Annotated in this window: 115 protein-coding genes, 1 other RNA gene and 1 other annotated feature (1 of these 117 running past the window's edge); of the genes, 95 read left to right on the top strand and 21 right to left on the bottom strand. The window is 34.4% G+C overall.

Features of this window, described 5'->3' with window-relative positions; genetic code table 11:
• The 3 genes from truA to rpsI form a co-directional block, all read left to right on the top strand.
• Positions 1-81, top strand: partial view of a tRNA pseudouridine(38-40) synthase TruA gene (truA, locus tag FC86_RS02980; RefSeq protein ID WP_056974689.1) — the 3' portion only. 678 nt of this gene lie to the left of the window's left edge; 81 of the gene's 759 nt are visible here — the last part of the coding sequence; its start codon lies off the left edge, out of view; the stop codon is at positions 79-81.
• A 117-nt stretch (positions 82-198) separates the two neighbouring features.
• Positions 199-642 (top strand): 50S ribosomal protein L13, encoded by a 444-nt coding sequence (gene rplM, locus FC86_RS02975; RefSeq protein ID WP_056974521.1) that lies wholly within the window; start codon positions 199-201, stop codon positions 640-642.
• Positions 643-655: 13 nt separating this feature from the next.
• Positions 656-1,051 (top strand): 30S ribosomal protein S9, encoded by a 396-nt coding sequence (rpsI, locus tag FC86_RS02970; protein ID WP_056974520.1) that lies wholly within the window; start codon positions 656-658, stop codon positions 1,049-1,051.
• 64 nt (positions 1,052-1,115) lie between these two features.
• On the opposite strand, the gene FC86_RS02965 is transcribed toward rpsI, so the two are convergent.
• The 9 genes from FC86_RS02965 to FC86_RS02930 form a co-directional block, all read right to left on the bottom strand.
• Complete coding sequence (locus FC86_RS02965; RefSeq protein ID WP_056974519.1) at positions 1,116-2,159, bottom strand: site-specific integrase; 1,044 nt, start codon at positions 2,157-2,159, stop codon at positions 1,116-1,118.
• A 28-nt stretch (positions 2,160-2,187) separates the two neighbouring features.
• Entirely contained in the window at positions 2,188-2,385 is a 198-nt protein-coding gene (locus FC86_RS02960; RefSeq protein ID WP_056974518.1) for a MerR family transcriptional regulator, read from the bottom strand.
• A 6-nt stretch (positions 2,386-2,391) separates the two neighbouring features.
• Positions 2,392-3,171 (bottom strand): rolling circle replication-associated protein, encoded by a 780-nt coding sequence (locus tag FC86_RS02955; protein ID WP_056974517.1) that lies wholly within the window; start codon positions 3,169-3,171, stop codon positions 2,392-2,394.
• A gap of 166 nt (positions 3,172-3,337) precedes the next feature.
• Complete coding sequence (locus FC86_RS02950; RefSeq protein WP_056974688.1) at positions 3,338-3,658, bottom strand: hypothetical protein; 321 nt, start codon at positions 3,656-3,658, stop codon at positions 3,338-3,340.
• A 131-nt stretch (positions 3,659-3,789) separates the two neighbouring features.
• A complete protein-coding gene (locus tag FC86_RS02945) occupies positions 3,790-5,112 on the bottom strand; it encodes an FtsK/SpoIIIE domain-containing protein (protein WP_056974516.1) in 1,323 nt (440 codons plus the stop codon).
• The gene (locus tag FC86_RS02940; RefSeq protein WP_056974515.1) at positions 5,113-5,331 is read right to left on the bottom strand and encodes a hypothetical protein; all 219 of its coding nucleotides are present in this window, start codon (positions 5,329-5,331) and stop codon (positions 5,113-5,115) included.
• Between the two features lie 17 nt (positions 5,332-5,348).
• Entirely contained in the window at positions 5,349-6,041 is a 693-nt protein-coding gene (locus FC86_RS02935) for a hypothetical protein (protein ID WP_056974514.1), read from the bottom strand.
• A 1-nt stretch (position 6,042) separates the two neighbouring features.
• A complete protein-coding gene (locus FC86_RS06540) occupies positions 6,043-6,384 on the bottom strand; it encodes a hypothetical protein (RefSeq protein ID WP_156403331.1) in 342 nt (113 codons plus the stop codon).
• Positions 6,385-6,495: 111 nt separating this feature from the next.
• Positions 6,496-6,762 (bottom strand): helix-turn-helix domain-containing protein, encoded by a 267-nt coding sequence (locus FC86_RS02930; protein ID WP_056974513.1) that lies wholly within the window; start codon positions 6,760-6,762, stop codon positions 6,496-6,498.
• A gap of 420 nt (positions 6,763-7,182) precedes the next feature.
• Between FC86_RS02930 and FC86_RS02925 the strand changes: the two genes are divergently transcribed.
• Positions 7,183-9,741: a DEAD/DEAH box helicase gene (locus tag FC86_RS02925; RefSeq protein WP_056974512.1), complete on the top strand. Its 2,559-nt coding sequence runs from the start codon at positions 7,183-7,185 to the stop codon at positions 9,739-9,741.
• Positions 9,742-9,791: 50 nt separating this feature from the next.
• Here the strand turns inward: FC86_RS02925 and argH are convergent, their stop codons facing one another.
• Positions 9,792-11,162: an argininosuccinate lyase gene (argH, locus tag FC86_RS02920; protein ID WP_056974687.1), complete on the bottom strand. Its 1,371-nt coding sequence runs from the start codon at positions 11,160-11,162 to the stop codon at positions 9,792-9,794.
• A gap of 19 nt (positions 11,163-11,181) precedes the next feature.
• Entirely contained in the window at positions 11,182-12,387 is a 1,206-nt protein-coding gene (locus FC86_RS02915) for an argininosuccinate synthase (RefSeq protein WP_056974511.1), read from the bottom strand.
• Between the two features lie 252 nt (positions 12,388-12,639).
• Here FC86_RS02915 and FC86_RS02910 point away from each other — a divergent pair, with 252 nt between their 5' ends.
• Together FC86_RS02910 and FC86_RS02905 are read left to right on the top strand one after the other, a co-directional pair.
• Positions 12,640-13,530: a cation diffusion facilitator family transporter gene (locus tag FC86_RS02910; protein ID WP_056974510.1), complete on the top strand. Its 891-nt coding sequence runs from the start codon at positions 12,640-12,642 to the stop codon at positions 13,528-13,530.
• An 11-nt stretch (positions 13,531-13,541) separates the two neighbouring features.
• Positions 13,542-14,216, top strand: coding sequence for a 2,3-bisphosphoglycerate-dependent phosphoglycerate mutase (locus FC86_RS02905; protein WP_056974509.1), 675 nt, complete (start codon positions 13,542-13,544; stop codon positions 14,214-14,216).
• 45 nt (positions 14,217-14,261) lie between these two features.
• Here the strand turns inward: FC86_RS02905 and FC86_RS02900 are convergent, their stop codons facing one another.
• From FC86_RS02900 to FC86_RS02890, 3 genes are all read right to left on the bottom strand, one after another.
• Complete coding sequence (locus tag FC86_RS02900) at positions 14,262-15,599, bottom strand: C1 family peptidase (protein WP_056974508.1); 1,338 nt, start codon at positions 15,597-15,599, stop codon at positions 14,262-14,264.
• Between the two features lie 85 nt (positions 15,600-15,684).
• Entirely contained in the window at positions 15,685-16,374 is a 690-nt protein-coding gene (rpiA, locus tag FC86_RS02895) for a ribose-5-phosphate isomerase RpiA (RefSeq protein WP_056974507.1), read from the bottom strand.
• 24 nt (positions 16,375-16,398) lie between these two features.
• Positions 16,399-16,680 (bottom strand): GNAT family N-acetyltransferase, encoded by a 282-nt coding sequence (locus tag FC86_RS02890; protein WP_056974506.1) that lies wholly within the window; start codon positions 16,678-16,680, stop codon positions 16,399-16,401.
• Between the two features lie 107 nt (positions 16,681-16,787).
• On the opposite strand from FC86_RS02890, the gene FC86_RS02885 reads away from it, so the two are divergent.
• The 28 genes from FC86_RS02885 to FC86_RS02755 all read left to right on the top strand — a co-directional run bounded on the left by FC86_RS02885 (position 16,788) and on the right by FC86_RS02755 (position 37,004).
• Positions 16,788-17,327: a dCTP deaminase/dUTPase family protein gene (locus FC86_RS02885; RefSeq protein ID WP_056974505.1), complete on the top strand. Its 540-nt coding sequence runs from the start codon at positions 16,788-16,790 to the stop codon at positions 17,325-17,327.
• A 13-nt stretch (positions 17,328-17,340) separates the two neighbouring features.
• On the top strand, positions 17,341-18,717 hold the full coding sequence (gene radA / locus FC86_RS02880; RefSeq protein WP_056974504.1) for a DNA repair protein RadA: 1,377 nt from the start codon (positions 17,341-17,343) through the stop codon (positions 18,715-18,717).
• Between the two features lie 65 nt (positions 18,718-18,782).
• Positions 18,783-20,267, top strand: coding sequence for a glutamate--tRNA ligase (gene gltX / locus FC86_RS02875; protein ID WP_056974503.1), 1,485 nt, complete (start codon positions 18,783-18,785; stop codon positions 20,265-20,267).
• 118 nt (positions 20,268-20,385) lie between these two features.
• Positions 20,386-21,804 (top strand): cysteine--tRNA ligase, encoded by a 1,419-nt coding sequence (gene cysS, locus FC86_RS02870; protein WP_420835997.1) that lies wholly within the window; start codon positions 20,386-20,388, stop codon positions 21,802-21,804.
• The gene (locus FC86_RS02865) at positions 21,794-22,213 is read left to right on the top strand and encodes a Mini-ribonuclease 3 (protein WP_056974501.1); all 420 of its coding nucleotides are present in this window, start codon (positions 21,794-21,796) and stop codon (positions 22,211-22,213) included. Before cysS ends, FC86_RS02865 begins: the two co-directional genes overlap by 11 nt.
• A complete protein-coding gene (gene rlmB / locus FC86_RS02860; protein WP_056974500.1) occupies positions 22,194-22,952 on the top strand; it encodes a 23S rRNA (guanosine(2251)-2'-O)-methyltransferase RlmB in 759 nt (252 codons plus the stop codon). The genes FC86_RS02865 and rlmB overlap by 20 nt, the downstream gene beginning before the upstream one ends.
• A gap of 114 nt (positions 22,953-23,066) precedes the next feature.
• The gene (locus tag FC86_RS02855) at positions 23,067-23,642 is read left to right on the top strand and encodes a sigma factor (protein WP_056974499.1); all 576 of its coding nucleotides are present in this window, start codon (positions 23,067-23,069) and stop codon (positions 23,640-23,642) included.
• 61 nt (positions 23,643-23,703) lie between these two features.
• Positions 23,704-23,922: a P8 family protein gene (locus FC86_RS02850; RefSeq protein WP_056974498.1), complete on the top strand. Its 219-nt coding sequence runs from the start codon at positions 23,704-23,706 to the stop codon at positions 23,920-23,922.
• A 131-nt stretch (positions 23,923-24,053) separates the two neighbouring features.
• Positions 24,054-25,451 carry an amino acid permease gene (locus FC86_RS02845; RefSeq protein WP_056974497.1) on the top strand — a complete coding sequence of 466 codons (1,398 nt, stop codon included), beginning with the start codon at positions 24,054-24,056 and terminating at the stop codon, positions 25,449-25,451.
• A gap of 97 nt (positions 25,452-25,548) precedes the next feature.
• Positions 25,549-25,698 (top strand): 50S ribosomal protein L33, encoded by a 150-nt coding sequence (rpmG, locus tag FC86_RS02840; protein WP_056974496.1) that lies wholly within the window; start codon positions 25,549-25,551, stop codon positions 25,696-25,698.
• 5 nt (positions 25,699-25,703) lie between these two features.
• Positions 25,704-25,874, top strand: coding sequence for a preprotein translocase subunit SecE (gene secE, locus FC86_RS02835; RefSeq protein ID WP_056974686.1), 171 nt, complete (start codon positions 25,704-25,706; stop codon positions 25,872-25,874).
• Positions 25,875-25,978: 104 nt separating this feature from the next.
• Complete coding sequence (gene nusG / locus FC86_RS02830; RefSeq protein WP_056974495.1) at positions 25,979-26,518, top strand: transcription termination/antitermination protein NusG; 540 nt, start codon at positions 25,979-25,981, stop codon at positions 26,516-26,518.
• 127 nt (positions 26,519-26,645) lie between these two features.
• Positions 26,646-27,071 carry a 50S ribosomal protein L11 gene (gene rplK, locus FC86_RS02825; protein WP_056974494.1) on the top strand — a complete coding sequence of 142 codons (426 nt, stop codon included), beginning with the start codon at positions 26,646-26,648 and terminating at the stop codon, positions 27,069-27,071.
• A 91-nt stretch (positions 27,072-27,162) separates the two neighbouring features.
• Entirely contained in the window at positions 27,163-27,849 is a 687-nt protein-coding gene (rplA, locus tag FC86_RS02820; protein ID WP_056974493.1) for a 50S ribosomal protein L1, read from the top strand.
• A gap of 36 nt (positions 27,850-27,885) precedes the next feature.
• Positions 27,886-28,011, top strand: a sequence feature (ribosomal protein L10 leader region).
• Positions 28,012-28,057: 46 nt separating this feature from the next.
• On the top strand, positions 28,058-28,567 hold the full coding sequence (gene rplJ, locus FC86_RS02815; RefSeq protein WP_056974492.1) for a 50S ribosomal protein L10: 510 nt from the start codon (positions 28,058-28,060) through the stop codon (positions 28,565-28,567).
• Between the two features lie 50 nt (positions 28,568-28,617).
• Positions 28,618-28,986, top strand: a complete 369-nt coding sequence (rplL, locus tag FC86_RS02810; protein ID WP_056974491.1) for a 50S ribosomal protein L7/L12 — start codon at positions 28,618-28,620, stop codon at positions 28,984-28,986.
• Positions 28,987-29,077: 91 nt separating this feature from the next.
• Positions 29,078-29,689: a class I SAM-dependent methyltransferase gene (locus FC86_RS02805; protein ID WP_056974490.1), complete on the top strand. Its 612-nt coding sequence runs from the start codon at positions 29,078-29,080 to the stop codon at positions 29,687-29,689.
• Positions 29,686-30,195, top strand: a complete 510-nt coding sequence (locus FC86_RS02800) for a nucleoside deaminase (RefSeq protein ID WP_056974489.1) — start codon at positions 29,686-29,688, stop codon at positions 30,193-30,195. Before FC86_RS02805 ends, FC86_RS02800 begins: the two co-directional genes overlap by 4 nt.
• Positions 30,196-30,211: 16 nt before the next feature.
• Positions 30,212-30,295, top strand: an RNA gene (ffs, locus tag FC86_RS06465) — signal recognition particle sRNA small type.
• A gap of 60 nt (positions 30,296-30,355) precedes the next feature.
• On the top strand, positions 30,356-32,044 hold the full coding sequence (dnaX, locus tag FC86_RS02795) for a DNA polymerase III subunit gamma/tau (RefSeq protein WP_056974488.1): 1,689 nt from the start codon (positions 30,356-30,358) through the stop codon (positions 32,042-32,044).
• 15 nt (positions 32,045-32,059) lie between these two features.
• Positions 32,060-32,365, top strand: a complete 306-nt coding sequence (locus FC86_RS02790; protein ID WP_056974487.1) for a YbaB/EbfC family nucleoid-associated protein — start codon at positions 32,060-32,062, stop codon at positions 32,363-32,365.
• Between the two features lie 17 nt (positions 32,366-32,382).
• A complete protein-coding gene (gene recR, locus FC86_RS02785; protein ID WP_056974486.1) occupies positions 32,383-32,979 on the top strand; it encodes a recombination mediator RecR in 597 nt (198 codons plus the stop codon).
• A gap of 152 nt (positions 32,980-33,131) precedes the next feature.
• Complete coding sequence (tmk, locus tag FC86_RS02780; RefSeq protein ID WP_056974485.1) at positions 33,132-33,764, top strand: dTMP kinase; 633 nt, start codon at positions 33,132-33,134, stop codon at positions 33,762-33,764.
• A 24-nt stretch (positions 33,765-33,788) separates the two neighbouring features.
• Positions 33,789-34,118: a cyclic-di-AMP receptor gene (locus FC86_RS02775; RefSeq protein ID WP_056974484.1), complete on the top strand. Its 330-nt coding sequence runs from the start codon at positions 33,789-33,791 to the stop codon at positions 34,116-34,118.
• A gap of 14 nt (positions 34,119-34,132) precedes the next feature.
• The gene (locus FC86_RS02770) at positions 34,133-35,056 is read left to right on the top strand and encodes a hypothetical protein (RefSeq protein WP_056974483.1); all 924 of its coding nucleotides are present in this window, start codon (positions 34,133-34,135) and stop codon (positions 35,054-35,056) included.
• 2 nt (positions 35,057-35,058) lie between these two features.
• Complete coding sequence (locus tag FC86_RS02765) at positions 35,059-35,400, top strand: initiation control protein YabA (protein ID WP_056974482.1); 342 nt, start codon at positions 35,059-35,061, stop codon at positions 35,398-35,400.
• A 3-nt stretch (positions 35,401-35,403) separates the two neighbouring features.
• Positions 35,404-36,264 (top strand): 16S rRNA (cytidine(1402)-2'-O)-methyltransferase, encoded by an 861-nt coding sequence (gene rsmI / locus FC86_RS02760; protein WP_056974481.1) that lies wholly within the window; start codon positions 35,404-35,406, stop codon positions 36,262-36,264.
• 11 nt (positions 36,265-36,275) lie between these two features.
• Positions 36,276-37,004 carry an acyl-[acyl-carrier-protein] thioesterase gene (locus FC86_RS02755; RefSeq protein ID WP_056974480.1) on the top strand — a complete coding sequence of 243 codons (729 nt, stop codon included), beginning with the start codon at positions 36,276-36,278 and terminating at the stop codon, positions 37,002-37,004.
• Positions 37,005-37,039: 35 nt separating this feature from the next.
• Here the strand turns inward: FC86_RS02755 and FC86_RS02750 are convergent, their stop codons facing one another.
• Positions 37,040-38,017 carry an asparaginase gene (locus FC86_RS02750; protein WP_056974479.1) on the bottom strand — a complete coding sequence of 326 codons (978 nt, stop codon included), beginning with the start codon at positions 38,015-38,017 and terminating at the stop codon, positions 37,040-37,042.
• Between the two features lie 122 nt (positions 38,018-38,139).
• Here FC86_RS02750 and FC86_RS02745 point away from each other — a divergent pair, with 122 nt between their 5' ends.
• The 5 genes from FC86_RS02745 (at position 38,140) to FC86_RS02725 (ending at position 43,814) form a co-directional block, all read left to right on the top strand.
• The gene (locus FC86_RS02745; RefSeq protein ID WP_056974478.1) at positions 38,140-38,691 is read left to right on the top strand and encodes a folate family ECF transporter S component; all 552 of its coding nucleotides are present in this window, start codon (positions 38,140-38,142) and stop codon (positions 38,689-38,691) included.
• Between the two features lie 19 nt (positions 38,692-38,710).
• Positions 38,711-39,451 (top strand): tRNA (adenosine(37)-N6)-threonylcarbamoyltransferase complex dimerization subunit type 1 TsaB, encoded by a 741-nt coding sequence (tsaB, locus tag FC86_RS02740; protein WP_056974477.1) that lies wholly within the window; start codon positions 38,711-38,713, stop codon positions 39,449-39,451.
• On the top strand, positions 39,435-39,980 hold the full coding sequence (rimI, locus tag FC86_RS02735; RefSeq protein WP_162257570.1) for a ribosomal protein S18-alanine N-acetyltransferase: 546 nt from the start codon (positions 39,435-39,437) through the stop codon (positions 39,978-39,980). The genes tsaB and rimI overlap by 17 nt, the downstream gene beginning before the upstream one ends.
• A gap of 18 nt (positions 39,981-39,998) precedes the next feature.
• Entirely contained in the window at positions 39,999-41,033 is a 1,035-nt protein-coding gene (tsaD, locus tag FC86_RS02730; protein WP_056974476.1) for a tRNA (adenosine(37)-N6)-threonylcarbamoyltransferase complex transferase subunit TsaD, read from the top strand.
• A 1,566-nt stretch (positions 41,034-42,599) separates the two neighbouring features.
• Positions 42,600-43,814: a hypothetical protein gene (locus tag FC86_RS02725; protein ID WP_056974475.1), complete on the top strand. Its 1,215-nt coding sequence runs from the start codon at positions 42,600-42,602 to the stop codon at positions 43,812-43,814.
• A gap of 1,140 nt (positions 43,815-44,954) precedes the next feature.
• Here the strand turns inward: FC86_RS02725 and FC86_RS02720 are convergent.
• Positions 44,955-46,916, bottom strand: a complete 1,962-nt coding sequence (locus tag FC86_RS02720; protein WP_056974474.1) for an ABC transporter ATP-binding protein — start codon at positions 46,914-46,916, stop codon at positions 44,955-44,957.
• 188 nt (positions 46,917-47,104) lie between these two features.
• Between FC86_RS02720 and groES the strand changes: the two genes are divergently transcribed.
• The 18 genes from groES to FC86_RS02630 all read left to right on the top strand — a co-directional run bounded on the left by groES (position 47,105) and on the right by FC86_RS02630 (position 68,846).
• On the top strand, positions 47,105-47,389 hold the full coding sequence (gene groES, locus FC86_RS02715) for a co-chaperone GroES (RefSeq protein WP_056974473.1): 285 nt from the start codon (positions 47,105-47,107) through the stop codon (positions 47,387-47,389).
• A gap of 23 nt (positions 47,390-47,412) precedes the next feature.
• Positions 47,413-49,032, top strand: coding sequence for a chaperonin GroEL (gene groL / locus FC86_RS02710; protein ID WP_056974472.1), 1,620 nt, complete (start codon positions 47,413-47,415; stop codon positions 49,030-49,032).
• A 181-nt stretch (positions 49,033-49,213) separates the two neighbouring features.
• Positions 49,214-51,046, top strand: coding sequence for an APC family permease (locus FC86_RS02705; RefSeq protein ID WP_056974471.1), 1,833 nt, complete (start codon positions 49,214-49,216; stop codon positions 51,044-51,046).
• Between the two features lie 81 nt (positions 51,047-51,127).
• A complete protein-coding gene (gene mutS, locus FC86_RS02700) occupies positions 51,128-53,704 on the top strand; it encodes a DNA mismatch repair protein MutS (protein ID WP_056974470.1) in 2,577 nt (858 codons plus the stop codon).
• 20 nt (positions 53,705-53,724) lie between these two features.
• Entirely contained in the window at positions 53,725-55,611 is a 1,887-nt protein-coding gene (mutL, locus tag FC86_RS02695) for a DNA mismatch repair endonuclease MutL (protein ID WP_056974469.1), read from the top strand.
• Between the two features lie 2 nt (positions 55,612-55,613).
• Complete coding sequence (gene ruvA, locus FC86_RS02690; RefSeq protein ID WP_056974468.1) at positions 55,614-56,216, top strand: Holliday junction branch migration protein RuvA; 603 nt, start codon at positions 55,614-55,616, stop codon at positions 56,214-56,216.
• Between the two features lie 14 nt (positions 56,217-56,230).
• Positions 56,231-57,232, top strand: coding sequence for a Holliday junction branch migration DNA helicase RuvB (ruvB, locus tag FC86_RS02685; RefSeq protein WP_056974467.1), 1,002 nt, complete (start codon positions 56,231-56,233; stop codon positions 57,230-57,232).
• A gap of 1 nt (position 57,233) precedes the next feature.
• Positions 57,234-58,265, top strand: coding sequence for a tRNA preQ1(34) S-adenosylmethionine ribosyltransferase-isomerase QueA (gene queA, locus FC86_RS02680; protein WP_056974466.1), 1,032 nt, complete (start codon positions 57,234-57,236; stop codon positions 58,263-58,265).
• 29 nt (positions 58,266-58,294) lie between these two features.
• Positions 58,295-59,431 (top strand): tRNA guanosine(34) transglycosylase Tgt, encoded by a 1,137-nt coding sequence (gene tgt, locus FC86_RS02675; protein WP_056974465.1) that lies wholly within the window; start codon positions 58,295-58,297, stop codon positions 59,429-59,431.
• 27 nt (positions 59,432-59,458) lie between these two features.
• Complete coding sequence (gene yajC / locus FC86_RS02670; protein WP_056974464.1) at positions 59,459-59,806, top strand: preprotein translocase subunit YajC; 348 nt, start codon at positions 59,459-59,461, stop codon at positions 59,804-59,806.
• Between the two features lie 100 nt (positions 59,807-59,906).
• A complete protein-coding gene (zwf, locus tag FC86_RS02665; protein ID WP_056974463.1) occupies positions 59,907-61,355 on the top strand; it encodes a glucose-6-phosphate dehydrogenase in 1,449 nt (482 codons plus the stop codon).
• 50 nt (positions 61,356-61,405) lie between these two features.
• On the top strand, positions 61,406-62,533 hold the full coding sequence (gene dinB, locus FC86_RS02660; protein WP_156403329.1) for a DNA polymerase IV: 1,128 nt from the start codon (positions 61,406-61,408) through the stop codon (positions 62,531-62,533).
• 35 nt (positions 62,534-62,568) lie between these two features.
• A complete protein-coding gene (locus tag FC86_RS02655) occupies positions 62,569-63,525 on the top strand; it encodes a DHH family phosphoesterase (RefSeq protein WP_056974461.1) in 957 nt (318 codons plus the stop codon).
• A gap of 2 nt (positions 63,526-63,527) precedes the next feature.
• Positions 63,528-64,868 carry a DEAD/DEAH box helicase gene (locus FC86_RS02650; RefSeq protein ID WP_056974460.1) on the top strand — a complete coding sequence of 447 codons (1,341 nt, stop codon included), beginning with the start codon at positions 63,528-63,530 and terminating at the stop codon, positions 64,866-64,868.
• 252 nt (positions 64,869-65,120) lie between these two features.
• Complete coding sequence (alaS, locus tag FC86_RS02645; protein ID WP_056974459.1) at positions 65,121-67,760, top strand: alanine--tRNA ligase; 2,640 nt, start codon at positions 65,121-65,123, stop codon at positions 67,758-67,760.
• Between the two features lie 67 nt (positions 67,761-67,827).
• A complete protein-coding gene (locus FC86_RS02640) occupies positions 67,828-68,085 on the top strand; it encodes an IreB family regulatory phosphoprotein (protein WP_056974458.1) in 258 nt (85 codons plus the stop codon).
• A complete protein-coding gene (gene ruvX / locus FC86_RS02635) occupies positions 68,085-68,504 on the top strand; it encodes a Holliday junction resolvase RuvX (protein ID WP_056974457.1) in 420 nt (139 codons plus the stop codon). Before FC86_RS02640 ends, ruvX begins: the two co-directional genes overlap by 1 nt.
• An 18-nt stretch (positions 68,505-68,522) precedes the next feature.
• Positions 68,523-68,846 carry a DUF1292 domain-containing protein gene (locus tag FC86_RS02630; RefSeq protein ID WP_056974456.1) on the top strand — a complete coding sequence of 108 codons (324 nt, stop codon included), beginning with the start codon at positions 68,523-68,525 and terminating at the stop codon, positions 68,844-68,846.
• A 62-nt stretch (positions 68,847-68,908) separates the two neighbouring features.
• On the opposite strand, the gene FC86_RS02625 is transcribed toward FC86_RS02630, so the two are convergent.
• Genes FC86_RS02625 through FC86_RS02615 form a run of 3 tightly spaced genes read right to left on the bottom strand, consistent with a single transcriptional unit; the run spans position 68,909 to position 71,472 of the window.
• Positions 68,909-69,550: a copper homeostasis protein CutC gene (locus FC86_RS02625; protein ID WP_056974684.1), complete on the bottom strand. Its 642-nt coding sequence runs from the start codon at positions 69,548-69,550 to the stop codon at positions 68,909-68,911.
• A gap of 30 nt (positions 69,551-69,580) precedes the next feature.
• Positions 69,581-70,408 (bottom strand): undecaprenyl-diphosphate phosphatase, encoded by an 828-nt coding sequence (locus FC86_RS02620; RefSeq protein WP_056974455.1) that lies wholly within the window; start codon positions 70,406-70,408, stop codon positions 69,581-69,583.
• 41 nt (positions 70,409-70,449) lie between these two features.
• Positions 70,450-71,472, bottom strand: coding sequence for a lactonase family protein (locus FC86_RS02615; protein WP_056974454.1), 1,023 nt, complete (start codon positions 71,470-71,472; stop codon positions 70,450-70,452).
• A gap of 113 nt (positions 71,473-71,585) precedes the next feature.
• On the opposite strand from FC86_RS02615, the gene FC86_RS02610 reads away from it, so the two are divergent.
• From FC86_RS02610 to FC86_RS02555, 12 genes are all read left to right on the top strand, one after another.
• On the top strand, positions 71,586-71,954 hold the full coding sequence (locus tag FC86_RS02610; RefSeq protein WP_056974453.1) for a PTS glucitol/sorbitol transporter subunit IIA: 369 nt from the start codon (positions 71,586-71,588) through the stop codon (positions 71,952-71,954).
• A 20-nt stretch (positions 71,955-71,974) separates the two neighbouring features.
• Positions 71,975-73,174 carry an AI-2E family transporter gene (locus FC86_RS02605; RefSeq protein ID WP_056974452.1) on the top strand — a complete coding sequence of 400 codons (1,200 nt, stop codon included), beginning with the start codon at positions 71,975-71,977 and terminating at the stop codon, positions 73,172-73,174.
• A 174-nt stretch (positions 73,175-73,348) separates the two neighbouring features.
• Positions 73,349-73,864: a tRNA (uridine(34)/cytosine(34)/5-carboxymethylaminomethyluridine(34)-2'-O)-methyltransferase TrmL gene (gene trmL / locus FC86_RS02600; RefSeq protein ID WP_056974451.1), complete on the top strand. Its 516-nt coding sequence runs from the start codon at positions 73,349-73,351 to the stop codon at positions 73,862-73,864.
• 24 nt (positions 73,865-73,888) lie between these two features.
• On the top strand, positions 73,889-74,281 hold the full coding sequence (locus FC86_RS02595; protein WP_056974450.1) for a DUF1149 family protein: 393 nt from the start codon (positions 73,889-73,891) through the stop codon (positions 74,279-74,281).
• A gap of 29 nt (positions 74,282-74,310) precedes the next feature.
• Complete coding sequence (locus tag FC86_RS02590) at positions 74,311-76,818, top strand: FtsK/SpoIIIE family DNA translocase (RefSeq protein WP_056974449.1); 2,508 nt, start codon at positions 74,311-74,313, stop codon at positions 76,816-76,818.
• Positions 76,819-76,824: 6 nt separating this feature from the next.
• Entirely contained in the window at positions 76,825-78,033 is a 1,209-nt protein-coding gene (locus FC86_RS02585) for a M16 family metallopeptidase (protein WP_056974448.1), read from the top strand.
• A 15-nt stretch (positions 78,034-78,048) separates the two neighbouring features.
• The gene (yfmH, locus tag FC86_RS02580) at positions 78,049-79,299 is read left to right on the top strand and encodes an EF-P 5-aminopentanol modification-associated protein YfmH (RefSeq protein ID WP_056974447.1); all 1,251 of its coding nucleotides are present in this window, start codon (positions 78,049-78,051) and stop codon (positions 79,297-79,299) included.
• A 66-nt stretch (positions 79,300-79,365) separates the two neighbouring features.
• Positions 79,366-80,244: a helix-turn-helix domain-containing protein gene (locus FC86_RS02575; RefSeq protein ID WP_162257569.1), complete on the top strand. Its 879-nt coding sequence runs from the start codon at positions 79,366-79,368 to the stop codon at positions 80,242-80,244.
• Positions 80,245-80,246: 2 nt separating this feature from the next.
• Positions 80,247-80,834 (top strand): CDP-diacylglycerol--glycerol-3-phosphate 3-phosphatidyltransferase, encoded by a 588-nt coding sequence (pgsA, locus tag FC86_RS02570; RefSeq protein ID WP_056974445.1) that lies wholly within the window; start codon positions 80,247-80,249, stop codon positions 80,832-80,834.
• Between the two features lie 192 nt (positions 80,835-81,026).
• Entirely contained in the window at positions 81,027-82,049 is a 1,023-nt protein-coding gene (recA, locus tag FC86_RS02565; RefSeq protein ID WP_056974683.1) for a recombinase RecA, read from the top strand.
• Positions 82,050-82,162: 113 nt separating this feature from the next.
• On the top strand, positions 82,163-83,725 hold the full coding sequence (gene rny / locus FC86_RS02560; RefSeq protein ID WP_056974444.1) for a ribonuclease Y: 1,563 nt from the start codon (positions 82,163-82,165) through the stop codon (positions 83,723-83,725).
• Positions 83,726-83,820: 95 nt separating this feature from the next.
• Positions 83,821-84,954, top strand: coding sequence for a glycosyltransferase family 4 protein (locus tag FC86_RS02555; RefSeq protein ID WP_056974443.1), 1,134 nt, complete (start codon positions 83,821-83,823; stop codon positions 84,952-84,954).
• A gap of 18 nt (positions 84,955-84,972) precedes the next feature.
• Here the strand turns inward: FC86_RS02555 and FC86_RS02550 are convergent, their stop codons facing one another.
• Complete coding sequence (locus tag FC86_RS02550; protein ID WP_056974442.1) at positions 84,973-85,599, bottom strand: YigZ family protein; 627 nt, start codon at positions 85,597-85,599, stop codon at positions 84,973-84,975.
• Positions 85,600-85,630: 31 nt separating this feature from the next.
• Here FC86_RS02550 and FC86_RS02545 point away from each other — a divergent pair, with 31 nt between their 5' ends.
• The 24 genes from FC86_RS02545 to FC86_RS02430 all read left to right on the top strand — a co-directional run bounded on the left by FC86_RS02545 (position 85,631) and on the right by FC86_RS02430 (position 112,768).
• Positions 85,631-86,917: a helicase-related protein gene (locus FC86_RS02545; protein ID WP_236692281.1), complete on the top strand. Its 1,287-nt coding sequence runs from the start codon at positions 85,631-85,633 to the stop codon at positions 86,915-86,917.
• Positions 86,908-87,600, top strand: coding sequence for a ComF family protein (locus FC86_RS02540; protein ID WP_056974440.1), 693 nt, complete (start codon positions 86,908-86,910; stop codon positions 87,598-87,600). The genes FC86_RS02545 and FC86_RS02540 overlap by 10 nt, the downstream gene beginning before the upstream one ends.
• A gap of 125 nt (positions 87,601-87,725) precedes the next feature.
• On the top strand, positions 87,726-90,092 hold the full coding sequence (secA, locus tag FC86_RS02535; protein ID WP_056974439.1) for a preprotein translocase subunit SecA: 2,367 nt from the start codon (positions 87,726-87,728) through the stop codon (positions 90,090-90,092).
• A 57-nt stretch (positions 90,093-90,149) separates the two neighbouring features.
• Positions 90,150-91,266, top strand: a protein-coding gene (gene prfB, locus FC86_RS02530) for a peptide chain release factor 2 (protein WP_201779565.1) whose coding sequence is annotated in 2 segments (ribosomal slippage) — positions 90,150-90,221 and positions 90,223-91,266 — 1,116 coding nt in all. Because the reading frame shifts where the segments join, the coding sequence is not laid out codon by codon here.
• A gap of 19 nt (positions 91,267-91,285) precedes the next feature.
• Positions 91,286-92,146: a phosphate ABC transporter substrate-binding protein PstS family protein gene (locus tag FC86_RS02525; RefSeq protein WP_056974437.1), complete on the top strand. Its 861-nt coding sequence runs from the start codon at positions 91,286-91,288 to the stop codon at positions 92,144-92,146.
• A 12-nt stretch (positions 92,147-92,158) separates the two neighbouring features.
• Complete coding sequence (gene pstC / locus FC86_RS02520; protein WP_056974436.1) at positions 92,159-93,085, top strand: phosphate ABC transporter permease subunit PstC; 927 nt, start codon at positions 92,159-92,161, stop codon at positions 93,083-93,085.
• Positions 93,085-93,972: a phosphate ABC transporter permease PstA gene (pstA, locus tag FC86_RS02515; RefSeq protein WP_056974435.1), complete on the top strand. Its 888-nt coding sequence runs from the start codon at positions 93,085-93,087 to the stop codon at positions 93,970-93,972. Before pstC ends, pstA begins: the two co-directional genes overlap by 1 nt.
• A gap of 10 nt (positions 93,973-93,982) precedes the next feature.
• Positions 93,983-94,789 (top strand): phosphate ABC transporter ATP-binding protein PstB, encoded by an 807-nt coding sequence (pstB, locus tag FC86_RS02510; protein ID WP_056974434.1) that lies wholly within the window; start codon positions 93,983-93,985, stop codon positions 94,787-94,789.
• Positions 94,790-94,802: 13 nt separating this feature from the next.
• Positions 94,803-95,561 (top strand): phosphate ABC transporter ATP-binding protein PstB, encoded by a 759-nt coding sequence (gene pstB, locus FC86_RS02505; RefSeq protein ID WP_056974433.1) that lies wholly within the window; start codon positions 94,803-94,805, stop codon positions 95,559-95,561.
• Between the two features lie 23 nt (positions 95,562-95,584).
• A complete protein-coding gene (phoU, locus tag FC86_RS02500; RefSeq protein WP_056974432.1) occupies positions 95,585-96,268 on the top strand; it encodes a phosphate signaling complex protein PhoU in 684 nt (227 codons plus the stop codon).
• Between the two features lie 44 nt (positions 96,269-96,312).
• Positions 96,313-98,133, top strand: coding sequence for a glycerophosphodiester phosphodiesterase (locus FC86_RS02495; protein ID WP_056974431.1), 1,821 nt, complete (start codon positions 96,313-96,315; stop codon positions 98,131-98,133).
• Positions 98,134-98,144: 11 nt separating this feature from the next.
• Positions 98,145-98,438, top strand: a complete 294-nt coding sequence (locus tag FC86_RS02490; protein ID WP_056974430.1) for a hypothetical protein — start codon at positions 98,145-98,147, stop codon at positions 98,436-98,438.
• Positions 98,431-98,787 (top strand): phage holin family protein, encoded by a 357-nt coding sequence (locus FC86_RS02485; protein ID WP_056974429.1) that lies wholly within the window; start codon positions 98,431-98,433, stop codon positions 98,785-98,787. The genes FC86_RS02490 and FC86_RS02485 overlap by 8 nt, the downstream gene beginning before the upstream one ends.
• A gap of 75 nt (positions 98,788-98,862) precedes the next feature.
• Positions 98,863-99,816 carry an HPr(Ser) kinase/phosphatase gene (hprK, locus tag FC86_RS02480; protein WP_056974428.1) on the top strand — a complete coding sequence of 318 codons (954 nt, stop codon included), beginning with the start codon at positions 98,863-98,865 and terminating at the stop codon, positions 99,814-99,816.
• Entirely contained in the window at positions 99,816-100,652 is an 837-nt protein-coding gene (gene lgt / locus FC86_RS02475; RefSeq protein ID WP_056974427.1) for a prolipoprotein diacylglyceryl transferase, read from the top strand. Before hprK ends, lgt begins: the two co-directional genes overlap by 1 nt.
• 20 nt (positions 100,653-100,672) lie before the next feature.
• A complete protein-coding gene (locus FC86_RS02470; protein WP_056974426.1) occupies positions 100,673-101,683 on the top strand; it encodes an NAD(P)H-dependent glycerol-3-phosphate dehydrogenase in 1,011 nt (336 codons plus the stop codon).
• Between the two features lie 71 nt (positions 101,684-101,754).
• Entirely contained in the window at positions 101,755-102,681 is a 927-nt protein-coding gene (trxB, locus tag FC86_RS02465; RefSeq protein ID WP_056974425.1) for a thioredoxin-disulfide reductase, read from the top strand.
• A 76-nt stretch (positions 102,682-102,757) separates the two neighbouring features.
• Positions 102,758-104,488, top strand: a complete 1,731-nt coding sequence (locus tag FC86_RS02460) for a phospho-sugar mutase (protein ID WP_056974424.1) — start codon at positions 102,758-102,760, stop codon at positions 104,486-104,488.
• A 111-nt stretch (positions 104,489-104,599) separates the two neighbouring features.
• Positions 104,600-106,597: an excinuclease ABC subunit UvrB gene (gene uvrB / locus FC86_RS02455; protein ID WP_056974423.1), complete on the top strand. Its 1,998-nt coding sequence runs from the start codon at positions 104,600-104,602 to the stop codon at positions 106,595-106,597.
• Positions 106,598-106,603: 6 nt separating this feature from the next.
• Positions 106,604-109,432, top strand: a complete 2,829-nt coding sequence (gene uvrA / locus FC86_RS02450; protein ID WP_056974422.1) for an excinuclease ABC subunit UvrA — start codon at positions 106,604-106,606, stop codon at positions 109,430-109,432.
• A gap of 72 nt (positions 109,433-109,504) precedes the next feature.
• Complete coding sequence (rapZ, locus tag FC86_RS02445; protein WP_056974421.1) at positions 109,505-110,389, top strand: RNase adapter RapZ; 885 nt, start codon at positions 109,505-109,507, stop codon at positions 110,387-110,389.
• Positions 110,386-111,351: a gluconeogenesis factor YvcK family protein gene (locus tag FC86_RS02440; RefSeq protein WP_056974420.1), complete on the top strand. Its 966-nt coding sequence runs from the start codon at positions 110,386-110,388 to the stop codon at positions 111,349-111,351. The genes rapZ and FC86_RS02440 overlap by 4 nt, the downstream gene beginning before the upstream one ends.
• 15 nt (positions 111,352-111,366) lie before the next feature.
• The gene (gene whiA / locus FC86_RS02435) at positions 111,367-112,305 is read left to right on the top strand and encodes a DNA-binding protein WhiA (RefSeq protein WP_056974682.1); all 939 of its coding nucleotides are present in this window, start codon (positions 111,367-111,369) and stop codon (positions 112,303-112,305) included.
• A 19-nt stretch (positions 112,306-112,324) separates the two neighbouring features.
• Complete coding sequence (locus tag FC86_RS02430; RefSeq protein ID WP_056974419.1) at positions 112,325-112,768, top strand: MarR family winged helix-turn-helix transcriptional regulator; 444 nt, start codon at positions 112,325-112,327, stop codon at positions 112,766-112,768.
• A gap of 56 nt (positions 112,769-112,824) precedes the next feature.
• Here FC86_RS02430 and clpP read toward each other — a convergent pair whose 3' ends face one another.
• The gene (gene clpP / locus FC86_RS02425; protein ID WP_056974418.1) at positions 112,825-113,406 is read right to left on the bottom strand and encodes an ATP-dependent Clp endopeptidase proteolytic subunit ClpP; all 582 of its coding nucleotides are present in this window, start codon (positions 113,404-113,406) and stop codon (positions 112,825-112,827) included.
• 213 nt (positions 113,407-113,619) lie between these two features.
• On the opposite strand from clpP, the gene FC86_RS02420 reads away from it, so the two are divergent.
• Both FC86_RS02420 and FC86_RS02415 read left to right on the top strand, forming a co-directional pair.
• Positions 113,620-115,080, top strand: a complete 1,461-nt coding sequence (locus tag FC86_RS02420; protein WP_056974417.1) for an ABC transporter substrate-binding protein/permease — start codon at positions 113,620-113,622, stop codon at positions 115,078-115,080.
• Positions 115,080-115,343: ATP-binding cassette domain-containing protein (locus tag FC86_RS02415; RefSeq protein ID WP_156403327.1), on the top strand; the 264-nt coding region annotated here is incomplete at its 3' end. The genes FC86_RS02420 and FC86_RS02415, both read left to right, overlap by 1 nt.

The following is a 115,343-nucleotide window of genomic DNA, read 5'->3' as shown; positions in this document are numbered from 1 at the left end:
GGAACTGCTCCGGCTAGTGGACTTTATTTAAAAGAAGTTTTCTATGATGAAGTTCCAAAAAAATATCGACAAGATATTTGAATATAGTTGACATTTTCAGAAATATATAGTAAATTATTATCTGGTATTGTTTGTCCACGATAAGCCCCGGAAACTTATTGTATTATCAAACATGCGAAGAAACTGGAGGAAAAAACATTGCGTACAACCCCATTAGCTAAACCAGGTGAATTCAACCGTAAATGGTATGTTATCGATGCAAGTGGCGTCTCATTAGGACGTGTTTCAACAGCCGTTGCAACACTTCTAAGAGGTAAAAACAAACCTCAATACACACCAAACGTTGACACTGGTGATAACGTTATTTTAATTAATGCAGAAAAAATTGTTTTGACTGGTAATAAAGCAAGTAACAAGATTTACTACCGTCACAGTAACCACCCAGGTGGATTAAAATCTGTTACAGCAGGTGAATTATTAGACAATAATCCACAAAGATTAGTTGAATTATCAGTAAAAGGAATGCTTCCTAAAAATACTTTAGGTCGTCAACAATTCTCAAAACTACATGTCTATGCTGGTTCAGAACACGAAAACCAAGCACAACAACCCGTTGAACTAGACATTCAAACACTAATCTAAGGAGGAACTTATTGTGGCTCAACAAGTAGCATATCTTGGAACTGGTCGTCGTAAGAATTCCGTAGCCCGTGTACGTTTAGTACCTGGCTCAGGTCAAGTTACAGTTAACAACAAAAAAGTTGAAGACTACATTCCATCAGCAATCTTAATTCAAGACTTAAAACAACCTTTAGCAATCACTGAAACTGAAGGTTCATATGATGTATTTGTGAACGTTAACGGTGGTGGATTCTCAGGTCAATCTGGTGCTATCCGTCATGGTGTCGCTCGTGCATTGTTACAAATCGACCCAGATTTCCGCGGTCCTTTAAAACGTGCTGGTCTACTAACTCGTGACCCTCGTATGAAAGAACGTAAGAAACCAGGTCTTAAAAAAGCTCGTAAATCAGCACAATTCTCAAAACGTTAATATATTTATATATATATCAACGATTCGAGCAATTATGTGGAGTAAATTGGTGTAAAAACTAATTTTACAACGAATCTAAAAGACTTAAAGCATCTGCATCTTGCAGGTGCTTTTTTTCTGGCATTAATTCTAAATAGTAATTCATTGTGGTTTGTAAATTAGAATGCCCCAGTCTTTGAGAGATATAATCTATCCTAATATTATCATTTGAAAATAAAAAACTAGCATGGGTATCTCGAAGACCGTGAAAAGTAGTTTTTGGAATATCTAGTTTTTTTAATAATCTTGCTAATTTTGCAGATTGTTGAAAACCATCAAAGCTAAATAAGTAACCATTACTTTTTTCTGTAACAGTTTTTAAAATATCATAGACATTTTCATTAATGCTAATATTTCTCTTAGATCTTTTAGTTTTTAGTCTAGTATCAGAACTAGAGGGACTAATAGAACGATTAATACTAATCCCATATTTAAATATATCTTTATTAGTAAGACCTAATAATTCTCCACGACGAGCCCCAGTTTCAAGAGCCAGCAATACAAGAATATAAAAATCTTTTTCATGGTGTTTAAGTAGGTAAGAGCGTAATTTTTTAAAGTCAGATATCGATAAAGCTGAATTTCTTTTTGATAATTCTTTTCCTCTAGTTTTTATTAATCCAGCAAAATCAGATGTAATTAAACCACGTCCATAAGCATAACGTAAAGAGGTTCTGATTTTTAATAATAGCTCTGTAGTAGTTTTACGAGAATGAGTTTCTCCATATTCATCGATCTTCATTTGAACTACTAAATCATTCAATTCGCCTAAAGTGATATTTTTAAAAAGTTTTTTCACAATAGGAATAGTCCTCGTGTAGTTAAGGAATGTAGCAGAGCGAACATCATTTTTTTTAACTAAATAAATCCAATTAGAATAAAAATCTGAAAATTTATCTTTTCTCAAAGCTAAATCTACACCGTTACCTTTGGCAATTTCATTTTGCATAGCCCATCTTTGAGCTTCAGATTTTGTTTTAAAAGTTTTTGATATTCTCTTATTCTTACCATGTTTATAATTAGAAATTTCAACACGATAAGATTTACCACGCTTGATTATACTAGCCACATAAAAAACTCCTTTTTAAAAATTTCAGTCAGTCTATTATTGAATGAGAAAAAACAAATTCATCCAAGTCTTTTATAGTGAATCTTTCACGACTACCAACCATAAAACGAGGCATATCAGAATGAGAGCGTATAAATTTATCAAATGATTTTGGATCAATTCCCAAATAAGAGGATGCTTGTTCTCTTGTTAGTAATAAGGGGAATCTTTGTAATTCTTTCTGCATTAATTGTTAACCTCCGTAACTATTATTTAATTTAAATTTGCGATATTTAATTTTATTTGGAACTAATTTTCCTTTTCGGTAAACTTTTCCTAAATATTCTGACTCATAAAGAAGTTCATCATGTTTTATAATATTTTCAGTAGTTTCATTGGAGATAAATTTGTATTCTTTGGGATGTTTTAAATTTCTAGAAGAGTAAAAAGATTTTTTACCATAACTTTCTACAAGTTCTTGACCAATACCTTTTTCAAAGTATTTAGAAACATAACGTCCTCGATTTTCTTTTGTATCAACATCTATCTTGTTTATCCAAACACCACCTAATCCCCAAATTTTCATTAATTCTTTATGAGCAATAAAGGGGATATCAAACAAAATGATATGAACATGCCATGCTCCACGTTTTTGTTTCTCTAATACTGCTAAATATTTTAATAATCTCTTTTTTGTTTTAAATACTTTGTAATTAAGCCGCTTAATAAATTTATCGAATATTTTATTAAAACAATCTCTATTTTGAATGTTTTCTTTTGTGGTTAAAGTTAAAAATGAAGTTTTTGAATCAAAATTTGTATCAATTAATCTCATGACTTTCCACTTAGCATTCTGTCTAGTTTTAGATATTCTATGCAACCGTTTAAGCTGTTCTTCCTGTTCTAATTCATCAAAATTTTTAGATTTACTACGACGATTTATTTTTTTAGTATTTTCCGAGATAATAACTTTGTCATATTCATATACTTCAATATAAGAATTCGTTTGAACAATTTTTTTATTATAACTCAAAAAATAACCTTCCAATTTTGGATATATTTTCTCGTAACGCTTGTTTATATAATAAATAAACTAAAGACCAAGCCAAAAGGCTTGGTCTTTGTTAAATATATTAATATAACACGTTCCACTTGCCCTTAACTCCGTTAGGGCAGTTATATTAATTATTTAACAGTATTTAGCCTTTATTAGCTGGCAACACATCACTACAGTTATACCAAAGATTGCCATTAAATTGCCCAACGTTCAAATTTTCTAACACAACAGGCATAATCTTTTTATTTTGCTCTAAATCTTTATAACTCAAAGTAGGGGATACATTTTTTACTTTAACAGTAAAAAGTTCCATGAAGAAATCAGATTCGGGGTCTTGAATAGAAATATCTAATTTATATCCTGTCTTTTCATTGGTTTCTCTATCTAAAACTTCACTGTATCCTCTGACTGCAGCGAAATTATTTCCTAGTAATTCTGGTTTAATAAAATCATTAATTTTAATCATAGTAAAAAATCCTTTCTTTCAGCTTTTAATGTCAATCAGATGTTTGGACATATATTATCACTAGCAAGCTAGTGAATACATTTTAAATTCATAGAATTAAAAACCAATTCTACAAATTTAAAACGTCATTAATCGATATATTTAGTAAGTTCTTCAATAAAGTCAAACTGGTCTCTATCTATAAAAGGAGCTTCATAGTATTGTGCTTTGTCCTGACCACTTCCTTGCATAAAAAGAAGCCCGGCACCTTTTTCCTCTATCACAGGAATATTATCAGGTGTGGCTGAGCCAAACACCATACGATAGCCTTCTCCACTGTTCGCACCTAAGGCTATTCTAAGACCTAAATTGTCTCGTAAGTCTGTATTTAAAGTATTGGCATTCATTTGCTGAGAAGCGACAAGTACAAAGACTCCTGCAGCACGACCTTTTAAAATAATTTGTCGAATATAACCCATAACTTCATTGACCACTTCCTTTGATTTCTTATCTGTAGCATTTCCTTGGAAAGCTCCCATTTCATCGAAAATAAGCCAGCATTCTGAATATCCATGAGTAATATAATTAGATCCATATTCAAAGTTTTCTTTCATAGCTTGATATCTAGATTCCATTTCTTCAACAACTAGACGAGATACTTTAGCAATTTGATTAAGGGAAGAAGCTACTTTATCAGAACCTAAATAGAACTCAAGTTGTGAAAGGTCACTATTTTTTGGGTCACAGATAAATATATCTGCTTTTCTCTTTAGAAACTCGATAATTAAGAACTCAATAAAGACAGATTTACCAGAACCAGTTCCACCTGAAATCAAGACGTGAGGAACTTTATCAGGTCGATAACTCACACCATAGCCAAGGTCATATTCGACAGTCTTATTTATTATACGTTCATTATTTTTAACAACTTTTCTTTCAGGAGAAACCCTGTCAAAATGATATTCACAGTAGGAAGGTGTATCTTTTTTATATGAAAGTTCTAGGCCAAAAAGAGCTGATAGTGCCTCATCTAGTTTAGTTTGAGTTGCAGTATAGATATCAGCATTTTTTATAGCATAAACAATTATTTTTGAATTAGATATAAAATATTTAAATTCAGCCGAAGAGGAAACATAGTATCTTTTCTCTTTTTGAATATTATTATCTCCATCTTTCCATTGAACTACTTCAAAATCTTCTTTGAATAAGTTGTTATTTGTTATGAAAGATAAGAGCAAATCTCGCATATAATATTTTGATTCAATTTTTTTCTTCAGGAAGTGATACAGTTTAAAAACCAATCCGCCAATTATTAAGAAACTAAAAATTATTATTATCCTCACAAAGAAATTCGTATTCATAGATACAGCTAAAAAAGAAAACATTAAAGCAAATAATAAAAAAATAAATATTCGATTTAAAACTTTATCCCAACGTATATTTTTATGAGTTAGGCTTACTGATTTGCTCATTTAACGCCCCCCTCGAAAAAACTTAAATATGTCCAGAAACATCCTAATTAAGCCGCTGAAAACTTGATACCCCCTGAAAAAAATCAAAAAAGTTATCAACCCTGCTCCAAAAAAGGCAAAAAACACTTGTGAATAGCTAGGCGGAATTAAAGCCCCTATGATGAGAAATATTACTCCAAAAACTTTAAAGAAAAGCTTTTTTCTTTCTAAATCATTCATTATTATCTCCCTTAATACTATATTCTGTTATCTTCCTCATCATATTTGAAATAACGTTCTTCATATTTTTTAAGATCCGCAACTCTATCTAAAAAACTGCCGCATGGATTATAAACAAATTCTATTCTGCGAGTCCTGGGCTCTATTTTATAAGAAGTATCTTCTTCTGTACGTAGATAACGTTGGCCAAGATTATTGCCATAAAAACTGCCACCAAAACGAATGTCGAAATTTTGATTCAAACTAGATATTGTCTCAGAAGACAGTGGGGACTTAAGATAAAAATCTTTATTATAAGATACAACTTTGAAAATCGAGAAGTCCCAATCGACATCGACTACGATACGACTGCTAACAATCGCTTGCCAATCGCTCCACCTGCCATCTGAACTCTTCAATCTAATCTCTAACACAGGAGAATTATTGCCAAAGAATTTCGTATGTGTGCAAAACAAGAAATCGTCATAGAAGAAAGAATAAGTGTTCATGCCAGGAACTAAGAATCTTTGAGGGTAAATTTCTTCTTTTTCTATATTATCTAATTTGATTAATTTGTTTTTGCTAGTTAGATACGAATATCGAAGATAATCTATCTTATAATAAATATTTTCTGCTACTTTTTCATTTAGAAGTGTCCATCCTTCCTTAGAGGAAGGGGGTTCGCCAAAATACTTTATTTTTATGATAGTGTCTTCTAATGTTTGTACCATATTATTTTTCCTTTCTTGAGCTCGAATAAGAATCATATGATGTAGCCTTACCTTGAATGACTTTTTCCTCAAAAAGAGTGGTGTTTCTTGTTTTATGATGAGATAAAAGGGATTCTTCGTAGGCAGTAATCAGACGACTACAGAACTGAAGACTGTTATAAGAGAAACCACCGTTTCTTTTTATAGTTTCAGAAATACTTCTAACTCCGGCGTCGTAGATAAATCTCCCAGTATTTAAATAACAAGAGTAGAGTTGCAATCGACGTCTTTCCTGAATGGATGAATGTTGAAGAAAATAATCTAATTTCCCTATGATGATGGGATTAGTACTAATTTTTAACATGATAATAAACCTCGGCTTTCTTTTAAAAAACTTGATAAGATAATAAACAACATCAATTTGATAGTATCATTATGATATACTTTATTTAAAAAAAAGAATAATTTTCTTTTTTTAAGATATGTCTGGATTATCTAAATTGGTAAGATAGATATATGCTTTGCTATTAGAACGTAATCTTCTTGTTAAATATGACTTTCGAACCATTTTAATCAACAAACGAGCAGTGTTCGGACTTGCAAAATTCAATTGGTCACTAATCTCTGCAGATGTTCTTCCATGTTCCAGACAATAAAGTAAAACGCGTATTTCATTCTTAGATAAATCTTTTTTCTTTAACCAAAGCATAATAAGACGCAATTTTTCTAATTCAGTACTCATATATATCACCACTTTCAAAATGATACTATCATTATGATAGTGTAATATTAACCCCTTTAAAATGGATTGTCAAGTATAGATAAGTATATATATTCTTAATCTATGTCGTAATATGGAGTAAATCAAAAGAAAAAAGTTCCAAATATATACAAATCTATCAATAACAATAACATGAAAATAGTGATATTAAAGGATTAAAGAGTATTGAATAAATTTAAAACAACAAATAATAATCCTCAAAACGTTAATTTGTTGTTTTACACATCAAAAAACACTCTCCATTTGGAGGGTGTTTTTTTGTATGGTTTTTGGTTATGATATATGTAAGTGTAGTTCTACAGATTGATTGTAATTTGAAATATATACTTATTATTGAAAAATAGGTATGGTCTAGTAAAAATAAAAGTGAGGTAAAAATCTATGGGGATATTTGATAAAATCAAAAATGTAGAGAGTGGGATGGAAAAAAAGAAAACAAATCCAATTGAAATTTTTAATTCACTAAATCATAAAATGGGTTATGAATATTTAAGAGATATCCAAGCAACATTTCTTAAAGAATGGTATCTAAGTAGAGAAGAAAGAGATGTTGTAGGAATTGCTAATACAGGATCAGGGAAAACGTTAATAGGATTATTAATGCTGTACTCTAAGATGAATGAAGGGATAGGCCCAGTAGTATATCTTTGCCCTGATAATCAATTAGTAGAACAAGTTGTTATGGAGGCAGAATTCCACGGGATACCAGTGACACAAATAAGAAGAGAATCACCAGATTCACGGCAAGAAATGCCGATTGATTTTATAAATTCTCAAGCTATTTTAATAACTACCTTTGAAAAAATGTATAATGGTCATTCAATATTTGGTGTAACCGAAACAGGTAATAGAGAGATTCAAGATATAGGAGCTTTGTTGATAGATGATGCACATACCTGTATAAAAAAAGCTAGAAAGCAGTCTAGTTTTTTAATCCCGAAAGATCATGATATGTATAAAGAAATACTTGATTTGTTTGAAAGAGATTTAGAAAGTCAAGGATCAGGTGTATTTCATGCAATAAAAAAAGGAGAAAAAACTGTTGCTAGATTAGTTCCTTATTGGTCCTATCAGAATAAAATTAAAGTACTGAAAAAAATAATAGAAAAGAATGATGTGCAAGAAAATTTTTACATGTATATTCCTTTCAACTTGATATTTGATTATTTAGAAAAGTCTAATTGTTATATTTCTGGTGATGGAATCGAGATTACACCATTGCAACTACCTTTAGATAAAATACCTTCATTTTTTAAAGCTAAACATAGATTTGTTTTATCAGCAACTTTCAATAATATGCCGGAATTAATTACAGAGTTAGGAATAAGTAAAGATGCTTGCTTACATCCAATTAATATAAAAAAAGAAAGTGCGGTAGGTGAAAGACTTATTATTGCTCCCAAAAGATATTCCTCAGAGCTGACTAATAACGATATGAAGTCACTAATAAAATTGTATTGGGAAAAAAAAGGCTATAATATAGTTATCTTAGTTCCCAATATAAGAAAAGCTCAAATTTGGGAAAAAGAAGGAGCTTTGATTGTTGATAAAGAAAATATTTGTGATGCCGTTAATAAACTTAAGAATGGCAATAATAATTTTATGGTTTTAATTAATAGATATGATGGAATAGATTTATGGGGAAATATGTGTCATTTATTGATTTTAGATGGTTTGCCTAAAGGCAAATCAATAAGAGATATTGCAGTAGCTCACATGAGATCAGAATCACCACTAACTAAAGCGACAACCGCACAAACAATAGAGCAGGGTTTAGGTAGGAGTGTGCGTTCTGGTAGTGACTATTGCGTCACTTTGCTGCTAGATGATAACTTATTGAATTTTATAAGTAATAATAACAATAGAAAATACTTTAGTGAGACTACTCGTGCACAACTTGATTTAGGAATAAGTTTAAGCATGGATTTTTTCAAAGAAAAAAGAAACTTAATAGAGGCCAAAAACGAAATAGTAGGTACTATTAACTTAGTTTTAGATAGGAATCCTGATTGGATATCATACTATAAAACTATAACTGAGCAATATTTAGAAAGATATACTACTGTTAGTAATGAAGAAAGTCTAATACTAGCTCAAGATGAATATATAGTACTGTCTTACTATAAAAGTAATAAAATTAGTGATGCTGTTAACATTATTAGAGAAAAATTTATTGCTAACGGGAATCTTGTTGATAGTGACATTGGTTGGTATTTTCAATTAGCTGCACAAATTATGAATAGATTTGACGAAACAGAGGCTAATAACCTACAAGTGAAAGCCAAAGAACTTAACTCTAATTTGCTGATTCCAAGATTTCCTGACTATTCTAAGAAAACTAAAAACAAAACCGTACAAGCAATGAATGTAAAAAAATGGATAGTTGTATATTCTACTGGAACTGATTTAAAAATAGCGATTGATAGTATTTTATCTAAATTGCTATACGTACCTAATGCTGATAGTAATATTTTTGAAGATGCTATAAAAAAATTAGGCGATTTTTTAGGGTATACATCCTCACGTCCTGAGCAAGAACGTAATGATGGTCCAGACAATTTATGGGTATCTGAAAATAATAGTTTTATTATTGAATGCAAAAATCAAGGAACATCTCAGTTATTGCCAAGAAAAGACATGGAACAAGTACTTCATTCTCTTGTATGGTACCAAAATTATTTTCTAGATCAAGGTAATATTAGTGGTATAATTTTTCGCAAAAGTAATATTTTAGCAAAAAATTGTCATGCAGGAGAAAATATTTATTCTGTAAATCAAGAAAAATTAGATAGTTTAAAAACAAACGTTTCAAACTTTTCTGCAGCATTATGTGAAAAAAGTCCTAATGAGTGGACTATTTCAGATATAGAAAAATTATTAAGACAAAATTACTTGTTAGAGAATCAATTTATTCAGAATTTTACAGTCAATTTTAAATAAGTGAGTTTGAACAAATAATAAAAAAGCATGGCTACAATCAGCCATGCTTTTTATAATTCTTGTTTAGCGATATCAATTTGATGTTGGACTTGATTAAAGCCAGTACCACCAAATGAATGACGGTTTTTGACAGCGTGATAGGAATCAAGTTTGTCATAAACTTCAGCTGTGATATGAGGATTAATCGCCTGATAGTCACTTAACGCAATATCTTGCAAGTAAGTGCCATTATGAATACATTCTAATACCAGTTTACCGACGATTTCATGAGCTTCTCTAAAGGGCGTACCTAAGTTAGCTAAGTAATCGGCAAGTTCTGTGGCATTTGAGAAATCTTTTTTCGTTGATTGCGCCATATTTTCATGATTAACAGTCATCGTTTCAATCATACCTGACATGACTTTTAGACAGTGAGTGATGGTATCAGCACTATCGAACACACTGTGTTTATCTTCTTGCATATCCTTATTGTAGGCAAGAGGAAGTCCTTTCATCGTAGTCAATAACTGCATCAAATTACCGTAGACACGTCCAGTTTTACCCCTAATGAGTTCAGCCATGTCGGGGTTTTTCTTTTGGGGCATAATAGAACTACCAGTTGAATAAGTATCAGATAATTCGACAAACTTAAATTCATGACTGCACCACAAAATAATTTCTTCACAAAAACGAGATAAGTGCATCATCAGTAATGAGCTATTACTCAAAAACTCTAAGATAAAATCACGATCACTAACGGCATCTAAACTGTTGGGATAAACTTCTGCAAAGTCGAGTTCACTAGCGGTTAGTTGACGATTAATAGGGAAGGTTGTCCCAGCAAGAGCGGCACTTCCTAGCGGTGAAATATCAACGCGTTTGAGGCTTTCAGTAAATCGTTCTTCATCACGTTTTAGCATTTGATAATAAGCCATTAAATGGTGACCAAATGAAATCGGTTGGGCATGTTGTAAGTGAGTATATCCAGGAAGAATCGTTTCGACGTTATTTTGAGCTTGGTTAATTAAAACTTTTCTGAACTGATTAATCAAGTTAATTACTTCATGAGTCGCATCTTTAACATACAAGTGAATATCAGTGGCTACTTGGTCATTACGGCTACGAGCTGTATGAAGTTTACCTGCAACAGGACCAATTTCTTCCGTTAGAAAACTTTCAATATTCAAGTGAATATCTTCATTTTCAACTGTGAATTCAAGCAAACCTTGATGAATTTTTTCTTGAACCTGTTTAAGACCAGTTGTAATTTGATTCACTTCATCTGCAGTTAGAATCCTCGTTTCACCTAACATCTTAACGTGTGCTAGACTGCCTGCAATATCTTGATCAGCTAGTTTTTGGTCTACTTGAATTGAAGCACCGAATTCATCAATCCAGTGTTCATTTTTGCCGTCGAAACGACCTCCCCAAAGTTTTTTCATCATAATCACCCTTCATTGCTTAATTTAAATTTGCTTTTGTTTTCACTTCTGACTGGACTTTACTTGGTAGTCCCCATAATTTGATGAATCCAACAGCTGCATCTTGGTCAAAAGTATCAGCTGATGTATAAGTCGCCAAGTTTTCATCATAAAGACTATTAGCTGACTGACGACCTTCGCAGATAATATTACCTTTGTATAACTTAAGACGAACATCACCATTCACGTATTTTTGCGTGCTTTTTAAGAAAGCAATTAAAGCATCGGTTAAAGGATTGAACCAAAGACCATCATAGATGATTTGTGATAATTGTTGTTCGATAACAGGTTTAAAGTGAGCTAGTTCACGGACAAAAACCAAATCTTCTAATTCTTTATGGGCTTTAAGTAAAGTCATGGCACCGGGACATTCGTAAACCTCACGTGACTTAATCCCAACTAGACGGTTTTCAATGTGATCGATACGGCCAATCCCGTGTTTGCCTGCGATATCATTTAACTTCAAGATGAGCTGTGCTAGTGGTAATTCTTCGTGATTAAGTGCAACAGGGATGCCAGCTTCAAATTTAAGTTCGATAGTTTCTGCTTCATCAGGTGCTTCTTCAATAGAATTTGTAACAGCATAAGCACCTTCAGGAGGTGTTTGCCATGGATCTTCTAAAATACCACATTCACAAGCACGTCCCCACAGATTCTGGTCAATTGAATAAGGATTATCTAAGTTTGCTGGAACAGGAACATTATTTTTAACAGCATAATCAATTTCTTGTTCGCGTGACCATTTCCATTCACGAATAGGGGCAATGATTTTAAGGCTAGGGTCTAATGCTGCAATAGCAACTTCAAAACGAACTTGGTCATTTCCTTTACCTGTACAACCATGTGCGATAGTTGTTGCGTTTGTTTCATGCGCTAGTTCAACTAATTTTTTAGAAATGAGCGGACGAGAAAGTGCTGAAACCAGAGGGTAAGAATCTTCATAAAAAGTATTTCCTTGTAAGGCAATTAAAGCAAAGTCTTGAGCAAATTCTTCACGAGCATCAATCGCATAAGATTCGCTTGCACCAACTTGTAATGCTTTTTGTTTGATGGATTCAGTATCTTTACCTTCGCCAATATCTAAACAACAAGCAACAACATCGTATCCCGCATCAGATAACCATTTGATTGCTACAGAAGTATCTAATCCACCAGAATAAGCTAAAATAATTTTTTCTTTTGTCATAATGTAATTCCCCTTTAATGTTTCTTTAATTTATGGGTTAATAATAGCAGTTTAAAACTTATTTTTGAATAAATATACATAATATTAGAATATTCATTTTAGTATTCTTTTATTATCAGGTAATGTTGCCAATCGAGATGTATATTTTTTTAACTCGTTTTTGAAACATTAGCTAAGAAAAAAGTGCAAAAGATATCAAAATTAAAGCGTTTGTTATAAAATGAAAACAGAAAATCAAAAGGAGATATCAGTATGAAAGATAAAGTTTCGAAGAATTTTTTTGGTGTGGCTATCTTAAACGTCATTATTACACTAGCAGAGTTCATAGGTGGGTTTATGTCTGGATCGCTGGCTTTACTTTCTGATGCTGTGCATAATTTGGGTGATGTCGGGGCAATCATTTTATCGTTTGTTGCACATTTAGTTGGAAAGAAGAAGCAAAACTCAAACAAGACATTTGGTTACAAACGAGCAGAAATTATTGCGGCATTTGTAAATGCATTTATTTTGCTAGCTATGACTGTTTATCTAGTTATAGAGGCTTTTGAAAGATTGAATGATCAAGTTACCATTGATGGCGAGTTGATGTTAATTATTGCTGTAATTGGACTGATTGCAAACTTTATCTCAATGCTAATTATGCACCAGCATTCAAAAGATAATGTGAATATTAAATCAGTTTTTTTACATATGCTATCGGATGCTTTATCCTCAATTGGTGTCATTATAGCTGCTATATTGATCAATGTTTACCACATTATGTGGGTTGATGCAGCAATTACGGTTATTGTTTCGGTTGTGTTAGCTTATGAAGCCATTAAAATTTTAAAAAATACATTAAATATTTTGATGGAATCAAATCCTGATATTGATTTAAAAAAAGTAGAGTCAGACTTATGTCAATTTGAGTTAATTAATACGATTCATCATGTTCATGTCTGGCAGTTTAGTGATTCTGAGATTATGTTAGATGCTCATGTAAATGTTAATCCTAAGATAAAAGTGTCTCAATTAGATGGGTTGTATGATCAAATTAACCGTGTTCTGAAACAAAATTTTGGTATTTCACATGTTACAATTCAGGTTGAAAGTGCTAGAGGTCTTAATGAAAAGATAATTCCTCATGGAGAAAATGAAAAATAGGAGGTTAAAATGTGGTAAATCTGTTATTGGTCCGACATGGTCAAAGTAGTGCCAATGCAACAAATACCTACACAGGGTGGGATGACGTTGATTTAACTCAAAAAGGTGTTCAGCAGGCAAAAGAAGCTGGATATAAGTTAGGTCAAATTAATGATATCAATCTAAAAAAAGTGCACACTTCGGTTTTGAAGCGTGCAATTAAAACGGCCAATCTAATTTTAGAAAAACAAGAATTATTGTATCTACCAATGCTAAAAAATTGGCGTTTAAATGAACGTCATTATGGTGGTTTAGGTGGTTTAAATAAAGATGAGACACGAAAATTATATGGTGTTAAGACTGTTCAAAAATGGCGTCGTAGTTTTAATGCTATTCCACCGCAATCCGATAATAAACATTTTGACTACCGTTATCATTTGATTCCAAAACAGTCATTACCTGGATCAGAAAGTCTGAAAATGGCGAGTGACCGAATAATTCCTTATTATGAAGAACAAATTGCACCTGAATTACGATTGGGCAATGATCAATTAATTGTAGCTCATGGTAGTACAATTCGGGCTTTAATTAAGTATTTAGAAGCGATTAGTGATAAAAATATTGATGGTGTTGAAGTGAAGAATAGTGAAATAATTCAATATCAGTTAGACGATAATTTAGCAATTTTAGCTAAAAAAAGATACTAAAAAAGAGCGAACAATTAAGTTCGCTCTTTTTTTGCTTGCTGGTTATTATTCAGCTAATGCACCCATTGGATCCCAAGGGGCTAATACGTGTGCTTCTGAGTTTTCGTAGATATCTTTTTGGTCAGCCGTTAAGAATTTTTTATTGATAACAACTTGGTAAGTAAATTCTTCAAACCATGAGTCGCTCATCACAAAGTAACCTTTATGACCAACTTTATCTCCCCATGAGTTTTCAACTTTCCAACGAGTTGGTTGACCTTCAACTAAGTCAACACCAGTAATAACCATTGCGTGAGTCATTAAACTTTCAGCATAGTCTAATCGGTCACCTTTAGTCATGTGTAAATCAACATCAAATAGTTCATCAGGTTTGTAGATTTCAGTATCCATGATACCTGCTTGACGGTCTGAACTTTGACCAACATCAGAACCAAACCAAACTGTTTCACCAGCTTCAAGCTGTGCAATGGTTAGACGTTTTAATTCTTCGATTTCTAAGTTCAAGTGACGAACTTCACGTCCGCCAACAACATTACCCAGTAGTTCAACGTTGTAAACTTGATTGAAAGGTTTATTTTCAGTTGGAGCATTGATGACTGAAACATAGTCTTCTAAGTTCCAACCAATGTATTTTTCAAAGAATGATTGAGGTGTCAATTGAGCATCACGATGGTATTTTTTATCTGTATCGCGGTATTCAAAATCAAATGTTTTAGGAGGGTTACCTAAAGCATAAGCTAACATGCGGTAAACTTCACTTAAGAATGTGTTTTTACGAGATTCAACTTGTTCTCTAGGTGTTTGTTCGTCCATTAAACGACGTAATTCAACAGCATCACGACGTAATTTTAAGTTCAAGTTTTTGTTTAGTTGTGCAGATTTTGTTGCACTGAATGTTTCAGGCATAACTGACTTAGGAACTAAACCATATTTTTGAACTAGAGCAACTAGCATATCCCATTGACCACCATCTTGTTGAGGTGTAGTTAGTAAGAAGTCAACTTTACGGTCGCCAAGAGGAAGGTCTGAAGTTTCAATAACATTTTCGTAGAAGAAGTTTGCTTTTTCAAACTTGTCCCAGAAAAATGTATAGTTTTGTGATAATTCAAAACCATTGACCTTGAATTCTTTTTGGAATGGGTGACGCATTGTGTTCAATGCAGCAAACATCCAGCAACGTCCTGATTGTTTTTGATTTGAAACTTCTCCAGTAGCTACTTCTACTGAGAAAGTAGGATCCATTGCGATTTGTGAATCCATATTTTGACTGCTTGCATTAATACCATTAGTCATAACTGCACGTTGTAAAACGCGTGCTGAGGGGTATTTTGCAAAATCTTGTTCGATTTTGGCTAAATCTTGTTGCGAAATATCTTTAGACATATAAAAGTTCCTCCTATGTAATTTGAATCTTGAAATTATTGTACCTCAAATCAATTGATTTTTCTAATATTTTATTAATATTTTATTAACGAATATTATCGATACAATTTCGTCCTTCTTCACGACCAACGATGACAGTGTTGACTGTGTCAAGGAATAAACCATGTTCAACAACGCCAACTTGGGATTTTAAGTATGCACCTAGTTCATGAGGATTTTGAATTTGACCTAAATGTAAATCAACAATTAAATTACCAAAGTGAGTTCTTACGGGTTTACCATTTTCATTTAAGCGTAATTGAGGGTTAAGCTCTTTTTGTTCAAATTTAAGCATTAATTGGTTTTGAGCTTTATCTAAAACTTCAACGGGTAGAGGGAAAGAACCGAATGGTTCAGCAATTTTACTTTCATCAACAATCCATAGATTGCGTTTTGAGGCAGTTGCAACAATTTTTTCTAAAGTATGAGCAGCGCCGCCACCCTTAATGCCTTGGTAGTCAGGGCTGATTTGGTCAGCACCATCAATAGTTAGGTCAAGTTCATCGATATCGTTTAAATCGACAACTTTGATTCCTAAGCTTTCAGCTTGGCGTTTTGTTCTTGAAGAAGTTGAAACGGTTGTAATATTTAGATTTTCTTCTTTAATACGTTTGCCTAAAGCATCAACTAAAAATGTTACAGTAGAACCTGTTCCAAGTCCAAGTTTCATATTGTCATGTATAAAGTTAGCACAAGCATATTCAGCAGCAGATTTTTTTAATGTATTTTGATCCATGATGGGATTAGGTCCTTTCAATAATTAATGGTTATACCAAACTTTTTGATAGTCTTTGTTTTTAATAAATTCTTTTTTTGCATATGAACAAAGTGGTTGAACTTGTTGGTGATTTTCAATTGCAAAATCGACAACCTTTTTCACCAGCTCAGCAGCAATTCCTTGTCCGCGGAAATCTGGACGTGTGAACGTATGTTCAATAACAAGTACTTGATTGTCTTTAATAGTATCAAATCGAATTTCAGCAATTAGTTTTTGATCATCATCTAATTGATAAAAACGATTATTTTCTTCTAAAAATTCCACATTATCACCTCCATCTCTATTGTCTAAGAATTTTTTAGTAATATCAATGAAATTATAAGTTATCTTGTTTATAATAAACCATACAAAATGAAATGAGGGAGCTCTTTATGAAAAAACGAGGATTTGAGATTGTGTCACGATACCAAGGAATGGGGATAAACATTCCTAAAAGACAAACTAAGGGTGCAGCTGGTTATGATTTTGAAGCAGCTGAAGATTTTGAAATTCCATCAATATGGCGTTTAAACTTTGTCCGTATTTTTCGTTTGATCAAAAACGGCCATAGACTAACCAAACAAGATGAACAATTAGCTAATGAAACGCTTCGTCCATTTTTAGTACCAACAGGAATTAAATCATATATGCGTGAGGACGAGTATTTAATGTTAGCTAACCGTTCTAGTAACCCAATTAAGCGTCAATTAATTTTGCCTAACGGAATTGGTATTATTGACTCAGATTACTATGGTAATGAAAATAACGAAGGTGAGATTTTCATTCAAGTTCTAAACTTTGGACCTAGAACACTTAGAATTAAAAAAGGTGAACGCATCGGGCAAGGTATCTTCATGCCTTACTTAACGGCTGATGATGAATCAAATGATCAAAAAGAACGAATAGGAGGATTTGGTTCATCAGGTGAATAAAGGAGAATAAAGATTGGCAAAATCAAGAATAGAGTATACCTGTCAAAATTGTGGCTATCATTCAGCGAGTTACTTGGGAAGATGTCCCAATTGTCAGGCCTGGAATCAGTTTGTTGAAACTAAAAAAGAAGCAGCTAAAGTATCAAGTAAAGCAACGCCAAGCAGAAGAATGACAACAACTGGGATTCGACAACCGCAGCATCTAAAAGAAATCACATCAACTAAAGAAAATCGAACGTCAACACAATTTGATGAGTTAGATCGTGTTTTAGGTGGTGGTGCAGTTAAAGGCTCATTGGTACTTCTAGGTGGTGATCCAGGAATTGGGAAATCTACACTACTACTACAGGTCTGCGGTGAGCTTGCCCAAAAGCAAACAGTATTATATGTGTCTGGAGAAGAAAGTCCTACTCAAATTAAGATGCGTGCGCAACGGCTTGAAATTGATTCTGAACAATTATATATTTATTCAGAAACAGATATGAGTGAAATTCGCCAACAAGTTAATGAAATGAAACCTGATTTTTTGATTATTGATTCTATTCAAACAATGAATGAACCAGAATTAGATGCTGTTGTTGGTAGTGTTACGCAAGTTAAGGAAGTAACTTCTGAACTGATGAAGATTGCCAAAAATGACCAAATCACGGTTTTTGTGGTGGGACATGTAACAAAAAGTGGTGGAATTGCTGGACCAAAGATTTTAGAGCATATGGTTGATACTGTACTCTATTTTGAGGGTGAAGCACATCATGCTTATCGTATTATTCGTTCTGTTAAGAATCGGTTCGGTGCTGCTAATGAAATTGGAATGTTTGAAATGAAGGGTGAAGGCCTTGCTGAGGTTAAGAACCCCTCTGCTATCTTTTTAGACGAACGACTGCCCAACAGCACTGGTTCTGCTGTAGTGGTTTCAATGGAGGGAACCCGTCCAATATTAGTAGAACTTCAAGCATTAGTGACACCCACAGCATTTGGTAATGCTAAGCGGACATCTACAGGCTTAAATACTCATCGAGTCGCCCTAATTATGGCAGTACTTGAAAAACGTGGTGGATTATTGCTCCAAAATCAAGATGCCTTTTTGAAAGCAACAGGTGGCGTTCGATTGGATGAACCAGCTATTGATTTAGCTATTGCAGTTGCTATTGCTTCAAGTTATAAAGAAAAAGAGATTAATCAAACAGACTGTTTTATTGGTGAAATCGGCTTAACTGGTGAAATTAGACGTGTGACACAAATTGAAGATCGTATCAAGGAAGCACGTAATTTAGGATTTAAGCGTGTGTATATTCCTAAGAATAATCTGAAAGAGTCATTGCGTCAGTCTGAAGGAATTGAAATCGTTCCTGTCGTATCGATTCAGCAGGCACTAAATTACCTGTTTTAAGTTTTGAATTTTTGAGAAGAAACCTGTACACTTATAGCGTATTACAAATGAAAGAGGCGTTTGGATTGAGTAAAAATAAAATGAGAGTGCGTTATGCACCAAGTCCTACAGGACATTTGCATATTGGGAATGCAAGAACTGCATTATTTAACTACTTATTTGCTAGACATAACAAGGGTAAGTTTATTGTTCGTATCGAAGATACTGATACAAAACGTAACATTCAAGATGGTGAAACTAGTCAATTAGATAACTTGAGATGGTTAGGGATTGACTGGGATGAAGGTCCAGATGTTGGGGGTAAATATGGTCCTTATCGTCAATCAGAGCGTAAGGATATTTACTTAAAATATATTCAACAATTATTAGACCAAGGTTTAGCTTATCATTCATATAAGACAGAAGATGAATTGACAGCAGAACGTGAAGCGCAAATCGAAAAAGGAATTGCACCTCACTATGTTTATGAATATGCTGGTATGTCTGATGAACAAATTGCAAAATCACAACAAGAATCTGAAGCTAAAGGGCTAACACCTGTTGTTCGCTTCCGTGTGCCAAATGAGTTATACGAATGGGACGACATTGTTAAAGGTAAAATTAGTTTTGAAGGGAACACAGTTGGTGGTGATTTTGTCATTCAAAAACGTGATGGCATGCCAACTTATAACTTTGCGGTTGTTATTGATGATCATTTAATGGAAATTTCGCACGTTTTACGTGGAGATGATCATATCGCAAACACACCAAAACAATTAATGATTTATGATGCATTAGAATGGGAACGCCCAGAATTTGGTCACATGACATTAATTGTGAATACTGAAACAGGTAAGAAGTTATCAAAACGTGATGAATCAATCTTACAATTCATCGAACAATACCGTGAATTAGGTTACCTACCTGATGCGATGTTTAACTTCATTACTTTGCTAGGTTGGTCACCAGTAGGTGAAGATGAAATCTTCTCAAAACAAGAGTTAATTAAAGCTTTTGATCCAGAAAGATTAAGTAAATCACCAGCATCATTTGATGCTAAAAAACTAGAATGGGTTAACAATCAATATGTTAAAACTGCTAACCCTGATATGTTGTTAGACTTATCTCTACACAACTTAATTGAAAAAGGTTTAGTTGAAAAAGATCCAACTCCTGAAAAAATTGAGTGGGTTCGTCAATTAGTTTCACTTTATTCAGAACAAATGAGTTATACTGCTCAACTTGCAGAATTTGCAGATATCTTCTTCAAAGAACCAGATACGCTTTCTGAAGAAGCAATGGCAGAATTAGCTGATGAAACAGCACCTGTCGTTTTGAAAGCTTTCCACGATAAGCTAGAACAATTAGACCACTTTACAAGTGTTCAAATCATGGCTGTTATTAAGGAAATTCAAAAAGAAACTAAAGTTAAGGGACGCAAATTGTTCATGCCTGTTCGTATTGCAACAACACGTTCAATGCATGGACCTGGAATTGGTGAATCAATTGAATTGTTAGGTCGTCAAAAGACAATGAAACATATTCAGCAAACACTAAATCAAATGAACTAAATTGAAAAGCGACTTGAGTCAGTCAAGTCGCTTTTTTAATTTTGCGGTTTATAATTGTGCTCACAACTTATATAATAAAACTATTCACTACAAAATTTAGAAGGGATCCGCAAAGATGATAAAAATCTTCAATACGTTAACTCGAGAAAAAGAATTATTTAAACCTATTCATGAAAATGAAGTGAAGATGTATGTCTGTGGACCTACTGTATATAATTATATTCACATTGGAAATGCTAGAAGTGCGGTGTCATTTGATACAATTCGTCGTTATTTAGAATATCGTGGATACGATGTGACTTATGTTTCTAACTTCACGGATGTTGATGATAAGATGATTAAGCAAGCTAAAAAAGAAAAAATCACGGTTGATGAATTAGCAAACCGCTTTATTGAAGCCTTTATGGCAGATACAAAAGCTCTAAATATCAAACCAGCAACCGCAAATCCAAGAGCAACTCATATGATTGATGATATTATCAAGTTTATTGAAGCTTTAGTTGAAAAAGACTATGCTTATGAAGTTTCGGGTAATGTTTATTTTCGTGCACGTCATTTTAAACATTATGGCGAACTTTCAAAACAAAATATTGAACAACTTGAAAACGGTGCTTCACAGCACTTAACACAAGAAGAAGTGACCACAAAAGAAGATCCGCTTGATTTTGTGTTATGGAAACCACAAAAAGAGGCATCAGAAGTTGCTTGGGATTCACCCTTTGGTAAAGGGCGTCCTGGTTGGCATATTGAATGTTCAGTGATGTCAACTAAATTGTTAGGTGAAACATTTGATATTCACGGTGGAGGACAAGATTTACAGTTTCCTCATCACGAGAATGAAATTGCCCAAAGTGAAGCCAAGACAGGACACAAATTTGTAAATTATTGGATGCATAACGGGTTTGTAACTGTGGGTAACCAAAATGAAAAGATGAGTAAGTCAGCGGGAAACTTTGTAACAGTTCATGATTTATTGCAAGGAGAAGATCCGACTGTACTACGATTTTTTATGGCAAGTACGCAATATCGCCGTCCTATTCATTACAATGATGATAATATGCAAGAAGCACGTGAACGTGTGCAATATTTTAAGAATCTTTATCAAAACATTGATTACCGTCTAAATGACCAAACTTCATCTCAAGAAAATACTGAGTTAGCACAGCTTGTTAACGAAAAAGTTGCTGAATTTAAAGCTGCGATGGATGATGACTTTAATGTTCAAAACGGATTAACGGTTCTTTATGAGTTAACGCGTGCTATTAATCAACATTTACAAGAGTCAACTGTTGATAAAACTGTTTTAACAATCTTTAAAGAAGAATTTATTAAGATTATGACAGTCTTTGGTGTTGAATTTAATCAAAAATCAGATAACTTGTCTGAGGAAGTAGAAGCATTAATCAAAAAAAGAGATGAAGCTAGAAGTCAAAAAGATTTTAAGACTAGTGATGAAATCCGAGACCAATTAAAAGGTATGGGGATTGTGATTGAAGACACACCTCAAGGAACAAGGTGGAAGAAAAATGAAAGTTAAAGATCCGTCAATTTTGAATGCAGTAACGTTAGCTTATGTTGGCGATGGTGCATACGAAATTTTGATTCGCAAACATTTAGTTGAGTCTGGTATTGTCAGACCCAACCAACTACAAAAAACAGCAACACAATATGTTTCGGCAAAAGCACAAGCTGCTTTAATTACACGCATGCAAGATGAAAATGTGTTAACTGAACAAGAACTAGCAATTTTTATGCGAGGTCGCAATGCTAAAAGCCACACAAAAGCTAAAAACACCTCAACGGCGACTTATCATCTTTCAACAGGATTTGAAGCGGTTTTTGGCTTTTTATCTTTAAGCTATCAAGATAGTCGTGTGGTTGAACTAACTAATTGGTGTATTGAAAAAGTAGAATCAGGAGCAAATAATGAATACAGATTCAGATAAAGTGTCACAAGAGTTCGTCTATGGAAAACATGCAGCCGTTGATTATTTAAAAAATAATGAAGGCTCTCGTGTTAACAAAATCTTTTTGCAAAATGGTGTAAGTGCTGATTTTGAAAAAGAAATCAAAGGACTAGCTAAAAAAGCACGTGTTGTCGTGCAAGAAGTTCCCAAAAATAAACTTGAAAAATTGGTGGGTCATCAAGCAAATCATCAAGGGATTGTTTTGACAATTGCTAGCTTTGAGTATGCTGATTTAGATGATACATTGGTTCAGCTAGAAAATAAAAATCCGATGATTTTAATGCTAGATTCAATCGAAGATCCACATAATTTAGGGTCTATTTTAAGAACTGCTGATGCAACTGGTGTAGATGCAATCATTATTCCAAAACACCGTGCGACCGGATTAACAAGTGTTGTTGCCAAAAGTTCAACCGGTGCGATTAATCATGTCCCTGTTATTCGCGAGACCAATTTAGTTAACACTGTTAACAAGATGAAGAAGGCAGGATTTTGGTTCTTTGGTACCGATATGAAAGGACAAGATTACCGTAAATGGGATGCAAAAGGTAAGACAGTTTTAGTAATTGGAAATGAGGGAAAAGGAATTTCTCGACTACTTAAAGAACAAATGGATCAGATGTTAACTATTCCGATGGTTGGGCATGTCCAAAGTCTAAACGCCGGTGTTGCATCGGGTGTTTTAATGTATCAAGCTTTTACTTCACGTGAAGTATAAAAAGGAGTGTTGCATATGCGACACTTCTTTTTGTTTGCTTAAATAAAAGAAATTAACACGTTATTAGTTTGGGTATCTTGCTATAGTTAAAGAGCCGAGTGGAGGGGCAGGATAATGAAAAAGAAAACTGATAATGAGTTAGTTGAGTTAGCATGTACAGCTAATGACGATGCGCTAAATGAATTGATTATAAGGTATCAACCAATGATTAATCGTGTGAAGTATCACTATTTTTTACGTGATTATGACGATAGCGACTGGCAACAAGAAGCTATGATTATTTGTTATGAGACAACTAAGCTGTTTAAAATTGAGAAAGCAGTTAAATTTGGGGGATTCTTTAAACTGAGATTGCATAATCATGCTAAAAGCTTGTTAAGAAGAGAATCAGCTCAAAAACGAAAATCACAAACAGAAGCATTTTCGTATGAAAAAAGTTCAGAACTAGGCATTGTCCCAGCTCAAGTCTATCTAGAGGTTACTTTACAAACACTGCGATTTGTTGATTTTGAAAAACTAGATAGATTGGTCAAGTTGTTATCTTTACTTGAACTTAAAGCATTACAGATTATTTTGGGAAATATTTCAATTGATTCTTTAAATGAAGCAGAGCAAAAAGGCTTAAGAGCAGCAAAAGATCGGTGTCGAAAAAAATTAGCACAATTTTTAGCAGAAAACGAGTCTTATTAATTGTATTTTTAGGAGAGTGGAACTACACTAAGAATGTAAAAATAAATAGGAGGTAGTTACTATGGCAACTGCATATGTTGATCAAAAATTATTATTGGACACAAAGATGTCTGATGCATTTGATTGGAGTACTAGCGACATCCCTGTAAGAGATGCCCTATGGGACTACTTCATGGACCACAATAACAAGAACACATTGGAGACAGAATCAAAAATGCGTCCATTTATGGACTGTGAAGATTCAAAAATCAAAGAATTTATCGAATCTCATTTGAAATAAGATTTGTTTAAGAAGAGTTGTCATAAGTTGACAGCTCTTTTTTTGTGTCATTTTTGTCTTGTCAGGATGTTAAAAATAAGATAGAATTTAATCTATATCTAATTTTCGACAAAAGAAAGACGGTGAAGTACATGAGTAATTTTGTTCAGGGGCTGTTCAAAAAGCGGACAGTTGACTTAGATCAAGTTAAACATAGTAAATTAGAAAAAACATTAGGCGCTCTAGGATTGACTTCTATGGGGGTTGGAGCTGTTGTTGGTGCTGGTATTTTTATTACACCTGGTATTATTGCAGCACTTCATGCTGGCCCAAGTGCCTATTTATCATTTATTATTGCGGCTGTGGTATGTGCTTTAGCAGCTTTATGTTATTCAGAGTTTGCTTCAACGATTCCACTTGCTGGTAGTGCTTATACATATGTATATGTTGTTTTTGGTGAAATTGTCGCTTGGATTATTGGTTGGTCGCTAATATCGGAGTATTTATTTGCAGTTTCATCAGTGGCAGTTAGTTGGTCATCTTATTTTCAAAATCTGTTAAGTGGGTTTTCGATTCACTTGCCGGGATTTCTAACACAAGCATATGAAAATGGTCATGGTGGTGGAAATATTGTAGCAGGTCTAGTTATTTTGGTGATTGGATTCTTACTAAGCCTAGGTTTGAGAGAATCAACTAAAATTAATGAAATTATGGTGTTCATTAAAATTGCGGTGATTGTTTTATTCGTAGCAGTTGCCGTATTTTATGTAAAACCTGAAAACTACTCTCCAGCAATGCCATTTGGTTTTTCAGGTGTTTTATCTGGTGCAGCTATTGCCTTTTATGCTTATATCGGGTTTGACGCTGTTTCAACAGCAGCTGAAGAAGTTAAAAATCCCAAAAGAGATATGCCAATTGGAATTATCTCAAGTTTAGTTGTTGCTTCAGCATTGTATGCAGCAGTTGCAATTGTTTTAGTAGGTGTAGTTCATTACACACAACTAAATGTAGGGGATCCAGTTGCATTTGCATTACAATTTATTAACCAAAATTGGATTTCTGGAATTGTTTCATTGGGAGCAGTTGCAGGTATGACAACGGTGTTACTTGTAATGGCCTATGGTGGAACTCGTTTGATTTTTGCAATTAGTCGTGATGGATTACTACCAAAATCATTATCAAAAGTTAACCCAAAGACACACGTTCCTGTAACTAATACTGTTATTTTTACAGTTGTTGCTGCTATTTTTGCAACATTTATTCCGCTAGATAAAATTACTGAGTTGGTAAATATTGGGACTTTGTTTGCTTTTGCAACAGTTTCAATTGGAATTATCTTCTTACGTAATTCCAAACAATACGATCAGTTAGATCATCCATTTAAAGCACCATTTTATCCTGTATTACCAGTTGTTTCATTTTTAGCTTGTCTATTCTTAATGTCACAACTTAAAGCCTTAACTTGGCAAGTATTTGGTATTTGGTTTGTACTTGGGTTGATTATATACTTCACATACGGTCGTCATAATAGTAAAGTTCAAAAAGACTAAACAATTTTGTTTAGTTTTTTTGTTTGGAAATATGACTTTACTTTGACTTTAAAAATAGTTTTTGCTATTGTTATAATGACTTATTAAGGAGAAAATTATGCCATTAAGAAAAGTAGCGTTGGCCTGTGTTGATTGTGGATCACGCAATTACACAGTGTCTGAAAATAAAAATCGCACAGAGCGTCTAGAAGTTAAAAAGTTTTGTAAACATTGTGGAAAACATACTTTGCACAAGGAAACAAGATAGGAGCTATTATGAAATTTTTGAAGAGTGTTTTTGCTGAAATGAAATTAGTATCATGGCCTACACTTAAAGAAAATCGCCATGACACATGGGTTGTTATTTCGACAACAGTGATGTTTGCTGTTTATTTAGGGCTGTTAGATTGGGCATTTGGCTCACTAATGACTTCAATCTTTTAATCGATTGTCAAAATCTTAAATATTTGATATACTCAAATCGCCGATAAATCTCCATGCTGTATGGGGATTTTTTATTTTGCAAAAAATTAAGGAGTAAACTCACTATGGAATCACATGAAAAAAAGTGGTATGTCTTGCATACTTATTCAGGATATGAAAATAAAGTCAAAGCTAACTTAGAATCTCGTGCTCAAACTATGGGAATGGAAAAGCATATTTTTAGAGTTGCAGTTCCTGAAGAAAAAAGTTACGATCAAGAAGACAGCGGAAAAGTTGAAATGGAAAAGACTTTCCCTGGATATGTTTTAGTTGAAATGGTTATGTCAGATCAATCTTGGTTCGTTGTTAGAAATACTCCCGGTGTGACAGGGTTCGTTGGTAGTCACGGTGCTGGAAGCAAACCAGCTCCACTACTTGATGAGGAAATTGAACATATCTTGAAACACATGGGTGCCACAACTCGCTATAGTGAAGAAGACTTTGAAATTGGCGAAACAGTTTCTATCAAAGAAGGTGCCTTTGAAGGTATGGCAGGTAAAATTGTGGAAGTTGATCGTGAAAAGTTCAAATTGCATGTTGAGGTTGAAATGTTTGGTCGTGAAACCGATACCGAACTAGACTTCAATCAAGTAGAAAAATTCTAGTTAAAATAAAATTAGACTTGCAAAGATGACATTTTAGTGTTATGTTAGTCAAGTATGTTTAGTATATGTGGGAGGGGAAATATACATCCCCACTATAACCACACACGGACTTGAGGAGGTATGTCACGTGGCAAAAAAAGTCGCAAACATTGTAAAATTACAAATTCCTGCAGGACAAGCAACTCCTGCTCCCCCAGTTGGACCTGCTCTAGGGCAAGCTGGGATCAACATTGTTGGTTTCACAAAGGATTTCAACGCAAGAACTGCTGACCAACAAGGAATGATTATTCCTGTTGTGATTACAGTTTATGAAGATCGTTCATTCGATTTTGTTACAAAAACTCCTCCAGCAGCTGTTTTATTAACTAAAGCAGCCGGAGTAGCTAAAGGTTCAGGCGAACCAAACAAAAACAAAGTCGCTGAAGTTACAAAAGATCAAGTTAGAGAAATCGCTGAAACAAAAATGCAAGACCTAAACGCTGCTGATGTCGAAGCAGCTATGCGCATGGTTGAAGGTACTGCTAGAAGTATGGGATTTGTTGTAAAAGACTAATTTCAAGACAGCGTCGGATTGTTAATGAAAGTTAACAAATCAAGTGGGAGGATTACAAATCCGATGACCACATTTGCAAGGAGGAAAACACATGCCAAAGCATGGAAAAAAATATATTGAAGCTTTGAAAAAAGTTGATTCAAGCAAACAATACTCAATCGAAGAAGCTGTTTCTTTAACAAAAGAAATGGATTACGCAAAATTTGACGCAACTGTTGAAGTTGCATATAACTTAAACGTTGATCCAAGACAAGCTGATCAACAAATTCGTGGAGCCCTTGTTCTTCCAAACGGAACAGGTAAAACTCAACGTGTTATTGTATTCGCCGAAGGTGAACAAGCTAAAGCTGCAGAAGCTGCAGGTGCAGACGTTGTAGGTTCTGATGATTTAGTAGAACGCATCCAAGACGGATGGTTAGATTTTGACGTTGTGGTTGCCACACCTCAAATGATGGCCAAAGTTGGACCGTTAGGTCGTGTACTTGGACCTAAAGGTTTAATGCCTAACCCTAAAACTGGTACAGTTACAATGGATGTTGAAACTGCAGTTAACAACGTTAAAGCTGGACAAGTAACATACCGTGTTGATAAAGCTGGTTTAATCCACGCACCAATCGGTAAAGTTTCATTCTCAGATGAAAAACTTGTTGAAAACTTTAACGCATTAAATGACGTTATTTTACGTGCTCGTCCAGCATCAGCTAAAGGACAATACGTAACTAGCGTTTCTGTAACTTCAACATTTACACCAGGTGTTCACTTGAACCCAAACGCTTAATTAACCAATTGACAACAAGTCATTAATTAAGCTATACTGTAGTTATGATTTCTACCTAAGACTCGGGTGATAGATTATCTATCTTAATTTCCCGCTGAGGCCAGAAAATGATGTGAGTTTTGACTCCATACTTTTTTGGTATGGAGTCTTTCTAATATGGTAGATAAAAATCATAATATAAATTTTGGAATAGAGTGAGGTGAAACAAATGAGTGAAGCAGCTATTGCTAAAAAAGCGCTATTAGTTGATGAAATTGTTGAAAAATTCAACCAAGCAACTTCTGTTGTTATCATCGACTACTTAGGTCTAAATGTTGACCAAGTAACAAATATGCGTCGCGAATTACGTGAAAATGGCGTAGAAATGAAAGTTGTTAAAAACACAATTTTACGTCGTGCAGCTGATAAAGCAGGTTACGAAGGTCTTGATGAAACTTTCACAGGTCCTACTGCTGTAGCATTCTCTAACGATGATGCTGTAGCCCCTGCACGTATTATCGCTAAGTACGCTAAAGATATCGAACCTCTTGAAATTAAAGGTGGAGTTATCGAAGGTACTGTTGCATCTCTTGAACAAATTCAAGAAATTTCACAATTACCAGGTCACGATGGCCTACTATCAATGTTGTTATCAGTGCTTCAAGCACCTGTTCGCAACTTTGCTTATGCGGTTAAGAACGTTGCAGAATCAAAAGATGATGATGGTTCAGCCGCTTAATTAAATTAAAAATAATTTAGACTAATTATTATTCATTCGGAGGAAATAAAATGGCTTTAGATACACAAAAAATCATTGACCAAATTAAAGAAGCTAGTGTTCTTGAACTAAACGACCTAGTTAAAGCAATTGAAGAAGAATTTGGCGTTACAGCTGCTGCTCCTGTTGCTGCTGGTGCTGCTGCTGGTGGCGATGCTGCTGCAGAACAAACAGAATTTGACGTTGAACTAACTGAAGTTGGTGGCGAAAAAGTTAAAGTTATCAAAGCAGTTCGTGAAATCACAGGTCTTGGCTTGAAAGATGCTAAAGGTCTTGTAGATGGTGCTCCTTCAATCGTTAAAGAAGGTGCTGACAAAGAAGCAGCTGACGAAATGAAAGCTAAACTTGAAGAAGTTGGCGCATCAATTACTCTTAAATAATTGTTCGTTTCTCAAAAAAGATGCAATCTTAATGATTGCATCTTTTTTTTATTCACTATAAAATTAAGTAAAAAGCAATCGAGGCAAAGAAATGGAAGAACAATACTTTACCCAAGCACCTACATCAGATCACCACTATCAAGAAGTGTCATTAGAGTTAAATGATGAGCATCTAAAATTTAAAACTGATAATGGTGTGTTTTCAAAAAATAGAATTGACTATGGTTCTTTAGCTTTACTTAAAGCAATCACGCAGTCAGCTGAAATCGTTTCAGGTGATTGGCTTGATTTAGGTACAGGCTATGGTCCAATGGGCCTTTACTTAGCTAAAACTTTTCCAGACTACTTAGTTCATATGGTTGATGTTAATGAGAGAAGTTTACAACTAGCTAGTGAAAATGCTAAAACTAATCAAATTGACAACGTTAAAATTTATGAATCTAGCTGTTATGATAATGTTGAGGGAAAGTTTGCCGCTATTGCCACAAATCCGCCGATTCGTGCAGGTAAAACAGTCGTTTCAACAATGCTTAAAGATGCGTTCAATTATTTAGTTGAAGGTGGTCAATTATGGGCAGTTTTACAAAAGAAACAAGGGGCACCATCTGCTAAAAAACTAATGCAAGAAACTTTTGGAAATGTGAAAGTTGTCGCTAAAGATAAGGGATATTACATTTTACAAGCGGTGAAGGAAGCTAGATGATTTCAAAAGAAGATAAGCAAATATTTATGCAAGCCGCTTTTAGTGAAGCCGAAAAAGCACGTCAAAAAGACGAAGTTCCCATTGGCGCGGTAGTTGTTAAAGACAGCCAAATTATTGGTACAGGTCATAATGAGCGTGAAGAAAAGCAAGATGCTACCTTGCATGCTGAGACAACTGCTATAAGAATGGCTTGTGAGTATTTAAATAGTTGGCGGCTAGAAGGTTGTCAGTTATTTGTAACATTAGAACCTTGTCCAATGTGTGCTGGTGCCATCATCAATAGTCGAATAGAAACAGTTTACTATTCAGCTTTTGATCCTAAAGCAGGTGCTTGCGGATCGGTGCTTGATTTGTTTGCTGTTGAAAAACTTAATCATCATCCAAGAGCTTATGGTGGTTTGTATTTAGACCAAGGGAAGCAAATTTTAAAAACCTTTTTTCAAGATATCAGAAAACGTCAAAAACTTCTGAAAAAAGGTAGAAAAAATAATGCAGATACGTTATGATAGATATTGGCCGTAGGGCCTTAGGCAATGTTATCCTTATGAATCGTGTCAGGTTCGGAAGAAAGCAGCACTAAGTTTGTGGTAGCATGTGCCTTTTAATGAAAATATAACAAACTCATAGCCGTATTGGCTATGAGTTTTTTACGTAAAGAGGGGAATTATGAGTTATCAAGCTTTATACCGAACATGGCGTCCACGTCAATTTAAAGATGTCATAGGACAAGAAGTTATTACCCAAACTTTAAAAAATGCATTAACAGCTGATAAAGTCAGTCACGCTTATTTATTTTCAGGTCCACGTGGAACTGGAAAAACGAGTTGTGCTAAAATTTTAGCTAAAGCTGTTAATTGTACGAATTTAATAGACGGTGAACCTTGTAATCACTGTGAAAATTGCATAGCTTCAGATAATGGAAGTTTGAATGACTTGCTTGAAATTGATGCCGCATCCAATAATGGTGTAGATGAAATTCGAGATATTCGTGATAAAGTGAAGTATGCACCCTCACAAGGCCAATATAAAGTGTATATTATTGATGAGGTTCATATGCTTTCAATGGGGGCATTTAATGCACTATTGAAAACACTTGAGGAGCCACCTGAACACGTTATATTTATTTTGGCAACAACCGAACTACAAAAAGTTCCAGCAACTATTATTTCAAGAACTCAAAAATTTATTTTTAAAAATTTACAAGTCAAAACAATTACTAATCACTTGATTGAAGTGTTAGAGGATATGGAAATTGATTATGACTCAGAAGCAGTTGCAATGATTGCAAAAGTTTCTGATGGTGGAATGCGTGATGCATTAAGTATTTTAGATCAAATTATTTCTTTTAATTCTGGTAGTCAAGTAACAGTTAAAGAGGTTGAAGAAACTACAGGATATGCCAATACTAGAGCTGTACAATCGATATTAATTAGTATTTTGAATAGAAATCTCACAGAAAGTTTGCAAGAATCAACTGATTTACAAGATAAAGGTATTACTGTAAAAAATATTTTAACAGAAGTTATTGATGTATTAACTACAATGTTGCTTGCTCAAAAAGATATTAAGCAAGCGAACACAACAGAATTAATACAAAAAGCGCAAGAAACTTCACAAAATCAATTATTAGCTATGATTGAATACGCTAATGAAGCACTAAATAATCTAAAATATAGTACGCAACAAAAAACGCTCTTGGATGTATTTGTTGTTAAGTCAGTTAATTATGTTCCAGCGACAGGTGTTGAAGATGCTCATATTCAAGAAGAGTTAACCACGTTAAATCAAAAATTGAATCAGGCAATACAACAGATTGAACAATTAAAATCAAAACCCGTTCAGCAAGTGTCAACGCAATCAACAAAATTACCAAAGCCCTCTGTTGAGAAAAAACGACGTCATAATTACCAACAGCAGGTTTATGATGTTTTGAGAACAGCCACTAAAGGTGACTTAAAACAAGTCATTGATGTGTGGAAAGATGTTCTCAAAGCACTTGCACCTTCAAAGCGTGCCATGATGGAAGTTTCAAAGCCAGTGGCTGCAAGTCCAACACAAGTTGTAATTGCGTTTGAATATGATATTTGGTTTGAAAAAGTTTTAGATGATCAAGGCTTATTAGACGATTTAAATCGATATTTAGAGCTAGAACTGAAAGAATCAAGGCAAATTATTTTGGTGCCGACAGCAGAATGGCCGGTTTTGAGACAAGACTTTATTAAAAAACATAAAAGTGAAATTAAATCGTCAAATTCGCAACAAGATGATAAAATACAAGAAGAGAAATCAGAAAGTGACGTTGTGTCAAAAGCAAAGGAACTTTTTGGTTCAGAATTTATATCAATAAAAGATTAAGGAGATGTATTGCTTATGATGGGTGGCAAAAATATGGCCGGCATGATGAAACAAATGCAAAAAATGCAAAAAGAGGTTAAGAAAACACAAGATGCTTTAAACGAACAAGATTTTGTGGGTAAATCAGCAAATGATTATGTAGTTGCAACTTTTAAGGGTGACAAGACAATGGTTGATTTACAAATCAACCCAGAAGTGATGGACCCAGAAGATCCAGATATGGCACAAGATCTAATTGTTGATGCTGTTAACCAAGCGATTACACAAATTAATAATGAAACAGAACAAAAATTAGGTAAATATACTAAAGGATTAATGTAAGAAAGTTAGGCGATGATATGCAATATCCTTTGCCAATCGCTAAATTAATCGAAAGTTATATGAAGCTACCAGGTATCGGTCAAAAGACAGCTACCCGGTTAGCTTTTTTTACATTGAATATGGAAATTGAAGATATTCAAGACTTTTCGAAAAGTTTAGTTGAGGTTAAAACAGAACTTCACTATTGTTCAATTTGCGGTAATATTACACAAGAAGACCCTTGCGAAATTTGTCGTGATGAACGTGTGGATCGTAGTTCAATTTTGGTTGTTGAGCAGCCAAAAGACATCTTATCATTTGAAAACATGGGCGAATATTTCGGTTTGTATCACGTCTTAAATGGGGTTCTTTCCCCAATGGATGGTGTATCTGTTGATGATTTAAATATCAAATCATTGATTAAGCGCTTGCAAGATCATTCTGTTAAAGAAGTGATTTTAGCATTGAATTCTTCTTCTGAAGGAGAAGCGACCGCAATGTATTTGAGTAAGCTTATCAAGCCTTCGGGGATTAAAGTTTCACGCTTGGCCAGTGGACTTGCCGTTGGTTCAGATATTGAATACGCAGATGACTTAACATTGAAACGTGCAATGACCGGAAGACAAGAAGTTTAAAAACTACTCAAAAAGAGTGGTTTTTTATTTTGGGTTGAGATAATGTTGTCGCATTAGTATCTGGACGATTCGAATTGAGGAAACGTTAACAAAGTCCCTTTGCTAAAACTTCAATTTTCAAGTAGAATTTTGTATTAAGGGAGTGTTCATAAATGACTGGACGATTTATTACTTTAGAAGGCCCAGATGGTTCTGGCAAAAGTACAGCATTGAAACAATTAATAAAGATTTTTAATCAACAAACACAAGATAACTTGGTTTTAACTAGGGAACCGGGAGGTTCCACAATAGCTGAAGCAATTCGTGAAATCATTTTAAATCCAGATTATCCAGAGATGGATGACCGTACAGAAGCTTTACTTTATGCTGCTTCAAGAAGACAGCATTTGGTTGAAACAGTTTTGCCAAGTCTAAAAGCAGATAAAACTGTAATTAGTGACCGCTATTTGGACAGTTCATTAGCTTATCAAGGTGGTGGACGTGAGTTAGGTATTGAAAATGTAGCTGAAATGAATCAATTTGCAACTGAAAACTTGATGCCCGATTTAACCTTATATTTTGATGTTAATCCAGAAATTGGATTGAGTCGCATTGATCAAAATCGTGAAAAAGATCGACTTGAACAGCAAAAAGAGTCATTTCATGAGCGTGTCTATGAAACTTATCAAGAGCTTTATCGTCGTTATCCAAAACGAATTGTAAAAATTAATGCTAACCAATCCAAGCAAAGAGTTGTTGATGATACAATTAAGGCAATGAAAGACAAATTTCCTGAACTTTTTTAAAATTTGTTCAAGGAGGAGATTAAAATGAAGCTAGTGACAGCGATTATACAAGATAAAGATGCATATGAGTTGGAGAATTTGTTAGCTAAAAATCAAGTTCCAACAACCAAACTGGCCTCAAAAGGTGGCTTTTTAAAAGCTCAAAATATAACCTTTATGATGGCCGTAAAAGATAGTCAAGTTGACTACGTCCTAAGTTTAATCAAAAGTACGGCTAAGCGTCGAAAACAAATGATTTCACCTTCTGTTAGTTTAGAAGTTATGGGTGAGGAATCAATGATTCAACCTATTGAAGTCGAAGTTGGTGGTGCTACAGTGATGGTGACGCCAATTGAACAATTCCATCAATATTAATAAGGATTGAAAGTATGTCACAATTAATACTAGATAACTATAATCATGAAGTTGCCAATAAACTCGTACAAGCTGCTAACCAAAAAACATTGAGCCATGCGTATTTATTTGAAGCAATTCAGCACAATCAGGCTTTAAAGACAGCGCTTTTTTTAGGAGCTTATATGTTTTGTGAAGAAAAAGAAAAGCCTTGTCAAAAGTGTTCACAATGTCAACGCGTTTTAAATCATAATCATCCAGATATTTTTGTGATTCAAAATGATAAACAAACGATTGGAGTTGATGAGATTCGTGAACTCAAATCAGAGCTATCCAAAACACCAATTGAAGGTAAGCAACGATTATTCATCATTGATCGTGCTCAAAAGTTAACACAATCGGCTGAAAATGCGTTGTTGAATATTTTAGAAGAACCGATGTCAGAAGTTGTGATGGTGATGATTGCACCTAACAGCAAACAATTATTGCCAACAATCTTATCTCGGTTGCAGATGGTTCAATTTGACCAACGATTGGCCCAGTCTAACTGGGCTGATCGCTTATCGTTGGTTCAAGCTAGTGATAAGGAGCTGTTGCTTGCCTTGCAAAATGTTGGAGTTGAATTTGATCAACTAGCTGAATTTAATCAGTTAGAGAGTTTTTTTCACGAAGTTAAGGAGTTAATCAAACAAATTATTTCAAAAGATAAAGGCGCTTACATCCACTTTCAGACAGTCGTTAAGCCAATGATAGCTACTTCATCAATGCAAGATGTGTTTTTAAAGTCGCTGATGATTATTGCAACTCAAAAATTAGAACAACAAGAAGTGCATGCTCTATCTCTTGTTTCATCTTTGATTGAAGTGTCACATCGCAGGCGGTTTAATGTTAATTTTGACAGTTTAGTGGATTATTTATTTAGCCAAACAATTTTTGCGCCATATCAGGGGAGGGCCTAAGTATGACAGAACCATACCAACAATTTGATGAATTACTTAAAAAAATGCAACTAATGACAAGTTCAATGGAGTCATTAAATGAATCTATTTTAGATACCTTAAAAGAAAATACAGAATTGAAAGTCGAAAATCAGTTGCTACGTGACAAAATTAATCAAATTGAAAATCATGAAGAACCTATTAAAGCAGCACCAAAAATGAATGCTTTGAAAAACTTAGAAGAAATTTATAATTCTGGTTATCACGTTTGTAATATGTATTATGGTTCTCATCGTCAAGAACAAGAAGATTGTATGTTTTGTTTAGATCTATTGTTCCATCAAAGACAACAAAAGCAAGGATAAGTTATGAATAATCAAAATAGTTTTGAACAGTCTCAAACAGGGAAGTTATACTTAGTCCCTACACCCATTGGTAATTTGTCTGATATAACTATTAGAGCTAAGGAAATTTTGAATCAAGTTGATTATATTGCAGCGGAAGATACGCGTCACACAGGTCAACTACTCAAAAATTTAGATATTAAAAAACCAATGATTAGCTTTCACGAGCATAATACGCAAGAAAAAATACCTGACATTTTAGCACGATTAGAATCAGGGCAAACAATTGCTCAGGTTAGTGATGCGGGAACACCAGCTATTAGCGATCCAGGAGAACTATTAGCTAAAGCAGCAATCGAACAAGACTTGACTGTTATTTCAATTCCAGGTCCAGCAGCATTTTTGACAGCTTTAGTTGCTTCAGGTTTGGATGTTCAACCCTTTACGTATGTTGGGTTTTTACCCAGAAAGAAAACACAACAGCTTGAAAAAATCGAAGAAATAAAAGTAATAACACATACCACTATTTTTTATGAAGCCCCTCATCGATTGAAGAAAACACTAGCTAATTTAGCTGAAGTATTAGGCGAGAATCGTCGCATTGTTTTAGCACGTGAATTAACGAAAATTCATGAGCAATATTTAAGAGGAACAATAGGCGAGATAATAGCACATTACACCGACAATGATCCTCGTGGAGAATATGTCTTGTTGATTGAGGGGATGCAAGAAGCATCTGAAGAAGAAATATCTTCAGAAGATTTGGTAGTTAAAGTTGATCAAAAAGTTGCTGCGGGTGTTTCTAAGAAAGATGCTATCAAAGAAATTGCAAAGCAATATAAAATTTCAAAAAATGAATTGTATGATTTATACCATCGCAAATAAAGGAGTTACTGATGCCACTTTATTATGAAAAAAAACACCAAGTCCAGTTTTACGAAGTTGATATAACCAGTCAATTGACCTTATCGTCGTTACTAAATCTTGTAATTGCCGCATCTGGTGAGCATCTAGAAGAAATTGGTGTTTCATCTGAGGAATTAATTAGTAGACATTTAGGGTGGGTTGTGACGCAATACCACATGTCGATTAAAAAAATGCCAGAAAAAGGCCAAACAATTTATATTAAAACAGCTGCCATGGCATATAATCGCTATTTTTGCTATCGTAGCTATTGGTTATATAATGAAGACCATGAAGAGTTAATTGAAATTAATAGTGTTTGGATTATGCTTGATTTAAACACTCGTAAAATGGTTCCCTCAGATCCAGAAATCATGCTAAAAACAGGTGCTGAAGAAATTCGTCGTCCACAAAAATTCCCACGTATTAAATTACCCAAAGAACAGTTGGTTGCTGATAAGTCATATTTTGTTGAATACTTTAATATTGATGAAAATGAGCATGTAAGTAATGCACATTATTTTGACTGGATGATTTCAAGCTTGCCTTTGTCTTTCATTAAGAGCAATCACATTAAATCTTTAGATATTAAATATGAACATGAGATTTTATATCATGATAGTCCCAAAAGTTATGTCCATTTCAATCAAGAAAATAATAGAAGTTATCATAAACTTGCAAATGGAAATCTTACGGCTGCTGAATGTGTGATTCAGTGGTAAAAAAATAACTTGTCGAAAATTCGACAAGTTATTTTTTATGAGGTAGCATTATTGACAAATTCGGCAAGTTCTTGATTATGCATCCCTGCACTGAGACCAATTAAGAGTTTAATACGGGCTTTTTGTCCATTAAGACCTCGACAGAAAATGACGCCCATTTCTTTTAACTCAACCCCGCCTCCAATGTAATGATAAACATCTTCAGCAATACCATTAAAACAACGAGATACCAAGACAATAGGAATGTTTTTATCAAGCAATTTTTGAATAGCAGGGAGTGTTTGTGGTGGCAAGTTTCCAGCACCCAAAGCCTCAATAACAACACCTTTAGTTTTTGGGTGATCAAGTAGTTCAAATTGTAGAGGACTCATACCGGCATAGGCTTTTACCAAGAAAACTTCTTCAGTTAATTCATTAACGTCAGCTGTGGTTTGGGCAATCAATTCTTGAAAAAATAGCACGTGATTTTTACTGATTAAGCCTATCGGTCCAAAAGTAGGTGTCCTGAAAGTGGCCACGTTTGTTGTGTGGGTTTTAGTGACATAACGTGCTGTATGAACTTCATCGTTCATAACAATTAAAACGCCTTTGTCCTTAGCATTGTCACTAGCAGCTGTTAAAATGGCACTTTGAAAATTATGTAAGCCATCGCTACCGATTTCATTTGATGAACGCATTGCACCAGTTAAGACAACTGGAAGATTATTAGGTAAGGTTAAATCAAGGAAATAAGCTGTCTCCTCTAATGTATCGGTACCGTGAGTGATGACAACACCATCAATTTTTTCTTCATTAACCGCTTTTTGAATTCGGTTTTTAAGTTGTAACATATGTTGAGGTGCAATATGAGGTGAGGGTAGGTTGAAGATGTCTTCAACAACTAAGTCAATCTCAAAATCAAAATGATGTGTTAGTTTTAATAGTGGATTTTCTTCGTTTTGAATAACTTCACCTGCTTCGTTTTCAGACATTGAAATTGTCCCACCAGTGTGTAGGACTAATATTTTCTTCATTTGTAAGACCCCTTTTACCATGTTTATTATATTTTATCAATAATGTAAGTGAATTACGAATATGATAAAATTAAATCATTAAAAATTCTTAAACATTGGATATCTAAGGGAGAAGTGACTTAATGAAAAATAAAAGTCTAAGCAATCTCAATTTTGTAGTAGTCTTTGCATTAATGATTGCGATTAGTATTATATTACAAACTATAAAAGTTGGAGATCCTGCTGTTGTACAAGTAGGTCTCGGATTTTTAGGGACTGCTTTAATGGGTCGATTCTTCGGAGTTTTATGGGCTGGAATTGGCGCTGGTTTAGCTGACGTTTTAAACTCAATCATTATTGGTGTTCCCGGTGGATTTTATCCAGGGTTCACGATCTCTGCTATTGCCGGAGGCATTATTTATGGGACATTTTTATACAACCAGAACTTTGCAGGTGATTGGAAAAAAGTTTGGCGAATTGTTGTAAGCGTTTTGTTAATTACAATAATTGTCAATACGGGGCTGAACACATTATGGATGACTCTAAAAAGTGGTGCTGATTTCAACCACTTGCTTATTCAAAGGCTCCCCAAACAAGTGACAGTGCCATGGGTTCAAATGATAATTTTGTATTTGACAATGGTTGCTTTAGACCGTGTTAAAATAGAATCAATATTAAATAGATATTCTAAGTAAAGAAAGAGAAGCGAAAACAGTGAACGTATTAGCAATGAGTACCGCTACTAGTCAGTTGTCTGTAGCTTTACAGACTGCAAACCGAACAGTTGAAAAAAACAGAACGGATAGCCGTAATCACAGCATTCATTTAATGCCAACAATTACGCATATTCTTGAACAAGAAAATTTAAAATTAAACGATATACAAGCAGTCGTTGTGGCTCAAGGTCCTGGATCATATACGGGTGTTCGAATTGGTGTGACAGCCGCTAAAACAATGGCTAAGGTATTGAATAAAAAGTTATACGGTGTTTCAACATTAGCACTTTTGGCTCGTAATGTTTTGGATTCAGAGGCTTTAATCGTGCCAGTGATTGATGCACGTAATCATAACTTTTTTGCATCTGCTTATTCAGTTGATGAAGAAGGTCACTATTCTGAACAATTAAAAGAACAACATATTGACTTTGAAGGATTAGTTAATCAATTAAGAAGTAAAGCGGTAAAATTAGGTAAAAATAAGTTAATTTTTGTCGGTGAATCATTGAAAGAACAGCAGTCTGAGTTTTCTGATTTATTTAGCAAAACTGAAGTTAAAATTGAAGTTGCCAAAGATAATTTAGTACATGCTGAGCTGGCAATATCAATGCTTGACCAGTTAACACCTGAAAATATTGATCTATTTGTGCCTGAATATTTAAGAAAAACACAAGCAGAGACTGATTGGGCAAAAACCAATGGCGACCATGATGGTAATCAGTATGTTGAAGAGGTTTAAAGCAATCTTAGGTTTTAATCAATTATTTTTTAATCTACCCATTCATAAACAACCGTTATACTTAACAACTCAAAAGATGACTTTTAAGTTAGCTAAGGCAGATTTAACGCACCTTGATGCATTGATGATAGCTCAAAGTAAAATTTATCAAAATTCGCCCTGGGATAAATACGCATTTAAGCAAGAGTTACTTAATACTCATCGTCGGTTGTACTTAGCTCTTTTTGATCAAAGAGAGTTGATTGGTTATATTGGGATTAAATTTACACCAGCTTTTCGTGAGGCTCATATTACGAATGTGGGAATTATTCCTGATTATCAAAATCAACATTTAGGTCAGTACTTAATTCATTTGGTTTGCGATTATGCTAAGCAATTAAGACTTGATAAAGTTAGCCTGGAAGTTCGTGTTGATAATCAGAAGGCACAGTATATTTATCAAAAAATGGGTTTTGAAAAAGTCAGAATCAGAAAAAACTATTATTATTTTGAAAAAATTGATGGGGTCACAATGGTGAAACCCTTATAAAGGAATTGAACAAACGTTATGAGTGAAACAGAGCAAAATTTAATTTTAGCATTTGAAACAAGTTGTGATGAAACGAGTGTTTCAGTTGTTAAAAATGGAACTGAAATTTTATCTAATATGATTGCAACTCAAGTTAAAAGTCACCAACGTTTTGGTGGTGTCGTACCAGAAGTTGCGAGTCGTCATCATGTTGAGATTATTACAATGTTAATCACAGAAGCCCTTGAAAAAGCAGGTGTGACTTATCAAGATTTGGATGCTGTAGCGGTTACTAAGGGTCCAGGTCTTGTTGGTGCTTTATTAATCGGTATTTCAGCTGCTAAAGCTGTAGCAATGGCATATAATCTTCCCTTAATTGGAACTAATCATATTGCGGGTCATATCAAGGCAGCTAATTTAGTGGATAAAGTCGAGTATCCAGCTTTAGCTTTGGTGGTTTCAGGTGGCCATACGGAGTTAGTCTCTATGAAAACACCTAGTGATTATGAAATTATCGGTGATACCCGTGATGATGCTGCTGGTGAATCCTATGATAAAGTCGGTCGTGTTATGGGGATCAACTACCCTGCAGGTAAAACAATTGATGAAATGGCTCATCAAGGGTCTGAAACCTTTGACTTTCCACGTGCTATGATGAAAGAGGATAATTATGATTTTAGTTTTAGTGGACTAAAAAGTGCCTTTATCAATACCGTTCATCATGCAGATCAAGTGGGTGAGACATTAGATAAAAATGACTTAGCGACAAGTTTTCAAAGTGCGGTTGTGGAGGTATTGGTTCATAAAACAGTCAAAGCGATTGCCGAATACCAACCTAAAACATTCATTTTAGCTGGAGGTGTAGCAGCTAATCAAGGATTGAGACAAGCTTTAACTGAAGCAATCAATCAGCAATTCCCAGACTTGAAAGTTATTATTCCGCCGCTTCGTTTATGTGGTGATAATGCGGCGATGATAGGAGCTGCAGCTTACCAACAATTTTTAGATCAAGATTTCAGTGACATGAGTTTAAATGCTGAACCAGGTCTTGAATTTCCTTATGAAGGAGAATAAAAAACTATCTTTTTGCGGATGATGACGTGCCCCTAAAAATTTGAACATACTGAATTGATTAAATCAGGTGGTGGGGTTTCGTATTGAACCAGATATTTGCTACCCAATTTTAATTTGATTCGGTCATTGCTATAATAATGAATCTATTTTTTCATTGCGTCAACTAATTAGGGCTTTGTGTGATAACGTATCGCTATGACTTCAGCTTTCATAATATGAAAAAAGTTTCCATAGCTGTATTGTCTAAGCAATTGTCGTTGCGTGATATAATTTTTCTGATCGTATTATCCTTTAATGTCTTTTGCCAAATTGGAGTTTGATATTGAAATCCTTGGTCACTATGTAGATATCTAAAATAGATGGAGTATCTGTTTTAGGTAAGCAATTAATGAGTATTCAAACCAGTTTTAAAGTGAACTTCAAAGTCGGATATAAACTAATTTTATAACCTAGCACTTCTCGATAATATAAATTTAGTATTGGCAAATAGATAAACGTGATGATTGATATCGGATTTGCCATATCTAAATTGAATGCCATCTGTTACGAGTTTTCGATAAGGATTTTGTGCTTCAAATTCATGCTCAAGATGATTATTAGTGGTTTTACCAATTTGACCAGATAAGAAGAATTATAGCGACGTTTTTTATCATAAGTCTTCGTTTGTAAGCAATTGAACTACGTGAGTTTCCTTCATTTCAAGTGCAGAAGATAGACGCCGATAAACATTGTCAGGATGAGCCTGTTCTTAATTGAATCTGATTAAGTAAGCAGTTGCTCATCTTTTTATTTGTCTTGATTTAAGTGATATAATACACACTTTTAGCTAGACTAATCGTATGCAAATAGCTCGAGTTGAATACTTAGGTAACTGTTGAATTAATTCTGTTGCATCTTTAATAGTCGAAGTTGGTTGATGTTTTATTCTTTCAAGGTTTCAAGGTGATATTTTATAAAGTAATGCAGATTTTGTGGGTTCATTTTACTTTTAAGGTAATCAGGACTTGATTGTAAGCTTGGTTCACAATATAAATCCCATTGTTTTTGCGAATTATAAATCGTACTCAAAGTCGGAATGTTAAAATAAATCGTTGTTTTGAGATAAGATAATTGATGTTTTTTTTAAAGTCTAATACCTGTCGTTTGAATGCAAAAGAATAGGTTTTGGTATTTTGTTTTTGAATCTTAAGCCAAACATACCATGATTTTGGTAGCGATTAACATATTTTAAAATAGTGCTTGATTTAGCAATGTCATATTGATGACATAGGTTAGTTTAGATAATCTATGACAACTTTTAATTTAAATTATTGATTAATCTTTACCATGAAAAAGCCCCCTTTAAGTTTGAGTTTTGGTCAAACTTAAGGGGGGGTCACATCAAGACGATTATTTTTTATATTTTTAGTTAACTTTTTCAAAATAAGGAATAAAAGACTTTTGAAATTTTTCGAGATTTATACATTTATTAGTAAAACTATGATAAGTTTTAATTGTTGAATTGGAGAGTCGCTTCAAAAACAAAAGGGTTAAATTATTTAGGGGGAGGGAGATATAAAATGATTCATGACTAGTATTGGTAAGCTTTTTAATCAGACTAAAAATATAAATAAGGAGAATATTATGTATAGCTTAGAACGAAAAGTGGAGAGGGTTTTTGATGCTCCATGTCCATTAAAAAGAATTCAAGAATTTAATGAACTATTTAATGAACAAGCTCATGTGCGAATTTTTGATTTTAGTAATATGAAAAAAGGTTTTTTAGAGAGCAGGAAAGAATTAAGTGGATATTATTTAGAGACATTATCTAATTATGAAAATGCATACGTATTAGATAATAAGAGTAATAATATAGAAAGAAAATTAAATATTAGAAAAGTAGTGAATTTAGACTTGAATGTTTTAACTGCATTCAATCACTACGTAAATGGTAAAAATTCAAAAGATGGTGAGGAAGTTTATGAATTATTAAAATATTTAAAAAATGAAAATTTTGAGTTTAATATGTCTACGGCAATTATGGAACGTTCGATGAGCCCTATTGAAAATTCAGGAGAAGATGTCTGGAAAGAGATAATAAATAATTTTTTGAGATTTATAAAAAAGGATACTATTATAGAGGAAATAAGCAGAGTGCATTTGTCTGAAAGTGATAAAAAAGATGCTGAAAGGATTTTTAATGAAATATTAAAGCCTCATTATTGGAATGAATATATTATTCTGAATTGTTTGGTATTGAAAGCTTTTCTTATAAAACAAGACAAAAAAATAAAAAATAAAACAGAAGAATTGGTTAAATATTCATTATCTACACTTAATATATTTTTGGAATACGAACTTACTTTGTTAGATAAATATTTTGAGAGAGATTTATCAAAATATCAGACATTTAAGAAAATAGAAGGGTTTTCCAAGGATGTTATTAAAAAAATTAATAATACAACGTGGGATATTTTTCATATTAGATTACTTGAACTGCAAATGTTTAAGGATAACCAGTCAGAAGAAGTTGTTTATCATTATTTTGCTACAAGAGATAAAGCATTTATTGAATTAGCAAACTTCAATCCGATGGAAATGTTTGTTATTCTTCCTGAAATGCAATATGCAATAAGAAAATTAAAAATAAATTCTATTTTAGATAATAAAAAAATATTTGGGCAAATATTAGATGATGTACAAAGAGAGAAGAGAAAAGCAAATTTACAAAAGATTGACTATAAAAGTATACAAAAAAGTCTAGCTAAAGAAATAAATGAAAATCAGAAAATGAAAAAATAATAATAAATATAATCTGCTTAAAATGAGATAGACTTGAACATTCTGATTTTTAAAGCGCAATATAAAAGTTAGACTTTTAAAAATCAAATAAAAAAGCTCAAAGATGTTATCGATATTCAATAGGGGCATCCTTTTGTTTCGAGTGATAATTTATTGTAATCAAAATAAGTTGTATAATTATCTAATTAAAATAAGCTAAATTTAATCTAAAAATGGTTCAACTATCCTCTTTTAAGTAGATTAAAGAAGCCTTCAGTTTGAGCATTATCTAATTAATTACTTTTTTAAACATACTTTGCGTTAAACCTATACTTTTAACTCTTTGATAATAGTAATAATATTGATAATGAAGGATTCCTGGTTTGAACAAATAATAGCTGCTCAGCGTTTTAATTTTGAACTAAAATTTATCTAACGGTTGTTTAATTAAACGCATATTAGAGAAATAACTTGCTTTAATGCGAACGCCTTTTTTGAAAGCCTAATCAATGACTGTGGAAATGTAAATTTTTTGTAATTTGAAGTTTAACTTCCGTAATATTAGTATAGGCGATTGTTCTGGGAATTATACAATTAAACTTCTTATGATTGTGGTAGTTATGACTAATTTTACCGATTGCGCCTTTGTATGAACGATACTTTTTAATGTGCTTAACAAATAGTTGGTTGTAACGTTAGCTTGTAAACCGCTTTTAGGCAAGAATAAAATCTAATTTTTCAATAATCTGTCGATGTTAAATAGTACTTAATTGATATTTTTACTTCAGCCATCTGTAAATGTTTCAATGTATAATACTACATTGATTTTTTGAGATTAAACAGTTTCGATAACGCTTTGAGTAATAGACGTCTAGTATGTTTAGTTTATATTATCCTTGTACTTATATACTTTCAAAATTTAGTCAGCCAAGTTGTAATGATATTTTATAGTGATTAGTGATCTTTTAGTAGAATAACAATGATTTAAGTGTTAATTCACAAATTCTAATTTTAATTTATCTGAATACTTTATCATAAAAAAGCACCTCATAATTATTTGGATTAGTCCAATAAATGTAAGGTGCTTCACTTTATTATGTCTTTATGTTTTAGCTACACTAAAAAATACTAATATTATACTTAGATGATTCACACCTAATTCTAGTGAAAATTTTTTTGAAGTATCACTGTAATATCTTTTTCTTCGTTTTCTTCTTGTTGTGTTAACCAATATTCCCAATTATCATTTTCAGTTGACAATTTTTCATTAATTAGGTTAATTTCTGATTGGAACTCAGCCATTTTACTGTAATCAGTTGCATATTTAGGTTGAGTCATTTGTTCTTGGATGGCTTCAATCTGACTTTCATACTTTTCAATATTTTCTTCAGCTTGAGCAATACCACGTTCAATTTTGCGAATTTCTGCTTGGCGTTTCTTTTGCATCGCATAATCTTCTTTACCACCAGTATTGCTTGATTTTGCTTGTGCTTGTTGAATTTGTTCATCGGTTGGTTTGATAATCTGTTCTTTTTTCTCTAAGTAATAGTCGTAATTACCATCAAAAACATAAGCTTGGTTATTTTTAACTTCAATCGTTGTGGTGGCTAGTTCATTAATAAAGTAACGGTCATGGGAAACGAAAACTAATGTCCCATCAAACTCTCGTAGTGCTTTTTCAAGGACTTCTTTAGCATCAATGTCCAAGTGGTTAGTCGGTTCGTCCATGATTAAAAAGTTATGATTTTCCATCGATAATACGGTTAAGGCAAGACGAGCACGCTGTCCACCAGAAAGTTGACCGACGCTTTTTTCAATATCGTCTGCACCAAATAGGAAACTAGCCAAAACACTACGAATCTCTTTTTCAGGTGTTAAACGATGACGATTCCAAACGGTATCAATAACTGTTTCTTTGGAATTAAACTGAGAAATTTCTTGATCGTAAAATCCGACAGAAACATTAGCACCAAATTTGTAACTACCTGCAAGTGGTTCTAATTGTTTAACGAGTGTTTTAAGTAATGTACTTTTACCAATTCCATTAGCGCCCAAAATGGCAACTCGATTATGTTTGTTAACTTGTAGGTTGACATCTTGAATCATAGGGTCATTCTTTTCATAACCAACGCTCATATGATTAATAAGCAATGCTTCTTTACCACTTTGCTTTTCAACATTAAACTTCATATTCATTTGGCTTTGATGTTTAGGCGGCTGAATGCGTTCCATTTTATCAAGTTGTTTACGACGACTTTGGGCACGTTTTGTTGTTGAAGCACGTACAATGTTTTTTTGGATAAAGTCTTCTTGTTTTTTGATTTCGGCTTGTTGTTTTTCGTAAGCTTCTTGATTTTGACGATCCATTAACTCACGTTGTTCTACATATTTTGAGTAGTTTCCTGTAAAGTGAGTTAATTTTTTGAAACTTAATTCGTAAATTTCAGTTGTAATCGCATCTAAAAAGTACTGGTCATGAGAAACAGCTAAAATAGCGCCAGAATAATTCTTTAAAAACGTTTCAAGCCAAGTTAGTGTGTCAACATCTAAGTGGTTAGTTGGCTCATCAAGAACTAATAGATCTGGTTTTTTAAGTAATAGCTTAACAAAACCTAATCGTGTTTTTTCGCCACCAGATAAAGTGCTAATTTTTTGGTGATACGTTGATTCATCAAATTTAAACCCATTTAAAACGGTTTTGATATCGGTTTCGTAAGTGAACCCACCATTGATTTGATAGTCATACTGCATTTGGTCATAGCGTTTAAGCAGTTCTTCATCGGGCTTTTCTTGTTGAGCTAGTTGTTCTTGAATCGCTGTCATTTTGTTACCCAATTCGATTAAAGGTGTAAAAACTTGCAACATTTCATCCCAGATGGTTTCGTTAGTATCGAAATTATGTTCTTGGGCAATGTAACCAATTTCGATATTTTTGGGCATTGAAATATGACCAAGTGAAGGCTCTTCTTGTCCTGTAATCATTTTAAGTAGGGTACTTTTACCCGCACCGTTTGGGCCAACTAGTCCAATACGACTTTTGTTTTGAATTTCAATATCTAAGTTTTCAAATAAGACATCACTACCAAAGTGACGTGCTAATTGTTGTCCTTGTAAGATAATCATTATTTCACCTCATTTTTCTTCACTGTTTAGCATATCATAATTCATCATTTTATAAGGGAATTTAAAGAATTTTTAGCATTCACTTTTTTTTCTGCTAAAAGCTTGCACTTTTACATAAAGGTGATATTATTTATTTAGAACTTAGCACTCAGGTTATGACAGTGCTAATATTGTAGGAGGGAAATTAAATGTTAAAACCTATTGCTGATCGCGTGATTTTAAAAGTTAAAGAAGATAAAGAAGAAACCGTTGGTGGAATTGTCTTAGCAAGTAGTGCTCAAGATAAACCACAAGTTGGTGAAGTTGTCGCCGTTGGGCAAGGTGCTCGAACTCGTGAGGGTCAGCGATTACCAATGACTGTTAAAGTTGGAGATAACGTTTACTACGATAAATACGCAGGTACAACCTTAAAATATGAAGATGAAGAGTATTTAGTATTAAAAGAAAACGATATTTTAGCAATTATTGATTAATTTTTTAATGAGGTGAAGTTAAAATGGCAAAAGAAATTAAATTTTCAGAAGATGCACGTCGTGCGATGTTACGTGGTGTTAACAAATTAGCTGACACTGTTAAAGCAACTATTGGACCTAAAGGTCGCAATGTTGTGTTAGAAAAAAGTTATGGCTCACCAGAAATTACCAATGATGGTGTGACAATTGCAAAATCAATTGAACTTGAAGATCACTTTGAAAATATGGGAGCTAAATTAGTAGCTGAAGTGGCTTCAAAAACTAATGATATCGCTGGAGATGGAACAACAACAGCAACTGTTTTAGCACAAGCAATTATTCAAGAAGGATTAAAAAATGTCACTTCTGGTGCTAACCCTGTAGGGATTCGTCAAGGAATTGAACTTGCTACTAAAAAAGCAGTGGAAGAATTACATAAAATGTCACATAAAGTCGCTAATAAAGATGAAATTGCCCAAGTGGCTTCAATTTCAGCGGCTAATGAACAAGTGGGTCGCTTGATTGCAGATGCTATGGAAAAAGTGGGCAACGATGGTGTGATTACTATCGAAGAATCTAAAGGTATTGAAACAGAATTAAGCGTGGTAGAAGGGATGCAATTTGATCGCGGTTACTTGTCACAATATATGGTAACTGATAACGACAAAATGGAAGCAGACCTTGATAATCCATATATCTTAGTAACTGACAAAAAAATCTCAAATATTCAAGAAATTTTGCCTTTATTGCAAGAAATTGTTCAACAAGGTAAAGCTTTGATGATTATTGCTGATGACATTGATGGTGAAGCATTGCCAACACTTGTGTTGAATAAAATTCGTGGAACTTTCAATGTTGTTGCAGTTAAAGCACCAGGTTTTGGTGATCGTCGTAAAGAGCAACTAGCTGATATTGCAGCTCTTACAGGTGCAACTGTTATCACAGAAGATTTAGGCCTAGAATTAAAAGATACAAAACTAGAACAACTTGGACAAGCTGGTCGTATTACCGTGACAAAAGATAACACAACAATTGTTGAAGGTGCAGGCGATAAAGCGGCTATTGCAGAACGTGTTAACACCTTGAAAAAACAAATTGCGGATTCAACATCAGATTTTGACCGTGAAAAATTACAAGAACGTCTAGCAAAATTAGCTGGTGGCGTGGCTGTAATCAAAGTTGGTGCAGCAACTGAAACTGAGCTAAAAGAACGCAAATATCGTATTGAAGATGCATTAAATGCTACTCGTGCAGCTGTTGAAGAAGGTTACGTTGCTGGTGGTGGTACTGCACTTGCTAACGCTGTCAAAGCTGTCGCTTGTCTTGAAGAAACTGGTGATGTTCAAACTGGTATCAATATTGTTAAAGCAGCTCTTGAAGCACCTGTTCGTCAAATTGTAACGAATGCCGGTCTTGAAGGCTCTGTCATTGTGGAACGATTGAATAGTGAAGATCCTGAAGTTGGTTATGACCCAGTTGCTGACAAATGGACTAATATGATTGAAGCAGGTATTATTGATCCAACTAAAGTGACACGTTCAGCCCTACAAAATGCTGCGTCTGTTGCAGCGTTGATGTTAACGACTGAAGCTGTTGTGACTGAAGTTAATAAAGATAATGAAACAAATCAAGCACCAATGAACCCTGGAATGGGTATGATGTAACCCTTTAATAATTAAAAAATAAAGCCTACGAAAGTTAATACTTGCCGTAGGCTTTTTTGTGTGGCACAATAACGCTGTTATAAACGTTAATTTTTTTATAAGATTATGGTAGATTTTATTTGTTAAATAGCGTAATATTTGTGAAGTTATTGAAAAATTTCATTATGTGGAGGTGCCCGTGATGGGACAATTTAAACGTTTGATTTTAGGTAAGCCTTTAAAATCAAATGAAGATGGCGATCAAAAGTTAACAAGATTAAAAGCGTTGGCAATGTTGAGTTCTGATGCTTTGTCTAGTGTGGCTTATGGTACAGAAGAAATTGTGATGGTATTGATAACGCTTTCAACAGCCGCAATCTGGTATTCGCTACCAATTGCCTTTTTTGTTTTAGTGCTACTACTTTCTTTAACGATTTCTTATCGTCAAATTATTCGTGCTTATCCTGATGGAGGTGGTGCGTATAAGGTATCCAGTGATAACTTAGGGAAATCATCAGGGCTAGTTTCTGGTGGAGCTTTACTGATTGATTACATTTTGACTGTGGCTGTAAGTGTTTCGGCTGGTTCTGAAGCGATTACATCAGCTATCCCAGCTTTATATGGTCATCAGGTAGTCATTGCTATAACTATTATTGTTATTTTGACAGTGATGAATTTACGTGGTTTAAGTGAATCTGCTAGTTTCTTAATGATTCCCGTTTACCTATTTATAGGATCAATTATTATTATGATAGGTGTTGGCCTATTTAGGATACTAGCGGGTCAAATTCCATTTCATGCGGCATCTCCGGTTGGTGGTGTTGTTCCAGGGATTACAGCAGCACTAATATTTAAGGCGTTTTCAAGTGGTTCGTCTTCACTAACAGGTGTAGAAGCTATTTCAAATGCTGTGCCATTTTTCAAAAAACCGCGTGCTAAAAATGCTGCAGCAACCTTGACTATTATGGCAGTTATTCTAGGTATTTTCTTTGCAGGAATTACTTTCTTAAATTACTGGTATGGTATTGTTCCAGAAGAAAAAGTGACAGTTTTATCACAGGTTGCTGCTAAGACGTTTGGCGGAGAAAATATTTTTTATTATATCGTGCAGTTTGCGACAGCCTTTATTCTAGCAGTTGCGGCGAATACCGGATTTTCAGCATTTCCAGTACTGTCATCAAACTTAGCCAAAGATAAATTTTTACCACACAACTATATGGATCGCGGTGATCGTTTAGCTTATTCAAATGGTATTTTAACATTAGCCATTGGGTCTATTGTCTTAATTACATTGTTCGGTGGTGTAACTTCAAAACTAATTCCATTGTATGCTGCTGGTGTATTTATACCATTCACATTGTCACAAACAGGAATGATTGTGAAGTGGTATAGAGAAAAACCAAAAAAATGGTTAGCAAAGGCCTTTGCTAATTTTGTCGGTGCTTTGATTTCATTTGTTATTTTAGTTATTTTAATCGTATTTCGTTTAGGTGAAATTTGGCCACTGTTTGTGATCATGCCATTCTTAGTATGGTTCTTTTATAAAATTAGACATCACTATGAGAATGTAGCAGAACAATTACGATTAGAACAAGAAGGCGCTAAGTATCATCATTATGATGGTTCAACGGTAATTGTCTTGGTTTCTAATGTAACTCAGGTAACTAAGGGTGCTATTGCATATGCACAATCAATTGGCGATTATGTAATTGCTATGCATGTGTCAATGGATGAAAATCCTGAAAAAGAACGTGAAACACAAGAACAGTTCAAAAAAGACTTTCCAAATATTCGATTTGTAGATGTTCATTCTTCTTACCGTTCAGTTATTAAACCTGTTGTCAGATTTACTGGTGTGATATCTAAGAATGCTCAACATCGTAATTTCTCAACAACTGTGTTAATTCCACAGTTTGTACCAAACAAGCAGTGGCAATTTGCACTGCATAATCAAACAGCGTTGAGATTGAGACAGGCATTTAGTAAGCATGAAAATATTATTGTTTCAACTTACAGCTACCATCTTAAAAAATAAATAATCTATTAAATAAGGGACATAAATTGTTCCTTATTTTTTGTTATAATTAAAGTGAATATAAAAAAGGAAACGATAACTATGGCAAAATCACAAACTCCAATGATGAAACAATATTATGAAATTAAAGAAAAGTATGCTGATGCGTTTTTATTTTATCGTGTAGGTGACTTTTACGAACTTTTTGAAGAAGATGCGGTTTTAGGCGCAAAATTATTAGAATTGACGTTGACATACCGTAACAAGAATACTGAAAATAAAATACCAATGGCAGGAATGCCTCACCATGCTATTCGAAATTATATCGATAGTTTAGTTGACAAGGGTTACAAAGTGGCGATTTGTGATCAAGTTGAAGATCCAAAAGATGCGCAGGGAATGGTTAAACGTGAAGTAGTTCAGTTGATAACACCTGGGACTATGATGGATGAAAAACCGGAACAAGCCACTCAAAATAATTACTTAACTTCTGTTATTTTTGGAAAAGAGGAGTATGGATTAAGTTATTCTGATTTAGCAACAGGTGAAGTTCAAACCACACACTTTAATTCGTTTGAAGAAGTATTTAATGAGTTATTATCACTTCAAACAAAAGAAGTAATCTGGCTGGGTGAGTTAAATCAAAATCAACAATCAGTTCTGAAAAAAGCCAATATATTGGTGTCATCTCCGGTAACTGAAGCACAAGGTGAAAGCGAACAAGAATTTGTAGTTCAGCGAATAACCAATCAAAGCGAATTAACGGCAACAAGACAACTTATTCAATATATTGTTGCAACGCAAAAACGCCAACTAGCGCACTTACAAATTGCAAAAAGCTATGAGGCAAAGTCTTATTTGCAAATGAGCCATGTGGTTAAACAAAATTTAGAAATTATACAATCTAGCAAAACTCACAAAAAAATGGGCTCATTATATTGGTTGATGGATAAAACTAAAACTGCTATGGGAAGTCGATTACTTAAGCAATGGCTAGAACGGCCGTTAGTTTTGGAAAAAGATGTCTTGTACCGTCAGAATATGGTTCAGGCATTACTGGACGACTTTTTTACTAGAGAAGAGATTAGTGATGCCTTGAAGAACGTTTACGATTTAGAGCGTTTAACGGGCCGTGTGGCTTTTGGTAACATTAATGGTCGTCAAATGCGCCAATTAGGACAGTCATTAAGCCAAGTTCCTAAAATCATTCAACTATTAGATAGTTCAGACGATGAAATTTTACAAAATTATGCAGATGATATTGTTGATTTATCTGACTTAGGCCAAAAAATAATGACGGCAATCGTTGATGATCCTCCCATTGCAATTACAGAAGGGAGTCTAATTAAAGAAGGATATGATAAACAATTAGATGACTACTATCACGCTATGCACAATGGCACTAAATGGTTAGCTGATTTAGAAAGAAAAGAAAAAGAAGCAACTGGCATACCGAGTTTGAAAATTGGTTATAATAAAGTGTTTGGGTACTACTTAGAAGTAACGAATACCCATAAAGACAAGGTCCCAGAGCGTTATGAACGTAAACAGACATTGTCGAATGCCGAACGTTATCTAACGCCTGAACTTAAAGAAATGCAAACATTAATTTTACAAGCGCAAACTAATTCTGTAGATTATCAATACCAATTATTTGTGACTTTACGAGATGAAGTTAAAAATCATATTGAACTATTACAGCAATTATCTCACAGTATTTCAGCTTTAGATGTCTTAACGAGTTTTAGTATTTTGGCAGAAGATAAACGGTTAGTTAGACCAGAATTGACAAATAATCAGGTTATTGATGTACAGGACGGGCGTCACCCGGTTGTAGAGGCTGTCTTAGAAAATGATCAGTACATTCCTAATAATATCGAAATGGGTGAAGATATTAATATTTTCTTAATAACAGGGCCTAATATGTCAGGTAAGAGCACATATATGCGACAACTGGCATTGATTGCAATTATGAATCAGGTAGGGTCGTTTGTACCAGCTTCATCGGCTAAATTACCAATTTTTGATAAAGTTTTCACACGAATCGGTGCTGCAGATGATTTAATTTCAGGTCAATCGACTTTTATGGTCGAAATGAACGAAGCAAATCAAGCACTAAAAAATGCTACTGCAAAATCATTAATTTTATTTGACGAAATTGGAAGAGGAACTGCTACTTATGATGGTATGTCTCTTGCCGGCGCAATTATTAAATACCTACATCAAAAAGTTGGTGCTAAGACGCTATTTGCGACTCACTATCACGAGCTAACAAGTTTAGAACAGCAACTACCACACTTAAAAAATGTTCATGTTGGAGCTAGTGAAAAAGATGGGAAGTTGATATTCTTGCATAAAATTATTGCGGGCCCAGCTGACCAATCGTATGGGATACACGTTGCTAAGTTAGCAGGACTACCTGAAGAAGTAATCAATCAGGCTAATGAAATGTTACTAGAATTCGAAAACCAAGATGATCATCAGAATATTCAAATAAATGACAATCAACTCGATTTGTTTACACCAGAAGCGGTTGTTGATAAAACGCAAACCGATGTTTTGACTAATGTTGATAGTGATATTATTGATGAAATTAAATCTATTAGCTTGATGAATAAAACACCTTTTGAGTTAATGAATTTGATTAATGATTGGCAACAACGATTAATTAAAGATTAACAAAAGTAAGGAGGTGCAAGATGACACAAATTAGAGAACTATCTCAAAGATTAAGTGATCAAATTGCTGCGGGTGAGGTTATTGAGCGACCAAGCTCAGTTATTAAAGAACTAGTTGAAAATGCAATTGATGCAAAAGCAACAGAAATAGATATTACGTTTTCAGAAGGTGGTTTAAAGCAAATCGTTGTCTCAGATAATGGATTGGGTATTGCTGCAGATGATTTATCACTAGCATTTAAACGTCATGCTACTAGTAAAATAACGACGACAGACGATTTATTTAATATTTTAACTTTGGGATTTCGTGGTGAAGCTTTATCAAGTATTGCCGCTGTTTCAAAAGTTGAAATAGTAACTAATACTGGTGAAACTAAAGGAATCAAAGCTAAAGTGCAAGAAGGAATGATTAAGTCTCAAGAACCGGCTGCTGCCAAAAGAGGAACACAAGTTATTGTTAGTGATTTGTTCTTTAACACACCCGCGCGTCTCAAATATTTAAAATCGCAAAAAACAGAAATTGCTAAAATGATTGATGTCGTTAACCAACTCGCTTTGAGTTATCCCGATTTATCATTTCGATTGTTTAATGGTTCAAAAAGACTGAGTCAAACAACGGGTGATGGCGACTTGAAAAAGAATATTGCCAATATATATGGTCGTCAAATTTCACAAAAGATGATTCCGTTTTCATCAGAAAACATGGACTTTGAAATCTCAGGTTACTTATCATTACCCGAAATGACACGATCGAACCGTAATTATATTTCAATATTATTAAATGGTCGATTCATCAAAAACTACCAACTATCTAGAAGTATAATCAGTGGTTATGGGAGTAAATTAATGGTAGGTAGATTTCCTGTCGTGGTATTGAATATCAAAATGGATGCTAATCTAGTTGATGTGAACGTACATCCGACAAAACAAGAAGTTCGTCTTTCAAAAGAGGCTCAATTAAAAGAGCTAATTGAGCAAACCTTTAAGCAAACTCTTGCAAAGAATAACTTGGTTCAAGATGGACTAGATAATTTAGTTCAACCAGCTAAATATCAACCGACTTATCAGCAAACAGACTTGACCTTGTCTAAGAGCAAACCGCGTCAGTTCAATTATCCAAATGGGCAAAAATATTACCAAATTGAGGAAGATATTCAATCTTTTGAAATCAATCAAAGTGATAAAATTAAATTATCGCCAACGTGGAATGAAAATGTGAAAGCACAAGTACAAACACGTCCTTTTGAAGAAGAAAATCAGCAGTTGGAAGAAGTACAAAAACCAAAAACATCATCATTTCCCGATTTATATTTTGTAGGACAAGTACAGTTAACCTATTTAATCGCGCAAAGTGATGATGGGATGTATCTAGTTGACCAACACGCTGCCCAAGAGCGTTTGAACTATGAAAAATATCGTGAAACAATTGCTGAAGTTTCAAATGACCAACAAACGTTTTTGACACCAATGACAATTGAGTTATCTAATTCAGATTACTTAAAGATTCAAAATTATTTAGAAGAATTGCAAACGTTGGGGATTGAATTGCGACCATTTGGGGGAAATACTTTTATTATTAACTCGCACCCAACATGGATGGTTGAAAATCAAGAAAGCTTGATTCAAGAAATGGTTGATGCAATTCAAGATAATCCAAAACTAACCTTAAAACAATTCAGAGAAAAAACAGCGATTATGATGAGTTGTAAAAATGCGATTAAAGCCAATCACTACATCAAACCATCAGAAGCACAATCCTTGCTTGATCAGCTTTCCCAAGCTAAAAACCCGTATAATTGTCCCCACGGTCGACCTGTGCTCATCCATTTCAGTCAAACCGATATTGAAAAAATGTTTCGTCGCATTCAACAAAGCCATCAACGTGATGATGGCGAAATAGGAGAATAACAATGTATGAATATTTAAAGGGAACAATCGTCTCAATTAAGCCCGATTATATCGTGCTGGAAAATAATGGGATGGGTTATCTTGTTTTAACGCCCTATCCCTATCACTACAAGCAAGAAGAGTCTGCTCAGGTTTTTATTGAACAGATTGTGAGAGAAAGTGAACTCACACTTTACGGGTTTAAGAGTCTAGAAGACAAGCAGCTGTTTAATCTATTAAATCGTGTTAGTGGCATAGGTCCTCGCAGTGCTTTAGCAATTATGGCAAGTGAAGATGTTAGTGGCCTTGCTGAAGCTGTTGATTCTGGAGATATTAAATACTTAATGAAGTTTCCTGGGATTGGTAAAAAAACTGCTTCACAAATTGTACTTGATTTACAAGGCAAAATGGCAATCTATCAAGATGATTTATTTACAATTTCAGATAAATCAGATAGTCAACTTACTTCAGATTCAAAAGAATTTGATGAAAGTTTGCAAGCATTACAAGCGCTGGGTTATACCAAACGTGAAATTGATAAAATTAGTCCAAAATTAAAACAAGCTCAATTGAATAAAGTTGATGAATATGTCAAGGAAGGACTTAAACTACTACTAAAAAAATAGAAAGGAGCTAAGTTGTGAGTGATCGAGTAATTAATCAAGAAGCGAGCCAAGATGATAAAAATATTGAACTTTCTTTAAGACCGCAGTACTTAAATCAATACATTGGTCAACATAAAGTTAAAGATGAGTTATCGATTTATATTCAAGCCGCAAAGAAAAGGCAAGAATCATTAGATCATGTTTTACTTTATGGACCGCCAGGATTAGGGAAAACGACTTTAGCCTTTGTGATTGCCAACGAGTTGGATGTCAAATTACGCAGTACAACGGGACCTGCTATTGAAAAAGCAGGAGACTTGGTAGCTTTGCTAACTGAACTTAATCCAGGAGACGTCTTATTTATTGATGAGATTCATCGACTTCCTAAAACAGTTGAAGAAGTTTTGTATTCAGCTATGGAAGATTTCTATATTGATATCATTATTGGTCAAGGTGAGGGAACACATCCAGTTCATATTCCATTACCACCTTTTACACTGATTGGTGCAACAACTAGAGCAGGGCAATTATCGGCTCCATTAAGAGACCGTTTTGGAATTATAGAGCATATGAATTATTATGAAGAAGAAGACTTACAGCATATTATTGAGCGTTCCTCTTTAGTTTTTAATTCTAAAATTAGTGAAGAAGCTGCCCATGAATTATCAAAACGTTCAAGAGGAACCCCTCGTATTAGTAACCGATTGTTGAAGCGAGTTCGTGATTTTGCTGAAGTTAAAGAAGAAGTTCAAATAAGTTTAACAACTACTCAACAGGCTCTACAACAGCTAGAAGTAGATGAAGCTGGACTTGATCAAGTTGACCGTAAGTTGTTAATGATGATGATTGAAACCTATCAGGGTGGTCCTGTCGGCATCAAAACACTAGCAGCTAATATCGGTGAAGATCAAGAAACCGTTGAAACTATTTACGAACCTTATTTACTACAAAAAGAATTTATTAAAAGAACACCTAGAGGACGTTCGGTTACCGCCAAGGCCTACACGCATTTAGGTATTAAATTAACGGAGAGATAATATGCAATCAATAGATGAATTTGATTATGAATTGCCAGAAGAACTTATTGCGCAAACCCCACTTGATCAAAGAGATCATTCTCGACTATTAACTTTGAATCATCAAACGGGTGAGTTGAATGACCGTCATTTTTATGACTTAATTGATGAATTGCAAGCAGGCGATGTTTTGGTGATGAATAATTCACGAGTTTTACCTGCGCGATTATATGGTCAAAAAGCTAAAACCCATGGTCATGTTGAATTATTATTGCTAGCACAAGAGCAAGGTGATAATTGGGAAGTTTTAATCAAACCAGCACGTAAAATTCATGTGGGTGATGAACTAGAATTTGGTGATGGTCAGTTGACCGCAGTAGTTAACAAAAGACGTGAGGAAGGTAAATTTCAAATCGAGTTTTCGTACGAAGGAATCTTTTTAGAAGTACTTGAACAGCTTGGTCAAATGCCATTGCCGCCTTATATCAAAGAACACTTGGAAGATAATGACCGCTACCAAACTGTCTATGCTAAGGAAAATGGTTCAGCAGCAGCACCGACAGCAGGGCTGCATTTCACTCCTGATTTATTAGCTAGGATTGAACAAAAAGGCATTCAGTTAGCTTATGTGACGTTACATGTTGGACTGGGCACTTTTAGACCGGTTGTCTTTAGTGATATTGATGAACATAAAATGCATCGTGAGTTCTATCAATTAGATGACGACAATGCTAGGCTGATTGGTCAGGCTAAAGTAGAAGGTAGGCGCGTTATCGCTGTTGGTACAACGACCATTCGGACACTTGAGACAATTGCCAGTCGCTTTGATGGAGAGGTAAAAGCTGATAGTGGTTGGACTGATATTTTTATCAAACCAGGTTATGAGTTTAAAGCCGTCGATGCTTTTGTTACTAATTTTCACTTACCAAAATCTACTTTGGTGATGCTTGTGGCGAGCTTTACGGGTAGAGATAATATTTTGAATGCTTATCACCATGCTGTAATAGAACGTTATCGTTTTTTCAGTTTTGGGGATGCAATGTTTATTTATTAATTTAAAAATAGAATAGGAATAAAATATTAATGGCAGCAATTGAATATAAATTATTACATGTTGATAAACAAACGGGCGCACGTTTAGGTGAAGTCAAAACACCTCATGGGACTTTTCAAACACCTATTTTTATGCCTGTTGGAACACAGGCTACTGTTAAGACAATGTCACCAGAAGACTTAGAAAAAGTCGGAGCTCAGATTATTTTGGCAAATAATTATCACTTATGGTTGAGACCAGGGGAAGAAATTGTAAAAGAAGCTGGTGGTTTGCATAAATTTATGAACTGGAACCACCCTATTTTAACTGACTCTGGTGGCTTTCAAGCTTTTTCATTAACAGAACACGTCAAGTTTAATGAAGAAGGTATTTCATTTAAGAGCCATCTATCAGGGGAACCTCTTTTTTTGTCGCCTGAAAAGGCAATTCAAGTTGAAAACGACCTAGGTGCAGATATTATCATGAGTTTAGATATGTTAACAGACTTTCATAATGACTATGCTGAAATGCAAAAGGCAGTTAATCGAACCACTCGCTGGGCAGAACGCGGACTGAAAGCACATAAAAATCCAGATACTCAAGCACTATTTGGTATTGTTCAAGGTGGAGGTTATGAAGATTTACGTAAACAAAGCGCTCGCGATTTAGTTAGTTTAGATTTCCCAGGATATTCTATTGGTGGATTGAGTGTCGGTGAAACTAAAGAAGAAATGAACCAAGTATTAGACTACACTGTTCCAGAACTACCCGAGAACAAACCACGTTATTTGATGGGCGTTGGGACACCAGATGCTCTGATTGATGGTGTTATTCGTGGAATTGATATGTTCGACTGTGTTTTGCCAACCCGAATTGCACGTAATGGAACTGTTATGACGTCAGAAGGTCGCTTGGTTATTAAAAATGCAGCGTATGCTCGTGATTTTGGGCCACTTGACAAAAATTGTGATTGTTATACTTGTCGTAACTACTCAAGAGCTTATATTCGCCATTTATTGAAAGCCAAAGAATCTTTTGGAATTCACCTAACTAGTTATCATAACCTTTATTTTCTGTTAGACTTAATGAAGCAGGTTCGTGAAGCTATAAAAAATGATCGATTAGCTGATTTTAGGGCTGAATTTTTTGAAAGTTACGGTTATAATAGTAAACATATGAACTTTTAGTAAGAAAAATTAGATGAGGTGTATTTTATGGATTATAGCATTATTATTTTGATAGTAATTGCGGTTGGATTTTACTTCTTTATGGTTCGTCCAGCACAAAAGCAACAAAAAGAACGTCAAGAAAAAATGTCAGCAATGAAAAAAGGTGACAACATTATCACAATCGGTGGACTTCACGGTGTTATTGAAAGTGTTAATGAAGATGAAAAGACGATTACAATTGATGCTGATAACTTGTTTTTAACTTTTGAACGTACTGCCATTCGCCAAGTTACTCCAGGTGAAACAGTTCAACCAGAAAACGAAACTGAAGAGACAAAAGAATTGGAAACAAAAGAAGAAACAACTAAGAAAGAACAAGAAAAAGAAGATTAGTCGTTTATGAAACACCTAAGGGTGTTTTTTCTTTTTAAAACAGTTACAATACTGTAAGAAACGAATTTATCTTATAAACTTCGATGAGGGAGTGAAAGCTATGAAAAAAAACTTACCCGTTTTATTTGTGATTTTTGGTGGTTCTGGAGATTTAGCCCATCGCAAACTATATCCAGCACTATTTAATTTATTTCGAAAGGGTGCGCTTCAAGATAATTTTGCGGTTGTTGGGACTGCAAGACGTCCGTGGAGTGACGATTATTTTCAAGAGACTGTTCAACAAGCTATTATCGAAAATGTCAAAGATGTTGAAGATAAACTGGTGACAGAATTTAGTCAGCACTTTTTCTACCAATCACATGATGTGACTGATGAAAGTCACTATATTGAATTGAATAATAAAATTTCACAATTAGAAACACAATTTAATACTCAAGGAAATCGTACGTTTTACTTGGCAATGTCACCTCAATTTTTCGGCACTATCTCACAACACTTGAGAGCACAAAAATTAGTGACTGATACAGGCTATAATCGTTTAGTAGTTGAAAAACCATTTGGCCACGATCTTGAAAGTGCAAAAGTATTGAACCAACAAATTGGCGATTCATTTGACGAAAAAGATGTTTATCGCATTGATCATTATCTGGGCAAACAAATGATTCAAAATATTATGTATTTGAGATTAACTAATCCGCTATTTGATTCAGTTTGGGATAGTAATCACATTAAAAATGTTCAAATTACTTTAGCTGAAAGTCTAGGTGTTGAAAATCGTGGTGGGTACTATGAAACAGCAGGTGCTTTGAGAGATATGGTGCAAAATCATATTTTTCAAATTGCATCACAAGTTGCAATGAAAAAGCCTAAATCCCTAACTTCAGCTGATATTCATCAAGCTAAACAAGATGTATTAAATAGTATTCAAATGTATGATTCAGACGAAGTAAACCGTTTCTTTGTACGAGGTCAATATGACGGGAATCATAGCGAAAATAGTTATCGTAAAGAAGAACAAGTGTCACCCGATTCAACGGTTGAAACTTTTGTTTCAGGTAAGCTCTTATTTAAAGAAGGTCCTTTGAAAAATGTGCCATTTTATATCCGTACAGGTAAAAAATTAGCACAAAAAACAACTCGCGTTGATTTAGTCTTAAAATCATCACATGATTTATTTGAAGAAAATCAAGATAACGTTATTTCGATTGAAATAGACCCGGAAAATAAATTGACGGTGACATTGAATGGCAAGCAATTATCTCAAACAGATTTATCGAGTCTGCAAATGAAATTTGCTTACACTCAAGATGAAGTCGCTCAAATACCAGATGCTTATGAAAAATTATTCTATGATTTCTTAATTGGTGATAGAACAAACTTTGTACATTGGCATGAAGTGAAAACAACTTGGGATTTTATTGATCGTATTGAAAAAACTTGGCAAGAAGACTCACGACAACCTTTTGCTTATCAAAATGGTTCAATGGGACCAAAAGAGGTTTCACAAATTTTTGAAGGTACAAAAGATAGTTGGATATTTAAAGGTTAAAACTGACTTTTTTAAGTCAGTTTTTTTGTCTGATATGAGGAATAACAATTGTGGCACTACAAGATTGGTTACCTAAAAATAAAACAGATCGAAAAATTATTCATCTTGATATGGATGCATTCTATGCCTCTGTTGAAGAATTGAAAAATCCATCATTAAAACAAAAAGCTTTGGTTGTTGCTCATGATCCCCGCAAAAATAATGGCCATGGTGTTGTGACAACCAGTAATTATAATGCTAGAAGGTATGGTGTTTTTTCAGCAATGCCTGCTACTAAAGCAATTGAAAAAATACCTCAAAATGAGTTGGTATTTGTAAATCCGGATTTTAAAGTGTATCGAAAAGTTTCGAGTCAGATTCATCGAATTTTTCAAGAAGTGACAGATTTAGTTGAAACAGTTGCACTCGATGAAGCTTACCTAGATGTTACACAAAATAAATTAGGTCACAACAAAACAACAATTGAATTAGCTAGCTATTTACAAAAGAGAATTCTAAATGAAACGGGACTAACTTGTTCAGTTGGTATTTCATATAATAAGTTTTTGGCCAAGTTAGGTTCTGAGTACGCTAAACCATTTGGACGAACAATTATTTTACCTGAGATGGCTAATATATTTTTGAAAGACTATCCTATTGAAAAATTTCCTGGTGTTGGCAAGAAAACATTAAGTAGATTGCACGATTATAGCATTTACACGCACGATGACTTAGTGTCAGTTAATATTCATGAATTTTTGCGCCATTTCAAACGTGCGGGGTATGATTTGTTACAAAAAGCTTTTGGTATTGACTTGAGACCTGTTAAAGCAAACCACTTACGCAAGTCATACGGCAAAGAGTCGACTTTTTTAGAACCAATTCATACTAAAACCAAAGCTAAAAGAATGTTAAAATTGTATTGTGATGAAATTGAAAATCAATTAAATTTAGAAAATTTGAAAGCTCAAACAGTTGTTTTTAAAATTCGAGATGTAGACTTTAATACATCTACTAGAAGACAAACGTTGATACAAGCTAATAATCAAAGTAATGAATTTTACCAAATAGCATGTCAGCTATTAGATGATTTTGAGTCAGAATTAAATATTGGTGTTAGATTATTAGGAGTATCGGTTACTAATATTTTAGACTCTGAAATTGAATCAATATCATTACCATTATTTCAAACACAATAAATAAATTTTAAAACACGATAGCTAAGGAGAAAAATATGCAAAAAACAACTCAAATATTAAGCTTAATTGAAAAATATGAGACAATTATTGTTCACCGTCATGAAAATCCAGACCCAGATGCTTTGGGATCCCAAGGTGGATTAGTGGCAGCAATTAAAGCAGGATTCCCAGATAAAAAAGTATTAAAAGCAGGTGGAGAAGTTGGGAATTTGGATTGGTTTTCAACAATGGATAATGTCAGTGAATCAGACTACGAAGATGCACTAGTCATTATTGTAGATACAGCCAACAGACCAAGAATTAGCGGGGAATACTATGACTTGGGATCTGCATTAGTTAAGATTGATCATCATCCTAATGACGATATCTACGGTGATATTGATGATGTCGATACTAATGCTTCTAGCTGTTCTGAAATGATTACTGAATTTATTCTTGCATCTAATGGCAAACTAGTGTTGAATCAAGAGGTTGCTAGATTATTGTATGGGGGACTTGTGGGGGACACAGGACGTTTCTTATTTAATAACACAACACCACATACTTTTGAGATGGCGCAAGCTCTAATCAAAACAGGTATTGATCACAGTAAAATTTCACGAACACTTTCAGAGGTAACATTCAAGCAAGCTAAATTGCAAAACTTTGCCCTGGAACTACTGACAATTGATGAAGTAGGCATGGGATCAATAACAATTACAAAAGAGCTTATGACAAAATTAGACATTACTTTCCAACAAGCTAAAGCAGCTGTTTCAACACCAGGACGTTTGAAAGAAATCAAAGCTTGGGTAACTTTTATTGAGCAAGAAGATGGTGAGTTTCGTGTTCATTTGCGCTCGAAAGGAACAATTATCAATGAAATTGCTAAAAGATATGCTGGTGGAGGCCATCCGTTAGCTTCTGGGGCCATTGCCAAAGATGAAGCTGAAATGAAACAAATCGAAATAGAATTGCACGATGCAATTGAAAAATATAGTAACGAGGACTAAAAATGACAAGTATTTTCGAAAATGAATATTTAACTGATGCGGTTAAAAAAGGATTAGTTGAAATAGGATTTACAAAACCAACGCCAGTTCAAACTCGCGTTATTCCAAAACTTTTAAAACGTCAAAGTGCTGTAGTTCAAGCACAAACGGGTTCAGGAAAAACACATGCTTTCTTGGTACCATTAGTTAATAATCTAGATTTAGAATTAAAACATTTACAAGCCGTTGTAACAGCACCAAGTCGAGAACTTGCACAGCAAATTTATAACAACCTAGAACAATTATTGACAGCTTCAGAATTGCCAGTTAAAGCACAGCTTTTAGTTGGGGGTTCAGATCGTCAAAAACAAATCAAAAAGACTGAAAATCAACCGCAAATTGTTGTTGGAACACCAGGTCGTATTTTAGACTTTACAGAAAAGAAAATTTTGAATCTTGAACACGTTGAGACTTTTGTGATTGATGAAGCCGATATGACGCTTGATTTAGGTTTCTTGGATGACGTTGATAAAATGGCCTCAAGATTGCCGTTGAAATTATCAATGAGTGTTTTTTCAGCAACTATTCCAGGCAAACTGAAGCCATTTTTAACTAAATATATGGGACATCCTGATTACATTACAATTGATAATCCCGAAATAATCTCACCAACGATTCAAAATGACTTGATTGAAATTGATGGGAAGAATCCTAACGGGACAATTTATCAGCTATTAACAATGGGTCAACCCTACTTAGCTTTAATTTTTGCTAATACCAAAACACGCGTTGACGAAATTCATCAATATCTGAGTTCACAAGGACTTCAAGTCGCTAAAATTCACGGTGGTATCACAACCCGTGAAAGAAAACGTGTGATGCGTCAAGTTCAAAATCTTGAATACCAATATGTTGTTGCTACTGACTTAGCAGCTCGTGGAATTGATATTGAAGGTGTTAGTCATGTCATTAATGCTGAATTACCTAAAGACCTAGAATTCTTTATTCATCGTGTTGGTCGTACAGGTCGTAATCAAATGTCAGGAACAGCTATCACTTTGATTGAAAACCGCCAATTAAATTTGATTTCAGAACTTGAAAAAATGGGTATTAAATTTACACCTAAGAAAATTGAAAAAGATCAGTTAATTGATGCAGCGAGTCGTCATCGCCGTAATGATCGTCAATCCAAACAGGAAAAATTAGATCCAAGAATTCGTGGATTTGTTAAAAAAGCCAAGGCCAAGAAAAAACCTGGATACAAGAAGAAAATCCGTAACGAAATTGAAAATGATGCAAGACAAAAGAGAAAGCTAGAAACTCGTCGTCAAAAACGACAAACTCGTCGCGATCGTAAAAAATGAAAATTGACATCAAAATGACTTCACACTATAATTAAGAAGTCAAAGGACATGCATTGTGAATGAAGACTTAATAGAGAGAGCTAGCTGGTGGAAATGCTTAAGTCTCGTCACAGTGTGCTACCGATGAACTCATTTTAATAGCAATAACAAAGAGGTTAACAAACACTGTTGCAATCAAGGTGGTACCGCGCTTTTTAGCGTCCTTGAAATTGTAAGAGTGTTTTTTTATATTAAATTTAAGGAGAGACAAGCATGAAAAAATTATCTAGTGCTGAGTTTAGACAACTATTTTTAGACTTTTTCAAGAGTAAAGATCATATGGTTGAACCGTCTGCATCCCTAGTACCTGTTGATGATCCAACATTACTTTGGATCAATTCAGGGGTTGCAACTTTGAAAAAATATTTTGACGGAAGTGTCGTTCCTGATAAGCCAAGAATTACCAACGCTCAAAAGAGTATCCGAACAAACGATATTGAAAACGTAGGTAAAACAGCTCGTCATCACACTTTCTTTGAAATGTTAGGAAACTTTTCAGTAGGGGATTACTTCAAAGAAGATGCTTTGAAATGGGCATGGGAATTCTTAACGAGTCCAAAATGGTTAGACATGGATGAAGATAAGTTATATGCCACAGTTTATCCAAAAGACACCGAAGCAAAACGTATTTGGCATGAAGTTGTAGGACTACCTAAAGATCACATTATTGATGTCGACGATAATTTCTGGGATATTGGTGGCGGTCCTTGTGGTCCTGACTCTGAAATTTTCTATGACCGTGGACAAGCTTTTAACGATGTGGCAGAAAATGACCCTGAAAACTATCCTGGTGGGGAAAATGAACGTTATCTGGAAATTTGGAATATTGTATTCTCAGAATTCAACCACTTACCAGATGGTCAATACGTTGAACAACCTCATAAAAATATTGATACGGGGATGGGACTAGAACGTGTGGTTTCTGTTTTACAAGATGCCCCAACAAACTTTGAAACTGACTTATTTATGCCAATTATTCACAAAGTTGAATCATTTACTGACGGCATTAGATATGCAACGAACAACCAACACGATGTGTCATTCAAGATTATTGCTGACCATGCAAGAACGGTTAGCTTTGCTATTGGAGATGGGGCATTACCTTCAAACGAAGGTCGTGGTTATGTTTTACGTCGTTTAATTCGTCGTGCAGCTTTAAATGGTCAAAAATTAGGTATCAAGGGTGCTTTCTTATATCAACTAGTTGAAGTTGTTGGCGATATTATGAAGTCATACTACCCAGAAGTCTTGAAACAAAAAGATTTCATTGAAAAAGTAATTAAATCAGAAGAAGAACGTTTCCAAGAAACACTATCTGATGGATTAAACTTATTAAATCAAGTGATTGACGAAGCCAAAGCTAATAATCAAAAAGAACTATCTGGAGAAGATACTTTCAAATTGTTTGATACTTATGGTTTTCCTTACGAATTAACATTTGAATATGCAGAAGATGCGGGTCTTGGTGTTGATAAAGCCGGTTTTGATGAACAAATGCAACAACAAAAAGACCGTGCTAGAAATGCACGTTCAAAAGTACAATCAATGGGGTCACAAAATGAAGTGTTGCTTGATTTAACAACACCTAGTGAATTCACAGGGTATACAACTGAAAAACAAGACTCAACCTTAGTTGAATTGCTAGTAGATGGTGAATTAGCTGACAAAGTTTCTACAGGACAAGCCCAATTAATCTTTGATGAAACACCTTTCTATGCAGAAATGGGTGGTCAAGTTGCGGATATTGGCTTTATCTACAATGATAAAAATGAAGCTGTAGCCAAAGTAACAGATGTTCAACACGCACCAAATGGTCAAAACTTACATTATGTTGAAGTTTTAAAACCACTTGAAAAAGGGGCATGTTATGAACTTGAGATTGATCATGAATTCCGTCGTAAAGTTAAACGTAACCATACTGCAACTCACATGCTAGACCAAACGTTAAGAGAAGTATTAGGTGAACATACTAAACAAGCTGGTTCTTTAGTTGAACCAACTTACCTAAGATTTGACTTTACAAGCTTTGATGCGGTTTCAACTGACGATATTAAGCAAATTGAACAATTGATTAACGAAAAAATTTGGCAACAAATTGACGTAACAACTGTTGAAACTGATATTGAATCAGGTAAGAAGATGGGTGCGATTGCTTTATTTGGTGAAAAATATGGTGATCAAGTGCGTGTGGTTAATATTGGCGATTGGTCAATTGAATTTTGTGGGGGAACACACGTTAATAACACAAGCGAGCTAGGATTATTCAAGATTATCTCTGAATCTGCTGTTGGTGCTGGTGTGCGTCGTATTGAAGCAGTGACTTCACAAGAAGCGTTTGAATACTTAAACAACCACTCTGCAATCTTAAAAGCAGTTAAATCAGACGTTAAAGCAACCAAAGATGCGGATGTTGAAAAACGTGTACAACAACTACAAAATGACCACAAACAACTTCAAAAAGAACTAGAACAAGCTAAAGCAGAAATTAACCGTCAAGCTTCAGGTGATTTATTCAACCAAACTGAAGAAATTAATGGCTTAAGCGTGGTTGCAGCAGTGGCACCAGTCGATGATATGAAAGACCTACGCCAACTGGCAGATGACTGGAAAGGTCAATCTGTTTCGGATGTGTTAGTTATTGGTGCACAAGGGCAAGATAAAGCAAGCTTAATTGTTGCATTAGGCGATAAAGCATTAGATAAAGGCTTTAAAGCAGGCGACTTAATCAAAGAATCCGCTTCACTATTTGCAGGTGGCGGTGGTGGCCGTCCTAATATGGCACAAGCTGGTGGTAAAAATCCAGATGGTATTCCAGCAGCAATTGATAAAATCAAATCACTTCTAGCAGATTAAAGTTTCGCTAATTGTAATACTTGTAAAAATCAAGTAAAATGGGATTAGAGAGTAAAGGAGGATTATTATGAGTTCACTTGATAAAACGATGCATTTTGATTTTAGTCGTTACCAAAATAAAAATGTCAGTCAAACACTAGAAAGTGTCTATCGATCACTTGAGGAAAAAGGATACAATCCTATCAATCAAATTGTAGGCTATCTAATGTCTGGTGATCCTGCATATATTCCTCGTCACAATGATGCTAGAAACCTAATTTTGAAACATGAGCGTGATGAATTAATTGAGGAATTACTCAAAACTTATTTAGGTAAAGAAAAGTAATGAGAATAATGGGACTAGATGTCGGCTCTAAAACCGTAGGGATTGCGATTAGCGATCCGTTCGGATGGACGGCACAAGGAATTGAAATCATTCCCATCAATGAAAGTGAAAGTATTTTTGGATTCGACCGTGTAGAAGAACTGATGAAAGACTACGAAGTCGAAAAATTCGTTGTCGGGTTACCCAAGAATATGAATAACACAATTGGTGAACGTGCGGAAAAGTCACAAGAGTATGGCAAAAAATTAGAAGAACTATTTAATAAACCTGTTGTTTACGTTGATGAACGTTTAACAACAGTGCAAGCTGAAAGAATGTTGATTGAACAAGCTGATACTTCTCGTCGAAAACGTAAACAAGTTATTGATAAATTAGCAGCTAGTTTGATTTTGCAAAACTATTTAGACATGCAACTATAAAGAAAAGAGGAACAATCAATGGCATTTAAAATTAATGATCAAAGCCAATTACCAGCAGAAGACCGTCAAATCACTTTAGTGGATGACAATGATAAAGAAGAACTGTTTGAAGTATTATTCACATTCTACTCAGATGATTACGACAACTCATACGTGTTGTTATACCCAGCAGGTGTAGGGGCAGATGAGGATGTTGAAATCCAAGCATTTGGCTTTAACGCCGATGAAAATGGGGATGCAACTAAAGGTGACTTATTCCCAATCGAAAGTGATGAAGAATGGGATATGGTTGAAGGTGTGTTAAACACATTCTTAGACGATGACCGTTTAAGTGGTGAATAAAAATCACAAATAAAAAAACTAGCTAAGATAAACTTAGCTAGTTTTTTTATTTGTGATTTAACTTAGTTTTTAGGTAAAGGAACAAGCGTAGAACTTGTTAAAATTGAGCTGTTTGTTTGTTCAGCAATAGTTTTGGCATCATTTGGATCAATTCCTTCAAAAGGTGTAATGACGATGCTTTGGGTAAATGATTTATCTTGGTTAAGTTGGTCAATATTCTTTTTGATATTGGAATCTAGTGGACCACCATGACTTAAGATACGTGTGACATCATTTTCCGCTAGCCAATCTAACGCTTCTTGTTTATACTCAGGTTTAATTTCATCAAAAGCATGATTAAAAATAACTTCCATACCTTGAGCAGCACCAATTAACATTTCCATCGCTTCAATATCAAGTCTTTTAGCAGATGTTAAAGCTCCAAAACTAACGGCATCAATACCAAGCTCTTGTGCTGTGAATAAATCACGTTCCATAATTTTTAGTTCAAGATCATTGTAGTTGAAATTACCAGAGCGTGGTTTAATCATAGCAGTTAGCGAAAGTCCCTGATCTTGCATATACTTAGCACCTTCGGTTAATACACCATGGCTAACAGTTGTTGTTCCACCAGCGATATTATCGGCTAGTAGAATTCGAGTGGCTCCGTTAGCAATGGCTGTTGGGATGTTTGTAAAGTTTTCGACAAGTACTTCTTTAATTATCAAATGAAAGCCTCCTTTTTAATTATTTAACTATTTTAACAGACCAAAGAATAAAACAACAACAATCGCTAAAATAATTCGATACCAGCCAAATGCAGTAAAGTCGTGTGATTTTACATAGTTCAATAAGAACTTGATAGCAAGATAAGCTACAATAAAAGAAACAACCATACCAATCAGTAGAATAGGCAATTGTAAGCCTACGAATTGTCCGCCGTGACTAAAGAATTTGTAAAGTTTAAGTAAAGAAGCACCAAACATAGTTGGAATACCTAAAAAGAATGAAAATTCGGCCGAAACAAAACGTGAAGCACCAAAAAACATCGCTCCCAAAATAGTTGACCCAGAACGGGAAGTACCAGGGATTAGACTAAGGACTTGACAGAAACCGATTGCTAATGCAAAGCGATAAGTCATCTTATTAAGATCGTTCAAAATAGGCTTGCGATTTTTATTAAAGCGTTCCAATATAATGTACAAGACACCATAAACAAACAATGTTGAGGCAATAACACTCCATGAAGTTAAGTGTTCATCCATCCAATCATTTAAAGGTAAACCAATAATGATAGACGGAATTGTTGCAACTAGAACTTTTGCCCAAAGAGACCAGGTTTGTTTAATTTCAAGTGTCGTTTTTTTAGTGGTAAAGGGATTTAATTTATGAAAATAAAGAACAATAACAGACAAAATGGCCCCTAATTGAATCACCACCATAAACATGTTAATAAATTCAGGTGATTGGTCAAGGTGCAGCAAATCATTAGCTAAGTATAAATGCCCGGTTGAACTGATAGGCAAGAACTCAGTAATTCCTTCTATAATACCTAAGATAATAGATTTAATAATATCAAACACGGAAAAAATCCTTTCGGTTACTTAAATTTTTGTGGGACTTATTAAGCCATAAACAATACACGTGTTGCTTCAGGAACAGCAACGTCTTTTTCAATTAATGTTAGGAGACCTGTTTGAGTATCTCGGTTAAATAGCGTGGCGTTATCCGAATTTTGGTTAGCCACAATCACATGAGTTTGTGCAGTGTTCCAATTAAAGTCGCGAGGGAAATCACCTTCTGTACTAATATTTTGAACTTCAGTCAATGTTTGCCCCTCATTAGAGATTTCAAATACACAAATAGAATTATGACCACGATTTGAGGTATATAAAAAGCGGTTATCTTTTGAAATTAAAATAGCAGCAGCGCCATTATGGTCAGTATGATTACTTGGAACCGTTTCAACTGTTTCAAGATGTCTCAGTTCACCTGCTGAGTAACGCAGAACTTCAACCTGGCTTGAAAGCTCACCTAAAACATACATTAGATTATAGTCAGTATTGAAGACAAGATGTCGAGGACCAAATCCTTTAGCTGTTTGATGATGGCTATGCAACATTAACTGATGATTTTTAAAATCAATATCATAAATAAAGACACCATCACAACCCAAATCAGCAACAGCTAAGCGATTATCTGGCGTTAAATCAGCGTAATGAGGATGTGCTTGAGTTTGTTCAGGTCTGATACTGCTACCTTCGTGTTCAACTGAATCTTTTAGCGATAATGTGCCGTCTGTTTCAATTTTATATAAATCGATTGTGCCACGATGGTAATTAGCAGTAAATAACAGGCCGAATTTATTACTAATGCCGACATAAGCAGGTGGGGGACCTGGCGTTAAGTGTGATGATAATAATTGAGGTTTTGGTTCATCACTTAGGTCATAGACTTCGATGCCACCAATATCTGCTTTTTTAGCAATGGTGTAAAGTTTATTTTGTTGGCTAATTTGAAAATATGTTGGTCCCTCAGTATTGATAAAAGGACTAACATCTTCAAGTTGGTTGTGGATTAAACTAGCTTGGTAGATACCTTGGCTGTTTTTTTTGGTGTAACCACCTAATAGAACACGATGCTTCAAAATTAATTCCTCCTTAATTTATCTATTTCGAAGTATAGCATAAATTATTTGTGACTATATGCTAAAATTAAACTGTGTTATCATAAAATTAAAATAAAAAGGGAGTTAATTTGATGGAATTTACAGCAAAAATAAAAGCAGTTGGATCAAAAGCTTTCGACAAACATATCTATATTTTATTTGATGAAAATATCACTTCAGATATTGCCGAAGTAAGTATCCAACAAGAGTTTGTAACTAAACAAAATAAAGATAAATTGATCATTAAAGCAGGGGATGCCATTGAAATTAGTGGACAAGAGTTTAATGTGCGTCATGTTGGTCGATTAGTAAATGACAATCTTAATGATATTGCTCATGTTGTATTAATGTTTGGTGATGTTGAAGACGAGCCAATGGAAAATACAATTTATTTAGATGGTGATAGAAATCAAGATCAGCTATTTAAATCTGGCAATACCATTGTTTACAAGCTTAAATAATAAGGGTAGGTTGTGGCTTCATGGATAAGAAACAGTCTAAGAAAGTTTTGAGAACCTGGTTTGAGCAATGGTTTTTAAATAACAAAGTGACAGTTATTTTGTTAAATGTAATGCTTTGTTTACTAATTATATTTGGCTTAAATCAAGTATCGTATATTTTTACACCGATATTAACTTTTATCAATGCAATTTTGATGCCCGTTCTTTTTGCGGTTGTGCAATATTATTTGATGAATCCAGTGGTTAACTTTATGGAGCGTAAGTTTAAAGTTCCCCGAATATTCACAATTATTGCCTTATTAATACTAGTGCTTGTTTTGGTTATTTGGATAATTTTTACACTTATACCTATTGTGCAGTCTCAAATTGAATCATTGCTACGAAATTGGCCTCAAATTTGGGAAACGTCAAGAGATACGCTAAATAACTTAAGTCAAAATCCAAAGTTGTCGTCTGTCCAGCAGACATTTGAACAATATGCTGATCAAATTCAAAAAAGTATTTCATCGAGTTTAAATGAAAGTGTCAATAACTTTTTTAATCAAATTGGATCAGCAGTAAACTTTGTTTCAACAATATTTATTACATTAGTAACAGCGCCGGTCGTTTTGTTTTTCATGCTAAAAGATGGTGAAAAAATCAAGCAAAATATTTCGAAAGTTGTACCAACGAAATATCGACGTTCAACTAGTGAGCTATTAAGTGAAATTAACCAATCAGTAGCAGCTTATGTTAGAGGTCAGTTAACAGTTGCTTTTTGGGTGGGTGTAATGTTTTCAATTGGTTACGTTGCAATTGGTCAGAGTTATGGCATCATTTTAGGAGTATTGGCAGCTGTTTTAAATTTGATTCCTTATTTTGGAACTTTTATCGCCTTGATTCCTTCACTTATTATTGCAGTATGTACGCCACCATTTCCGGATATGCTAATCAAAGTACTGATTGTATTTGCAATTGAGCAAATTGTTGAAAGTCGTGTGATTAGCCCAATGGTTATGGGAAACAAGATGAATATGCATCCAGCCACAACAATTTTACTGTTAATTGGTGCAAGTGCGGTTGGCGGTTTATTTGGTGCAATTGTTGCTATTCCCGTTTATGCTGTGACTAAAACGATTGTCTTGCGTGCATTCAAAATTTATAGTGATAAAAGCGGCCTTTACGAGCAAGAAGAAAAAGTTCCTAATAAATCGCAAGAAAAAGAGTCTGAGAACGCCTGACTAATGTTGCGAAACGGCATGATAAGTAGTATAGTAGAAATACGGCTTTGACGTAGGCTTTTATTAGGTCAACTTGATAAAAACTTGCGAAAAAATCCCACTAACGTAACGCCTTGCTGTGTCAATCACCGAGGCGGTACGTTTTTTTTTTGGTAAACAAGGAGAAAATTAAAAATGACACAAAACCATATTGTTTTATATGAACCTTTAATTCCTGCAAATACAGGTAACATTGCAAGAACTGCAGCAGGAACAAAAACAAGCTTACATTTAATCGAACCTTTGGGGTTTAAGACAGATGATAAGCATTTAAAAAGAGCTGGATTAGATTATTGGAATGATGTTGATATTCATTACCACAAAAATTTAGAAGCATTTATGCAGACTTTGAACGAAAATGATGAACTGTTTTTGATTACTAAGTTTTCATCAAAGACCTATGCTGATGTTTCATATCAAGATCCAGACAAGAATTATTATTTTATGTTTGGAAAAGAAACAACAGGTCTGCCTGAAGACTTCATGAAAGAACATGAAGACAAAGCTTTGAGAATCCCAATGACAGATAAAATTAGAGCATTAAATTTATCGAATACAGCGGCAATTATTATATATGAAGCTTTACGCCAGCAAAACTTTTTGGATTTAAAACGTGAACTACATTACGAACATGATAAATTAAAAGATTAATAATTAAAGTTGGAGGTATAAAATATGCAATTCAAAAAAAATAAAGTTGTTGTCAATTCTTTTCACTATGATTTGGTTAAGCCTGAGTCAAAAGTAAAGAACGATTTGAATGTGACAATGAATCGTATGAATATTACACATAGTAATGGCGAACTTGATAAAGGTGAGGAAGGTCATTATTTTGAAATGAAAGTTCCTTTCGAAATTGTTCCCCAAGATAGTGGAATTAAAGCCACAGGCCAAGTCAGTCAATTAATTCAAACAATCGACTACTATGGTGAAGCTAATGAGTTAGATGGCGGTTCCCTTGAAGAAATGACACGTCCGTTAATCGAAAAAATTGAAGAATTAGTGTACGCTATTACAGAAGTGACTTTAGATGAACCCGTGAGGTTAACTTTTAGACCTAACAGATAATAAATTAGATTTAAACGGTGAGAAGAAAAATGGTTAAGAAGAAAAAAACACTAGCAACAAGAAAGAAGAAACCTCAGACAAAGAAACCTAAGAAAAAGGATTTTAATTTTGTTATTGTAGGAATTATTATTATCATTATTTCAATTTTTTCCTTCTTTAAGTTTGGTTGGTTGGGCAGCCAATTAGCAAATTGCTACCAATTTTTTGTAGGAGAGACTGTATGGTTTGCTGCAATCGCAACTTTTGTTATAGGATTTGGCATGATTATTTATGAAAGACTGCCAAAAATATCAGCAAAACGTTACATTGGCTTAAGCCTAGCCTATTTATTTGTGCTCTGTATTATTTCAACCATTTATTTTAATCAAATTGGCTTAGCTACCGACTATTTAGGTTCATTTCTTCATTCTGCAACTGAAGGATTTAAAAATCCCGGTAGCAGTAATTTCAGTGGTGGAATTTTAGGAGTTGGCTTGTATACAATATTTAATCCTTTAATCGGGACTGTGGGGATTTATTTAGTTTCATCTATATTAATCATAGTTGGCTTATTGTTATTTTTTGATGTTTCTTTTGCCAGTTTTATTAATATCTTTCAAGATAATAGTAAAAAAATGATTAATCAGACTCAAGATGTTGTTGAAAATTCAAAGCAGAAATATAGTGAGCTTGTTGAAAAGAAAAGAAAAAAAGTTGAACATAAGGTTGATTTTCCTAATACGACCGATTTTGATAATCAAACAGATGAAATTAAAAAAGCTGAAAATTTAAAGAAAACTAGCAGTAAAGCCAGTACTTATGAAACAGAAAATGAACATACGGTTCAAACAAATTTAAAAGAGACGAAACAGGATAACCAAGTTGAGCGAGAAGATAATAAATATGCGGATTTTAGTCGTAGGGAAAAATTTAAATCTCAAGCTAAAGTAGAACCTAACTCTGAATCTGTAGACCAACCGAAAAATAGTAACCCCGAAATTCATCAATCAGAAGAAGTTGAATTGCCAAAAACTCAAACAATGGAAGAAAGCCTCAACAACACAACACATTTAGTTGATGAGACAACTGCCAAAACACCAACGAATCCAACAACTTATCATAAGCCACCTTTAGAATTATTGACACCATCACCGGTGGTTGATCAATCTGAGGAAAGGGAATTTATTGAAGAAAACAAAGAAAAGTTGAGACAAACTTTTGAAAGCTTTGGAGTCAAAGTTGAAGTAAAAAAAGCTGATTTGGGTCCTTCGGTGACAAAATATGAAGTACAGCCTGATATTGGTGTTAAAGTTAGCAAAATTGTTAATCTAGCTGATGACTTAGCTTTAGCTCTAGCTGCAAGAGATATCAGAATTGAAGCTCCTATTCCTGGGAAACCCTATGTTGGTATTGAAGTTCCTAATAAAAAAACATTACCTGTTTATTTTAGAGAAAGTATTGAAAAACAAGACTTGGATGACAGGGAAAAACCACTATCCGTTCCCTTAGGAAAAGATGTTACAGGTGAGATAATTTCTGCTGATTTAACTAAGATGCCGCATTTATTGATTGCTGGATCAACAGGTAGTGGAAAATCAGTTTCAATTAATGCAATTATTACTAGCTTACTAATGAAAACAACGCCGGATGAATTAAAATTAATCTTGATTGATCCTAAAATGGTTGAACTCTCTGTCTATAACGGGATTGCCCATTTGATGATTCCAGTAGTAACTGATTCTAAAAAAGCAGCTAATGCTTTGAAAAAAGCAGTTAAGGAAATGGAGCGTCGTTACGAATTATTTGCGGCTTCTGGTGTGCGAAATATGACTGAATATAATCATAAAGTTACCCAGAATAATGATGACACTGAAAATCCCGTAATGGAAAAATTACCATATATTGTTGTCATTATTGACGAACTATCTGATTTGATGATGGTTGCAGGTAATGAGGTTGAATCAGCAATCGTTAGGTTAGCACAGATGGCGCGTGCTGCCGGAATCCATATGATTATTGCAACACAAAGACCATCTGTAGATGTTATTACAGGGCTTATTAAAGCCAATGTGCCGTCAAGAATTGCATTTGCTGTTTCAAGTGGTATTGATTCACGTACCATTTTAGATAGTCAGGGTGCCGAAAAATTACTTGGTCACGGTGATATGTTGTTTGTACCAATTGGATCGAATAAACCAACACGAATTCAAGCTTCATTCATCTCAGTTGAAGAGGTTGAGCGCGTTGTGGACTTTGTTTCAAAACAAAAAGAAGTAGAATACGATGAAAAAATGCTACCTAATACTTCTGGTACTAGTGATCAAAGTGATGATGAACCACCTGAAGATGAGTACTATGATGAAGCGGTAGCACTAGTCCAAAAACAACGTTCAGCAAGTGTTTCAATGTTACAAAGACGATTTAGAATTGGTTACAATCGTGCCGCTAGGTTAATCGATGAGATGGAAGATCGAGGCGTGGTAGGTCCTTATGAAGGGAGCAAACCACGAAAAGTTTATGAAATTGATATAAATCAAAATGAAACAGAAGGTGAGTAGTATAAAATGACAACTGCGACAATACTAAAAAACGATAACTTTAAAACAGTCAGTATTGGCTGTTTTTTTAAGTTACCTTTAACTAAAGAAAATTTATCGTATTTAACACTTTTAAGTAACTATCAACAATTAGGTACGCAAGAATATGATAATCAACAAAAACTAGAAGCACATGCAGACTATTTGTATGCGGCAAAGTTTGAAACTAGACCGCAAATTTATGGTGATACAATCATAGTTCGAGCTGAAGGCAACTTCATAGAACCCGATTTAGTAACAGATGAAAGCTACAATTACACAGCTATTATCAAGTTTTTTGAAGAGATGGTTTTTAGACCAAACTTTAAAAATCAGGCTGATTACCAATTAGATTTAGCCAAAAAGCAAGTAAAACACGACTATGATTCTTTTTCAGAAGTAGCTTCAAATAAAGCATACCAATTGTTTTTTAAAGAATATTATAAAGACTACCCAGACTTTCAAAACCCTATTTTTGGTGATCTAGCTTTGATTGAGCAACTAACGGTTTCTGATTTGAGTAGTTACTATAATCAATTAACAAAGGCACCGGCAACAGTTATTGCTCACGTTAAGTATCCACAAAAAATGGCGTCTATTTTAGAAAATACAGTCTTTGAAGAACTTGATAACTCAAATTTTGGACAAAGCAATCTGAAAACTAAACTAGGCAAAGTTGGTTGTGAAATCGAATTTGACTATGACTATAATCAAGCTCAGTTGGTTTATGGATATCAAACGAAAACGGATTATCAAACGCCAATTTTAGGGTTGGTCTTTTCTCAAATCCTTGGAGGCGATGAGTACTCACTATTATTCCAAGAGGTTAGACAAAAAGCAGGACTAGTTTATTCTGTTTTTAGCGACTACTATTTTTATAATAATTTAGTAATGATTCAGACAAGTTTACTATCAGATTCTATTACAACAGCCTCTGAAATTATTGAAGCACAACTTGATAAAATGCGACATAATAACTGGTCTGAAGATTTACTGCAAACAGCCAAACAACAACTGATTAGTCACCGACTTATTTTAGAAGAAATGCCCCAATTTAAAGTACAGTCAGAGTTGATTGCACAGTTAAGAAAAATTGAGAAGGCGGATTTTGAAAAGCAAGTTAACGCGATTACTAAACAACAAGTTGTCGAATTTGCACAACAACTCAGTCAACCAATGAAAGTATTAGTTCGATAAGCGAGAGGAGATATTATGATAACTAATCAATACCATGAAAAAGTTTATCAACATACTTTTTCAAACGGATTTGAGCTTTTTTATATTGAAAAAAGAGGATTTATTCAAAAATTTGCAGGAATTATGATTAATTATGGTGGTGCTGATCAACCAGGAGACTTTGTATTGCCAGCTGGGACAGCACATTTTTTAGAGCATCAACTTTTTGCAAAGCCTTATGGTGATATCACTGATAAATTTGAACAGTACGAAGGGTCATCGAATGCCTTTACTTCTTATAATGAAACAATGTATTTTGCAAGTTTCACGCACCAAGCATATGAAAATATCAAGACATTAGTTGAATTAGTCGCAAAACCATATTTTACAGAAAAAAATGTAACCACAGAACGTGAAATTATCTTACAAGAATTAAAAATGTACCAGGATATGCCGGATTGGCAATTGAATAATCGGTTGATGCATTTGATGTATGGAAACGAGTCTTTGAGTCAAGAAGTTGTGGGGACGGAGGATGCATTAGATAATATAACTGCTGAAACTTTAACAACAGCTTATAATCATTATTATTATTCAAAAAATATGAAATTAATTGTTGTTGGCGATTTAGACTTTAATCAATTAGTAAGTGAAATTGAAGAAGATGTTATGCAAATTAATGACAAATCTAATATGGTTTCTGAAGAAAAGAGTAGTAAGATTGAACTGAAATCTCAAATGAGTAAAATCAGTGGAAAAGTTGAGTCCCCTAAGTTTTCGATAGGGATTAAGTTTGATGAGCAGGACTTTTCTGTTAAACGACCACAGCTTTATATTGCAATGCAAATTATAATGGAAAATTTATTTGGATTGAGCGGCCAATTTTATCAAAATTTACAATCTAAAGGTCTTATTAACGGTGAAATTGATTTTGATATTAACTTTAACCGCCAAGGTGATTTTGCAGTTATTAGTGGCTCATCAGAAAACCCAGAAGAAACTGTTCATAAAATTGTTAAACAATTTTATCAGGCCTCAATTAGTAATGTTGAATTTGAAAAGCAAAAACGTAAATTGTTTGGTCAAGAAATTCGACAACTTGATGACTTTGAAAGCTATGGAATTGAGTTTATTGAAAGTGTTTTTGATCATGAAGATTACTATCAGTACTATACAGATATTCAAGATTTCTCATTTGATGATTGTGTGAGCTTGATTTCAGAAATCAAAAATAAATCGGTTCATCAGTCTGTAATTTTGTTTAGTCAAAATAATGTTGACAAATAGACTGAACCCCGGTTTTAATATATGATATAATTAGCTACAAAGTTTTAGAAAGATGGAATAATGGATATGAATGAAATAGGTCAAAGATTGCATGATTTACGTGTCGAAAAGGGGTTATCCATAGATGATATACAGGCACGTACTAAGATACAAAAACGCTACTTAATTAACATCGAGCAAGGAGAGTTTGATCAATTACCTGGTGAGTTTTACGTTAGAGCTTTTATCAAACAGTACATACAAGCTCTGGGATATGATTCAAAAGAGTTTTTTGCAACTGTTGAAAAAGATTTACCTGAGACCAAACCAGATACATATGTAGAAAACTCTATTGATAACAAAAGCGATGAAGTTAAACGAACTACAAATAACAAAAAAGGCATGTGGAAAAATTACTTACCACATATTTTAACTACCCTAGCGATTATTATAGTACTAGCTTTAGTCGTGTTTATCTTTAGTCGTGTTTTTGCAAAGCCAGCTTCATCCAACAATGGTGACAATCAAGTTATCATGACGAGCCGCTCACAGTCAGAGTCATCGAGTGAAAGCCAAATCAGCAGTTCTAGTGAAAGTCAGCTAATCTCTTCGGAATCATCTGTAAGTTCAAGTTCAATAAGTTCAGGTTCTTATGGAATTAAACTAAGTGGTGCTAATCAATACACGGCATCTAAATTAACTGAAGCAGCTCATAGTCTAGTTCTGAAGAGTAAAGGTCAAGCTGTTTGGCTAGGCGTAACAGTCAATGGTTCGATGACTTGGCAAGGGACACTATCTGCTAATCAATCTCAAGTTGTATCCTTACCACAAAATGCAACAACAATGGTTATTAATAGTGGAAACATTGGCACAACACAGCTAATTTTAAACAATCAAGAAGTACCTTTGGAAAATGCTGATCAGTTAGGCATGACTCGTCAACTGACAGTTAACTTTGAGGGTTAGTTATGAATTTACCTAATCAATTAACTGTTTTTAGAATAATTTTAATTCCTGTGTTTATTTTGGTACTAGTTGGTGGTTTTTGGACGAATACTATTACAATACTAGGAACATCACTGCCCGTGTTTCAGTTAGTTGCTGCCATAATTTTTATAGGAGCATCATTTACAGACTTTTTAGATGGTTATATTGCAAGAAAACACAATTTGGTAACAAATTTCGGGAAATTTGCAGATCCTCTAGCAGATAAAATGTTAGTAATTACTGCGTTTGTCTTATTAATTGCAATTAATAAAGCACCCGCATGGGTGATTGCAATCATTGTTTGTCGTGAATTAGCGGTAACAGGGTTGCGATTATTAATAGTTGAAGAAAACGGTGATATACTTTCAGCTGCAATATTAGGGAAAATTAAAACCTTTTCACAAATGACAGCTATCATATTTTTATTATTAAATAACATGCCATTTACTATCGTTCATTTGCCAATAGGTGAAGTTTTATTATGGATTTGTTTGGTGTTCACTGTATGGTCAGGTATCGATTATTTCTACCAAAATAGGAAAATATTTGCAGATTCATTTCAAAAATAACGTTCTTTTAAGGACGTTATTTTTATTATTTATCGTAATTAAATAAAGTAAACACATTGTAGAACATTTGTTCTGTTTTGCTTGCAATTTCTGAAAAGAAGAATTAAACTATATATCTATGATAGTCATCTCGTTAATTGAGATGAAGGAGGGACAAATTTGGTAAAAGACGAAAGAAAAGCGGCTTTAGATATGGCGCTTAAAAAAATAGAAAAAAATTATGGAAAAGGCGCTATTATGAGAATGGGTGAAAAAGCCGATACTCGTATTTCTACTGTGTCATCAGGTTCAATTGCTTTAGATACAGCATTAGGCGTAGGTGGGTTTCCAAGAGGACGTATTGTCGAAATTTATGGACCTGAAAGTTCGGGTAAAACAACAGTTGCATTACACGCTGTTGCAGAGGTTCAACGTAACGGTGGAACAGCTGCTTATATTGATGCTGAAAATGCAATGGATCCGGCATATGCCACTAATTTGGGAGTTAATATCGACGAACTGTTGCTATCACAGCCTGATACTGGTGAACAGGGGCTTGAAATTGCTGATGCACTTGTTTCGAGTGGGGCCGTTGATATTGTTGTTGTTGACTCTGTGGCAGCTCTAGTACCAAGAGCTGAAATCGATGGTGAAATGGGTGATTCTCACGTTGGTTTGCAAGCTCGTTTGATGTCTCAAGCTTTGAGAAAGCTTTCAGGTCAAATTAATAAAACTAAAACGATTGCTTTGTTTATTAACCAAATTCGTGAAAAAGTTGGTGTGATGTTCGGTAATCCCGAAGTAACACCAGGTGGTCGTGCCTTGAAATTTTATTCAACTGTTCGACTAGAAGTTAGACGTGCAGAACAAATTAAAAATGGTACTGAAGTTCGAGGGAACCGTACTAAAATAAAAGTTGTTAAAAATAAAGTTGCGCCACCGTTTAGAATAGCAGAAGTTGATATTATGTACGGTCAAGGTATCTCTCAAAGCGGTGAGTTAGTTGATATGGCTGCTGAAAAAGATATCATTAAAAAAGCTGGTGCGTGGTATTCTTACGGATCAGAAAGAATTGGACAAGGTCGAGAAAATGCCAAACAATATCTCGAAGATAACCCTGATATGTATACTGAAATCAAACACAAAGTAAGACAGTCTTATGGACTTGAAGAAGCTCAAAAATCAGAAGAACCCCCAGCTGATGATAAAAGTGAAGTCAAATCAGAAGATAAGTAATAAATAAAAGCGATGGGCTTAAGTGCTCATCGCTTTTATTTATTGACATTACTTGGTGTGACAATTACTATTAAATAGTGTATTAATTTAGATAAAGTGATAGGGGATTTATAATGAATATTATTATAACAATAATCCTGGCTATTGCGACATTGTTTATTGGTTTATCTATAGGATATATCCTTCAAAAAAGAGCATATGCAATAAAAGTTAATTCAGCTACAGATGAAGCCAGCTCAATTGTGGCTACTGCTAAAAGAGATGCTGAAAATGTAAAAAAAGAAACACTTTTACAAGCTCAAAAAGAAGCTTATAGCTATAGAAACCAGATCGAAGATGAGTTAAAGCAAAGACGCGACACAATTTCAAAACAAGAAAATCGCTTAGCTGCGCGCGAAGATACTATTGATAGAAAAGATATCTCTTTGGATCAAAGGGAAAAACAAATTCGTCAAAGCGAACAGCAAGTAAACATTTTGAAAGAAGAAGCGGCACGACAAAAGCAAAATGTTGATGAATTAGTTGCTCAACAAGAAGATAAGTTGTATCAAACAGCACAATTATCTAAAGAGGATGCTGAACAATTAATTTTGACAAAGCTTTCGGAAGATTTGAGACATGAACGTGCAACGTTAATCCAACAGAATCAAGAACAAATTGATAATTCTGTTGATAAACATGCTAAGAATCTTTTGGTTCAAGCTATTCAAAAAGGTGCTGCAGAAACGGTTGCAGAAACCACAGTTTCTGTCGTCAATTTACCTAATGACGAGATGAAAGGCCGGATAATCGGTCGTGAAGGCCGTAATATTCGCAGTTTTGAGGCATTAACGGGGATAGACTTAATTATTGACGACACACCTGAAGTTGTTGTTTTAAGTGGATTTGATCCAATCAGACGTGAAATTGCAAAACGTTCACTTGAAAAACTAATTGAAGATGGTCGTATTCATCCTGCCCGAATTGAAGAAATTGTCGATAAATCACGTAAAGATGTTAACGATGATATTTATCATGCAGGAGAACATGCCTTAATTGAATTAGGTATTCATAATATGCACCCTGATTTAATCAAAATTGTCGGTCGATTGAATTACCGTACAAGTTATGGACAAAATGTGTTGAACCACTCTATTGAAGTCGCACAACTTGCGGGTAATCTCGCAGCTGAACTTAATCTAGATGAACAACTAGCTAAAAGAGCAGGATTATTACACGATATAGGTAAAGCTATTGATCATGAATTGGAGGGATCTCATGTTGAGATAGGGGTTGAATTGACAACTAAGTATCATGAGCCAAAAGTTGTTGTTAATGCCATAGCATCTCATCATGGTGATATAGAGCCGACTTCTTTTATCGCACTACTTGTGCAGGCTGCTGATACTATTTCTTCAGCTAGACCAGGAGCAAGGTCTGAATCACTTGAAAATTACGTTAGAAGACTTGAAAAATTAGAGGCAATAGCTAATAATTTTGAAGGTGTCAAACAAACTTTTGCGATTCAAGCTGGACGCGAAATTAGAGTCATGGTATCACCAGAAGAAGTTTCAGATGATGAGATTGTCATCTTGTCACATGAAATCCGTCAAACAATTGAAAATCAACTTGAATATCCAGGCAATATTAAAGTGACAGTTATTCGAGAAAAAAGAGCTATTGACTATGCCAAATAAAGCGAAGATATCAGTATCTTCGCTTTTTAAATTGTATTTAAACTAGGTCACTTGTATAATTTGTAGTAGATAAATTAGTTATTGGAGCAAAAATTATGTATAACATTATAGTCAACTTGGTTTTAACAGTTATAATTTCAGCATTTATAACCCCATTCGTTAGAAGACTAGCTTTTGTATTGGGGGCTGTTGATAATCCTAATGCACGTCGTGTCAACAAAAAGCCTATGCCCACAATTGGTGGTTTGAGTTTATTTATAACTTTTTCCATTTCAACTTTCGTATTGTTGCGAGACCAATTTCCCACACATGAACTATTTGGAATATTTCTGGCGGCCTCTGTTATTATCTTAACGGGTATTGTTGATGATATCAGAGAGTTGAAACCTCGTTACAAAATGTTAGGAATGATTTTAGCAGCAGTTATCATTTATCTGCTGGCTGGAATTAAAATGGTTCATTTTTACTTACCATTTTTTGGCCTAATCAACCTAGGTTGGTTAAGTTTTCCAATAACCGTTTTTTGGATATTGGCTTTTACTAATGCCGTTAATTTGATTGACGGGTTGGACGGATTAGCTGCAGGTGTTTCAATGATTAGTCTGCTAACTATGGGAGTTATAGGATTCTTTTTCTTAGTCAACACAGATTCTTACGTCTCACTAATGGCTTTTGTGCTAGTAGCAGCTCTAATCGGCTTTTTACCTTACAATTTTCATCCTGCAAAAATTTTTCTAGGGGATACTGGCGCGTTATTTTTAGGTTTCATGATTGCCGTACTCTCTTTAAAAGGGTTGAAAAATGTAACACTAATTTCATCAATTGTTCCAATTGTTATTTTAGGTGTGCCAATTACAGACACAATTTATGCTATGCTTAGACGTGTTTTAAACAAAAAACCGATTTCACAAGCGGATAAACATCATTTGCATCATCAATTAATGCAAATGGGCTTTACACATAGACAAACTGTCTTAGCTATTTATGGTATCTCGTTAATTTTCGCGTTTTCCGCAATGCTTTTTGTTTTATCACCAGCACAAGGTGTGTGGTTCTTACTAATCGCAGTGGCTTTTGCATTAGAAATTTTCGTAGAGTCTATTGGGTTAATGGGACCTAATCGCAAACCATTATTATCTTTCATTAGACGTAAAATTCAAAAAAACAATCACAATGATAAAGTCGTTTCTAAAATGAATCATAAAGTAGACAAAAAAAATAAGTCCTAGTAACCTAGGGCTTATTTTTTATGCTGGAATTTCGTTATATCGAGCTTCACCAATTTCAAATTCAACTTTACCACTTAAAATTTGAATGATTTTTTCCTTTGTAGGCTCTATATCGGCTTCATCTAAAAATATACCAATAAAGATATCGCTACCGAATTCTTTTTTTGCTAAGAGAATCTCATTTTGTTCTAAAAAATAGTCAATTTTTCCTAGATTAGCGTAGTCAACGCGGAATAATAATTCAGGTTGAAGAACACGATAAACGACCCCGATTTCTTCTGCACCTTTAGATACTGCATTACTATAAGCACGGATTAATCCACCAGCGCCTAATTTGATTCCACCAAAATAACGAGTAACCACAACCACCACATTTTGCAGATTCATCATTTTTAAAGCTTCAAGCATTGGAACACCGGCAGTACCAGAAGGTTCGCCATCATCGTGTGCACGTTGATGTTCATTATTTTCGCCAATAATATAAGCACTACAGTTGTGAGTCGCACTGCGGTGTCTTTTTTTAATTTGATCAATAAATTCTTTGGCTTCATCTTCATCAAAAGCACGTTTAAAAGTTGCAATAAAGCGACTTTTCTTAATAACGATTTCAGATGCGGCTTCTTCTTTAATTGTGTAATAATTCATGAAATCACTCCTTAATAGTGTAATTATTAATATGATTAAACAAGATAATTTACATGGTCGTCAGATTTTAATAAAAAATTTTCAAAAGCAAAAAGCCAGTCAATATGGGAACCTTGTTTCAGCCTTTTCCGGTGACAAATGTCTGAGGTGTGGTCAAAGTAAGTTTTACACACTACCTACAAAAGTAAGGCAGTGCATGACTTGTGTTGAATTAAAAGCAGTTTTTGAAACGGACTTTTTGCTGAGAGTTCCAAGTACTAACTTTGAAAAAGTAACTGGTTCTATTTTAACATGGGGTGGGAGATTGACTAAAGAACAACAAAAAATTTCACAACAATTAGTAAAATATTTAAAAAATAAGCAAGATTCATTGGTTCATGCAGTAACAGGGGCGGGGAAAACTGAAATGCTATTTGAATCAATAGCTTTTGTCTTAAAAGAAGGGATGCGAGTAGCAATATGCTGTCCAAGAGTAGATGTTGTAGATGAACTATTTGAAAGACTATCAATAGCTTTTTCAAAAACTCAGATTGGAAAGTATCATGGCAACGCTCATCCGCCATCGTTTAATTACCAATTAATTATTTGTACGACACATCAATTGATGAAATTTTTTGCGGCTTTTGATTTAATTGTGATTGATGAAGTTGATGCCTTTCCTTTTGAGTCATCAGCTATTTTGCATTATGCGATGACTCAAGCTTTAAAGCCACTAGGTCAAAAAATATTATTAACCGCAACGCCAAGCCAAGCGTTACTAACCCAAGTTAAAAAAGGTAAGTTGAACTATCTGTTGCTGAATAAACGATATCATGGTTATAGGTTGCCTGTTCCAAAATGTCATTTGCTCTGGCAAAGAAACGCTATTGGTCGCTTTGTACTTGATTTTAGATTAAAGAAAATACTTAGCCAATTTATAGTGGATAAAAAGCCAATATTAATCTTTGTCGATAAAATAGCGAAATTACCTGAACTAAAAACAAAGCTTAAGCGATTCTACCCAGATTTGATAATTGATACGGTCAGTTCAGTTGATTCAGAACGCCATCAAAAAATTCTTCGATTTAGAGAGGGTAAGATTGAATTGTTATTAACCACGACTATTTTAGAAAGAGGTGTCACTTTTGAAAATGTTCAAGTCATTATCTTAGATGCTGATGACGCTATTTTTAAAACTTCATCACTTGTTCAAATAGCAGGTAGGGCTGGGAGGAAAATAGATTTTCCCGATGGGGAAGTGCACTTCTTTTATCATCATTATACAGGTGCGATTAAAAAATGTGTTAGCCAAATTAAGAGGATGAATAAATGGAAATAGTATGTTTGCTTTGTCAAAAGTCGATTATTGAGATTAATTTATATCGATTGCTAACTCATCGTAATCAAGAGAGTATTTGTGAGGGGTGCGTTGATCAGTTTAAGAGAATTAACGACTATAAGTTTGTTTGTCAAATGTGTCAAAAACCGCTGGGGAAAAATATTGATAAGTGTGAAGACTGTCAAAAGTGGCAAAATATTTATCCAAATGATTGTCTAAAAAATTATGCACTTTATAGTTATAACAAAGAGTTTAAAACGTTGATTAAACGCTATAAGCGTTATCATGACGCATCAGTTTGTGAAGTGTTTGTTGCGTTGATTAAAAAAGCAGCAATCTATCAAGGTTATGATTACTATGTTAGTTTACCGTCCAGCGATCAACATTTTAAAGAACGACAATTTGATCATATAGCGTTAATCTTTTCAAAAATTTATACATTAACACCGCTATTAAATCACATACAAGGTAATGATTATAAATCTCAGGGTGAAAAGAATCGACAAGCACGATTGAAGAGTCAACAGATGTTTGTTTGTGATTATTTTGAATTTAGTGAAACGACCAAAATTTTATTGTTAGATGATATTTATACAACAGGACGAACACTCTATCATGCAAAAGATGCTATAAGAAAAAAAGGGTTTAAAGGTCGAATTGATAGTTTGAGCATTGCTAGGTGACTTAATTCTGTAAAATTGCTACAATTTAATCGTTATACAATTTAATTTTTTTACTATAAATGATAAAATGTTATCGGAAGAGTTAGAAGTATTAATTATCAAAACATAATTGAGGGAATTTATATATGGCAAATATTTTAAAGCGTTGGATTGAAAATGATAACCATGAAGTCAAACGTATTAGCAAGATAGCAGATCAAGTTGATGCGCTTAGCAAAGAATTTGAGGCTTTATCTGACGAAGAATTACAACAAAAAACACCAGAACTAAAGCAACGTCTAGAATCAGGGAAGACTTTAGATGACATTCTACCTGAGGCTTTTGCAACAGTTCGTGAAGCTGCAAAACGTGTTCTAGGACTTTATCCATACCATGTTCAAATTATGGGTGGTATTTCTTTACATGAAGGTAACATTTCAGAAATGAGGACCGGTGAAGGGAAAACACTGACAGCTACAATGCCGGTTTACCTAAACGCATTGAGTGGAAAGGGTGTTCATGTTGTAACAGTTAATGAATACTTGTCTTCACGTGATGCTACAGAAATGGGTGAACTGTATAAGTGGGTAGGTCTAACAGTTGGATTGAATCTTAACCAAATGTCTTCAGATGAAAAGCGTGAAGCTTATAATGCAGATATTACTTATTCAACTAATAGTGAACTAGGTTTTGACTACTTGCGTGACAATATGGTTGTTTATAAAGAACAACGTGTGCAACGTCCATTGAATTTTGCTGTGGTTGATGAGGTCGATTCTGTTTTAATTGATGAAGCAAGAACACCGTTGATTATTTCAGGTCCTGTCGAAAATGCTACAGTAAATTATGTTCGTGCTGATAAATTTGTCAAAACTCTTAAAGAAGAAGATGACTATACTATCGACTGGCCAACTAAAACAATTAGTTTGACCGAAGATGGTATTCGTAAAGCAGAAGAAACATTTCACTTAAATAATCTATACGACATTGAAAATACAGTATTGAATCACCATATTGATCAAGCGCTAAGAGCTAATTTCACAATGCTACATGATATTGATTATGTGGTTGATGATGGTAAAGTTATGATTGTTGATCAGTTCACTGGTCGTGTAATGGAAGGTCGTCGCTACTCTGATGGTCTTCACCAAGCTATTGAAGCTAAAGAAAATGTCAAAATCGAAAATGAATCAAAAACAATGGCCAACATTACCTATCAAAATTTATTTAGAATGTATTCTAAATTATCTGGTATGACGGGGACTGCTAAAACTGAACAAGAAGAGTTCAGAGAAATTTATAATATGCAAGTCATTACTATTCCAACTAACCGTGAGGTTCAAAGAAATGACTTACCTGATTTGCTTTTCCCAACACTAGAAAGTAAGTTTTCAGCTGTTGTGAAAGACATTAAAGCTCGTCATCAAAAAGGTCAGCCTGTATTAGTCGGAACAGTTGCAGTTGAGTCATCAGAATTATTATCTAATATGTTAGCTCATGAAAACATTCCTCACGCTGTTTTAAATGCTAAAAACCATTTTAGAGAAGCAGAAATCATTACAAATGCAGGGCAACGTGGTGCTGTAACAATTGCTACTAACATGGCTGGACGTGGTACTGATATTAAATTAGGACCTGGTGTTAAAGAAGTTGGCGGGTTAGCAGTTATTGGGACTGAAAGACATGAATCACGTCGTATTGATAATCAACTTCGTGGACGTTCTGGTCGTCAAGGTGATCCTGGTGAAACTCGCTTTTATTTATCATTTGAAGATGACTTAATGAAGCGCTTTGGTTCTGAACGTGTGAAAGCATTTTTAGATCGTATTTCAGGAGACGATGAAGATAAAGTAATCGAAAGTCGTCTTTTAACGCGTCAAGTTGAGGTTGCACAAAAACGTGTTGAGGGTAACAATTATGATACACGTAAACAGACCCTACAATATGATGATGTTTTACGTGAACAACGTGAAGTTATTTACAGTCAAAGAATGCAAGTTATCGAAGAAAGAATTGACTTGAAACCAATTCTTATGCCTATGGTTTATAGAACAATTGAACAACAAGTTAACCTGTACACTCAAGGTAATATCAGTGATTGGAACACGGATGCATTAAAAGATTTTGCTATCAGTTCATTAGCTTCAGAAGAAGTTGTAAATCAACTTGATTTTTCGAAATCAAAAGACGCACAGGATGTTCAAAATAGTTTACGTGAGTTAGCAGATGAATCTTACAAACAAAAAGCACAAGATTTACCAGATCCACAGCAATTCTTAGAATTTGAAAAAGTCGTCATATTACGTGTAGTAGATGATCGCTGGACAGACCACATCGACGCCATGGAACAACTACGTCAGTCAATTGGATTACGTGGTTATGGTCAACTAAATCCATTAGTTGAGTATCAAGAAGAAGGATTTAAAATGTTTGAGGAAATGATTGGAAACATCGAATACGATGTGACAAGATTGTTTATGAAAGCAGAAATTCGTCAAAACATGCGTCGTTAATAAATATGCAGGCCGTTACATACGACCTGCTTTTTGATGGAGAGGAAAAGTGTCCTTGTGGAAAATAATGAAATTAACAGAATATTATCCAAACTAGATCAAAAAGTAACGCAATTCAGGGGGTCTCTTTGACTTAGATAGTCTAGCCGAGTCAATAGCCTTAAACGAACATCAAATGAGTCAAAATGACTTTTGGAATAATCATCAAACCGCTCAAAAAGTAATTGATGAAACAAATTTAATGAAGAAAAAATATGATAATCTGTTGTCATTAATTCAAGAGCTAGATGATGCAAAAGTATCATTTGAACTTATACAGGAAACAGATGATGCTGAGCTTACAATTGAACTAGAAAATTCACTTGAATTATTAAAAGAAAAAATGCAAAACTATGAATTGAGTTTGCTACTTTCAGACGAGCATGATTCAAAGAATGCGCTACTTGAAATTCATCCAGGTGCTGGTGGAACAGAATCACAAGACTGGGGAGCTATGTTACTACGAATGTACCAAAAATGGGCAGATAAGCATCATTTTTCTGTCGAATTTAATGATTACCAAGCCGGAGAAGAAGCTGGTATTAAAAGCGTTAGTCTTTTGATTAAAGGTGATAATGCTTATGGTATGTTAAAATCAGAACATGGAGTGCATCGATTAGTTCGAATATCGCCCTTTGACTCAGCAAATCGTCGCCATACATCTTTTGCTTCTGTTGAAGTGATGCCTGATATCGATCATTCAATTGATATCACTGTTAACGATGATGATTTGCGAATTGATGTTTTTCGTGCTAGCGGTGCAGGAGGTCAGCATATTAATAAAACGTCATCTGCTGTCCGGATTACCCATTTGCCAACAGGCTTTGTGACCAGTTCACAAGCTCAAAGGTCACAGCTGCAAAATAAAGAAACAGCTATGAAAATGTTGAAAGCTAAACTTTTTCAGTTAGAAAAAGAAAAGCAGGAGCAAGAAAAAGCAGCCATCAAAGGTGAACAGTTGGAAATAGGTTGGGGTTCACAGATTAGATCGTATGTGTTTCACCCTTATACGATGGTTAAAGATCATCGTACTCAACATGAAGTTGGTAACGGTCAAAGTGTTATGCTCGGAAATCTTGATTCATTTATGTATGCTTATTTACAATGGCATTTAAGCCATCAAGATAATAATTAAAACTCTCAGGAGATTAGGTATGAAGAAAAAAATATTAGGACTCTTAACACTAATGGCAACAATGTTAATAGCAACGGGTTGTCAAATTAAAGGTGAAGTTATGAATGTCGTTGGTTCTTCTGCACTGCAACCATTAGTTGAATCTGCAGGGGAAAGCTTCTCAAAAATCCATCCAGATTTGTACGTTAATGTTCAAGGGGGCGGAACTGGAACGGGCCTTGCACAAGTTCAAGGCGGTGCTGTTGATATTGGTAATTCTGATTTATATGCCGAAGAAAAATCCGGGATTGATGCCTCACAACTCACTGATAACCGTGTAGCAGTTGTTGGGATTACGCCAATCATAAATCCTGACTTAAAAGTTTCCAATTTAACATTACAACAGTTAAGCGATATTTTTTCAGGAAAAATAACTAACTGGAAAGATGTTGGTGGTCAAGATTTACCGATAACTGTAATCAATAGGGCTCAGGGTAGTGGGACTCGTGTAGTTTTTGAAAGTGCAGTTTTCAAAAATGGTGAAAAAGCTATCAAAGCTCAAGAGCAAGATTCAAGTGGTATGGTTCGACAAATTGTTGCAACTACACCAGGAACTATCAGCTATTCATCCTATAGTTACATCAACGATTCCGTAAAAACACCAGCTGTTGATGGGGTTGTTTTAAGCCACGACACAGTCGTTGATAATAGTTGGAAAATTTGGGCATATGAGCATATGTATATTAGAAAAGATATGCAAAAAGAACGTGTGCATGAGTTCTTGAATTTTATTTTATCTGATGACGTTCAAGATAATATCGTGAACAAAATGGGATATATTGCAATTAAAGATATGAAAGTTGAAAAAACCCTAGATGGTCAAGTCAAGTCAATTGAATAAGAGGTGTGATTTATGAATGATCCAATTAGAGAAAGTATGCTGAAAAAGTCTAAGGCTGCTAAACGTGAAACTTTTGGAAAAACAATATCATTTTTAGCAATTGCTGTTATTGTAGCTGTTGTTGCAGCAATTTTTTATTTTGTAGCCTCAAAAGGAATTTCTACATTTACACAAAATGGTGTTAATTTTTGGGACTTCTTAACTGGTAGTACTTGGAACCCAGGTTCAAAAGGTGCTGATGGTAAGCCGCTTGTAGGGGCATTGCCTATGATTTTGGGATCGTTTTTTGTTACGATTTTAGCAGCAATTATTGCAACACCATTTGCAATTGCAGCCGCAATTTTTATGACAGAAGTTGCTGGTAAAAAAGGAACTAAAATTTTACAACCTGTTATTGAGTTACTAGTTGGTATCCCATCTGTTGTGTACGGATTTATTGGACTATCTGTTGTAGTGCCATTTGTCAGATCTATTTTTGGTGGAACTGGGTTTGGTATTTTAGCAGGAACTTTCGTATTATTTGTTATGATTTTGCCAACCGTGACGTCGATGACCGTTGATTCATTGCGTTCAGTTCCTAGACACTATCGTGAAGCTTCTTATGCACTAGCTGCTACAAGATGGCAAACAATTTATAAAGTAATCTTGCGTTCTGCAATGCCTGGAATCTTAACAGCAATTGTGTTCGGAATGGCGCGTGCTTTTGGTGAAGCTTTGGCTGTTCAAATGGTTATCGGTAACGCCTTTACGGTTCCTAATAGTTTGACAACACCAGCTTCAACATTGACTAGTGTTTTGACGATGGGAATGGGGAACTCGGTAATGGGAACGTTGAGTAACAATGCTCTTTGGTCCCTTGCTTTAATCTTATTGATGATGTCCTTAATCTTTAACTTAGTGATTAGATGGATTGGTAATAAAGGAGGAAATACTAAATAATGAGTCCAAAACGTGTTGATAAAATTGCAACGGGTGTTATTTATGCAATGGCGGTAATTATTGTTATGATCTTAGTTGCTTTATTAGCTTATATTCTAATAAATGGACTACCTCATGTTAGCTGGTCTTTTATCGTGTCACCTTCGCGAGTCTTTGAAGCTGGTGGTGGTATTGCAGCTCAACTATTCAATTCCTTTTATTTGCTAGTACTTTCGATGATTATTTCGATTCCTCTTTCGATTCTGGCTGGGATTTTTCTTTCAGAGTATGCACCTAAAAATAAACTAACTGATTTTGTTAGAACTGCCATTGAAATTTTAAGTTCATTGCCTTCAGTTGTTGTTGGATTGTTTGGTTTTTTAGTGTTTGTTATCCAATTTAAAATTGGTTTTTCAATTATCTCAGGAGCATTATCTTTGACCCTATTTAATTTACCACTTCTAACGCGCAATGTTGAAGAGTCACTTCAGTCCATCCATTTCACTCAACGTGAAGCAGGGTACGCGCTTGGATTATCACGTTGGGAAACAGTTACTCGTGTAATTATTCCAGAAGCATTACCTAGTTTGATTACAGGTATTATTTTAGGTGCTGGACGTGTATTTGGTGAAGCTGCTGCGCTAATTTATACTGCAGGTCAGAGTTCACCAGCACTAAACTTTTCTAATTGGAACCCACTGTATATTAATAGTCCGCTGAATCCATTTAGACCTGCTGAAACATTAGCTGTTCACATTTGGAAAATAAATGGTGAAGGGATTATCCCCGATTTAAATGCTGTATCTACGGCCTCTTCAGCCATCCTAATTTTAGCTGTTTTGATTTTCAACTTAATCGCTAGAAGCTGGGGTAGAAGACTGTACAAACGTTTAACAGGTGCTAATTAAGGAGACACTTATGGCAGAAAAAAGACTGACTCAGAATATTCAAAAATTAGATGAAAACAAGCATGAAATTGCGCTTTCTACAAAAGATTTACATGTTAGTTATGGTGACCACGAAGCAATCCATGGTGTAGATTTACAATTTGAACGTTACAAAATCACGGCTCTAATTGGTGCATCTGGTTCAGGTAAATCGACTTATCTTAGAGCACTAAATCGTATGCACGATAATATTGCTAATACATCTGTAACTGGTGAAATTTATTATCGTGACTTAGATATTAATCGCGATAATATTGATGTCTATGAGATGCATAAACACATTGGCATGGTATTTCAAAGACCCAATCCTTTTTCTAAATCTATTTATGATAATATTACGTTTGCTTTAAAAAGACATGGCTTGCGTAATAAAAAGCAATTAGATGAGATTGTTGAAACTTCGTTAAAGCAGGCGGCTCTATGGGATCAAGTAAAAGATGATCTTCATAAGAGTGCTCTGGCACTTTCAGGAGGACAACAGCAAAGACTATGCATTGCCCGTGCGATTGCTATGAAGCCTGATATTTTACTACTTGATGAACCTGCAAGTGCTCTTGATCCAATTTCGGCTTCAAAGGTTGAAGAAACTTTGATGGAACTTAAAAAACATTACACTATTGTTATTGTTACTCATAATATGCAACAAGCGGCTCGTATTAGTGATCGAACAGCCTTTTTCCACTTAGGTAATGCTATCGAATACGATGAAACGCGTAAGATTTTTACTCGACCAAAAGTAAAATTAACTGAAGATTATGTATCAGGACACTTTGGATAGGTAGGTAAAGCAAATGACAAAACCAATTATTTCAACAAAAGATGTACATCTGTTTTATGGCAAAAAAGAAGTTCTAAAAGGTATTTCAATGGATTTTTATCCCAATGAAATTACGGCTTTAATCGGTCCAAGTGGGAGTGGGAAATCGACTTTGCTACGTTCATTAAATCGAATGAATGATTTTCAAGATAATGTAACTATTACAGGATCAGTAAATATTGAAGATAAAAACATTTATGCCCCAACAACCAATAAAGTAGATTTACGTAAGCGTGTTGGAATGGTATTTCAACAACCCAACCCTTTTCCTTTTTCTGTTTATGAAAATGTTGCCTATGGGTTAAAACTTGAAAAAAAGCATACAAAAGAAGAAATTGATCAGATTGTAGAAGACAGTTTAAAAGCTGCGGCTGTGTGGGATGATGTGAAAGACAAGTTGCATGAAAGTGCACTATCGCTATCAGGTGGACAACAACAAAGAGTTTGTATCGCACGTGTTTTAGCAGTTCACCCAGAGGTTATTTTATTAGATGAGCCGACAAGTGCACTGGATCCTATCTCAAGTGGGAAAATCGAAAACATGTTATTATCACTAAAAGATGAGTATACGATTGTTATCGTGACCCATAACATGGGACAAGCATCTAGAATTTCTGATAAAACAGGGTTCTTTTTGGATGGTAATTTGGTAGAATATAATAAGACAAAACACATTTTTATGACACCGTCTGAAAAAGAAACAGATGATTACATTTCTGGTAGATTTGGTTAATATAATAAGGGAGGAGAAATATTGTGAGATCAAATTTTGAAAAAGAATTACATGAATTACATGATAATTTTGGTCGTATGGGTCGATTAGTCAGTGAAAATATTGGCCGTGCGGTTAAATCTTTTATTGATCATGATAAACAGCAAGCACAATATGTCATTGATACTGATCCAAGTATTAATGGTATTGAGGTTGATTTGGAGAAAAAATCATTTGAAATGATTGCTCTACAACAGCCCGTTACAACAGATTTGCGAAATATTGTGACAATTATGAAGGCTAGTTCTGATCTGGAACGTATGGCTGACCATGCTGTAAGTATTGCTAAAGCAACTATCAAGGTCAAAGGTGAAGCACGTGTATACGGTATTGAAGATGAGATTGCACATACTGCCGATTTGGTGATTCAACTTGTAATTGACGCTTTAGAAGCATACCGTGTTCAAGATGATCAATGGGCTCGTGAAATTTCAAAGCAAGATATTTTAATTGATAAGCAAGCTAAAAAAATTAACGCGCACATTATTAGTGAGATGAAAAAAGATCCAGATACTATTTTAGGAAATACTTATTACATGTTAGTAACAAGTTATTTAGAGCGTATCGGTGACTATGCAACTAATATTTGTGAGTGGGTTGTTTACCTAAAAACAGGTAAGTTAATTGAATTAAACAACCATGTTAAACATGATAGCCAAGATAACTAAAAGCTGACATTAAATGTCGGCTTTTTTGTTTAGGGGGGATTTGAATGTCGACTATTGAGTCAGTAAAACAGACATTAGCAGAATTAAAGAAAAATTTTTCAATTATTGTATTACTTTACATTGTTGTCGATATTATTTTGTTAGGACTTATTGTTCCTTTTACCAATGGTGCAACTAGTTTTTTAGCTAAGTTATTTGAAGTTGACTATATTGCGTATGATAATATTTTGGCTGTAATTTCACATGATTTGCTATTTATCATCGTTATGCTAATACTGTTATTAGTGATTTTATTTATTGTTTTTTTGCAATTTTCTATTTTATTAAATGGTATTCGTCAAATTGTGCACCTGAATCAAATTGATTTAGATAATTTATTTAAAGATGTAAAAAATAGTTTGCATAGTTTAAATATCAAAACAGTACCATTTTTTGTATTTTATGCGTTAGTTATTATTCCTTTTTCAGATTTTATTTTTTCATCACCCTTATTAAGTAAAGTCAAAATCCCACAATTTGTTATGTTATTTATTATGCAAAATCCGGTCATTGCTGTAACTCTAGTAGCATTAACTGGCCTATTAATCTATATAGAAGTGCGATTTATTTTGCTCTTGCCTATCATGTCATTCAACTGGCGCCGTCCTAAAAAAATGCTTAGAAATTGTTTACAGGCGACACAACAGAGCTTTTGGAAAATTTTGTTTAGAATCTTAATACCTGCAGGCCTGTTTATCGTTATAAACTTTTTACTAATGACGGTATGGATAACAATTTCATATTTTATCGAACATTTATTACCTCAATATGCCTTTTTATCAGGACAGGTTTTTCTTATATTAATTCAGTTAACACAGGTTGTAACGGCGACCCTATCAACGGCTTCAGTTATGATTGTGTTACTTCAACTATATGAAGAAAAAGAACAAGTAGTTGCTAAAAACAGCAATTATCATATAAATGATGTCGAAATCAAAAATCAAAAAAGAATTTATCGATTTTTTATTGGCTTAGCTATCATATTAATTGCGGCAAGAGTAACTTATTCAAATTATGGTTATCTGAAAAATCCGGGGTTTAATAATGTAACAATTATTTCTCATAGGGGACTAGATAAAGAGAATGGTGTTCAAAACACGATTCCTGCACTTTTGAATGTAATTCCTGAAAAGCCTGATTATGTTGAAATGGATATTCATATGACAAAGGATCGTCAATTTGTTGTGATGCATGATAACAATCTGTCTGCATTAACAGGCAAAAATGCGCATGTTCATGATTTAACTTTAGATCAATTAAAACAATTAATAGTCTCAGAACACAATCAAAGCGCTCCTTTAGCAAGTTTTGATGATTATTTACAAACTGCCAATATTAACAATCAAAAACTATTGATTGAAATTAAAACGGATAAAGGAGATAATCCTACCGAAGTTGTTAATGTGTTTAACCAAAAGTATCAGCAAAATGTTTTAATCCATCATCATAAAATTCACTCGCTATCAGCAAAAGTTGTAACTGAACTTAAAAAAATCAATTCAAAATTTGATGTTAATTACATAACGACCTACAATATATTTATGCCAACATTGAATGTAGATGGTTATAGTATGGAGTCTTCAACGTTAAATCGTTACATGGTACTTAAGGCGCATCAAAATCATAAGAACGTTTATGCGTGGGATATCAACAACATTGAAGACATTAACTTAATGATGTTGTATCGAGTTGATGGATTAATAACCGATAACTTGAAGGAAGTTAAAGAAAGTGTTAATGAATTAAAAACGTCTACTTCTATTACTGAAAAATTAGTAATATATATTAGTGAAATAAACGGATTGAAAAATTATTTAGTTAACTAAAGGAGAACAAAATGTCAGTTTTTCTAATTGTGTTAGGAATCTTATTTTTAATTATGCTAGTGGTTATTTTCTTTATGATGCTTGGACTAATTCTTACTGTTTTATTCAAGTTTATTTTGCCATTATTCATTATATTTGCTATTGGGATGTGGATTTATGTTGCACATAATCGACGTAAAGGAACAACCAAATTTAATAAAAACTACTTTAAAAATAATCGGTACCATAGATATTACAAACCAAATTCAGCACGCAAACATGCTGAAAATGTAACAGAAGAAAAAAAGGAGGATACACATGACTAGGTTTATTGGCAAGTCTCTTATTAATGCGGTTGTTTTGATTGCACTAGCGGGATTGTTTCCTAAGATGGTTTATGTGGACAATCTACTGTCGGCTATAGTTGTAGGTATTATTTTAACTTTCTTAAGTACAACGCTGACACCAATTTTACAATTTTTTGCTTTGCCACTAACCTTTTTAAGTTTGGGTCTTTTTGCGTTAGTCATTAATGGTCTTACATTAGCAATTGCCATCGCATTTTCAGGTGGTGCCATTGCAATTTCAAGCTTTTGGGCAACTATAATTTGTGCCATTATCATCACCTTAGTGCAACGAATGGCCACTAACTTTTTTCAAAACAATTTAAAATAAAACGAGATGTTTCGAAAAATTAGTAATAGAATGATAAAATAAAGCTACAAAGTAGAAGAAAGACGAGGATTTGCCATGTTAAATTACGTCAGTATTAAAAATTTCGCAAAAGATAATGACTTGACGGTTTTGGTAGGAGAAGAGTATCTAGATAATAAGCGTATTTATGTTAGCGATATATCAAGACCAGGATTGGAATTGACAGGGTACTTTGATTATTACCCACACGAACGTATACAACTATTTGGAATGACCGAAATTTCATTTGCTAATCAGCTAACACCTGACGAACGTTTGAATGTTTTTACTAAAATGTGTACAGAAAGTACACCTGTATTCTTGATTTCAAGAGATTTAACGCCACCTAAAGAATTAATAGAGGCAGCTGAAAAAAATAAAATGCCTGTACTAATTTCAAAGTTGCCAACAACTCGCTTGTCTAGCGTAATTACTGATTATTTAGACTATAAATTGGCTGAACGCCAAAGTATTCACGGTGTTTTAGTTGATATTTATGGAACAGGCATTTTACTAACAGGTAACTCTGGGATTGGTAAGAGTGAAACTGCACTCGAACTAGTTCAAAGAGGGCATCGACTAATTGCAGATGATCGCGTAGATGTGTTTCAGCAAGATGAAAAAACGATTGTTGGTGAGGCACCCTCAATTTTAAAACACTTGCTTGAAATCAGGGGCATTGGTATTGTTGATGTGATGAATTTGTTTGGTGTTGGTGCCGTTAGACAATCCACCCCGATATCTCTTATTGTTAATCTAGAAAATTGGGACCCAAAAGCTTCTTATGATCGTTTGGGTTCAGCGGATGACTATCAAACTATTTTTGACGTGGATGTTCCGAAAATGACAATTCCTGTCAAAGTAGGACGTAATTTATCTATTATTATTGAAGTCGCTGCGATGAACTTTAGAGCTAAGAATCTTGGATTTGATGCAACCAAAGTATTTGAAAACCAGCTAACAGAACTAATTGAACAAAATAAGCAAGATAATCAAGGAGATGTGAACTAATGATCAATTTTTTACAATCATTATCTCCAGTTGCCTTCAACTTAGGCCCATTTAGTGTACGTTGGTATGGTATTATTATCATGACAGGTGTGATTGTGGCAGTATTAATGGCAACAAGTGAAGCTAAAAAACGTCAAATTATGCCTGATGATATTATTGATTTGCTTTTCTTTATTTTGCCAATAGGTTTTATTGGTGCGCGTTTATACTATGTTGCTTTTCAGTGGCCAGAGTATGCGCAGGATCCAGCTAAAATCTTTATGATTTGGCAAGGTGGAATTGCAATATATGGTGGATTAATTGCTGGATTAATCACATTAATCGTTTATACATATTATCGACATCTACCAACATGGTTATTACTAGATGTTATTACACCTGGTGTTATGTTGGCGCAAATTATGGGACGTTGGGGTAACTTTATGAATCAAGAAGCTTATGGAGCAGTGACTTCACTTGATTTCTTGAAAGGCTTACATTTGCCAGATTTTATTATCCAACAAATGTTTATTGATGGTGCATATCGTCAACCAACATTTTTATATGAGTCATTTTTCAACTTGATTGGCTTAATACTAATTTTAGTATTGAGACATAAACATGTATTTAAACAAGGTGAAGTTGCCTTATCTTATGTCTTATGGTATTCAATTGTTAGATTTTTTGTAGAAGGTATGCGAACAGATAGCTTGCTACTAGGTAGTATTCGTGTTTCTCAAGCGTTGTCAGCGATTTTATTTGTCGTAGTAGTTGGCATTATGATTTATCGTAGAAAAGTTGTAAAACCAAAAGAGTATATAGAAGGTAGCGGCTTCAAGTTTCCTTATGAACGCTAATGAAAAGGGGTATTGTTATTATGAAAAAAATTACGGTATTAGGATCAGGATCATGGGGAAGTACTTTAGCTAATATCTTAGCTGAAAATGATTATGAAGTTTGTTTGTATGGAATTGAAGAAGATGTTGCAGCTGAAATTAATAATTTGCAGACCAATAGTAAGTATTTAGCAAACTTTAAATTTAGCAAACCAATAACTGCCACTACAGATTTAGCTGAAGCTGTTAAAGATGCTTCAGGGATTTTATTTGTTATCCCAACAGCAGCAATTGTAAGCGTTTCAAAACAATTGAAACCGCTATTGTCTACTGCTAACAATCCTATTTTGATGAGTGCAACCAAAGGGATTGAACCCGGAACGAAACGTATTGTCTCTCAAATTATTGAGCAAGAGTTTGATAAATCCGTGGTTGATAATATGGTTGTTATTTCAGGACCAAGTCACGCAGAAAATGCTTCTCAAAAAGATTTAACAACTCTTTCTGTTGCTTCATACAATGAAGAAAATGCAAAAACTGTTCAACAGATGTTCACACGTGACTATGTCCGATTATATACAAATTCTGATCCAATCGGTGTCGAAGTCGGTGGTGCTATTAAAAACGTATTAGCTTTAGCTGCTGGAATGATTGCAGGCAAAGGATATGAAATTAATGCATTAGCAGCTTTGATTACGCGAGGAATTCGTGAACTAGCTTTAGTTGGTGAAGCATTGGGTGGACAAAAGGAAACGTTTTATGGTCTTTCAGGAATTGGCGACTTAATTGTGACTGCTTCAAGTTCCAACTCTAGAAATTGGCGTGCCGGTAAACAATTGGCAGAAGGCAAAAGTTTAGATGATGTTGTCAATAATATGGGAATGGTTGTAGAAGGGGTAAAAACTGCCCAAGCTGTTCATGAACTAGCTGAAGAACTAAATCTAGACTTACCAATTTCAGAAGCGGTTTATCGCGTATTATACGAACAAACTGAAGTTGAAGTTGAAATTACAAATATGATGCATCGTCCATTAAAACGAGAATTTCAATAATAGGTTTTGCAAAATAAGTTGAGATAGGATATAATCTCTATATACTTATTTATAGTAAGTGAGGAGATACTATGACAAAAAAATATGATGTTGTTGTAATTGGTGCAGGTCCAGGTGGTCTGACTGCTGCTTTATATGCTTCACGTTCTAATTTATCGGTTTTGATTTTGGACCGTGGTATCTATGGTGGTCAAATGAATAATACGGCTGACGTTGAAAATTACCCAGGTTTTGAAAACGTCAAAGGGCCTGAACTAAGTGAAAAAATGTATGCTTCTGCTATTAAATTTGGAGCAGAATATGGTTATGGAAATGTGTCAGGAATTACTGACCACGGAGACCATAAAACTATTCATACTGATGATGGTGATATTGAAGCTCTTAGTGTTGTAATTGCTACAGGGGCACAACACAAACACTTAGGTGTTCCAGGAGAAGAAGAGTATTCTGGAATGGGAGTTTCATACTGTGCTGTTTGTGATGGTGCATTCTTTAGAGACAAAGACGTAGTCGTTGTCGGTGGTGGAGATTCAGCTGTTGAAGAAGGTATTTATCTTACTCAGTTAGCTAAATCTGTCACTTTAATTCACCGTCGTTCAGAATTAAAAGCACAACAAATTTTACAAGAACGCGCCTTCAAAAATGATAAAATGAACTTCATTTGGGATGCGCAAGTCGAAACCATTGATGGTGACGGTCAAAAAATAACTAGTGTAACTTATAAAGATAAAAACACTGGTGAACAAAAGAAAGTAGAAGCTTCTGGTGTATTCATTTATGTTGGTATCTATCCAATTACAGAACCGTTCAAAGATTTGGGAATCTTGAATGAAAATGGTTGGATTCAAACTGATGAACTAATGAAAACAAAAGTTCCTGGTATTTTTGCAGTCGGAGATGTGCGTGAAAAAGCATTGCGTCAAATTACCACAGCTGTTGGTGATGGTGGTAATGGGGGTCAACAAGTCTACGATTATATTCAAGAACTCAAACATTAAGATTTTCAAAAGCCTTGTTTAAGGCTTTTTTTTGTGACAATTCCAGGTATAATAGTTTTTAAGAGGAGTTGTTTTAATGAACTGGCAAGATAATATTGCAATTTGGCAAGATAATCAGGAAAAATTACCTGATTACTTGAAAAAAGAATTAACTAATATACAAGCTGATAATAAGCAAGCGCAGGAAGCATTCAGTAATAATTTGGAATTTGGGACTGCAGGGATGCGTGCTATTATGGGGCCCGGAACAAATCGATTAAACTTATTAACAGTCGGGCAAACTACCGAAGGGTTGGCTCGTTTGATGGATCAATTGTCTGTTAATGATAAAAAGCGTGGAGTTGTAATTAGTTATGATTCTCGTTTACACTCAGCAGAATTTGCAACACACTGTGCTCAAATTCTGGGACATCATCAAATTCCTGTTTACTTATTCGATGCTTTAAGGCCCACACCGGAACTGTCTTTTGCAATTCGTCATTTGGAAGCTTATGCTGGAATTATGATTACAGCTAGTCATAATTCAAAAGAATATAATGGCTACAAAATTTATGGTGAAGATGGCGGTCAGATGCCACCCAAGAATGTTCAAATTGTTGTCGATGAACTAGAAAAAATTACGAACTTGTTTGATATCGAGACAGCCTCAATTACGGATTTAGAAGCCTCCGGACTTTTAACCTATATCGGTGAAGATGTCGATCAAGCCTATTTAGAAAAATTAAAAACAGTTTCGATTAACGAAGAGCTGAACAAGGAACAGGGAAAAGACTTGAAAATTGTTTATACCCCACTTCATGGAACGGGTAAGATGTTATATCGTCAAGTTTTTGAAATGAATCATTTTAAACAAGTGTATGTGGTAGCTAAGCAGGCAATTCTAGATCCTGGCTTTTCAACAATTAAAACACCAAATCCTGAGTTCATAGAAACATTTGATTTGGCTAAAAAACAAGCGGATGAAGTTGCGGCCGATTTAATTATTGCAACTGATCCTGATGCTGACAGGTTAGGTGTTGCAGTTAGAAATTCAGAGCACAATTTCGAAGTACTAACAGGTAACCAAATTGCGGCAATTGTAACACAATATATTTTGGAATCTCGTTATCAACTAGGTCAATTAGAACAAAATAGTGAGATTGTTAAAAGTATTGTTTCAAGTGAATTACCCGCCAAAATTGCAACTGATTATGGTGTTAAGTGCTGCAATGTTCTAACTGGCTTTAAATACATTGGTGAAGAAATTGAACGATTAAACGAATCGCACTCAGGACACTTTCTATTTGGATTTGAAGAAAGTTATGGTTATTTACTTAAAGACTTTGTGCGCGATAAGGATGCCATGCAAGCTGCTTTGATATTAGCTGAAACAGCTGCATTTTATAAAGCTAAGGACAAAACATTGTATGATGCCATGCAAGATATCTATCAAAAATATGGCTATTTTGTTGAAAAAACATACTCGTTTGAGTTTGATGGCTTAGACGGTGCTATGAAAATGAAACAGTTAATGCAAAGATTGCGAAGCCATTTATTAACAGATCTTGATGGAACAGATATTGTTAAAATCGAAGATTATCTGAGTCAAGTTATCCATTATGAAGGTAAAGAAGAAGCGTTTATACAATATCCTAAAGCCGACGTATTAAAGTATTACTTAAAAGACGGCACTTGGCTTGCTTTGAGGCCTTCAGGAACTGAGCCTAAAATAAAATTGTATATTGGTGTAGAGACAGATACTCAAAAACAAGCCGATGAAAAAATCGAAAATTATCAAAAAGTATTTTTTGAATTAATGACACAATAAGTCAGACTTTTGAAATAGTCATAATCATTGGCAAGTGCTAAACTATAATTACTGTAAGAGTTGGATAATTAATATCCAACTTTTTTATTTAGCTGAAGGGAAAGGTGCAAGATGACTCCTGAAATTAATCAAAATAAATTTAAATTAAAATCAGATTATCAACCGGCTGGTGACCAAGGCCAAGCTATAAAAAAATTGGTTAGAGGCTTTAAAGACCATAAAAAAGAACAGATTTTACAAGGGGCAACAGGAACCGGTAAGACATTTACAATGGCTAATATTATCGAACAAGTGAATAAACCAACATTGATTTTGTCACATAATAAGACATTAGCTGGCCAACTATACAGCGAATTCAAAGAATTCTTTCCAGAAAATGCAGTTGAATACTTTGTTTCTTACTATGATTATTATCAACCAGAAGCCTACGTACCTTCATCAGATACGTATATCGAAAAAGATTCTGCTATCAATGATGAAATTGATCAGCTACGACACGCAGCGACAAGCGCACTTTTGCAGCGAAATGATACAATTATTGTGGCAAGCGTTTCGAGTATCTTTGGATTAGGGGATCCAAAAGAATACGCTAAGCATATTATTTCACTTTCAACTGGATCTGAAATGGACCGAAATGAGTTACTTCGTTTATTAGTGGAGAATCAATATGATCGTAATGACATTGATTTTCAACGTGGCCGGTTCCGTGTTCGAGGGGATATTGTTGAAATTTTCCCCGCAGGATTTACTCAAAATATTTATCGTGTCGAATTTTTTGGCGATGAAATTGACCGTATTGTTGAAGTCGATGCATTAACAGGTGAAAAAATAGCTGAAAAGAAAATTGTGACACTTTTTCCAGCCACGCATTTCACAACAAATGATGAGCAGATGGAAAAAGCAATTGCTCGCATTGAAAAAGAACTCAATGAGCGATTAACGGAATTAAAAAGTGATAATAAGTTACTCGAAGCTCAGCGTCTTGAACAACGTACACATTATGACGTTGAAATGATGAAAGAAATGGGTTATACCAATGGTATCGAAAATTACTCACGTCACATGGAAGGTCGTGCAGAAGGTGAACCGCCTTATACACTAATTGATTTCTTTCCAAAAGATTTTTTAATTATGGTTGATGAATCCCATGTGACAATGCCTCAAATCAGAGGGATGCATAATGGAGATCGCGCACGTAAGCAAATGTTGATTGATTATGGATTTAGACTACCAAGTGCACTAGACAACCGCCCATTAACACTTGAAGAATTTGAAGAACACGTCAATCAAATTTTGTATGTCTCAGCAACTCCAGGTGAGTATGAGTTGAACCGAACACATGATATTGTTGAACAAGTCATCAGACCAACTGGATTATTAGATCCTGTAATCGAGGTGAGACCAATCATGGGTCAAATCGATGATTTAGTTAGTGAAATTAATCATCGTGTTGAGAAAAATGAGCGAGTTTTTATTACAACTTTAACTAAAAAAATGTCCGAAGACTTAACAGATTACCTGAAGGATTTAGGGATTCGTGTGAAATACTTACACAGCGAAATAAAGTCGCTTGAACGTACACAAATTATTCATGATTTAAGACAGGGTGAATTTGATGTTTTAATCGGTATTAATTTACTTAGAGAAGGTTTGGACGTTCCTGAAGTTTCTTTAGTGGCTATTTTAGATGCAGACAAAGAGGGATTTTTAAGGTCTGAACGACCATTGATTCAAACAATTGGACGTGCTGCACGTAATCAAAATGGCGAAGTGATTATGTATGCTGATAAGATAACCAAATCAATGAAAATTGCGATAGATGAAACACACCGTCGTCGTGAAATTCAAGAAGCTTACAACGAAAAACATCATATTACCCCTAAGACCATTATCAAACCAATTCGCGATGTTATTTCAGTTAACGAGAAATCAAGTGATAAATCTGATGACAAGAAATTAACGGATTTTGACTTTTCTGAAATGACTAAAGATCAAAAACAAGCGTTAATTGGTGATTTGACAACACAAATGGAAGGCGCTGCGCAAAAGCTTGATTTTGAAACAGCGGCTAATTTGAGGGATGCAATTTTAGAATTACAAGGAGAATGAAATTAAATGTTAAATGATAAAATCATTATTCATGGTGCACGTGAACATAATTTAAAAAATATTGATTTAACAATACCTAAAAACAAGCTGGTTGTTGTGACTGGGTTATCAGGTTCTGGTAAAAGTTCATTAGCTTTCAACACACTTTATGCTGAAGGTCAACGTCGATACGTTGAATCATTATCAAGCTATGCTAGACAGTTTTTAGGGCAAATGGATAAGCCTGATGTCGATTCAATTGATGGATTGAGTCCCGCAATTTCAATTGATCAAAAAACCACCTCAAAGAATCCTCGGTCTACGGTTGGGACTGTAACTGAGATTAATGATTATTTGAGATTGTTGTGGGCTCGTGCAGGAGAGCCAATCTGTCCAAATGATGGGACAAAAATAACAAGTCAATCAGTTGATCAAATTACAGACCAAGTTCTTGAATTACCAGAACGTACTAAGCTTCAAGTTGTTGCGCCTATTATTAAGCAAAAAAAAGGCCAGCATAAAAAAGCTTTTGAGCATATTCAAAAGCAAGGGTATGTACGCTTATTAGTCGATGGTGAGCAGTGCGACGTTGCAGAGGCTTTGGAGCTTGAATTAGATAAGAATAAAAAACATGATGTTAGCATTATTGTCGATCGTATTGTGGTCAAAGATGGTATCCGCTCACGATTATTTGACTCGATTGAAACGGCTCTTAAAATGTCTGAAGGCTATGTCAATATTGATGTTATTGGCAAAGAGATGCTGATTTTTTCAGAACACAACGCTTGTCCAATATGTGGGTTTACTGTGGGTGAACTAGAACCACGCTTATTTTCGTTTAATGCGCCTTTTGGTGCTTGTGAAGACTGTGATGGATTAGGATCAAAACTTGAAGTAGACTATGATTTGGTAGTTCCTGATGGTACGAAAACATTAGCTGAAGGTGCTATAGAGCCTTGGAATCCAATTAGCTCAAACTACTATCCTGAAATGTTACGTCAGTTTGCCGAACAATTTAGGATTTCAATGGACAAGCCTTTTAAAAAGCTCACGAAAAGACAACAAGATTTAGTCTTGAACGGTGCTGATAAGCCTTTTCATTTTCATTATGAAAGTGATTTTGGGCGTGTCAAAGATGTTGAAACAGTTTTTGAGGGTGTAATGACTAATATCAAGCGCCGTTATCATGAAACCAATAGTGAGTTTACACGCGAACAAATGAGAAAGTATATGACAGAATTAACTTGTCAAACTTGTCATGGGTCTCGATTAAATCGTCAAGCTTTGAGTGTTAAAATAGATGGTAAAAATATTGCTGAAGTCTCTGATTATTCAATCTTCAACACTTTTGACTTTTTCAATCAAGTGACATTACCTGAAAAAGAAATGACGATTGCCAAACCTATTTTGAAAGAAGTGAAAGATCGACTAGATTTCTTAATCAATGTGGGGTTAGATTATTTAACTTTATCCCGCTCAGCAGGGACACTTTCTGGTGGGGAAGCTCAGCGTATTCGTCTAGCTACTCAAATTGGTTCCAACCTGTCTGGTGTCTTGTATATTTTAGATGAACCTTCAATTGGATTACATCAAAGAGACAATGACCGGCTAATTGGATCACTTAAACAAATGAGGGATTTAGGCAACACGCTAATTGTTGTAGAACACGATGAAGATACGATGAACTCAGCAGATTACTTAATTGATATGGGCCCCGCTGCAGGTATTGATGGTGGGTACGTGATGGCTGCAGGAACGCCCAAGGAAGTTAAAAATAATCCTGAGTCTTTGACCGGACAATATTTATCTGGGAAAAAACAAATTGAAGTTCCAAAAGAACGTCGACTTGGAAACGGTGAAATAATCAGTTTAGAAGGTGCTAGTGAAAACAATTTAAAAGACGTAAACGTTGATTTTAAACTTGGAACGTTTACAGCTGTTACAGGAGTTTCAGGGTCAGGAAAGTCCACTTTAGTTAATACCGTGTTGAAGCGTGCGCTAGCTCAAAAACTGAATAATAACCGTGAAAAGCCAGGTAAATTCAAAGAAATTACAGGATATAATAATATCGAAAAATTAATTAATATTGACCAAAGCCCAATTGGACGTACGCCTAGAAGTAATCCTGCAACCTATACTAGTGTATTCGATGATATTCGTGATTTGTTTGCTAAGACAAATGAAGCTAAACTTCGAGGATATCAAAAGGGACGTTTTTCATTCAATGTAAAGGGTGGAAGATGTGAAAATTGTCGTGGTGACGGTATTATCAGAATAGAAATGAATTTCTTACCTGATGTATATGTGCCTTGTGAAGTCTGTCACGGGACACGTTATAATTCTGAAACGCTAGAAGTGAAGTACAAAGAAAAAAATATTTCTGAAGTATTAGATATGACTATTAAAGAATCTCTTGAATTTTTTGATAATATCCCAAAAATCAAGCGAAAACTGCAGACAATTGAAGATGTTGGCTTAGGTTATGTTAAATTAGGTCAATCAGCTACAACACTTTCAGGTGGAGAAGCGCAACGTATGAAATTGGCTTCGGAATTGTACAAAAAATCTAGTGGAAAAAATCTATATATTTTAGATGAACCTACCACTGGATTGCATACTGATGACATCAATCGCTTGCTTGCGGTATTACAACGTTTGGTAGATCAAGGTAATACTGTACTGGTTATTGAACATAATCTGGATGTGATTAAAAATGCAGATCAATTAGTTGACTTAGGTCCTGAAGGTGGAGAAGGTGGTGGCACAATTGTGGCGCTAGGAACACCAGAAGAAGTTGCCCAAAATGCCGAGAGTTACACAGGATTTTACTTAAAAAAATATCTCAACCAAAACTAATTTTTAATTAGTTGCTTCAAAAGAAACACCCGGCTATGTTATAATGGTTTGGTCTATTCAGGAGGGTTCGTCATGGTTAATAATAAAAAGCAACTCGTCATTATTACAGGAATGTCTGGTGCCGGCAAAACCGTTGCTATTCAAAGTTTTGAAGATATGGGGTATTTTGTCGTTGATAACTTACCTCCAAAATTACTGCGTAAATTCTGGAACTTGATGTTTGAGTCAGGTCACATTGATAAAGTCGCCGTTGTAATAGACTTGAGGTCTAGAGATTTAGATAATGAGCTATTAAATGCTGTTTCTATACTTGAAACAAAAGAAGAAGTTCAGTCAAAAATCATTTATCTCAATGCATCTAATGAAGTGTTGGTTAAACGGTACAATCAAACAAGACGTAGCCATCCTTTAGCGATGTCAGGTCGTCTTTTAGATGGTATTAACAAAGAACGTCAGTTATTGCTGCCGGTAATGCAACATGCGGATTTAATTATTGATACTTCAAGTATTAAACCCAAACAACTAAGACAGCGATTGATTGAACAAACTAAAGGCGAGGACTTATCTGATGTTTTTCATATTGAGGTTATGAGTTTTGGATTTAAATACGGCCTTCCAATTGATGCAGATTTGGTTTTTGATGTTAGATTTTTACCTAATCCCTACTATATTTCAGAAATGAAACCATTAACAGGTCTACAAAAATCGGTCTCAGAGTATGTTTTAACTCAAAAAATGACGATAGATTTCTATGATAAATTATGGGATTTACTAGTGACCATTATTCCTGGTTACATTAAAGAAGGCAAAACCAACTTAACAATTGCCATTGGTTGCACGGGTGGGCAGCATCGTTCAGTGGCACTAGTTGAAAAGCTTGGGAAAGACTTGCTACAAGCCTATCCAACAGATATCACTCATCGAGAAATCTGGCGTTACCAAGGAGAACAATCATGAGCTCAAAAAAAGTGGTGGTTATTGGTGGTGGAACTGGTTTATCTGTCATTTTAAATTCGCTGAAAGAGTCGGATGTTGAATTAACAGCTGTTGTAACTGTTTCAGATGATGGTGGATCTTCTGGAATTATTAGAGATTATATTAACGTTGTTCCGCCAGGTGATATTCGAAATGTAATGGTTGCGCTTTCTACATTGCCTCAAGACCAGTTGGATTTATTTCAATACCGGTTTAAAAGTCAAGACGATTTTTTCGCAGGTCATGCCTTGGGGAATTTGATTATAGCTGCGCTGTCTGAAATGACCAACGATATGTTTGAATCAATTCAGTATTTATCTAAATTAATGAAAATTGAGGGTAATGTTTATCCTGTTTCAAATAGTCCATTAGTTTTGAACGCCGAGTTTATGGATGGTGAAATCGAACGCGGAGAGAGTCACATTGTAACTTTTGACAAGCAAATAAAGTCAGTCTGGGTAACAGACCCCAACCAAGAAGATGAAAAGCCAGCAGCGGTTAATCCTGTTATTAAAGCTATTGAAGAAGCGGATATGGTTATATTAGGACCAGGTAGTTTGTTTACCAGTATTTTACCCAACGTAGTTATTTCCAATGTTCGTCTAGCTTTAGAGAAAACAAAAGCAAAAGTTATTTATATTTGTAACATCATGACCCAAGAAGGAGAGACGGAGTGCTTGACGGATTATAATCATCTTGAAATTATTAATAAGCACTTAAAAAAACGTACTGTCGATACCATATTGGTAAATAACCGTCAAATCCCTCAAAAAATAGTTCATCAAAATTCCCCAAAGGGTTATTTGAAACCCGTTGAACATGATGAAAAGTCACTGATAGATAATGGTATTGAAGTTATCTCTGCAGATTTTTTAGATATTAAAAACAAAAATATTTATCATGATGGTAAAAAAGTTAGGCAAGCAATTTTGAATTTATTATAAAAGGAGAAGTGTATGATAGCGTCTTATGCGAGCCAGGTGAAAAAAGAGCTTGCGTCATTAGAGGTTAATTATGAGCATGCCAAGTCTGAATTAGCAGCATTTATCAGAATGAGTGGTTCTATTTCACTTGGCCATAAAAGACTGCAACTTAATGTTATAACTGAGCATCCAGCAACAGCTCGACGCTTATTTTCCTTAATGAAAAAAGTATATAATATTGAATCTGAAATTATTGTTTCCAGAAAAATGAAACTTAAAAAAAATAATCAATACGTTGTGCGAATCAAAGAACGAGTTTCAGAAATTTTGGATGATTTAAAAATCATGAAGCCCAACTCGTTTGATATTAGTACGACAATTTCCCAACGTGTTATTGACAGTCAGCAGGATAGCATTTGTTATTTGCGAGGAGCATTTTTAACAGGTGGTAGTATTAACAATCCTGAAACTAGTCGTTATCACTTAGAAATTTATTCTAATCATGAAGATCATAATGAAGCAATTGCTGCAATCATGAATCGTTTTGATTTGAACGCTAAAACAACTCAACGACGTAGTGGCTATATCACTTACTTAAAAGGTGCTGAACAGATTGCTGAATTTTTGAATATTACAGGAGCCACAAGCGCCATGTTAGCTTTTGAGGATTTAAGAATTATGCGTGATATGAGAAATTCAGTGAATCGATTGGTTAATTGTGATACCGCTAATTTAAAGAAAACTGCTAATGCTGCTGCCAGACAAGTAGAAAATATTAGTTTAATTGAACAAACTTATGGATTAGATGTATTGCCAGAAAAGTTGCAAATTTTAGCATCATTTAGAATGAAAAATCAAGAAATGTCACTGAAAGAATTGGCTGCTAAAATACCGGATGGTCCAATTTCAAAATCAGGGATTAACCATAGATTTAAAAAGCTTAATGATGTTGCAGATAAAATTAGGACAGAATAAATAAATTGGAGAATCAATTATGGATAATGAAATTATTCTAGGAGAGCAACTGTGCTTTTCGATTTATCAAGCGGATAAATTTTTTAAAAGATTTTACTCAAAAGCGTTAGAGCCATTTAATTTAACTTATGCGCAGTACATCGTGATGTTAACTTTATACGAACATAAATCGATGTCAGTTAAAGAACTAGGTGAGAATGTAGGACTTGATAGCGGAACATTGACACCTTTACTCAGAAGACTCGAGAAACTTGGCTGGGTACAGCGCAGACATTCGGCTGAAGATGAGCGCCGATTAGTAATTAATCCTACGACTTCTGCTGCTCAAAAACGTCAGGAACTATACGATCATTTAAATTTTTGTTTAAGTAAATTAGATTTGACACCAAAGCAGTACGAATCATTAAGAGAAACGATGACGCAATTGGGTTCAAAACTCGACCAAATCAGCTTAGAAATATAAAAAAACACTCTTCACTATCACATGTGAAGAGTGTTTTTTTATATTTGAGATTTAGATTAACGCTTATTAGTCATAATTTCGTCAATTAAACCATATTCTTTTGCTTCTGGTGCACTTAGATAGTGGTCACGTTCAGTATCTTTTTGAATAGTTTCAATATCTTGGCCAGTTGCATCAGCTAAAATTTTGTTCATTTTTTTACGTGTTTTTAGGATTTCTTCAGCGGCAATTTCAATTTCAGTTGCTTGTCCTTGAGCACCACCAAGAGGTTGGTGAATTAAAACTGTTGAATTAGGTAAAGCAAAACGTTTACCTTTTGTTCCACCTGCAAGTAGGACACTGGCCATTGATGCAGCCATACCTGTTGCAATTGTTTGAACGTCAGCTTTAATGAAGTTCATTGTATCTAAGATAGCTAATCCAGAAGTGATAACTCCACCGGGTGAGTTGATGTAGATAGAGATATCTTTTTCAGAATCTTGGGCATCCAAGAAAAGTAATTGTGAAATAATTGAGTTAGCCATTTGATCGTTAACTTCTCCAGATAGCATGATGATACGATCTTTAAGTAAACGAGAGTAGATATCGTAAGAACGTTCACCGCGAGAAGTTTGTTCGATAACTGTTGGTATAAGCATATGTTAAGTGCCTCCTTTAAATAATTAGCACTCTTTTAAGTACTGTGCTAATTTAATCATAAAATAACCCCAAGGTCAATATGAAATCATCAAATTTACTGAGCTAAAACCAGTCTCATTCTAAATTAAACTGGCGTTTTTATACTAAAATATGATATCTTAAATTTATATTAATTATTATAATAAAACATTATTTGTGTGAGAGGGTTTACAATGAAAAGCAAAATTATGCTAGTTGTGATGAGCCTGGCTCTCTTAGTGAGTGGTATTTTTATGACCAGTCATCAAGAGATCGCTAAGGCTGAAGAAAAAAAAGTTTACCAAATTGGAACAGATGTTACGTATCCACCTTTTGAATTTGCAAATTCAAGCAATACAGAATATATAGGAATTGATATTGATATTATCAAGGCAGTTGCTAAAGCTGAGAACTTTGAAGTTAGAATTTTGCCTTTAGGGTTTAGTGCAGCAGTGCAAGCACTTGATACAGGTCAAGTCGATGGTGTGATTGCCGGAACGACAATTACTCCTGATCGTGAAAAGAAAATGGATTTTGGAACGCCATATTTCAATACAGGGGCAGTTTTTGTAACGGCACAAAATAATGATTCAATCAAATCCATGGAAGATGCCAGAGGAAAAAGAGTCGCTGTTAAAACAGGGACAGCTGCTGCAAATTATGGTATTGAACAAGCTAAAAAATATGATTTTACAGTTGTAACATTTGACGACACTAATTCAATGTACCAAGACGTTTTAACTGGAAATTCGGCTGGATTATTTGAGGATATGCCAGTTATTACTTACGCTATTAATCAAGGAACACCTTTAAAAGTGTCTTCTGAAGCAAATACCACGGGTCAATACGGCTTTTCAGTCAAAAAGGGTCAAAATAAAGAACTGTTAGATGCTTTTAACAAAGGCCTTGAGAAGATTAAACAAAGTGGCGAATATGATCAAATTGTTTCACGCTACTTAGGAAAAGATGCATTAGAATTACAAAAACAGCAAAAAGAAAGTGAAAGTACTTTTGGTGGATTATTAAAAGTTAATGGCACAGCTTTGTTAGATGGATTAAAAGAAACCTTAACCTTAACAATTATGGCTATTTTCTTTGCAACTATTTTCGGGATTGTTTTTGGTTTAATGGGTGTCGTTCCAAGTAAAATCTTGAATGGCATTTCAACTACTGTAATTTACATTTTCCGTGGATTACCATTGCTAGTATTAGCATTGTTTATTTATACAGGTATTCCAAGTTTAACGGGTGTTAAAATCCCAGCTGTTGTGGCCGGAATTATTACCTTAATGTTCAATGAGGGGGCTTATACCGCAGCCTTTATTGCAGGTGGGATTAAGTCTGTTGATAATGGACAAATGGAAGCTGCACGTTCACTTGGGTTACCATTTAGTAAAGCCATGAGACGAGTTGTTCTACCACAAGGGATTAAATTAATTATTCCATCATTTATTAACCAATTTATTATCACATTGAAAGATACTTCAATCTTATCAATTATTGGACTAGTTGAACTGACTCAAACAGGTAAGATTATTATTGCTAGAAACCTTGAAGGATTCAAAGTTTGGGCAATTATTGCACTAATTTACTTAGTGATTATTACGTTATTAACATGGGCTTCTCAATATGTAGAAAGAAGGTTGAGTAAATAATGACTAAACAAACGGAAAATATTATTAAAGTTCGTGACTTGCAAAAAAGTTACGGTGATAATCATGTCATTAAAGGCGTTGATTTAGATGTTAAACGTAATCAAGTTGTTGTTATCATTGGGCCTTCTGGATCAGGGAAGAGTACCTTTTTAAGAATGCTAAACCATTTAGAAGAACCGACAGATGGCAATATCAATATTGATGGAAATGACTTGAATAGTAAAGAAACTGATATTAATAAAGTCCGTGAAAAAATCGGCATG

Origin of the sequence: Holzapfeliella floricola DSM 23037 = JCM 16512 (assembly GCF_001436605.1) — a bacterium.
In the GTDB taxonomy this organism is placed as follows: domain Bacteria; phylum Bacillota; class Bacilli; order Lactobacillales; family Lactobacillaceae; genus Holzapfeliella; species Holzapfeliella floricola.
Note: the sequence above shows the minus strand (reverse complement) of the source record. Positions and strands in the feature narration are given on the sequence as shown.

Coding starts and splice junctions, on each gene's coding strand:
- pgsA (WP_056974445.1), top strand. CDS start 80,247: ATGAATTTACCTAATCAATTAACTGTTTTTAGAATAATTTTAATTCCT.
- lgt (WP_056974427.1), top strand. CDS start 99,816: ATGATCAATTTTTTACAATCATTATCTCCAGTTGCCTTCAACTTAGGC.
- FC86_RS02800 (WP_056974489.1), top strand. CDS start 29,686: ATGATTTCAAAAGAAGATAAGCAAATATTTATGCAAGCCGCTTTTAGT.
- tsaD (WP_056974476.1), top strand. CDS start 39,999: ATGAGTGAAACAGAGCAAAATTTAATTTTAGCATTTGAAACAAGTTGT.
- FC86_RS02935 (WP_056974514.1), bottom strand. CDS start 6,041: ATGGTACAAACATTAGAAGACACTATCATAAAAATAAAGTATTTTGGC.
- FC86_RS02485 (WP_056974429.1), top strand. CDS start 98,431: ATGACTAGGTTTATTGGCAAGTCTCTTATTAATGCGGTTGTTTTGATT.
- FC86_RS02555 (WP_056974443.1), top strand. CDS start 83,821: ATGTATAACATTATAGTCAACTTGGTTTTAACAGTTATAATTTCAGCA.
- ruvX (WP_056974457.1), top strand. CDS start 68,085: ATGAGAATAATGGGACTAGATGTCGGCTCTAAAACCGTAGGGATTGCG.
- FC86_RS02575 (WP_162257569.1), top strand. CDS start 79,366: ATGAATGAAATAGGTCAAAGATTGCATGATTTACGTGTCGAAAAGGGG.
- FC86_RS02850 (WP_056974498.1), top strand. CDS start 23,704: ATGGCAACTGCATATGTTGATCAAAAATTATTATTGGACACAAAGATG.
- dnaX (WP_056974488.1), top strand. CDS start 30,356: ATGAGTTATCAAGCTTTATACCGAACATGGCGTCCACGTCAATTTAAA.
- clpP (WP_056974418.1), bottom strand. CDS start 113,406: ATGCTTATACCAACAGTTATCGAACAAACTTCTCGCGGTGAACGTTCT.
- FC86_RS02460 (WP_056974424.1), top strand. CDS start 102,758: ATGAACTGGCAAGATAATATTGCAATTTGGCAAGATAATCAGGAAAAA.
- hprK (WP_056974428.1), top strand. CDS start 98,863: ATGTTAAATTACGTCAGTATTAAAAATTTCGCAAAAGATAATGACTTG.
- FC86_RS02915 (WP_056974511.1), bottom strand. CDS start 12,387: ATGACAAAAGAAAAAATTATTTTAGCTTATTCTGGTGGATTAGATACT.
- rsmI (WP_056974481.1), top strand. CDS start 35,404: ATGAATAATCAAAATAGTTTTGAACAGTCTCAAACAGGGAAGTTATAC.
- FC86_RS06540 (WP_156403331.1), bottom strand. CDS start 6,384: ATGTTAAAAATTAGTACTAATCCCATCATCATAGGGAAATTAGATTAT.
- rny (WP_056974444.1), top strand. CDS start 82,163: ATGAATATTATTATAACAATAATCCTGGCTATTGCGACATTGTTTATT.
- FC86_RS02595 (WP_056974450.1), top strand. CDS start 73,889: ATGCAATTCAAAAAAAATAAAGTTGTTGTCAATTCTTTTCACTATGAT.
- secA (WP_056974439.1), top strand. CDS start 87,726: ATGGCAAATATTTTAAAGCGTTGGATTGAAAATGATAACCATGAAGTC.
- recA (WP_056974683.1), top strand. CDS start 81,027: ATGGCGCTTAAAAAAATAGAAAAAAATTATGGAAAAGGCGCTATTATG.
- groL (WP_056974472.1), top strand. CDS start 47,413: ATGGCAAAAGAAATTAAATTTTCAGAAGATGCACGTCGTGCGATGTTA.
- yfmH (WP_056974447.1), top strand. CDS start 78,049: ATGATAACTAATCAATACCATGAAAAAGTTTATCAACATACTTTTTCA.
- pstA (WP_056974435.1), top strand. CDS start 93,085: ATGAGTCCAAAACGTGTTGATAAAATTGCAACGGGTGTTATTTATGCA.
- FC86_RS02805 (WP_056974490.1), top strand. CDS start 29,078: ATGGAAGAACAATACTTTACCCAAGCACCTACATCAGATCACCACTAT.
- FC86_RS02440 (WP_056974420.1), top strand. CDS start 110,386: ATGAGCTCAAAAAAAGTGGTGGTTATTGGTGGTGGAACTGGTTTATCT.
- FC86_RS02605 (WP_056974452.1), top strand. CDS start 71,975: ATGGATAAGAAACAGTCTAAGAAAGTTTTGAGAACCTGGTTTGAGCAA.
- FC86_RS02430 (WP_056974419.1), top strand. CDS start 112,325: ATGGATAATGAAATTATTCTAGGAGAGCAACTGTGCTTTTCGATTTAT.
- FC86_RS02940 (WP_056974515.1), bottom strand. CDS start 5,331: ATGAATGATTTAGAAAGAAAAAAGCTTTTCTTTAAAGTTTTTGGAGTA.
- rimI (WP_162257570.1), top strand. CDS start 39,435: ATGTTGAAGAGGTTTAAAGCAATCTTAGGTTTTAATCAATTATTTTTT.
- FC86_RS02865 (WP_056974501.1), top strand. CDS start 21,794: ATGAAAGTTAAAGATCCGTCAATTTTGAATGCAGTAACGTTAGCTTAT.
- FC86_RS02705 (WP_056974471.1), top strand. CDS start 49,214: ATGGGACAATTTAAACGTTTGATTTTAGGTAAGCCTTTAAAATCAAAT.
- rapZ (WP_056974421.1), top strand. CDS start 109,505: ATGGTTAATAATAAAAAGCAACTCGTCATTATTACAGGAATGTCTGGT.
- FC86_RS02925 (WP_056974512.1), top strand. CDS start 7,183: ATGGGGATATTTGATAAAATCAAAAATGTAGAGAGTGGGATGGAAAAA.
- yajC (WP_056974464.1), top strand. CDS start 59,459: ATGGATTATAGCATTATTATTTTGATAGTAATTGCGGTTGGATTTTAC.
- FC86_RS02725 (WP_056974475.1), top strand. CDS start 42,600: ATGACTAGTATTGGTAAGCTTTTTAATCAGACTAAAAATATAAATAAG.
- FC86_RS02470 (WP_056974426.1), top strand. CDS start 100,673: ATGAAAAAAATTACGGTATTAGGATCAGGATCATGGGGAAGTACTTTA.
- alaS (WP_056974459.1), top strand. CDS start 65,121: ATGAAAAAATTATCTAGTGCTGAGTTTAGACAACTATTTTTAGACTTT.
- FC86_RS02495 (WP_056974431.1), top strand. CDS start 96,313: ATGTCGACTATTGAGTCAGTAAAACAGACATTAGCAGAATTAAAGAAA.
- FC86_RS02585 (WP_056974448.1), top strand. CDS start 76,825: ATGACAACTGCGACAATACTAAAAAACGATAACTTTAAAACAGTCAGT.
- nusG (WP_056974495.1), top strand. CDS start 25,979: ATGGAATCACATGAAAAAAAGTGGTATGTCTTGCATACTTATTCAGGA.
- FC86_RS02790 (WP_056974487.1), top strand. CDS start 32,060: ATGATGGGTGGCAAAAATATGGCCGGCATGATGAAACAAATGCAAAAA.
- uvrB (WP_056974423.1), top strand. CDS start 104,600: ATGACTCCTGAAATTAATCAAAATAAATTTAAATTAAAATCAGATTAT.
- FC86_RS02755 (WP_056974480.1), top strand. CDS start 36,276: ATGCCACTTTATTATGAAAAAAAACACCAAGTCCAGTTTTACGAAGTT.
- rplL (WP_056974491.1), top strand. CDS start 28,618: ATGGCTTTAGATACACAAAAAATCATTGACCAAATTAAAGAAGCTAGT.
- FC86_RS02745 (WP_056974478.1), top strand. CDS start 38,140: ATGAAAAATAAAAGTCTAAGCAATCTCAATTTTGTAGTAGTCTTTGCA.
- argH (WP_056974687.1), bottom strand. CDS start 11,162: ATGAAAAAACTTTGGGGAGGTCGTTTCGACGGCAAAAATGAACACTGG.
- rlmB (WP_056974500.1), top strand. CDS start 22,194: ATGAATACAGATTCAGATAAAGTGTCACAAGAGTTCGTCTATGGAAAA.
- ruvA (WP_056974468.1), top strand. CDS start 55,614: ATGTATGAATATTTAAAGGGAACAATCGTCTCAATTAAGCCCGATTAT.
- tgt (WP_056974465.1), top strand. CDS start 58,295: ATGGCAGCAATTGAATATAAATTATTACATGTTGATAAACAAACGGGC.
- rplJ (WP_056974492.1), top strand. CDS start 28,058: ATGAGTGAAGCAGCTATTGCTAAAAAAGCGCTATTAGTTGATGAAATT.
- FC86_RS02855 (WP_056974499.1), top strand. CDS start 23,067: ATGAAAAAGAAAACTGATAATGAGTTAGTTGAGTTAGCATGTACAGCT.
- FC86_RS02770 (WP_056974483.1), top strand. CDS start 34,133: ATGTCACAATTAATACTAGATAACTATAATCATGAAGTTGCCAATAAA.
- mutS (WP_056974470.1), top strand. CDS start 51,128: ATGGCAAAATCACAAACTCCAATGATGAAACAATATTATGAAATTAAA.
- FC86_RS02775 (WP_056974484.1), top strand. CDS start 33,789: ATGAAGCTAGTGACAGCGATTATACAAGATAAAGATGCATATGAGTTG.
- FC86_RS02420 (WP_056974417.1), top strand. CDS start 113,620: ATGAAAAGCAAAATTATGCTAGTTGTGATGAGCCTGGCTCTCTTAGTG.
- FC86_RS02945 (WP_056974516.1), bottom strand. CDS start 5,112: ATGAGCAAATCAGTAAGCCTAACTCATAAAAATATACGTTGGGATAAA.
- FC86_RS02610 (WP_056974453.1), top strand. CDS start 71,586: ATGGAATTTACAGCAAAAATAAAAGCAGTTGGATCAAAAGCTTTCGAC.
- rpmG (WP_056974496.1), top strand. CDS start 25,549: ATGCCATTAAGAAAAGTAGCGTTGGCCTGTGTTGATTGTGGATCACGC.
- zwf (WP_056974463.1), top strand. CDS start 59,907: ATGAAAAAAAACTTACCCGTTTTATTTGTGATTTTTGGTGGTTCTGGA.
- FC86_RS02720 (WP_056974474.1), bottom strand. CDS start 46,916: ATGATTATCTTACAAGGACAACAATTAGCACGTCACTTTGGTAGTGAT.
- FC86_RS02590 (WP_056974449.1), top strand. CDS start 74,311: ATGGTTAAGAAGAAAAAAACACTAGCAACAAGAAAGAAGAAACCTCAG.
- FC86_RS02490 (WP_056974430.1), top strand. CDS start 98,145: ATGTCAGTTTTTCTAATTGTGTTAGGAATCTTATTTTTAATTATGCTA.
- FC86_RS02960 (WP_056974518.1), bottom strand. CDS start 2,385: ATGCAGAAAGAATTACAAAGATTCCCCTTATTACTAACAAGAGAACAA.
- FC86_RS02540 (WP_056974440.1), top strand. CDS start 86,908: ATGGAAATAGTATGTTTGCTTTGTCAAAAGTCGATTATTGAGATTAAT.
- FC86_RS02545 (WP_236692281.1), top strand. CDS start 85,631: ATGATTAAACAAGATAATTTACATGGTCGTCAGATTTTAATAAAAAAT.
- trmL (WP_056974451.1), top strand. CDS start 73,349: ATGACACAAAACCATATTGTTTTATATGAACCTTTAATTCCTGCAAAT.
- trxB (WP_056974425.1), top strand. CDS start 101,755: ATGACAAAAAAATATGATGTTGTTGTAATTGGTGCAGGTCCAGGTGGT.
- uvrA (WP_056974422.1), top strand. CDS start 106,604: ATGTTAAATGATAAAATCATTATTCATGGTGCACGTGAACATAATTTA.
- FC86_RS02910 (WP_056974510.1), top strand. CDS start 12,640: ATGAAAGATAAAGTTTCGAAGAATTTTTTTGGTGTGGCTATCTTAAAC.
- groES (WP_056974473.1), top strand. CDS start 47,105: ATGTTAAAACCTATTGCTGATCGCGTGATTTTAAAAGTTAAAGAAGAT.
- FC86_RS02655 (WP_056974461.1), top strand. CDS start 62,569: ATGCAAAAAACAACTCAAATATTAAGCTTAATTGAAAAATATGAGACA.
- pstC (WP_056974436.1), top strand. CDS start 92,159: ATGAATGATCCAATTAGAGAAAGTATGCTGAAAAAGTCTAAGGCTGCT.
- FC86_RS02765 (WP_056974482.1), top strand. CDS start 35,059: ATGACAGAACCATACCAACAATTTGATGAATTACTTAAAAAAATGCAA.
- FC86_RS02640 (WP_056974458.1), top strand. CDS start 67,828: ATGAGTTCACTTGATAAAACGATGCATTTTGATTTTAGTCGTTACCAA.
- mutL (WP_056974469.1), top strand. CDS start 53,725: ATGACACAAATTAGAGAACTATCTCAAAGATTAAGTGATCAAATTGCT.
- rplA (WP_056974493.1), top strand. CDS start 27,163: ATGCCAAAGCATGGAAAAAAATATATTGAAGCTTTGAAAAAAGTTGAT.
- queA (WP_056974466.1), top strand. CDS start 57,234: ATGCAATCAATAGATGAATTTGATTATGAATTGCCAGAAGAACTTATT.
- recR (WP_056974486.1), top strand. CDS start 32,383: ATGCAATATCCTTTGCCAATCGCTAAATTAATCGAAAGTTATATGAAG.
- pstB (WP_056974434.1), top strand. CDS start 93,983: ATGGCAGAAAAAAGACTGACTCAGAATATTCAAAAATTAGATGAAAAC.
- rpiA (WP_056974507.1), bottom strand. CDS start 16,374: ATGGATCAAAATACATTAAAAAAATCTGCTGCTGAATATGCTTGTGCT.
- FC86_RS02900 (WP_056974508.1), bottom strand. CDS start 15,599: ATGTCTAAAGATATTTCGCAACAAGATTTAGCCAAAATCGAACAAGAT.
- FC86_RS02550 (WP_056974442.1), bottom strand. CDS start 85,599: ATGAATTATTACACAATTAAAGAAGAAGCCGCATCTGAAATCGTTATT.
- FC86_RS02845 (WP_056974497.1), top strand. CDS start 24,054: ATGAGTAATTTTGTTCAGGGGCTGTTCAAAAAGCGGACAGTTGACTTA.
- FC86_RS02525 (WP_056974437.1), top strand. CDS start 91,286: ATGAAGAAAAAAATATTAGGACTCTTAACACTAATGGCAACAATGTTA.
- tmk (WP_056974485.1), top strand. CDS start 33,132: ATGACTGGACGATTTATTACTTTAGAAGGCCCAGATGGTTCTGGCAAA.
- FC86_RS02650 (WP_056974460.1), top strand. CDS start 63,528: ATGACAAGTATTTTCGAAAATGAATATTTAACTGATGCGGTTAAAAAA.
- FC86_RS02630 (WP_056974456.1), top strand. CDS start 68,523: ATGGCATTTAAAATTAATGATCAAAGCCAATTACCAGCAGAAGACCGT.
- FC86_RS02930 (WP_056974513.1), bottom strand. CDS start 6,762: ATGAGTACTGAATTAGAAAAATTGCGTCTTATTATGCTTTGGTTAAAG.
- pstB (WP_056974433.1), top strand. CDS start 94,803: ATGACAAAACCAATTATTTCAACAAAAGATGTACATCTGTTTTATGGC.
- FC86_RS02750 (WP_056974479.1), bottom strand. CDS start 38,017: ATGAAGAAAATATTAGTCCTACACACTGGTGGGACAATTTCAATGTCT.
- FC86_RS02885 (WP_056974505.1), top strand. CDS start 16,788: ATGAAAAAACGAGGATTTGAGATTGTGTCACGATACCAAGGAATGGGG.